Annotated in this window: 86 protein-coding genes, 8 tRNA genes and 3 pseudogenes (2 of these 97 running past the window's edge); 44 read left to right on the top strand and 53 right to left on the bottom strand. The window is 28.9% G+C overall.

Going from position 1 to position 115,343, the window contains the following annotated elements; genetic code table 11:
* Window positions 1-1,290: the 3' portion of an NADP-dependent phosphogluconate dehydrogenase gene (gene gnd / locus CBquer539_RS02430; protein ID WP_500836288.1), read on the top strand. It extends 123 nt beyond the left edge of the window; the window shows 1,290 of its 1,413 coding nt (coding positions 124-1,413); its start codon lies off the left edge, out of view; it ends in the stop codon at window positions 1,288-1,290.
* Between the two features lie 307 nt (window positions 1,291-1,597).
* Here the strand turns inward: gnd and hisIE are convergent, their stop codons facing one another.
* From hisIE to sbcB, 9 genes and pseudogenes are all read right to left on the bottom strand, one after another.
* Complete coding sequence (gene hisIE, locus CBquer539_RS02425; protein WP_500836287.1) at window positions 1,598-2,251, bottom strand: bifunctional phosphoribosyl-AMP cyclohydrolase/phosphoribosyl-ATP diphosphatase HisIE; 654 nt, start codon at window positions 2,249-2,251, stop codon at window positions 1,598-1,600.
* The gene (gene hisF, locus CBquer539_RS02420) at window positions 2,245-3,021 is read right to left on the bottom strand and encodes an imidazole glycerol phosphate synthase subunit HisF (RefSeq protein ID WP_500836286.1); all 777 of its coding nucleotides are present in this window, start codon (window positions 3,019-3,021) and stop codon (window positions 2,245-2,247) included. The genes hisIE and hisF overlap by 7 nt, the downstream gene beginning before the upstream one ends.
* A complete protein-coding gene (gene hisA, locus CBquer539_RS02415) occupies window positions 3,012-3,743 on the bottom strand; it encodes a 1-(5-phosphoribosyl)-5-[(5-phosphoribosylamino)methylideneamino]imidazole-4-carboxamide isomerase (protein WP_500836285.1) in 732 nt (243 codons plus the stop codon). Before hisA ends, hisF begins: the two co-directional genes overlap by 10 nt.
* 3 nt (window positions 3,744-3,746) lie before the next feature.
* A pseudogene (gene hisH, locus CBquer539_RS02410) lies at window positions 3,747-4,336 on the bottom strand (imidazole glycerol phosphate synthase subunit HisH).
* Window positions 4,333-5,403 (bottom strand): bifunctional histidinol-phosphatase/imidazoleglycerol-phosphate dehydratase HisB, encoded by a 1,071-nt coding sequence (gene hisB / locus CBquer539_RS02405; RefSeq protein WP_500836284.1) that lies wholly within the window; start codon window positions 5,401-5,403, stop codon window positions 4,333-4,335. The pseudogene hisH and the gene hisB overlap by 4 nt, the downstream one beginning before the upstream one ends.
* A gap of 27 nt (window positions 5,404-5,430) precedes the next feature.
* Window positions 5,431-6,495: a histidinol-phosphate transaminase gene (gene hisC, locus CBquer539_RS02400; protein ID WP_500836283.1), complete on the bottom strand. Its 1,065-nt coding sequence runs from the start codon at window positions 6,493-6,495 to the stop codon at window positions 5,431-5,433.
* A complete protein-coding gene (gene hisD, locus CBquer539_RS02395; protein ID WP_500836282.1) occupies window positions 6,473-7,804 on the bottom strand; it encodes a histidinol dehydrogenase in 1,332 nt (443 codons plus the stop codon). Before hisD ends, hisC begins: the two co-directional genes overlap by 23 nt.
* A gap of 4 nt (window positions 7,805-7,808) precedes the next feature.
* Window positions 7,809-8,708, bottom strand: coding sequence for an ATP phosphoribosyltransferase (gene hisG, locus CBquer539_RS02390; protein WP_500836281.1), 900 nt, complete (start codon window positions 8,706-8,708; stop codon window positions 7,809-7,811).
* 497 nt (window positions 8,709-9,205) lie between these two features.
* Entirely contained in the window at window positions 9,206-10,729 is a 1,524-nt protein-coding gene (sbcB, locus tag CBquer539_RS02385) for an exodeoxyribonuclease I (RefSeq protein ID WP_500836280.1), read from the bottom strand.
* Window positions 10,730-11,014: 285 nt separating this feature from the next.
* Here sbcB and tmaR point away from each other — a divergent pair, with 285 nt between their 5' ends.
* Both tmaR and gutQ read left to right on the top strand, forming a co-directional pair.
* Window positions 11,015-11,338, top strand: a complete 324-nt coding sequence (tmaR, locus tag CBquer539_RS02380) for a PTS system regulator TmaR (protein ID WP_500836279.1) — start codon at window positions 11,015-11,017, stop codon at window positions 11,336-11,338.
* Between the two features lie 574 nt (window positions 11,339-11,912).
* Window positions 11,913-12,890, top strand: coding sequence for an arabinose-5-phosphate isomerase GutQ (gutQ, locus tag CBquer539_RS02375; RefSeq protein ID WP_500836278.1), 978 nt, complete (start codon window positions 11,913-11,915; stop codon window positions 12,888-12,890).
* 75 nt (window positions 12,891-12,965) lie between these two features.
* On the opposite strand, the gene CBquer539_RS02370 is transcribed toward gutQ, so the two are convergent.
* Window positions 12,966-13,041: transfer RNA gene (locus CBquer539_RS02370), tRNA-Asn, on the bottom strand.
* Between the two features lie 289 nt (window positions 13,042-13,330).
* Here CBquer539_RS02370 and CBquer539_RS02365 point away from each other — a divergent pair.
* A tRNA-Ser gene (locus tag CBquer539_RS02365) sits at window positions 13,331-13,421 on the top strand.
* A gap of 233 nt (window positions 13,422-13,654) precedes the next feature.
* Here CBquer539_RS02365 and CBquer539_RS02360 read toward each other — a convergent pair.
* Both CBquer539_RS02360 and mdtH read right to left on the bottom strand, forming a co-directional pair.
* Window positions 13,655-13,749: transfer RNA gene (locus tag CBquer539_RS02360), tRNA-Ser, on the bottom strand.
* A gap of 198 nt (window positions 13,750-13,947) precedes the next feature.
* Entirely contained in the window at window positions 13,948-15,171 is a 1,224-nt protein-coding gene (gene mdtH / locus CBquer539_RS02355; protein ID WP_500836277.1) for a multidrug efflux MFS transporter MdtH, read from the bottom strand.
* A 615-nt stretch (window positions 15,172-15,786) separates the two neighbouring features.
* On the opposite strand from mdtH, the gene murJ reads away from it, so the two are divergent.
* A complete protein-coding gene (murJ, locus tag CBquer539_RS02350; RefSeq protein WP_500836276.1) occupies window positions 15,787-17,322 on the top strand; it encodes a murein biosynthesis integral membrane protein MurJ in 1,536 nt (511 codons plus the stop codon).
* A gap of 36 nt (window positions 17,323-17,358) precedes the next feature.
* On the opposite strand, the gene argS is transcribed toward murJ, so the two are convergent.
* Window positions 17,359-19,104, bottom strand: a complete 1,746-nt coding sequence (gene argS, locus CBquer539_RS02345) for an arginine--tRNA ligase (protein ID WP_500836275.1) — start codon at window positions 19,102-19,104, stop codon at window positions 17,359-17,361.
* Window positions 19,105-19,830: 726 nt separating this feature from the next.
* Here argS and aspS point away from each other — a divergent pair.
* Window positions 19,831-21,555 carry an aspartate--tRNA ligase gene (gene aspS, locus CBquer539_RS02340; RefSeq protein WP_500836274.1) on the top strand — a complete coding sequence of 575 codons (1,725 nt, stop codon included), beginning with the start codon at window positions 19,831-19,833 and terminating at the stop codon, window positions 21,553-21,555.
* A gap of 294 nt (window positions 21,556-21,849) precedes the next feature.
* A complete protein-coding gene (gene mepM / locus CBquer539_RS02335) occupies window positions 21,850-23,208 on the top strand; it encodes a murein DD-endopeptidase MepM (protein WP_500836273.1) in 1,359 nt (452 codons plus the stop codon).
* A gap of 142 nt (window positions 23,209-23,350) precedes the next feature.
* Here the strand turns inward: mepM and pyk are convergent, their stop codons facing one another.
* Window positions 23,351-24,802 (bottom strand): pyruvate kinase, encoded by a 1,452-nt coding sequence (gene pyk / locus CBquer539_RS02330; protein WP_500836272.1) that lies wholly within the window; start codon window positions 24,800-24,802, stop codon window positions 23,351-23,353.
* 655 nt (window positions 24,803-25,457) lie between these two features.
* Between pyk and zwf the strand changes: the two genes are divergently transcribed.
* From zwf to cspE, 3 genes are all read left to right on the top strand, one after another.
* Complete coding sequence (gene zwf / locus CBquer539_RS02325) at window positions 25,458-26,942, top strand: glucose-6-phosphate dehydrogenase (protein ID WP_500836271.1); 1,485 nt, start codon at window positions 25,458-25,460, stop codon at window positions 26,940-26,942.
* 246 nt (window positions 26,943-27,188) lie between these two features.
* Window positions 27,189-28,127: a protease HtpX gene (htpX, locus tag CBquer539_RS02320; RefSeq protein ID WP_500836270.1), complete on the top strand. Its 939-nt coding sequence runs from the start codon at window positions 27,189-27,191 to the stop codon at window positions 28,125-28,127.
* Between the two features lie 605 nt (window positions 28,128-28,732).
* On the top strand, window positions 28,733-28,942 hold the full coding sequence (cspE, locus tag CBquer539_RS02315; RefSeq protein WP_011282991.1) for a transcription antiterminator/RNA stability regulator CspE: 210 nt from the start codon (window positions 28,733-28,735) through the stop codon (window positions 28,940-28,942).
* Window positions 28,943-29,252: 310 nt separating this feature from the next.
* On the opposite strand, the gene CBquer539_RS02310 is transcribed toward cspE, so the two are convergent.
* The 3 genes from CBquer539_RS02310 to manX are packed head-to-tail and all read right to left on the bottom strand — an operon-like array spanning window position 29,253 to window position 31,974.
* On the bottom strand, window positions 29,253-30,119 hold the full coding sequence (locus CBquer539_RS02310) for a PTS mannose transporter subunit IID (protein ID WP_500836269.1): 867 nt from the start codon (window positions 30,117-30,119) through the stop codon (window positions 29,253-29,255).
* 12 nt (window positions 30,120-30,131) lie between these two features.
* Window positions 30,132-30,947: a PTS mannose/fructose/sorbose transporter subunit IIC gene (locus tag CBquer539_RS02305; RefSeq protein WP_500836268.1), complete on the bottom strand. Its 816-nt coding sequence runs from the start codon at window positions 30,945-30,947 to the stop codon at window positions 30,132-30,134.
* 52 nt (window positions 30,948-30,999) lie between these two features.
* Entirely contained in the window at window positions 31,000-31,974 is a 975-nt protein-coding gene (gene manX / locus CBquer539_RS02300) for a PTS mannose transporter subunit IIAB (RefSeq protein WP_500836267.1), read from the bottom strand.
* 566 nt (window positions 31,975-32,540) lie between these two features.
* Here manX and CBquer539_RS02295 point away from each other — a divergent pair.
* Window positions 32,541-34,097 carry a TerC family protein gene (locus tag CBquer539_RS02295; RefSeq protein ID WP_500836266.1) on the top strand — a complete coding sequence of 519 codons (1,557 nt, stop codon included), beginning with the start codon at window positions 32,541-32,543 and terminating at the stop codon, window positions 34,095-34,097.
* 28 nt (window positions 34,098-34,125) lie between these two features.
* Here the strand turns inward: CBquer539_RS02295 and pabB are convergent, their stop codons facing one another.
* The gene (gene pabB, locus CBquer539_RS02290) at window positions 34,126-35,514 is read right to left on the bottom strand and encodes an aminodeoxychorismate synthase component I (RefSeq protein ID WP_500836265.1); all 1,389 of its coding nucleotides are present in this window, start codon (window positions 35,512-35,514) and stop codon (window positions 34,126-34,128) included.
* A 408-nt stretch (window positions 35,515-35,922) separates the two neighbouring features.
* On the opposite strand from pabB, the gene tsaB reads away from it, so the two are divergent.
* Window positions 35,923-36,660 carry a tRNA (adenosine(37)-N6)-threonylcarbamoyltransferase complex dimerization subunit type 1 TsaB gene (gene tsaB, locus CBquer539_RS02285; RefSeq protein ID WP_500836264.1) on the top strand — a complete coding sequence of 246 codons (738 nt, stop codon included), beginning with the start codon at window positions 35,923-35,925 and terminating at the stop codon, window positions 36,658-36,660.
* A gap of 233 nt (window positions 36,661-36,893) precedes the next feature.
* Here the strand turns inward: tsaB and minE are convergent, their stop codons facing one another.
* The 8 genes from minE to hns form a co-directional block, all read right to left on the bottom strand.
* Entirely contained in the window at window positions 36,894-37,169 is a 276-nt protein-coding gene (gene minE / locus CBquer539_RS02280; RefSeq protein ID WP_500836263.1) for a cell division topological specificity factor MinE, read from the bottom strand.
* Between the two features lie 7 nt (window positions 37,170-37,176).
* Window positions 37,177-37,989 (bottom strand): septum site-determining protein MinD, encoded by an 813-nt coding sequence (minD, locus tag CBquer539_RS02275; RefSeq protein ID WP_500836262.1) that lies wholly within the window; start codon window positions 37,987-37,989, stop codon window positions 37,177-37,179.
* A gap of 25 nt (window positions 37,990-38,014) precedes the next feature.
* Window positions 38,015-38,695, bottom strand: a complete 681-nt coding sequence (minC, locus tag CBquer539_RS02270) for a septum site-determining protein MinC (RefSeq protein WP_500836261.1) — start codon at window positions 38,693-38,695, stop codon at window positions 38,015-38,017.
* Window positions 38,696-39,366: 671 nt separating this feature from the next.
* On the bottom strand, window positions 39,367-39,912 hold the full coding sequence (dsbB, locus tag CBquer539_RS02265; RefSeq protein ID WP_500836260.1) for a disulfide bond formation protein DsbB: 546 nt from the start codon (window positions 39,910-39,912) through the stop codon (window positions 39,367-39,369).
* A gap of 532 nt (window positions 39,913-40,444) precedes the next feature.
* Window positions 40,445-41,446 (bottom strand): type I glyceraldehyde-3-phosphate dehydrogenase, encoded by a 1,002-nt coding sequence (gap, locus tag CBquer539_RS02260; RefSeq protein ID WP_500836259.1) that lies wholly within the window; start codon window positions 41,444-41,446, stop codon window positions 40,445-40,447.
* Window positions 41,447-41,760: 314 nt separating this feature from the next.
* Entirely contained in the window at window positions 41,761-43,614 is a 1,854-nt protein-coding gene (gene sppA / locus CBquer539_RS02255; protein ID WP_500836749.1) for a signal peptide peptidase SppA, read from the bottom strand.
* Window positions 43,615-43,831: 217 nt separating this feature from the next.
* Complete coding sequence (gene xthA, locus CBquer539_RS02250) at window positions 43,832-44,638, bottom strand: exodeoxyribonuclease III (protein ID WP_500836748.1); 807 nt, start codon at window positions 44,636-44,638, stop codon at window positions 43,832-43,834.
* 1,992 nt (window positions 44,639-46,630) lie between these two features.
* Window positions 46,631-47,041, bottom strand: coding sequence for a histone-like nucleoid-structuring protein H-NS (hns, locus tag CBquer539_RS02245; RefSeq protein WP_500836258.1), 411 nt, complete (start codon window positions 47,039-47,041; stop codon window positions 46,631-46,633).
* Between the two features lie 573 nt (window positions 47,042-47,614).
* Between hns and CBquer539_RS02240 the strand changes: the two genes are divergently transcribed.
* A complete protein-coding gene (locus CBquer539_RS02240) occupies window positions 47,615-48,232 on the top strand; it encodes a thymidine kinase (RefSeq protein WP_500836257.1) in 618 nt (205 codons plus the stop codon).
* A gap of 451 nt (window positions 48,233-48,683) precedes the next feature.
* Here the strand turns inward: CBquer539_RS02240 and cls are convergent, their stop codons facing one another.
* Window positions 48,684-50,156 carry a cardiolipin synthase gene (cls, locus tag CBquer539_RS02235; RefSeq protein ID WP_500836256.1) on the bottom strand — a complete coding sequence of 491 codons (1,473 nt, stop codon included), beginning with the start codon at window positions 50,154-50,156 and terminating at the stop codon, window positions 48,684-48,686.
* An 849-nt stretch (window positions 50,157-51,005) separates the two neighbouring features.
* Between cls and CBquer539_RS02230 the strand changes: the two genes are divergently transcribed.
* Window positions 51,006-51,614, top strand: coding sequence for a TonB family protein (locus tag CBquer539_RS02230; protein WP_500836255.1), 609 nt, complete (start codon window positions 51,006-51,008; stop codon window positions 51,612-51,614).
* Window positions 51,615-51,841: 227 nt separating this feature from the next.
* Here the strand turns inward: CBquer539_RS02230 and CBquer539_RS02225 are convergent, their stop codons facing one another.
* From CBquer539_RS02225 to ribA, 8 genes are all read right to left on the bottom strand, one after another.
* On the bottom strand, window positions 51,842-52,579 hold the full coding sequence (locus CBquer539_RS02225) for a YciC family protein (protein ID WP_500836254.1): 738 nt from the start codon (window positions 52,577-52,579) through the stop codon (window positions 51,842-51,844).
* A gap of 440 nt (window positions 52,580-53,019) precedes the next feature.
* Window positions 53,020-53,862, bottom strand: a complete 843-nt coding sequence (trpA, locus tag CBquer539_RS02220; protein WP_500836253.1) for a tryptophan synthase subunit alpha — start codon at window positions 53,860-53,862, stop codon at window positions 53,020-53,022.
* Complete coding sequence (trpB, locus tag CBquer539_RS02215) at window positions 53,859-55,055, bottom strand: tryptophan synthase subunit beta (protein ID WP_500836252.1); 1,197 nt, start codon at window positions 55,053-55,055, stop codon at window positions 53,859-53,861. Before trpB ends, trpA begins: the two co-directional genes overlap by 4 nt.
* Before the next feature lie 43 nt (window positions 55,056-55,098).
* Complete coding sequence (gene trpCF / locus CBquer539_RS02210) at window positions 55,099-56,472, bottom strand: bifunctional indole-3-glycerol-phosphate synthase TrpC/phosphoribosylanthranilate isomerase TrpF (protein ID WP_500836251.1); 1,374 nt, start codon at window positions 56,470-56,472, stop codon at window positions 55,099-55,101.
* The gene (gene trpD / locus CBquer539_RS02205; RefSeq protein WP_500836250.1) at window positions 56,453-57,478 is read right to left on the bottom strand and encodes an anthranilate phosphoribosyltransferase; all 1,026 of its coding nucleotides are present in this window, start codon (window positions 57,476-57,478) and stop codon (window positions 56,453-56,455) included. The genes trpCF and trpD overlap by 20 nt, the downstream gene beginning before the upstream one ends.
* Before the next feature lies 1 nt (window position 57,479).
* Window positions 57,480-58,079 (bottom strand): glutamine amidotransferase-related protein, encoded by a 600-nt coding sequence (locus CBquer539_RS02200; protein ID WP_500836249.1) that lies wholly within the window; start codon window positions 58,077-58,079, stop codon window positions 57,480-57,482.
* A 2-nt stretch (window positions 58,080-58,081) separates the two neighbouring features.
* Complete coding sequence (locus CBquer539_RS02195) at window positions 58,082-59,650, bottom strand: anthranilate synthase component 1 (RefSeq protein WP_500836248.1); 1,569 nt, start codon at window positions 59,648-59,650, stop codon at window positions 58,082-58,084.
* Window positions 59,651-62,459: 2,809 nt separating this feature from the next.
* Window positions 62,460-63,059: a GTP cyclohydrolase II gene (gene ribA, locus CBquer539_RS02190; protein ID WP_500836247.1), complete on the bottom strand. Its 600-nt coding sequence runs from the start codon at window positions 63,057-63,059 to the stop codon at window positions 62,460-62,462.
* A 1,671-nt stretch (window positions 63,060-64,730) separates the two neighbouring features.
* On the opposite strand from ribA, the gene CBquer539_RS02185 reads away from it, so the two are divergent.
* Together CBquer539_RS02185 and CBquer539_RS02180 are read left to right on the top strand one after the other, a co-directional pair.
* Window positions 64,731-65,516 carry an enoyl-ACP reductase FabI gene (locus tag CBquer539_RS02185; RefSeq protein WP_500836246.1) on the top strand — a complete coding sequence of 262 codons (786 nt, stop codon included), beginning with the start codon at window positions 64,731-64,733 and terminating at the stop codon, window positions 65,514-65,516.
* 293 nt (window positions 65,517-65,809) lie between these two features.
* Entirely contained in the window at window positions 65,810-66,448 is a 639-nt protein-coding gene (locus tag CBquer539_RS02180) for an MBL fold metallo-hydrolase (protein WP_500836245.1), read from the top strand.
* A gap of 127 nt (window positions 66,449-66,575) precedes the next feature.
* Here CBquer539_RS02180 and CBquer539_RS02175 read toward each other — a convergent pair whose 3' ends face one another.
* From CBquer539_RS02175 to CBquer539_RS02155, 5 genes are all read right to left on the bottom strand, one after another.
* Entirely contained in the window at window positions 66,576-67,778 is a 1,203-nt protein-coding gene (locus CBquer539_RS02175; RefSeq protein ID WP_500836244.1) for an amino acid aminotransferase, read from the bottom strand.
* 173 nt (window positions 67,779-67,951) lie between these two features.
* Entirely contained in the window at window positions 67,952-69,367 is a 1,416-nt protein-coding gene (gene asnS, locus CBquer539_RS02170; RefSeq protein ID WP_500836747.1) for an asparagine--tRNA ligase, read from the bottom strand.
* Between the two features lie 343 nt (window positions 69,368-69,710).
* The gene (gene fabA / locus CBquer539_RS02165; protein ID WP_500836243.1) at window positions 69,711-70,229 is read right to left on the bottom strand and encodes a bifunctional 3-hydroxydecanoyl-ACP dehydratase/trans-2-decenoyl-ACP isomerase; all 519 of its coding nucleotides are present in this window, start codon (window positions 70,227-70,229) and stop codon (window positions 69,711-69,713) included.
* A 771-nt stretch (window positions 70,230-71,000) separates the two neighbouring features.
* Window positions 71,001-71,318, bottom strand: a complete 318-nt coding sequence (hspQ, locus tag CBquer539_RS02160; protein WP_500836242.1) for a heat shock protein HspQ — start codon at window positions 71,316-71,318, stop codon at window positions 71,001-71,003.
* 209 nt (window positions 71,319-71,527) lie between these two features.
* Window positions 71,528-71,857 carry a TusE/DsrC/DsvC family sulfur relay protein gene (locus CBquer539_RS02155; RefSeq protein WP_500836241.1) on the bottom strand — a complete coding sequence of 110 codons (330 nt, stop codon included), beginning with the start codon at window positions 71,855-71,857 and terminating at the stop codon, window positions 71,528-71,530.
* Window positions 71,858-72,221: 364 nt separating this feature from the next.
* Here CBquer539_RS02155 and CBquer539_RS02150 point away from each other — a divergent pair.
* Window positions 72,222-72,304: transfer RNA gene (locus tag CBquer539_RS02150), tRNA-Ser, on the top strand.
* A gap of 307 nt (window positions 72,305-72,611) precedes the next feature.
* Here the strand turns inward: CBquer539_RS02150 and CBquer539_RS02145 are convergent.
* Window positions 72,612-72,685 (bottom strand) — tRNA-Lys (locus CBquer539_RS02145).
* Window positions 72,686-73,199: 514 nt separating this feature from the next.
* On the opposite strand from CBquer539_RS02145, the gene pgsA reads away from it, so the two are divergent.
* The 3 genes from pgsA to CBquer539_RS02130 all read left to right on the top strand — a co-directional run bounded on the left by pgsA (window position 73,200) and on the right by CBquer539_RS02130 (window position 74,356).
* Window positions 73,200-73,751 (top strand): CDP-diacylglycerol--glycerol-3-phosphate 3-phosphatidyltransferase, encoded by a 552-nt coding sequence (gene pgsA / locus CBquer539_RS02140; RefSeq protein WP_500836746.1) that lies wholly within the window; start codon window positions 73,200-73,202, stop codon window positions 73,749-73,751.
* Between the two features lie 438 nt (window positions 73,752-74,189).
* Window positions 74,190-74,260: transfer RNA gene (locus CBquer539_RS02135), tRNA-Cys, on the top strand.
* A gap of 14 nt (window positions 74,261-74,274) precedes the next feature.
* Window positions 74,275-74,356, top strand: a tRNA-Leu gene (locus CBquer539_RS02130).
* 124 nt (window positions 74,357-74,480) lie between these two features.
* On the opposite strand, the pseudogene CBquer539_RS02125 reads toward CBquer539_RS02130, so the two are convergent.
* The 3 genes and pseudogenes from CBquer539_RS02125 to rne all read right to left on the bottom strand — a co-directional run bounded on the left by CBquer539_RS02125 (window position 74,481) and on the right by rne (window position 79,888).
* Window positions 74,481-75,429: pseudogene (locus tag CBquer539_RS02125) on the bottom strand (L,D-transpeptidase family protein).
* 525 nt (window positions 75,430-75,954) lie between these two features.
* A complete protein-coding gene (gene lpxL / locus CBquer539_RS02120; protein WP_500836240.1) occupies window positions 75,955-76,878 on the bottom strand; it encodes an LpxL/LpxP family Kdo(2)-lipid IV(A) lauroyl/palmitoleoyl acyltransferase in 924 nt (307 codons plus the stop codon).
* A 709-nt stretch (window positions 76,879-77,587) separates the two neighbouring features.
* Window positions 77,588-79,888, bottom strand: coding sequence for a ribonuclease E (gene rne / locus CBquer539_RS02115; protein ID WP_500836239.1), 2,301 nt, complete (start codon window positions 79,886-79,888; stop codon window positions 77,588-77,590).
* A gap of 521 nt (window positions 79,889-80,409) precedes the next feature.
* On the opposite strand from rne, the gene rluC reads away from it, so the two are divergent.
* A complete protein-coding gene (gene rluC, locus CBquer539_RS02110; RefSeq protein ID WP_500836238.1) occupies window positions 80,410-81,390 on the top strand; it encodes a 23S rRNA pseudouridine(955/2504/2580) synthase RluC in 981 nt (326 codons plus the stop codon).
* Between the two features lie 690 nt (window positions 81,391-82,080).
* Here rluC and pgl read toward each other — a convergent pair.
* A complete protein-coding gene (pgl, locus tag CBquer539_RS02105) occupies window positions 82,081-83,079 on the bottom strand; it encodes a 6-phosphogluconolactonase (RefSeq protein ID WP_500836237.1) in 999 nt (332 codons plus the stop codon).
* A 199-nt stretch (window positions 83,080-83,278) separates the two neighbouring features.
* Here pgl and gpmA point away from each other — a divergent pair, with 199 nt between their 5' ends.
* Together gpmA and CBquer539_RS02095 are read left to right on the top strand one after the other, a co-directional pair.
* On the top strand, window positions 83,279-83,980 hold the full coding sequence (gpmA, locus tag CBquer539_RS02100; RefSeq protein ID WP_500836236.1) for a 2,3-diphosphoglycerate-dependent phosphoglycerate mutase: 702 nt from the start codon (window positions 83,279-83,281) through the stop codon (window positions 83,978-83,980).
* A 171-nt stretch (window positions 83,981-84,151) separates the two neighbouring features.
* Entirely contained in the window at window positions 84,152-84,862 is a 711-nt protein-coding gene (locus CBquer539_RS02095) for a Bax inhibitor-1/YccA family protein (RefSeq protein ID WP_500836235.1), read from the top strand.
* 75 nt (window positions 84,863-84,937) lie between these two features.
* Here the strand turns inward: CBquer539_RS02095 and ychF are convergent, their stop codons facing one another.
* From ychF to lolB, 5 genes are all read right to left on the bottom strand, one after another.
* Window positions 84,938-86,020: a redox-regulated ATPase YchF gene (ychF, locus tag CBquer539_RS02090; protein WP_500836234.1), complete on the bottom strand. Its 1,083-nt coding sequence runs from the start codon at window positions 86,018-86,020 to the stop codon at window positions 84,938-84,940.
* 101 nt (window positions 86,021-86,121) lie between these two features.
* A complete protein-coding gene (gene pth, locus CBquer539_RS02085; RefSeq protein WP_500836233.1) occupies window positions 86,122-86,715 on the bottom strand; it encodes an aminoacyl-tRNA hydrolase in 594 nt (197 codons plus the stop codon).
* 273 nt (window positions 86,716-86,988) lie between these two features.
* Window positions 86,989-87,936, bottom strand: coding sequence for a ribose-phosphate pyrophosphokinase (locus tag CBquer539_RS02080; protein WP_500836745.1), 948 nt, complete (start codon window positions 87,934-87,936; stop codon window positions 86,989-86,991).
* Window positions 87,937-88,021: 85 nt separating this feature from the next.
* On the bottom strand, window positions 88,022-88,894 hold the full coding sequence (ispE, locus tag CBquer539_RS02075) for a 4-(cytidine 5'-diphospho)-2-C-methyl-D-erythritol kinase (protein ID WP_500836232.1): 873 nt from the start codon (window positions 88,892-88,894) through the stop codon (window positions 88,022-88,024).
* Entirely contained in the window at window positions 88,891-89,514 is a 624-nt protein-coding gene (lolB, locus tag CBquer539_RS02070) for a lipoprotein insertase outer membrane protein LolB (protein ID WP_500836231.1), read from the bottom strand. Before lolB ends, ispE begins: the two co-directional genes overlap by 4 nt.
* 660 nt (window positions 89,515-90,174) lie before the next feature.
* On the opposite strand from lolB, the gene prfA reads away from it, so the two are divergent.
* From prfA to CBquer539_RS01990, 16 genes and pseudogenes are all read left to right on the top strand, one after another.
* Complete coding sequence (gene prfA / locus CBquer539_RS02065; protein WP_500836230.1) at window positions 90,175-91,260, top strand: peptide chain release factor 1; 1,086 nt, start codon at window positions 90,175-90,177, stop codon at window positions 91,258-91,260.
* Window positions 91,260-92,111, top strand: a complete 852-nt coding sequence (gene prmC, locus CBquer539_RS02060) for a peptide chain release factor N(5)-glutamine methyltransferase (RefSeq protein WP_500836229.1) — start codon at window positions 91,260-91,262, stop codon at window positions 92,109-92,111. The genes prfA and prmC overlap by 1 nt, the downstream gene beginning before the upstream one ends.
* Window positions 92,112-92,428: 317 nt before the next feature.
* Window positions 92,429-93,262, top strand: a complete 834-nt coding sequence (gene kdsA, locus CBquer539_RS02055) for a 3-deoxy-8-phosphooctulonate synthase (RefSeq protein ID WP_500836228.1) — start codon at window positions 92,429-92,431, stop codon at window positions 93,260-93,262.
* 2,058 nt (window positions 93,263-95,320) lie between these two features.
* Window positions 95,321-96,544: pseudogene (gene thrS / locus CBquer539_RS02050) on the top strand (threonine--tRNA ligase); the annotation flags it as partial.
* Window positions 96,545-96,550: 6 nt separating this feature from the next.
* Complete coding sequence (infC, locus tag CBquer539_RS02045) at window positions 96,551-97,090, top strand: translation initiation factor IF-3 (RefSeq protein WP_500836744.1); 540 nt, start codon at window positions 96,551-96,553, stop codon at window positions 97,088-97,090.
* A 102-nt stretch (window positions 97,091-97,192) separates the two neighbouring features.
* Window positions 97,193-97,390 carry a 50S ribosomal protein L35 gene (gene rpmI, locus CBquer539_RS02040; RefSeq protein ID WP_500836227.1) on the top strand — a complete coding sequence of 66 codons (198 nt, stop codon included), beginning with the start codon at window positions 97,193-97,195 and terminating at the stop codon, window positions 97,388-97,390.
* 79 nt (window positions 97,391-97,469) lie between these two features.
* Window positions 97,470-97,832, top strand: a complete 363-nt coding sequence (gene rplT, locus CBquer539_RS02035; RefSeq protein ID WP_500836226.1) for a 50S ribosomal protein L20 — start codon at window positions 97,470-97,472, stop codon at window positions 97,830-97,832.
* 167 nt (window positions 97,833-97,999) lie between these two features.
* Window positions 98,000-98,992 carry a phenylalanine--tRNA ligase subunit alpha gene (pheS, locus tag CBquer539_RS02030; protein WP_500836225.1) on the top strand — a complete coding sequence of 331 codons (993 nt, stop codon included), beginning with the start codon at window positions 98,000-98,002 and terminating at the stop codon, window positions 98,990-98,992.
* Window positions 98,993-99,007: 15 nt separating this feature from the next.
* The gene (pheT, locus tag CBquer539_RS02025; RefSeq protein WP_500836224.1) at window positions 99,008-101,401 is read left to right on the top strand and encodes a phenylalanine--tRNA ligase subunit beta; all 2,394 of its coding nucleotides are present in this window, start codon (window positions 99,008-99,010) and stop codon (window positions 101,399-101,401) included.
* Between the two features lie 593 nt (window positions 101,402-101,994).
* Window positions 101,995-103,011 (top strand): lipoate--protein ligase, encoded by a 1,017-nt coding sequence (gene lplA / locus CBquer539_RS02020; RefSeq protein ID WP_500836223.1) that lies wholly within the window; start codon window positions 101,995-101,997, stop codon window positions 103,009-103,011.
* Between the two features lie 452 nt (window positions 103,012-103,463).
* The gene (gene sufA / locus CBquer539_RS02015) at window positions 103,464-103,850 is read left to right on the top strand and encodes a Fe-S cluster assembly scaffold SufA (protein ID WP_500836743.1); all 387 of its coding nucleotides are present in this window, start codon (window positions 103,464-103,466) and stop codon (window positions 103,848-103,850) included.
* 8 nt (window positions 103,851-103,858) lie between these two features.
* Entirely contained in the window at window positions 103,859-105,355 is a 1,497-nt protein-coding gene (gene sufB / locus CBquer539_RS02010; protein ID WP_500836222.1) for a Fe-S cluster assembly protein SufB, read from the top strand.
* Between the two features lie 69 nt (window positions 105,356-105,424).
* The gene (sufC, locus tag CBquer539_RS02005) at window positions 105,425-106,165 is read left to right on the top strand and encodes a Fe-S cluster assembly ATPase SufC (protein ID WP_500836742.1); all 741 of its coding nucleotides are present in this window, start codon (window positions 105,425-105,427) and stop codon (window positions 106,163-106,165) included.
* A complete protein-coding gene (gene sufD / locus CBquer539_RS02000; protein WP_500836221.1) occupies window positions 106,146-107,435 on the top strand; it encodes a Fe-S cluster assembly protein SufD in 1,290 nt (429 codons plus the stop codon). Before sufC ends, sufD begins: the two co-directional genes overlap by 20 nt.
* Window positions 107,432-108,658 (top strand): SufS family cysteine desulfurase, encoded by a 1,227-nt coding sequence (locus CBquer539_RS01995; protein ID WP_500836220.1) that lies wholly within the window; start codon window positions 107,432-107,434, stop codon window positions 108,656-108,658. Before sufD ends, CBquer539_RS01995 begins: the two co-directional genes overlap by 4 nt.
* A gap of 20 nt (window positions 108,659-108,678) precedes the next feature.
* Window positions 108,679-109,116 (top strand): SufE family protein, encoded by a 438-nt coding sequence (locus tag CBquer539_RS01990; RefSeq protein WP_500836219.1) that lies wholly within the window; start codon window positions 108,679-108,681, stop codon window positions 109,114-109,116.
* 199 nt (window positions 109,117-109,315) lie between these two features.
* Here the strand turns inward: CBquer539_RS01990 and CBquer539_RS01985 are convergent, their stop codons facing one another.
* Window positions 109,316-109,558: an LPP leucine zipper domain-containing protein gene (locus tag CBquer539_RS01985; protein ID WP_500836218.1), complete on the bottom strand. Its 243-nt coding sequence runs from the start codon at window positions 109,556-109,558 to the stop codon at window positions 109,316-109,318.
* Between the two features lie 254 nt (window positions 109,559-109,812).
* A tRNA-Val gene (locus CBquer539_RS01980) sits at window positions 109,813-109,886 on the bottom strand.
* A gap of 317 nt (window positions 109,887-110,203) precedes the next feature.
* Here CBquer539_RS01980 and CBquer539_RS01975 point away from each other — a divergent pair.
* Together CBquer539_RS01975 and grxD are read left to right on the top strand one after the other, a co-directional pair.
* Window positions 110,204-110,824, top strand: a complete 621-nt coding sequence (locus tag CBquer539_RS01975; protein ID WP_500836217.1) for a riboflavin synthase subunit alpha — start codon at window positions 110,204-110,206, stop codon at window positions 110,822-110,824.
* 119 nt (window positions 110,825-110,943) lie between these two features.
* On the top strand, window positions 110,944-111,273 hold the full coding sequence (grxD, locus tag CBquer539_RS01970) for a Grx4 family monothiol glutaredoxin (protein ID WP_500836216.1): 330 nt from the start codon (window positions 110,944-110,946) through the stop codon (window positions 111,271-111,273).
* A 128-nt stretch (window positions 111,274-111,401) separates the two neighbouring features.
* Here grxD and rnt read toward each other — a convergent pair whose 3' ends face one another.
* Window positions 111,402-112,064 carry a ribonuclease T gene (gene rnt, locus CBquer539_RS01965; protein ID WP_500836215.1) on the bottom strand — a complete coding sequence of 221 codons (663 nt, stop codon included), beginning with the start codon at window positions 112,062-112,064 and terminating at the stop codon, window positions 111,402-111,404.
* 677 nt (window positions 112,065-112,741) lie between these two features.
* Between rnt and slyA the strand changes: the two genes are divergently transcribed.
* The 3 genes from slyA to tyrS form a co-directional block, all read left to right on the top strand.
* Window positions 112,742-113,176: a transcriptional regulator SlyA gene (gene slyA, locus CBquer539_RS01960; protein ID WP_500836214.1), complete on the top strand. Its 435-nt coding sequence runs from the start codon at window positions 112,742-112,744 to the stop codon at window positions 113,174-113,176.
* 276 nt (window positions 113,177-113,452) lie between these two features.
* The gene (gene pdxH, locus CBquer539_RS01955) at window positions 113,453-114,103 is read left to right on the top strand and encodes a pyridoxamine 5'-phosphate oxidase (protein ID WP_500836213.1); all 651 of its coding nucleotides are present in this window, start codon (window positions 113,453-113,455) and stop codon (window positions 114,101-114,103) included.
* A gap of 118 nt (window positions 114,104-114,221) precedes the next feature.
* Window positions 114,222-115,343: the 5' portion of a tyrosine--tRNA ligase gene (gene tyrS, locus CBquer539_RS01950; protein WP_500836212.1), read on the top strand. 162 nt of this gene lie beyond the right edge of the window; only the first 1,122 of its 1,284 coding nucleotides appear in the window; it begins with the start codon at window positions 114,222-114,224; its stop codon lies beyond the right edge, outside the window.

Genomic DNA, 115,343 nt, shown 5'->3' with positions numbered 1-115,343 from the left:
GCAGTTGTTATTAATAATCCAAGAAAGAATATCATTCCATATTATTCAATAGAGGAATTTGTATTATCTTTAGATAAGCCCCGTTTTATATTTTTAATGGTCACAGCAGGAACAAATGTTGATAATATTATTAAAATATTGTCTCCGCATATAAAACCAGGAGATGTTTTAATTGATGGGGGTAACTCATTTTATAAAGATACTATGCGTCGTAATCTTGAATTATCAAAAAGAGGGATAAATTTTATTGGCACTGGAATTTCTGGGGGGGAAGAAGGAGCTTTAAAAGGACCATCGCTTATGCCTGGCGGGCAAATAGATGCATATAAAATGGTTGAGCCGGTTTTGCAAGCAATTGCTGCTCGTGTTGGCGATGAAACTTGTGTTGCATACATAGGACCAAATGGATCTGGTCATTATGTAAAGATGATACACAACGGTATAGAGTATGGAGATATGCAGATAATTTCTGAAATATATTTTTTTTTGAAAAATATATTTCATTTAACTCACGAGGAATTAGGTGAGGTTTTTAATCAATGGAATAAAGGTGAATTAAATAGCTATCTGATTGAAATAACAAGTCGTATCCTCGTGAAACAAGAAGATGCTGATCATGGTTGTGTCATTGATTCTGTATTAGATGTGGCAGATCATAAAGGTACCGGAGCATGGGTTAGTCAAGATGCGATTGATTTGGAAATACCGTTAAACATGATTACTGAATCAGTGTTTGCTCGTTATATATCTGCACTTAAAAAGCAACGTATAAAAGCATCCCAAATATTGCCAGGACCCGATAGAAAACATTATTTTGAGAGTAAATGTTTATATTTGGAAAAAGCACGGAAAGCATTATATCTTAGTAAGATTATTTTATATGCACAAGGTTTTTATCAATTGAAAATTGCGTCTGATAAGTATCATTGGGATTTAAACTATAAACAAATTGCTCAAATTTTTCGCGCAGGATGTATCATTAGGGCTAAATTTTTACAAAAAATTATTGATATTTATTCTAAAAACCCAGAAATTACTAATTTGCTGTTGTCTCCATATTGTGTCACTATCGCAAATGATTACCAACAAATGTTGAGAGATGTGGTGGTTTGTGGCGTTAAATACGGTATTCCAATGCCTACTTTATCCGCTGCTATAGCGTATTATGATAGTTATCGTAGCGATGTATTACCTGCAAATCTTATTCAAGCGCAAAGAGATTGTTTCGGCGCACACACCTATGCGTGTTGTGATAAAGAAGGTGCGTTCCATACTGATTGGTTAAAATAAATACATAAATCATAATATGTTATATTAATTAAATATTTAAATAATAGCCAATACCCTATCCCAGGATAGGGTATTGGCTATTATCAATTTTGTCGTTTATTTTTTTATTATTCAAAAAAACAGAGAAATATTTATACAATTTGGAGAATTGTCGTCGTAAAATGTGTATTACTAGTTCTGTATACTATATATACCTAATAAATTAAAATTTAATATTGTTATTAAACTTATCATGCTGTTTGTAATATATAAATAATCGGTAATAGTGTTAGTAATGTTTGGTTCTATCATATTATTTGATTGATTCCTATATATTATTATTTATCGGTTTATTATTATTATTTCGAATTTTTAATTCTTGGATGATTTCGTTAAAAGTTAATGATTTATATTGTAATAGAACTAATAAATGATAAATCAGGTCCGATGCTTCATTAATAAGTTCTGTTGTATTACTACAAGAGGAAATTGCCGCAAGAGCTGTTTCTAGACCTTCTTCTCCAACTTTTTGAGCGATGCGTTTGATACCACTAGTATACAAACGAGATGTATAGGATGTATTGGAGGGATGGTATGGTATATTTTTTTTTGAAGATATAATGTTTTCTAATTGATAAAGGAAACTTAATTCTGATATCCCAGGATGAAAACAGCTACTAGTATTGTTATGGCAAGTAGGGCCATGAGGTAAAACAAAAATCAATAATGCGTCATGATCACAATCTGCATGCCAACTAACTAATTTTAGTACATTTCCGGATTGTTCTCCCTTAGTCCATAATCTATTTTTGCTACGTGAAAAAAAAGTAACATACTGAGTTTTTTCGGTTTTGAGCATTGATTCTTGACTCATATACCCTAGCATTAATACTTCTCCTGATTTAGCATGTTGTATGATAGCGGGTACTAGACCGTGATTTTTAGTCCAATTTAATTGTTGATGCTTATTTTTAATTAGCATAATCTAATTTTTATTCCTTTTTTGGCTAAGAACTGTTTTAATTTATGAATATCAATAATTTTTTTATGAAATACTGAAGCTGCCAGCGCACCGTCTACGTCAGCATCACGAAAAGCTTCCAAGAAATGTCGAGCAGTACCAGCTCCACCAGAAGCTATAAGTGGTACTTTACAATGTTTTCTAATATGTCGCAATTGATCCAAATCGTAACCATTTTTCATACCATCTTGATTCATCATGTTTAATACTATTTCTCCAGCCCCATATTCTTGCACTTTTTGCACCCAATCCAATGTTTGCCACACTGTGACTTTCGTACGAGAACTGTCCCCGGTATAGCATTGTACTTGGTAAATTTTTTTTTTAGGATTATGCCAAGTGTCAATACTAACTACAACGCATTGTGTACCTAAGTGATCGGCTAGTTCTTGGATTAGTATTGGATTGATTAAAGCAGGAGAATTAATCGAAATTTTATCTGCTCCTGATGCAAGAATCTGTTTAGCTTGTTTTAATGTACTTATGCCTCCAGCAACACAAAATGGTATATTTATTATTTCGGCAACTTGAGAAACCCACTTTTTATTTACTACCTGGTTGCTAGGTGATGCTGTGATGTCATAAAATACTAATTCGTCAGCTCCTTCTTTTGCATATCGTTTTGCTAAATCTAAAATGTCTCCTACAATTTTGTGATTTTTAAATTGTATTCCCTTTATTACTTTATCATTAGCTACATCAAGACAGGGAATTATTCGTTTTACCAGCATGATATAGCCTCATCAATAGTGAATTTATTTTCTAAAAAAGCACGACCAATAATGATTCCTTTGACTCCAGAAGAACGTAATTTGGATATTTCTGTTAATTCACTAACACCGCCAGACGATTGAAACGATATTTTTGGCCAAGAATGACATATTGATTGATATAAAGATATATTGCTGCCGAATAAAGTTCCGTCTTTAGAAATATCTGTACAAATAACATGTTTTAATCCTACGGCATGATATTCTTCTATTATTTGTTCTAGTTGCAAATTGGTTTCTTTTTGCCAGCCGTAAATAGCAATTTTTCGATCTTCTGGAGAATAAATACGTATATCTATCGCTAAAACTAAAGTATTTGGATCAAAATATTCAAACCATTTTTTTACTATTTTTGGTTTTGTAATTGCTATAGAACCTAATACTATACGTTTTGCTCCTGATTCTAGAAGCATTTCTATATCTGCAGCGCTACGTATACCTCCTCCTATTTGTATTTTTGATAACGGATAGGCTTCTTTTATTAATTGATGAATTAATAAACTTTGTTTGTTTACTGGATTTTGTGCTCCATCTAGATCAACTAGATGTATCATTTTTGCTCCTTGATGTATGTATTTTTTCAATAATGATATAGGTTTGCCGTAATTAGTTTGCATATGATAAGATCCTTGATACAGCCTAACTATGTTTCCGTGAATGATGTCTAATGCAGGAATAATCACAAATTATATCTCCAAAAAATTTTTTACTAATTGTTGACCAGGTATTCCTGATTTTTCTGGATGAAATTGCACACCAAAAAAATTTTTATATTCTATGACCGAACTAAATAATTGCCCGTAATTTGTTTGAGAAACTGTTGCATGACATATTTCTATGAAATAACTATGTGCAAAATAAAAATAATTGTTTTCTTTTATACCGTAAAATAAATAATGTTTTTTCGGAATACTAATAGTATTCCACCCCATATGTGGTAGTGGAAAACCGCGGTATTGCATACGTTTAACAGGCGTATTAATAATGTTTAAAGTCTTAATACCATTGTTTTCAGAACTTGTAGAACCAAATAACTGCATTCCTAAACAAATGCCTAATATCGGTTTAGTACAATTTTGTATTAATGTAACTAGATTTTTTTTTTTAATTGTTGCATTGCGGCTGAAGCAGTACCTACTCCTGGTAAAAACAGTTTGTCCGCTTGAGATATAATATCAGCTCTATCACTTATTACTGGATAGTACCCTAATCTGTATAACATGGTTTTTACAGAGAATAAATTAGAGCAGTTGGTATTTATAACAACTATATTCATAGTAATGTTCCTTTAGAGCTTGGTATGTTATTATTTTCTACATAAATGGCTTGGCGTAGTGATCGACCGAAAGATTTAAATAAACTTTCTGCTTTATGGTGATCATTGCTACCAATTGCTTGCAAATGCAAAGCGCAACCCATTTTTGAAGACAATGAACGGAAAAAATGTTCTATCATTTCAGTGCTGAGATCTCCTACTTTTTGAAAAGTATATTTAACTTCATAATGAAAGTATGATCGGCCAGAAAGATCTAATACACATTGAGCAATACTTTCATCCATAGGCAAAGTAAATCCAAATCTTCCAATGCCACATTTATTGCCTAATGCAGCGTTTAAAGCTTCTCCTAATGTTAAAGCAATATCTTCAACGGTATGATGATCATCTACATGTAAATCGCCTTTTGCTACAATATTCATACGTAATGCAGCATGCACAGCTATCTGTTGTAACATATGATTAAAAAAATTAATTCCAGTATCAAAATAGCTGTTATGATGTTGATCTAACCATATTTTTACGTCTATATTTGTTTCTGTAGTGGCACGATGAATATGTGCTGATCTGTAATGTTGTATTAAATAGTCTTTAATTTTTTCCCAACCAAAATTAGCACGATGATATTGTATCCCTTGAATACCCATATTAGTTGCTAAAATCATATCGGTATCTCGATCTCCGATAACATAACTATTAAATTTATTTAATTTGTTATCGATTAGCCAGTAATCTACTAATGCAGTTTTTGGTTTTCGACAGTTACATTGTTCTTCAGGAACATGGGGGCAAATTAATATTTGATTAAATTTAATACCCTGAGATTGGAATATTTGAATCATTAAATGATGTGGTTTATTAAATTTTTCTTTAGGAAACGAAGCGCTTCCTAACCCATTTTGATTAGTGACTATAACAAACTCAAAACCTATATTTTTCAGCGCTATAAGAGAAGAAATAACGTATGGTTCTAGTGATAATTTATCTAAAGAATCGATTTGGAAATTGTCTTTTGGTTCATTAATTAGAGTGCCATCGCGATCTATAAATAAAATGTTGTGACTCATGAATACTCCTATTGTTTATGTAGATAACTATGGAATATGTAGTTTTTTTAAAACAGAAACTACATGTTTGCATTCATTACATGTACCTACAGTGATACGTAAGCAATTAATTAATCCCGGTTGATTACTTTGATCTCTTAAAACTATACCTTGGCGTAGCAATGTATTGAAAACTTGATATTTTGGATTAAATTTAACTAATACATAATTAGCATTACTATTAAATACTTTTTGAACGCAAAAGCATTGCTTTAACCCTGTAATTAATATGTCGCGGTTTGTATTAACTGTAGCTATTCTTCTTTGAGTATCCTGTATCCTTGTAGGAGTTAAAGCTTGTTCTGCAATATCAATGACTGGAATAGATAATGGATATGGTGCTATCACTTTTTTCAACAATTTAATAATTTCTGGATTAGCTAAAGTAAAACCACAGCGTAATCCTGCTAGCGCGAAAGCTTTAGACAAAGTCCTTAAAATAATCAGATGAGGATATATTGATAGCCAGCGTACTAGGCTTGCGTCAGGGCAAAAATCAATATATGCTTCATCAGTGACTAATAAGGCTCGACCTTGAATGATGTTTAATAATTTTTTTAAACTATTTAAATGAATAACGTTACCAGTAGGGTTATTTGGATTACAAATGTAAATTAATTTGACGTTGTTTAGTTGCGATTTAATAGATACTAGATCAAGTTGCCAGTTCTCCTTTTTAGGTATAATCCGGTAATTAATTCCTAAAATTTCTGCAGTAGTTTTGTACATACCGTATGTGGGGGGGCAAAACATGATAACGTCTTTTTTAGGATTACAAAAAACTTTCATTAATAATTCAATACTTTCATCGGCTCCTCTCGATACTAAAATTTGATCGGATCGTACCCCAGCATAATTAGCATAATTATTTATTACTTCTTGAGGCTGGCAAGTAGGATATCTATGGATTTGTGTATAACGGAACTGATAATTGGGAGCAATAGGGAATTCATTGGCGTTAAGCCATATGTTCCCTGAATGTGTTAATTTTCTGGCAGATTGATAAGGTTTAAGAGTTAATATATTGTTTCTAGCCAAGTAACGAACGTTCATTTTGTTCCCTGATATAATTTATACGATGTGTTATGGCATATTCATGAGCTTTCAATTGCTCAATTTGTGCTAATGTTGTAATTGTTGGAGATAATTGTAATAATCCGTTTTGAGTTAATTGTTGCACTGATATTCTTTTTTGGAAATCTATAACCCCTAAACCAGATATGGTGGTTGCACGTCCGTATGTAGGCAAGACATGATTAGGTCCGCTTGCGTAATCTCCAGCAGTTTCTGGAGACCAATTGCCAAGAAATATTGATCCAGCATTAATGATGTGGTGTAAATAATCTGGCGCATTTTCAATTTGCATGATCAAATGTTCTGGAGCGTAATTATTACTTATAGAAAAGCATTCCATTAAATTATTAGTAATAATCATGCGACTATTCATTAACGCATGATTAATTATATTACTACGTGGCAGTATTTGTAATTGTTTATGTAACTCTTGTTTTGTTTTTTCTACGATGCATGTATTAGGTGTTATAAGTATTACGTGTGAATTAGGTCCGTGTTCTGCTTGTGATAAAAGATCTGCCGCGATAAAACTGGGATTAGCTGTATTATCTGCAATAATTAATATTTCGGAAGGTCCAGCTAACATATCAATAGCTGTTCCATCTGAAATAAAGTTAATTTGCCGTTTTGCTTCTGTAACCCAAGTATTACCTGGACCAAATATTTTGTCTACTTTTGGAATAGACTCAGTACCAAATCCCATAGCGGCTATAGCTTGGCTGCCTCCTACTTGATAAATTTCGTTGATACCGCAAAGTTGTGCAGTATACATAATTATCTTGGGAATTGGTGGAGGTGAGCACAATATCACACGTTTACATTCTGCAATCCGCGCTGGAATGCCTAACATCATTACTGTTGATAGCAATGGTGCAGTTCCTCCTGGTATATATAGTCCAACAATATTTAATGGGCGAATAATTTGTTGGCAATGTACGCCTGGAAAAGTTTCCAAATTTACTGTTGAATAATGTTGTTCTTGATGAAACCGTGTGATATTGGTCATTGCGACGTGTATTGCTTGTTTTATCTTGTCAGATAAGTTATGACCTGAATTTATGATGATTTCGGATGGAATTTGCAATTGTTTAGTTTGTATGTTATCAAAATCAAGGTTAAATCTAAACAAAGCACGATCTCCTTCATTATAAACTTGCTTGAGTATATTTTTGACGTTTATATAAATATCATTTAAGTTATGATTTATTGGACGAATAAGTAGTTTTTTTTGTTCAGATTGGGAACAATTATTCCAATTAATAGATATAGGATATTCATGAGCATTCATAATATTATTCCATCATTTTTTCTATTGGTAATACTAAGATAGAGCTGGCTCCAAGATTTTTTAAATTTTCCATTGTTTCCCAAAACAATGTTTCATTGCTTACCATATATATCGCTACACGGTGTTGATTGCCTGCTAATGGCAATACTGTTGGGCTTTCTGCTCCAGGCAGTAAATTAATAATTTCTTCTAATTGTTCAGCGGGCGCATGCAGCATGATATACTTAGAGCCTCTAGCCTGGATAACTCCTTGGATACGAATCATCAATTTGTTTATTAATAATTGTTTTATGCTCGATAATTGTCCCGATCGTTGAATAAGGCATGCTCTAGATCGATGAATTACTTCTACTTCATGTAATCCGTTAGCTTCTAATGTAGCTCCAGTAGAAACTAGATCACAAATTGCGTCTGATAATCCAGCTCGTGGCGCTACTTCTACTGAACCATTTAACAAGCAAGATTTAAAATTAATATCTAATTTGTCTAAATATTGTTTCAGCAGATGTGGATATGAAGTAGCAATTCGTTTTCCTTGTAAACATTTTGGACCATGCCAGGGTTCATCTATGGGCAAGGCCATCGATAAACGACAATCTCCAAAATCTAATCGGCGTAACATAACATAACAAGGATTATCTCCTTGAGATCGTCTTGCTAATAATGCTTCTTCTAATACATTTTCGCCAATAATACCTAAATCTACTATACCGTCCATAACTAAACCAGGAATATCATCATCTCGAACTCTCATTATATCGATGGCCATGTTTTCTGCAAACGCTAGTAGCCGTTGTTCTTGTAAATTAATTTTGATTCCACATTGTTCAAGAAGTTGTTGGGATTCTTTGCTCAATCTTCCTGATTTTTGCATCGCTATTCGTAATCGTGATCTATCCAGCATGATGTTTTTACCTTATGTAAGCAATTTGCTATGACTAAATGTTTTAATAAAATTTTTGCAACAGAAGTACTTTTTATATCGTTAATGAACAAAAGATGAAAAAATTACTTCTATTTTTTAATTTATCTGTAAAATTAATCAGGGTCATAGTGACAAACTAAACACATTAACCACATATTCTTATTAAAAACATCTTTTATTACTTCAATATTTTAACGAATATAATTAAATTTGTATAGAGGTTAAATTTTATAAAGTTACTTTATTTTATACGTATATAATTAATATTTTAATTAAATTAAAAATATTTTAAAATATTGGCGTGTTATACTGAAACAGACAGTTATATGAAAATTCAAATTTTAATTATTACATATGTTGGCGTGATATCACTGTAATATAATGCATATTGTTGCTACAATACCATATTTTTTTGTGTAAATTTTCATTCACTTTGTTTAAAGAGATCGTGTAACATTTGCATATGCATTAAAAAATTATAAATCGATGTTTTTATGATAATTCAAGTAAGTTTCATAAAGATGTTGATGATATGTTTGTAATAAACGTAAAAGTTTTATTTTTTGTTCGTTATATTTATAGACTGAAAGAAGAATATTCAATTGATCATTATAAGATTTGGATTGATTTTTATTAAATAGTTTATTTTTTCTATAGTTTAACCATTTTTTTTGTTCTTGGTGATTTAAGGTGTTAGGAAAATTTCGAGCTTTATAGCAGAATAACAGTGGTTTTAAACGAGCATCAACGTGTTCATGCTTAATATGTAAATATTTCAATTCTTTTGAATGAGTTATTCGGATGTTTTCGATTATTTTACGATCAGAATTACTAAAAAAATTGCGATATAATTGATTGTCTACGTGGATATTGTGATATAGCATCTTTTGATGCATATAAGATTCTATGATGGTATATAATTTGTTTATCTTCTTACGTAAGTGTACACTATTTTTATGTATTCTAATAAAATTTAAATTTTTTGAACAATATCGATAGTCGGTGGAGAGCTGTATAGAATAATTAGTATTAACGTTATTTTTGTCAAAAAAGTTTATCGGTATTAAAGCAGGACACGCGTTTAATCGAATTAATTTTAGTGGTATTTTTGTTAGAATATCATATACCGTTATCTGATTAGAGTATAGTTTGTGATATACTACATCTACATTTAAATCAATTAAGGCGTCTACATTTTCATTTAAATCACATGCTATTAAAATATTTGGATTTTTGGGATGCTGAGCAATTGGAGCTATATAAGTTATAAAATTTTTGTATTTATTATTAATTTTGTTCATTATAAATACTAAAGGGCGCATAGAGTCTAAATCAATTATTTTTTGTAATTGATGTTTGGTGCGATGATCAAATAGAAACTGAAATAATTGTGGTTGGGTTCTTTTTATTAATTTTGTTAATTCTAAAGTAGCATATACATCTGACATAGCATCATGTGAACTAAAGTGTTTTATAGAGTTTGCCTGTGTTAAATCTTCTAAACGAAAACTAGGTTTATTTTGAACGTTTAATGGCCAGCTGATGCCATTTGGACATAATGAATAACAAGCACGTAGGACATGTAACAAATCCCATCGGGAATTTCCTTGTTGATAAGCCCATAAGTAAGGATCATAAAAATTTCTATAGAAAATATTTCTACTAAATTCATCATCAAAATGGATGTTATTATATCCAAGTATACAAGTTTTAGGGATACAGAATGTTTGATAAATGTGACGGGCGAACTCAGCTTCTGTCAATCCATTGCGTAAGGTATCCTGAGGAGTGATGCCTGTAATAAGTACAGATTTTGGATCAGGAAGATAATCGTTTGATAATCGGCAAAAAAAAATTTTTTCTTTTTCTATGGGTTTCAGTGCGTTATTAGTACGAATTCCGGCAAATTGTGCTGGTCTATCTAATGCTGGATTGATACCAAAAGTTTCGTAATCATAAATAAAAAAACTAGGTTGTGTAGTATTAATACGTATTATCATAGATATATGAGTTCTTTTGACTAAATAATATTCAAATTATTTATTTAATATGATAGATAATTTGATTGGATCTAATTGTAACATATTGTAAGTAGATTATATGTATTATTATATATGAGCGGTGTAATTTATTATGGGCTAATAACGGTTTAAACTAAATATTTACAATATATAACAACATTATATGATATCAATGATATTTGTTATATCAATATTTTGATTAATTATAACTATAAGATCATATAATATAAGGGTTTTAAAATAAATATAAAATAGGGTATAGTTATGAGTAATGATGTAAATCAATCATTTTATGATGTATTAGAATTTGTGCGTATATTTCGTCGTAAAAATAAATTGCAACGAGAAATCATTGATAATGAAAAAAAAATCCGTGATAATCAAAAGAGAGTGTTATTGCTGGGTAACTTAAGTGATTATATTAAGTCTGAAACATCTGTAGAAGGGATACAAGTTATTATTACTAATATGCGTAATGACTATGAAGACCGAGTGGATGAATATATAATAAAAAATGCTGAGCTATCGAAAGAGCGTCGTGAATTGTCAATAAAATTAAAGAATTTTAAAGAATCTACAGTTGATTAGATTTAATAATTATTAATTTATTCTAAAAATATTCATTTTATTAATTGTAATAATTGCAAAATCTAAATATATAGAAAAGAAAGATATTGTATTTATATATAAAATATCGATATAATGAACTTATGAAACATACAATATATATTCCTATTTATGATGCAAAATATGAAATATTATATATGATGTGATTAATTTTAAATAATTTATGCAAACATTAAGAATTATTATATATGGTATTAAAAAAATTTGTCATTATGTATTATATACGTTATGTTATTATAATTTAATAAAAGTATAAAAACGAAGATCATTGATTGAAAATATATGTGTTTGCATTGGGATATGTTGAATATTGATTAAAGTATTTATATATTTTTATTATTTTAACTTAAAATGTTATGATATGTTCAAGTTAGATTTCGTTGACTAACATAAAGAAGTATATCTGAGAGTTTTTGTTATTTGTGTCATGCTTGCAAATACACATGTTCCAATGTTATCAGAAGTAATCAACTCATATTAAAATATGAGTTGATTACAGTTATTATAGTTTTTAAATTTAATCATTTTGATGATCATGGTAATAATTAATGATGCATTGCTGTTGGAATATGCTAAAGAAACTTTAGAGATCGAAATTAACGAAGCTCAAAGAATGTTAGATAGATTAGATGAAAGTGTTGTGGTTGCTTGTCGTATATTATTGAATTGTACAGGAAAAGTTGCAGTTTCTGGCATAGGTAAATCAGGTCATATTGGAAAAAAAATTGCTGCTTCTTTAGCTAGTACAGGTACTCCCGCCTTTTTTGTTCATCCTGCAGAAGCTTTACATGGTGATTTAGGTATGATTGGAATACAAGACGTGGTGATGTTTATTTCTTATTCAGGTCGTGCCGGTGAAATAATCACTTTAATGCCATTGTTAGTAGATAGCGAAATCCCTGTGATTGCATTTACTGGTGATGTTGATTCTCCTTTAGCTAAAAGGGCTACATGTGTTCTTAATGTTAAAATACAAAGAGAAGCTTGTCCTATGGAACTTGCTCCCACTTCTAGCGCGGTTAACACTTTGATGATGGGCGATGCATTGACAATGGCACTCATGAGACACAGAGGTTTTAGTTTAGAACAATTTGCCCGATCCCATCCGGGGGGTAGATTAGGAGCTCAATTGTTAAATTGTGTACATCACTTAATGCGTACTGGAGAATATATTTCAAAAGTTCTTTGGCAGGTTACAGTGATGGATGCTATGTTTGAATTAAGTCGTACTGGACTTGGATTAACTGCTGTATGTGATAATCATAATTGTGTTGCAGGAGTATTTACTGACGGAGATTTAAGACGTTGGATAGTTCAAGGTAAATCCCTGGATGATCCTGTTGCTATTGCTATGACTAAACCTGGGTATTGTATTCCTAAAGAATGGCGCGCAAGCGTAGCATTAAAAGCCTTACATCAGCGAAAAATTACTGCGGCACCAGTAGTGGATAAATGCGGAACATTAGTGGGTTCAATTAACATGCATGATTTGCATCAAGCTGGGATAGAGTGATTATTTAGTTTATTTGTAGCACGGAATAATTTAAAATCATGTACAAATTAAAAAATATTTCTTAGTTTTATTATTTGGCTCCCCTGACTGGGCTCGAACCAGTGACATACGGATTAACAGTCCGCTGTTCTACCAACTGAACTACAGAGGAACCAATGTATGCAGTATATGTTATAAGAATATACATAGCAATACAAGTATTTAATGATAATCAATGTGATTATTAATAAGGAATTAAATCACATGTATGAAGAAGACACTGTGTTAATATATAAGCATATGTGTGGCCATCTTAATGACTAGACGATGCATTTATTGCATCTTTTTTTGAACAGAGATCATATAATTGGATTTACATGATCAAAATTTAATCTAATGGATATTTAAAGAGATCATGATATGCGTTGAAAGAGTATAATATTTTTTAAATTTTTAAATAAGGAGAGATGCCGGAGTGGTTGAACGGAGCGGTTTCGAAAACCGTTTTAAAGAAATCATATCTTTTCAAGGGTTCGAATCCCTTTCTCTCCGTTATTTTTTTTAATATATAAAATATTGAAATTTTGTGATGTTTTAAATGTCGTGATTGTAGCAATCAATGTAATCAGATAATGATTATTGGGATTTTGTGTTTTTTGAAGCATAATTATTTATGTATAATTTAGATTATTAAACCATTGTTAATGGTATTGTGAGTGATATCTCATGCTTTGTAATGTTGTAATTTTGATTCTAATTTTTATGGGTAATAGTCATAATAGTTATGGCGGTGAGAAAGGGATTCGAACCCTTGATACATAAATTGTGTATGTATACATGCTTTCCAGGCATGCTCCTTAAGCCACTCGGACACCTCACCATCATATAAATGAATATTAAAATAATATAGAATTTTGTTTATTTTGGGTCAAGTATGATTGATAAAATTATTTTTCTTGAGTCATATTAATGTACGTGTGTATATTGAGTGTAGATGTAAATGTAATGAAATTATTTGTGTAACCTTACGAGCTCAAGTAATTAAAAGTGCTATGTCTTATGTTATTATTTGTATTAGTTATAGCTTACGTTTTTTATTATGATGATTATTGAGTAGAGATTGAAAAGAATAATATTTGAATTGATAATATAATCCTAATAAAGTAATAAGACCTATTATACTTAACACAATCCAAGGTAATTGCGTAAAATTTTGTTCTTTCCCAATGTCATATAACCATCCACTACCGCTATACCCTACAGTACCCCCTACAGCTAAACTTAGTTTGCTAAAACCTATATAGCTACTACGTGCTTTATAATCTGTTAGTAGAGCCCCTAAAGTTTCTCTTGCAGGTTCAGCAATGATAGAACCGATGTAGAATAAACTAATTAAAATTAACAATGTATGTAGATTTTTAACTAATCCAATAGGAAACAAACTAATTATCATAGTTATTAATCCTACCATCAAGCGTGTTTCTAATTTGAAATATTTTTCGCTCCACCAAGTTATAGGCATGATTAATAATAAAGATAAAATTGCTTCCATAATATACATCCATTTTATATACGATAATTGCCCAGATATTTCATGAATGCGAATAGGTAACATCAACATTACTTGAGCTGATAAAATATAATAACCAGTTAGAGTAAAAACATAAATTACAAATCGCTGATTATTGAGTACTTTTTTTATTCCTTCTAATAACGAAGCATGGGAACTAGAAATTTTATATGCAGGTAATCGCCAGGCGTTAAAGATTCCGGCAATAAAAAATAATGTTGCCCCGGTAAAACATACTAATTTAAAATTATATTGTAATAACCATGTACCTAGCACAATGCCTATGATAGCACACATACTATCTTCTAGCATTAATACGGAATAAAATCTCCCTAATTCCCATGGACGTACTAATTTAATGACTAAAGCAGTTCGCGGTGGATCAAATAATGTTCCACCTAGCGCAGATAATGCACATGATAAACACAATAGCATGGGAGTATTTGCAATGCTCATTATAATGAACCCCAAGGTACGCATAAATAATCCAGATACAATCATAGGTTTAGCTCCTAATTTATCAGCAAAGGCGCCGCTAAAAATTCCTAGTCCTTGTTGAATAAATTGTCTTAATCCTAAAGCAAACCCTACTAAAAAAGCTCCCCATCCTAGTTGCTCGACAAAATATATTGAGATAAGTGGAAAAACAACATAAAACCCTATAACTACAAACATATTATCTATAATTAAAAAATATTTACCGAATCTTCTAGCTTTAGATATTGTATACATGAGTCACCGTTTGTGTATTTTGTATACATCATTTGCTTACTGCGTGCATGAAAAAATGTTTTAAAATAATTGTATATTTTTTGTTTTTAAGCACAGCGTAAATTAATATGTATCGTTTATTTTTTTATGAGATATCTGAATATAATAATATTGTGATATTTTTTACGTGTTTATTTTTGTATATGTTATTCCAGCATAATGTTTTAAAGTAGAAGCAATTATATTTATTAGGATTACAAACTATATACAACATTTATGTTTAATTAATCATAACTAATTATTTTTAGTTGAATCAAAGAAAGCATTTGGAATGGTCATTTTGTAAAATATATGGAACAAGGTATATGATTTTTTCTATTAGTCGTTTTTAATAAACATCTGTGCATATGTATTATCGTGCATAAATTATACCAGAGATTATAATAATTGTAATTATATGTGAACTGTATTAGTATTTTAAATGTATGATTTCTAAAAACATTTTGAAATAAATTTTTATTGATAGACTAATTTGAAAATTATATATAAAACTGCTGCAATTTTTCGTAGTTGTAATAACAATCGAGTTTGTGTGTTGTTATATCATGGTAAATTTATAAAAATTTTTAAAGTATAATGAATCTACTAAAATCTTTAACTACAATGAGCTTTATAACTATTTTGTCTCGTATTCTGGGTTTCATTAGAGATACTATTATAGCTCGAATGTTTGGAGTTAATATGATGACAGATGCGTTTTTTATTGCTTTTAAATTGCCCAATTTATTAAGACGCATTTTTGCCGAAGGCGCATTTTATCAAGTTTTCCTTCCTATATTATCAGAATATCAATGTTGCAAAAGTAAAGAAGAAATACAAGTATTTATTTCTAGGGTATCTGGTTTATTAATAGTTACTATAACTATTGTAGTTTTTATTGGATTATTGACAGCGCCTTGGATTATTATGATTACTGCTCCAGGTTTTGATAGTTCTACAGAAAAGTTTATTATGACTACTGCAATGTTTAGAGTGATGTTGCCCTATATTTTGTTAGTGTCATTGACATCGTTAATGGGAGCGATTTTAAATGCTTGTAATTTTTTTTTAGTACCGGCGTTTGCTCCTATTTTTTTAAATATTACCATGATAGGTTTTCTGCTATGTACAGAATATTTATATTTTAATACTCCTGTTATGGGACTGGCGTGGTCAGTTATTGTAGGAGGGATATTACAATGTGTGTATTGTTTGCTATTTGTAAAAAAGATTAATATGTTAGTTATTCCAAAAATAAAATTTTATGACAATAGGGTTTGTAGGATATGTAGATCAATGGTACCCGCTGTGATTGCTGTTTCAAGTGGTCAGATATCATTAGTTATTAATACTATTCTTGCTTCTTTTCTAAAAGATGGATCTATTTCTTGGATGTATTATGCCGATAGATTAATGGAATTACCTATCGGGATTTTTGGTGTGACATTAACTACTATTTTAGTGCCATATTTATCTCGTTTTATCTCTAGCAAAAATTATGAAGATTATTTTTACTTGATGAATTGGGGTATGAGATTATGTTGTATATTAAGTTTACCTAGTGCTGTTATTTTGGGGGTTTTTTCTGAACCTTTAATAGCAACATTGTTTAAGTATGGTAAATTTTTGGAATTTGATGTGTTAATGACACAATATTCTGTAATTGCATATGCAATAGGATTACCTGGGTTGATTTTTACTAAGGTATTAACATCTGGTTTTTATGCACGTCATGATATTAAAACTCCAGTCTATATAGTTGTTATTGTGCTTATTTTCACTCAATTTATAAATTTAGTGTTCATTAATTTATTAAAGCATGTTGTGTTTGCTTTATCTATCAGCTTAGGTGCATGGTTAAATGCAGGGTTGTTGTATTGGAAATTGAGAAAAAAATATTTATTCCAATTACAATCTGGATGGTTATTTTTTTGTGGTCAGTTGATTATTGCTCTGATTGTAGTGTATATGGTATGTTTGGGATTGTTAATGTGTGTATCTGATTGGGATCAAGGGAATATTCTTTATAGATTAATGAAAATGATAGGGACTTTGATATTGGTTAGCAGTAGCTACTGTATAACGTTATGGTGTGTAGGTATGCGTTTAAAAGATTTTATTTTTTTTAAGTAAAGATTTAGAATTAATGTAATACAAATATATTAATTATTACATGTATCTTGCTGTTTTTATTCCTAATAAATTTAATCCTTTTTTTAAGATACGAGCAGTGATTAATGCTAATTTTAATCTACTATATTTTATTTGTGTATTATTTACTTTAATGATGGGACAGTTTTCATAAAACGAGGAAAACAATACAGATAATTTATATAAATAAGCGCATAATATGTGAGGAGTACCTTGATCTGCTACTGTAATAATCGTTTCTTCGAATTGCAGTAAACACGTTGCTAATAATATTTCTTCGTCGGTTTCTAATTGAATATTGTTGTTTTTAAATTGAGAATCAGATTGTTCAGATCGTTTAAATATGGAAATAATCCTAGTGTACGCATATTGTATATAAGGCGCTGTATTTCCTTCAAAATTTAACATATTATCCCAATTAAATGTATAATCTGTAATACGATTTTTTGATAGTTCAGAATATTTAATAGCACCGATACTAATGATATGTGCTAGTTTAGTAATTTCAGTGCGTCCTAAATTAGGATTTTTGTTTAATATTAAACAACGAGCACGTTCTAAGGCTTCATCTAATAATGTTTTTAATTTTAATGAATTTCCGGATCGTGTTTTAAATGGCTTACCATCTTGTCCAAGTAGCATACCACATACGTGATGTTCTAATAACACTGATGTTCCTATATAGCCTGCTTTATTAGCAATTTCCCATGCTTGTATTAGATGTTGTTTTTGACGAGAATCAATATAGTAAATGATTCTATTAGCATGTAGTATCTCACACCGATATTTTATACAAGCAATGTCAGTAGTGCTATATAAATAAGCTCCATCTTTTTTTTGAATAATTACTCCAAAAGGAGCACCGTGTTTGTTGTGATACTTTTCGAGAAGTACTACAGTAGCTCCATTGCTTGTGACAGCTAAACCTTTATTTTTTAAATCTGCTACAATGTTAGGTAGCATATCATTATAAAAACTTTCTCCTATAATGTCGCTTTTTTTTAAAGTAATATTCAATCGCATATATATATTTTGGTTATTCAGTATAGAAATATTTACTAAACGTTGCCATATTTGACGATGATATTTATCACCTTGTTGTAATTTTAGAACATAACTTCGAGATAATTCAGCAAATGTGGGGTCAATATCGTAATTTTTTTTAGCTTCTCGATAAAAATATTCCAGTGTAGATAATTCTACAGTTTTATTCAATAAAAATCCTGGTGGTGCATTTGTCTCAATGTAAGCGATAAGCATACCAAATTGGGTACCCCAGTCTCCTATGTGATTAACTCGAATGACATTATGTCCTAAAAAAGATAAGATACGTGCGATACTATCTCCGATAACAGTTGAACGTAAATGTCCAACGTGCATTTCTTTTGCAACATTAGGGCTGGAATAGTCAATTACAATGGTTTTTGGTATAATTGGGGCTATACCTAAATGAGATACAGAAAAAATACTATTGATTTGATTAGATATCCATTTTGGATGTAAAAATATATTAATAAATCCTGGTTTTTCGATTTTTATTATTTGAGCAATATTATTTAGGGCGATAAATTTTATGATTTTTTTAGCAAGTTCTTCAATAGGTATATTCAATTTTTTAGAGATAGTTATTAATCCATTAATTTGATAGTTTCCAAATATTCTTTTTGTTGATTGTTGTACTTGTATTAAATGGAAAACAGATTCATTCGTGATTGAAAGTAAAGCTCTATGAATTTTTTTTAGTAAAAATTTTTGAATGTTCATATAAACGTTTTAAAAATATATATATTTTTAACACCATGAAATATGTTCTTTTATTTTGACACAAATTGTCACTATATCTTGCAATTGTATAAATATTTTAAGTCTTATTGTATTTATACGATATATTTGCATTACATATTTATAATACTTAAATTTGTTGAATTATTATTGATAAATATATAATTCTTTATTATGTGTATTCTTTATAAAAAAAGAAATAATCAACAATTATTATAACGATAATAAATATGCATATATTTATATATAATTAAACAATTCAATTTTATTTAAATAATAAATATATTGTTTATAGGGTTAGTGTTATTAAAAAAAATTTTTATAAGTTTTGATATATTTATTTGTACTACAATTTTATTGTCCATGTAACTGTATCATAAATACTAATCATCTACAACGATATACGATGTATATCGTTGTAGATGATTAGTATTGTGCATTATTTAGTTTATTATCAAACATTATAATATTGTCTGAAACAGTATAAACAATATAAATCACAGAGGATAATTTGAAAAAGTTTTAATGTAGTGTAGGAAGACCTCCTAATAATGTTTTATTAGACGATTAATATAGTATTATACATGGTGTTGTTAATATGAATTATTGAGAATAAAACATATGTATTTCGTATACATCATAAAATACATATGTTTTTTTGTAAAAAAGATATTATATAATTAGATGTTTACGATTAGAGGTATATATATGCGTACTGCATATTGCGGTCAATTGAATTTATCCCATGTGGGGTTGGAAGTTATATTATGCGGTTGGATTAATAAATATCGTAATTTTGGTAGATTAATTTTTATTGATTTACGTGATAGAGAAGGATGTGTACAGGTTTGTTTTGATCAGCATCAGAACAAAGAAATGTGTATATCTGCTACTAAATTGAAACAAGAATTTTGTATCCAATTAATAGGCATGGTTCGCGCACGACCTGAAAAACAAATTAATAGCAATATGTCTACTGGTGCTATTGAGATAATAGCAAAATCTTTTACTATTCTTAATATCTCTGATCCATTGCCATTGGATATTAATCAAAATAATATTGAAGAAAATAGATTAAAATATCGTTATCTTGATTTAAGGCGCCCAATTATGGTGCATCGAATAAAAACTCGATCTCGTATTATATCAATTATTCACCGTTTTATGGAATTAGAGGGGTTTTTAAACATTGAAACACCGATGTTAACAAAAGTGACTCCAGAAGGGGCACGTGATTATATTGTTCCTAGTCGATTACATACAGGTAAAAATTATGCTTTGCCTCAATCACCTCAAATATTTAAGCAATTGTTAATGGTTTCTGGTTTTGACAGATATTACCAAATTACTAAATGTTTTCGAGATGAAGATTTACGTGCAGATCGTCAACCAGAGTTTACTCAAATAGATATTGAAGCTTCTTTTATGACGACACAAAAAATACGAGAACTTATGGAAATTTTTATTCGTATTATTTGGCGCGAAATTTTAAATGTAGAATTAGGAATATTTCCTCGGTTAACATATTCTGAAGTAATACAGCGTTTTGGATCTGATGCTCCAGATTTGAGAAATCCAATAGAAATGATTGATGTATCGTGTTTATTTAAGTCAATACAGAGTAGATTATCATTTATTAGAATAGATAATATTGATTTTCAAGTAATAGCTATGAAAGTGCCTGATGGTAGGAAATTAACGCAAAGACAAATCGATGAATATATTTATTATTCTAAAAAATGTGGTTTACGAGAATTAATGTGGGTTAGGATTCAGTTGAGTAAAAATGACGCTACTAAAAGAGAGATCCAAGGATCAGCGACTAATTTTTTGGATGAGTTTACGTTAGATACTATTTTAAATAAAACTAATATTACAAATAATGATATTTTATTTATTGGTTTTAGCGATAATAACGATCAAATTATTACAAAAATATTAACCTCTTTAAGATCTAAATTAGGTAATGATCTTTGTTTAGTTAAAAAAGGTTCTTGGGCTCCATTGTGGATAATAGATTTCCCGATGTTTAGAAAGAATAGTCATGGTAAATTTGTATCAATGCATCACATGTTTACTTCTCCAAAAAATTGTGATGTTCAAACTTTAAAGAAAAATCCTTTATTAGTAACTTCAGAAGCTTATGATATGGTGATTAATGGCTGCGAGGTGGGCAGCGGATCAGCTCGTATTCATTCATTTGATGTACAGCAAGTAGTATTTAATATTTTAGGTATTACTGCGAATGAGCAACGGGAAAAATTTGGGTATTTAATGGATGCATTAAAATATGGAGCTCCTCCCCATGCTGGTTTAGCGTTTGGATTGGATCGATTGGTTATGTTGTTGACTGGGTCTAAGAACATTCGAGAAGTAATTGCGTTCCCTAAAACTACAGAAGCGGTAGATTTAATGGCTAATACACCAGATTAATCTGTGTCAAGGGAATTTAGTATTATAATGGTTTTGTATATGTATATCTATTAATTACATACATTAGAAAAAGTGTTTAAGAAGATTATCTCAGATATTTTAAAATATAAAAAATAATCAATAGATTATTGTATTTGCATGTTATTTATTAAAAACTATATAAGTCATATGATTTTTTATTGGAGATAACATTAATATTTAAAGTTATTTTTATTTTTTTATAACATTTTATTTTGATTTCTATCGATAATAATTCTCTTTTTTGTTAGAGATCGTAATATAGGTTATTAATTAGTGTGTAGTCTTATAGTTAGGTTTATTAAGTTGTTATATCGTTATTTATATAAACATTATTTCGTAACGTTATCTGTGTTTCTGCTAATGATTATGATTATGACGATTTGGGAGGTTTTTATTCCGTGTATATTGAATAAAAATAAAAAAAATTCTAACAAGGTATTTCTTATTCCGCGACATGAGTCTTATGAATGTGAAGTTATTAAAAATGGAAGATTTTTTAATGATGTAATAGTAAATTCTGATGTTTTGAAAAAACATTTATATCGTAACAAATTATCTAAAGAAATAAACATATACAATTGTACAGTATCTCAAGATGACGTACTGAGCAAAATTTTAATAGAATATAGTAGTCAAGGCATCGATAGCTCTGATATTACTCTTTTACTGAAACAGTATCCGGTGTTAAAACAAGTAAGAACGGGGCAAATGCTTTCTTGGGTAGTAATTACAAAAAAAAAATTACAATGTTTAATTTGGGGCATTTTTCCTCAGGAAACTCGTGTCTACAATCGCATGCATATTAGTTTTACAGAAGGCATTATTAGAGTTTTGAATCAATTGAATGACGGATTATCTCCTACAATTTTATTTATAGGCGAATTAAGTGGAACATTTATTGACAGCGCTCGTTCTTTAGGTATAGAAGAAAGTTGTATCATAGATATAATTAATGCATTCCAATATCAATTAGATTTTCACAAACTGCATCAAGGAGATAGATTTTCCGTTTTAATATCAATCATGATTAATGATGACCACAGTATTAGAAGCAAATTAATTGGAGCAAGATTATTTACTTCTGGCAAAGACTATTATATTTTTCGCGCAAATAATGGTAAGTTATATGATCGTGAGGCTATAAGATTAGGAAGAAATTTTATACGGTTTCCTACATTAAAACCATTTCGTATATCGTCTAATTTTAATTTAAATAGATTAAATCCTGTAACCGGACAAGTATCTCCTCATGCTGGGGTTGATTTTGCTGTTCCAGTTGGTACTCCTGTTTTATCCGTGGGGGATGGAGAAGTTGTTATCAGCACACATAGTAAAATTGCTGGTAATTATATAGCAATTAAACATAACTGTCATTGTATCACGCGATATATGCATTTGAAAAAGTTGTTAGTTAAACCTGGACAAAAAGTTAAACTAGGCGACCGTATAGCGCTGTCTGGAAATACAGGTCGATCGACAGGTCCTCATTTACATTTTGAAGTATGGATTAATCATCGCCCTGTCAATCCATTGACCACTAAAGCGTTAAATATTGAAAAACTGTTAGGAAATGAACGTACAATATATTTAAATCAAATAAAAGAGATTATTCCTCAACTACGTTTTGATTAAATGTATTTAAATAATTTATAATTTTTTTTTACTAATATAAATCGTTTTGTTTATTTTAGAATTTTTTTATTATGCGCCATAAAGAATAACATATGCATTTTTTTTAATTTAATTTTAAAAAATATTATTTTGAATGGGATAATTATTCCACTTGTAAAATATGACTAGTATTAATTATATTACATTTATTGTGTATATCGTTTTGTATTACAATTACTAATTCTCCAGATAATAAAAATCCTTTGTCGCGTAATAAATTTCCAGCGTATTTAGCGTTTGCTATGTTGTCATCTGTTCGATTAAAATAAATAGGAATGACTCCTTTATAAAGAGTAACTATATTTAAAATGTGCTTGTGTTGGGACAATGCAAAAATGGGTAATCTTGAGTTGATACGGGACATCAATAACGTAGTACTTTCAAATTCGGTTAAAGCAATAACAGCGCTCACCTCTTCTAAGTGGTTAGCAGTATACATCGCCGATACAGCTATAGCTTCTTCTATATTATTAAAATTTTTTTTTTGAATAATATGCGGCGTTAAAAAATTGACGTTTGAAATTTTTTCAGCACCGAGACATACATTAGCCATAGTTGCTACAGTTTCAGATGGGTATTGACCTGTAGCAGTTTCGGCGGATAACATAACTGCATCAGTGCCATCTAATACCGCATTAGCTACATCCATTACTTCTGCGCGAGTAGGCATAGAATTATGAACCATGGACTCCATCATCTGAGTTGCAGTAATAACTGCACGATTAAGAGCACGCGCTCTTTGTATTATTTTTTTCTGCACCCCTACTAAATCTGGTTCTCCAATTTCTACTCCCAAATCTCCTCGTGCTACCATAACTGCGTCTGATGCGTGGATAATATCATCTATTGTTGCATCGGATGCAACTACTTCTGCGCGTTCTATTTTAGAAATAATTTTTGCATGACTACCAGCTTCGATAACCAATTTTCTTGCATAATTCAAATCTATACTACTACGTGGAAATGATATTGCTAGATAGTCAACTCCAATTTGAGCTGCGGTAATAATATCAATTTTATCCTTATCTGTTAATACTTTTGCTGTGAGTCCTCCTCCTAATTTGTTTAGTCCTTTTTTATCAAATAATATACCCCCAATAATTACTTTGGTATATATTTTAGTATTACGGATGTCTGTAATTTTTAACTGAATTCTTCCATCATCTAACAGTAGAAAATCCCCTGGCTGTACGTCTTGTGTGAGTTTTGCATAATCAACGCTTACGCATTTATGATTATCGTTATTGGCTCCCATCATAGTAGTATCCAGCAAAAAAATGTCTCCAGATTTTAAATATATCTTATTACCTTGAAAAGTTGAGATACGAATTTTGGGGCCTTGTAAATCTCCTAGAATAGCAATATATTTATTTAATTTGGAAGCGATTTCGCGTACCTTTTTTGCTCGGATAAAATGTTCTGTTGTTTTTCCATGAGAAAAATTTAGTCGTACTATATTTGCTCCTGAGATAATTATTTTTTCAAGATTGTTATCTTTATCTGTGGAGGGGCCTAAAGTAACGATAATTTTAGTTCTTCTCAATTGTTGTAACATAATAGTTCCTTATATAACTTCAATATAAATAAGAAATATTAAAAGAGTGGTGATTATTAATTATGTTATTAATGTATTACAATTTATGTTATTTTTCATTAAATCTTAATATATCATATGATAACATATGATTATGTATAGAATATTTATTTTAGATATTTATAAATAATTAATGATACTTTTTGTAAATACTAGTAATATTAATGTATTAGAGTCAAATATTATAAATTTATATAATTATTTGTTGATTAGATAAATGCATAGATAATTATAGTGGTGGTAGATATTATTGTCATTAAATATAAATAAAACTATTTGATTATGAATGGACTTATTATACGTAAATTAGTTATTATTATATATTATATGTTTTATAAATGTCCAAGCATATTAGATTTGTAATATGTAGTCTAATTATATATCTTCAAAAATTATGAAAGGTGTACTAAAAATACTCAAATATAAAGATGATGAATATAAATATTATAAATGATGTCTGATTGTTATGGTTTATTGATGTTTATCAACCTAAATTAGGCGGTTTATTCTTATATTCTGATTAACTATAATAGCCTACACTTTATTACATAACCTACCCTATGTATAATGAATGTTAAAACTTATATTCATATAAACAACATATTAGAGAATAAATATGAGAGCTGCATCTGTTACTCAGGCATGTAATTTAATTATTTTTGGAGCTAAAGGTGACTTAACACGTAGAAAATTGTTTCCGTCGTTATATCAATTAGAAAAAATAGGTGCTATTCATCCTGATACACGGATTATAGGGGTAGGTCGTGCAGAATGGAGTCTTGTTATGTATATTGAAAAGGTATACGTTGCTTTAAAAACATTTATGAAAGAGCCTATTGATGAGTCGTTATGGTATGTTTTTAGAGCGCGACTTGATTTTTGTAATTTAGATGTATATCAAACTGAACGATTTGTTTTTTTGTTAGACAAATTAAAAAGTATAGATATGGTAACAATAAATTATCTTGCTATGCCTCCAGATACTTTTGGTGTCATATGTAAAGGATTAAGTACTATTGGTTTAAATAAAAAATCAAATCGTGTAGTTATAGAAAAGCCATTGGGCACTAATTTAGTATCTGCTCGCATCATTAATGCTCAGATATCAGAATATTTTGAAGAAAAACAAATTTATCGCATTGATCATTATTTGGGGAAAGAAACGGTTTTAAATTTGTTGGCATTACGTTTTGCAAATTATTTATTTTCTTCAAATTGGGATAATAACACTATTGATCATGTGCAAATTACTGTAGCAGAAGAAGTAGGTATTGAAGGTCGTTGGAGATATTTTGATGTGATAGGACAAATGCGTGATATGATACAAAGTCATTTATTACAAATTTTGACTATCATAGCCATGTCGCCTCCGGCTAATTTAAGCGCTGATTGTATTAGAGATGAAAAAGTTAAAGTACTTCGTTCGTTGAGGAAAATTGACCATAATAACATACATGATGTTACGGTTCGTGGGCAATATACGTCTGGTTTTATTCAAGGAAAACCAGTTCCAGGTTATTTGGAAGAAAAGGGAGCTAAAGAAAGTAGTAATACTGAGACATTTGTATCTATTTGCGTCAATATAGATGATTGGCGCTGGGCTGGTGTTCCGTTTTACTTGCGTACCGGAAAAAGATTACCGACTAAATTTTCTGAAATTGTAATTTTTTTTAAAAAACCAATGATTAATTTATTCCCCGATTCGTATGAAGATTTACCAAACAATAAGTTAACCATTAGATTACAACCAGATGAAGGCATAGATATTCAAATTTTGAATAAAATACCCGGATTAGGTCATAAGCATAGGTTACAAACTACTAAATTAAATTTGAGTTTTTACAAAACTTTTTGCCCAACACATATAGTTGATGCATACGAGCGTTTGTTATTAGAAACGATGCGTGGAATTCAAGCATTATTTGTTCGTTATGATGAAATAGAAGGAGCTTGGAAATGGGTAGATTCTATTATACAAGCTTGGGAATTGGAAAATGATGCCCCAAAGCTTTATCAAGCTGGTACCTGGGGTCCTATGGATTCTATGAATATGATTGCTAAAGATGGACGTTCTTGGAACGAATACAAATTTCATGCATAATAATTTTTTATGAATATAGTGGTTATTCATTTGTTTAATATTGTTGATTAATAAAATTTTAAAACTGTTATTCTTTTTTTTTGCAAAAGATATTCAATTATAATTGGGTGTTTGAACTTTTAAAACATTAATATAAAAAGTGTATATATTCCATATAAAAGATTCCTTTGAAATTGAAAATTATGCATATAATTAAGTAGTTACCTAATATTTCTATATATTTATTAAAGAGGAAAATGGTTTTTTATGATACGTATTATATTATTTGTGATTACAAATTTATCAGTAATAGTATTGTTTGGTAGTATATTGAGTTTATTAGGATGTTGGTCATCTACTACGTTGGAATTAATGAGGATAGCTGGGATATTTGGGTTTGGAGGAGCTCTTATTTCTTTGTTTTTATCTAAATCTATAGCTTTATCTTCAGTTAATGGTGTGGTCATTAGTAAAGCATCCAATGATATAGAGCATTGGTTATTGAACATTATACACGATCAGTCTAATAAATTAGATGTTGTAGCGCCACAACTGGCTATTTACGATTCTATGGATACGAATGCTTTTGCTACAGGAGCTAGAAGAAACGCATCATTAATAGCTGTTAGCACTGGTCTTTTAAAAAATATGAATCAAGAATCAATTAAAGCTGTTATTGCTCATGAAATGAATCATATCGCTTCTGGCGATATGATTACCATGACTCTTATTCAGGGTGTAATTAATACTTTTGTTATTTTTGTATCGCGTAGTCTTGCGAAATTGATCTCTTATTGGATCTCTTTTATGCATGATTCAGATGATTCAGAATTTAATGTCCACGATAATTATCGTGATGTAAATAGCTCTGTAGCCTATACTATTATTTCAGCGTTTTTAGAGATTTTGTTTGGTATGCTAGCAAGCATAATAGTATTTTGGTTTTCACGTTATCGTGAATTTTATGCAGATGCTGGAGCCGCCAAATTAGTAGGATGTAAAAATATGATTTCTGCTTTGCAGGAATTAAAACATAGTCATGAACCTAAAACGTCCAATAGTATTGTGACATTGTATATTAATAGTGTACGAAAAAATATATTAAGTGATTTATTTGCATCTCATCCTTCTTTAGATAAACGAATAGAAGCACTACAACATGGAATTTATTTAAATAAATCATCTTATTTTTTTAAAAATAAATAAAATAGTTTTGATTAAAGATAAAAATGATTCTTTTATAAATTTATATAAATGATTACGTCATACGATTTACAAAACAAAAAATAAATGTTATATTACAAATAGTATTTAGTATGGGTTCAATGTTCTTGCAGGATATTTGTTTGAATTTAATTATATCGTTGAAATGATGTAAAAAATTTGTTTTGTTTTTCATTTTTATATGATAGAAATAGTGATTGTGGAGTAATTTTTATTTATGTTTAATTTTTTTAAGATATTGTTTTTGTTAACTGAATGAATTGGCTTTTATGCATGAATCTGTATTATATTGTTACCTTAGCATTTTTATTGAGTTCCTGCTGTTAACAATAGTATCGGAAAATAAATTAAAGGTTTTATATATTATTGGTAAGGTCGCATAATTATATAATTTATGTGATAAAATATCAGGTAAACCGAGATATGCTTCCGTATGTAAGTAGTATTTTGATAACTTCAGTAAAGAAAGTGTTATGTATGAATAATATAATTTCCTCTTATTTGAATGTTTCACGAGAATAATAACTCTGGTTTGTCTTTTAATCGCTGTTGCGGCAAATGTAAACACTCTAAAGGAAATACGTAAGATGGCAAAAATTAAAGGTCAAGTAAAGTGGTTTAATGAATCTAAAGGTTTTGGTTTTATTACACCGTCAGACGGTAGTAAAGATGTATTTGTACATTTTTCTGCTATTCAAGGAAATGGATTTAAGACTTTGTCTGAAGGTCAAAGCGTAGAGTTTGAAATTCAAGATGGGCATAAAGGTCCGTCTGCTGTGAATGTGACGGCTTTATGATGTATGCGTATTATTGTTGTATAACAAATTAAAGGTATTTTTAAAATAAACAGCGAGTGTCACGGTACAAATTTACTGTTGATATGAAATACATAGTACTTTTAAAACTATAAATATATACAGATATATAAGATGTAACGTAGTACTAATGTGTTAAATTAGTAATTTTGGTAAGATTTGAAAAAATGGATAATGGTTTACTGCTGTGCTGGTGCTGTTGATACAAAAAAATAAGAGAACCTAAATTAATCTTTTAATTTAGGTTCTCTTATTTTTTTGTATCTCTTTTTTTCTTATATAATACACTAAACTAAAGACTCAATAGTCCTGTCCAGGAGCCGAAAATTCCAATACCAAAAAATCCTATAATAATCCATAGTGCATTTATTTTATTATTTAGTAACCACATACAAACAAATGTTAATAATAAAGGGATAAATCCAGGCATGAGCTGATCTAAAATATTTTGTACGGTTGTGACTATTGTATTGCCATGATTATCAGTGACTTTAGATAACACACATGGCACATTCACATGCGTCCATTTGTTAACTAGTGCTCCCATAACAAATAAACCTAAAATTGAAGAACCTTCTGTTAGTTTTTGTAAAACTCCTCCTCCCATATCGTTAACAATATTAATTCCTTTTTTATAACCGTATATAATACCATAATAACGAGTAGTTAATCTAGCTGTGTTAAATAGAATAAAAAATAAACATGGACCTAACAAATTTCCGCTTATAGCAATGCCTGCTCCTAGAGCAGCAAATACTGGCCTAATAGTTCCCCAAAATATTGGATCACCCACTCCAGCGAGAGGCCCCATTAGTCCTACTTTTAACCCGTTAATAGAGGCATTATCTATAGTAGTAGCGCCATTAGCTTTTTGTTCCTCCATGGCCATAGTTACTCCTAATATAGGAGCAGAAACATAAGGGTGTGTATTAAAAAATTCTAAATGTCGTTTTATTGCTTCTTTTTGTACTTCGCTTTTTTTTGGATATAAACGTCGAATTACTGGAATCATAGAAAAACAAAATCCTAATGCTTGCATACGCTCAAAATTCCAAGATCCCTGAAATATATTAGAACGAATAAAAACCGAACGTATATCATTCTTTTTTAATTTTATTGTCTTTGTTTCGGTATAGATTTTTTGAGGATTATTAATCATGATAATTGCCTATTAATCTAATTCATCATCAAGTTTATTTGTGGATTGTTGAATAGTTGGATTAGAAATATTTTGTTTTGAAACTTGATTATAATAACGCGGAGATAATTGGATGTACAGGATAGCCATAACTACACCAATGATACCTAATGCAACTAAATTGAAATTGGTAAAAGCTGTAATAACAAACCCCAGATAAAAAAACGGCATTAAATATCCGGTTTTCATCATGTTGATGACCATAGCATAACCAACTACAACAATAATACCTCCAGCAATATTTAAACCGTTAGTTATTACTTCTGGAATCGCATGCAGCATACGGTGTACGGTCTCGGTTCCAACAGAAATTCCAACAATAGTGGCTGGAATTGCAACGCGCATAGCTTGTAACATAAGAGCTGTAATATGAATCCAATTTAAAATTGTTATATTACAGCGTTCTGCTGCTGTATCAGCGGCATGTTGAAATGCTACAGTAATAGTACGTACAATAATAGTTAATACTTGTCCGGCGGCAGCTAATGGAATCGCTAAAGCAATTCCTGCTCCAATAGGTTGTTGTCCCATAATGACTAAAATGGTAGAGATAATTGAAGCTAAAGCAGTATCAGGTGCTACAGCAGCTCCTATGTTCATCCATCCTAGTGCTATCATTTCTAATGTGCCTCCGATAATGATCCCAGTTTTTATATCTCCCAAAACTAATCCGATTAGTGTACATGCTATTAATGGTCTATGACATTGAAATTCGTCAAGTATTGAACCCATTCCGATAATGCAAGATGTAAAAAATAACAGAATAATTTGAAGTGTGTTAATTTCCATTTCATTTTCCTGGATATATGAAAATAAAAATATATTTATATATATAAATTAATTAAGAATTATTTATTTTTTTTATTAATTGCATCATTTTTAATGATGAATCTGATGGCACTTTGCGCACTTCTAATTCAATGCCATATTGATCAAGTTTTTTAAAAGCTTCAATATCTGTGTTATTTACTGATATAGCGTTGTTTATTTGTTTTTTATTTTTATAAAACGCCATCCCTCCAATATTTACTGAGTTGATCGGAACACCATTTTCAATAAGACGTAAAACATCTGTAGGATTAGTGAATAACATGATGACGTTATCTCCGGCGTATTTAGGATTATTATACACACGTATAGTTTTATTGATATCTAGAACGTGAGCGGTTATTCCAGGAGGTGTTACTTGAGTAAGTAAAGTTTTTCGAACCGTATCTTTAGATACTTCGTCGTTTACTACTATAATACGTTTAATGTTGTATTCTTTAGCCCAACGAGTTACTACTTGTCCATGAATTAATCTATCATCAATGCGTGCTAGACAAATTACCATATGGTTTTTATTATTTTTATTCGATAATGTAGATGTAACGGTGTTTTCAGTGGTATCTTTTTCATCGTCCACACGGTTATGAGTTAAGGGGTATTTTACTGATTTTATACTTTCGTTTCCAGATTTTAATGCAATTTGTACTAATTCTTGAAAAACACGGATATCATCGCGCGCCATGAAAACTTCAATTAACATAGGAATATTCATACCTGTAACGATATCGTATTTTTCTTTATTTAATATGATACTGTGAGCAGCATTAAAAGGGCTACCTCCCCAAGTATCTACTAGGAATAATACCCCTGCACTTTTGTTAAGACGTGATAGATGTACATTATATTTACCAATTAATATTTCAGTATTTTCGTCAGGAAGTAAATTAACCCACGCAACATTTTTTTGTTTGCCCACAATCATTTCAGCAGTTGCAAGTAATTGTTCGGATACAGACCCGTGAGCTCCTAATATAATAGCAATAGTCACTATCTTTTCCTCTTTGATATAAACTAAACAATTCACTTCCTACTTTAAAGATTATTGCAATCTTTAAAGTAGGAAGTGAATTGTTTAGTTTATTTGTCATGTTATTCATAATTTGCTTTGTACATACATATATAAATAAGCTAAACGTTTCTTTGTTGTTTAAAAAAATATTATATGCATATAATATTTCAATCATGTTCTGATTTTTTGTTTTAATCAGTACGCGTGAAAATAATTTATTGCAACACCGAAAAAATAGCCAACTGTATTATACTGCCTTTTTTATCATAATGATACATTATCTTTAATGTGAAAATGTTTATTTTTAATAATCTGAAAGAGATATTTTATGCTATACCATAATAGTAGTGCTACTTAAGTAAGATCGCATAGTTTTAGCATATATATATATATTGACTTTTGTCAACACCCTCCTCTACACAAGCTTGTATTTTAGTCATATTTAATTTATTACTTACAACTTCATTATGTAATCAGATATTTTAATATGTTTATATAAATATACCATGAAATGATTTGTTATCTAATGTTCAATGGAGATTATCATGGAATTTTTAACAGACATATCAACGTGGATAGGATTATTAACTTTAGTGACTTTAGAAATTGTACTTGGTGTCGATAATTTAGTATTTATTACCATTTTAGCAGATAAGTTGCCAAAAAAACAACGTGAACGTGCGTGCATTATCGGTTTAACGTTAGCATTAATAATGCGTGTAGCATTATTATCCTTGATTTCATGGTTTGCTACCCTCACAAAACCATTGTGTAAAGTTGCTGATTTTTCATTTTCTAGTAGAGATTTAATTTTATTATTTGGTGGTATTTTTCTTTTATTTAAAGCAACAACTGAATTACATCAACAACTAGAACATAAAGTACATAATCACACTAGTCGCGGATATGCTAGTTTTTGGGTAGTAGTGATACAAATTGTAGTTTTTGATGCTATTTTTTCTCTCGATGCAGTAATAACAGCTGTTGGTACCGTAGAAAATTTAACAACGATGATAATAGCAGTTATTATAGCAGTAGTAATGATGTCTCTATCATCTCGTTTATTAACTAATTTTATTAATAGTCATCAAACTGTAGTAGTTTTATGTTTAAGTTTTTTATTGATTATTGGTTTAAGTTTAATTGCGGAGGGAATTGGATTTTATATACCAAAAGGTTATTTATATGTTGCTATTGGATTTTCGATATTAATTGAATTATTTAATCAAATTGCTCACTGTAATTCCATGAAGGGTCAATCAACTAAATCAATGCGTGAACGTACCGCAGAAGCTATTATGAGGTTAATGGGGAACACTGTAGAATGGAACTCTACTACAGAAAAAAGTTTTTCAGTTTCTTCATCAAAAGCACATTTTGCTGAAGAAGAGCGTCATATGATTACTGGAGTTTTATCGTTGGCTTCACGTACCTTACGAAGTATAATGACCCCACGAAATGAAATTTCATGGTTGGATTCTCAAAAATCAGTACAAGAATTATACTCTACGTTAATGAATACTCCTCATAATATGTTTCCAGTATGTAATGGTGAATTAGATCAATTAATAGGAATTGTTCGTGCTAAAGATTTAATAGCAGCTATTGCTAATGGAAAGCAATTAGAAACACATGCTGCAGAAAATTTGCCTACTGTGGTTCCAGAAACTTTAGATGTCTTAAATTTATTGAAGGAACTGAGGCGTGCGAAAGGTAGTATGGTTATTGTATCCAATGAATTTGGCATTATTCAAGGATTAATTACCCCGTTGGACGTACTAGAAGCTATAGCTGGTGAATTTCCTGACGAAGATGAAACACCAGAAATTGAACGAATTAATAATGGATCAAGTTGGTTAGCAAAAGGTAGCATGGATTTACACGCATTACAACAAGCATTGCAGGCTCATGATTTAGTACATGAGTGTGATCATGTCGCTTCCTTAGCTGGGTTATTGTTATCTCGTTGCGATCGTATACCAAAAGAAGGCGATATGCTGACAATTAATAGATGGCGTTTTACAATTCGAAAAATGATAGAATATCGCATTGAATTAGTAGAAATAGAACGCATTGTTTTTTCTAATGAAACAGACCAATAACAATATGTAAATTAATAAGTTCAAACGATTATTTTGAATAAAATTTTTTTAATAACGGTAATATCAAAGTAGATACTTTGTCTTGCATTTCTTGGTATTCTATATCTTCATTGCTCTCGAAAATAATGCCGCTCCCTACCGAACAAAAGAGTTGTTGTCTTTCAGCTAACAATGTCCTAATAGCAATACTGATATCCATTTTACCGCAACAACTTAAGTATCCAATACTACCAGACCAAATGCTCCGACGTTGTGGCTCAAGTTGTTCAATTAATTTCATCACCTGAACTTTTGGGGCTCCAGTTATAGATCCACCTGGAAAGCATGCACGTAATAAATCACAAGCAGAAAAATTTTTAGCAAGTTTTCCTGTAATTGTGCTGATCATATGATGTACGCCTGGAAATGATTGGATATCAAATAATTTGGGCACACGAATGCTACCTGGAATAGATACTTTTCCAATATCATTTCTTAATAAATCAACGATCATTAAATTTTCTGATCGATTTTTTGTAGATTTATATAATTCAATAATTTGGCGATAATCATCTTTTACGTTTTTTAATCTAGGTGATGTTCCTTTAATGGGTTGAGTTGTAATTTCCGATTTATGTAATCGCAAAAAACGTTCTGGAGATAGGCTGAGTATACTCAATTTATTTGGTAGTCGAATAAAAGCCGAAAAAGGTGCATAATTATAACGCAATAGATAGCGAAATGCTATCCATTCATCTCCTATGTATGGAGCAGAAAAACGTTGAGAAAGACATACTTGATAACAATTTCCTGAAGTTATATGTTTTTTGATAATACGGAATTTTTGTGAGTATTCAGATCGACTAATATTACTTTTCCATGGTTGTATAAGACGAAATGATGTGCTAGCAATATGTGTACTATATATGTATTGTTGTTTATGTATCCAGGTTAATATTTGTTGAGGCTCATCATGAGAAACAATATAATTTTTGCAAAGTTTATGGTCTGCAATAATCGCCCAACGGTATAATCCCATTGCCATGTCTGGAAATGAGAGGTCTTGTTCTGCTAATTTTGGCAGTGATTCAATGCATCTTGCGAGATCATATCCAAATACACCTAAAAATCCACCTTGAAATGGTATTTGGCAATTACTATATGCTTGCATATTAGAGATACGAATATATTTGTTTAATAAAATAAATGGGTCTGTATTATTAATTTGATGATTTTTATTATAAGAAACTGTAGTGATATTATTTTTAGTCATTAATGTCAATGTTGGATCAGTAACTAATATATCAAAACGACTATCTGGATGTTTATTGTTATGACCAGAATATAACAACATAGACCATTCTGTATTAGATAAAGACTCAAAAAGATTCAGCACAGCGTCAGGGTGATAAGGTAATTCTATGAGATGTATTCCCATTTAAAATAGATCTCCCTTTACGATTTTAAGAATATGAACTGATCATGTGAGTAATATGTATGACAATAGAACATATATTCATTTATATAAAATTTGGTTATTTTGACAAAAAATAAAATTTATTTAAAATAAATGCGTATATATGTATTAAATTTAATTATTTTATATTATGTTTATATGTCTTAACATTTTAAGATTACAATGATTAGTGTATGTTATTATTGCGCCAGAACGATCAATTATTATATTGTTAGTACGATATAAATATTAATATAATTTTTTAAGTTTTAGTAGTTTAAACTAAGTTTTGTGAGTGTTTTTTATGTGTATAAATATACACATGTTTAATAGCATTTAATTTGTAATTATAAAACTATAGGTATAATCTTTGTTTTTTTTCAATGTGATATGTCTATTCGAATTTTGGCTTTTGACACTACTACTGAATTATGTTCTGTTGCTTTAATGATTGATCATAACATATATGATCGTAAAATTATAGCTCCAAAGCGTCATGCAGAAAAGATATTGCCTATGATTAATCAATTATTAGCAGAAGTAGGTGTTAACCTGAAATCTCTTGATTGTATTGTATTCAATAGAGGTCCGGGTAGTTTTGTGGGAGTACGTATTGGAATAAGTGTCGCACAAGGCTTAGCGTTAGGAGCTGGTTTACCATTAGTAGAGGTATCTTCTTTAGCCGTGTTAGCACAAGGAGCTGGGCGTGTTTTTTCTGTTAAACAAGTTATATCTACTATTGATGCGCGTATGGGTGAGTTGTATTGGGCTCGTTATCATCAAATAGATGATGATGGGGATAGTTGTTGGATATGTAGCAATAATGAGTCTATCATGATACCGGAAATGATTGCGAAAGAATTAACGACGTGTTGTTGTAGTTCTCTTATACAGAGAGACTCGGCGCTTGTAGGTACAGGTTGGAATAATTATCCAGAGTTAGCGCGTATAGAAATAAATAATGCGATTGTTTTAAGGAAGAGCGTGATGTCACCTGAGGCACAGGATATGTTACCTTTAGGAATACGTAGCTGGAGAAGTAAGATATTTATTTATCCAAATCAAGTTCAACCTGTTTATTTACGCAATGTGGTGGTGAGAAAGACATATACATCATCTAATTTTTAGTGTTATTAATTGTGAAACGGTGTTTACAGATCTATGCGTTTTGGTGATTTTTATGCTCAATGTTGTACATATGTGTTATTATATATCTACAATTGTAGTATGATTGTGTATAGGATTGCTTTGAAATATAAGGTATATTTGTATTATTTATATGTCCGTTGTAATTTAAAGCGTGAAATAAAGTGTTACGCTAATAGCATTGATTAAAGTTTTTATTTGGTAGGTAATTAGTATTAATTATGTGATTTAGCTTGTTTTTTATTTAAAAAAATTATTTTACATTTTAACACGGATGTGTTTTTGTCTTTTTTTTCTAATTGGATTGTAAGTATGTGTGGATCATGTGCGTATTTACTAATTGTTTGTATCAAATCTTTTTTTAAATGAGATAGGTAATACGGAGTAAAATTGTTTCTAATTTTATGTTCAGAAATAATTTCCTGTAGTCGTTTTTTAGCGATGTTGGCTGGTGTTTTTTTTCTTAAAAAAAAGAAATTTACTAATACCATAGTAATATTATCTCTTGAAAAATCGTTTTAAAAAATTGAGTTTTTTTTCTTCAGTAAATCGAAAAGAGCATGAATTGCCTAATAAACGATCTACTGTATCTGAATAGGCTTGGCCTGCATGAGATTTTGCATCTAAAATAATTGGCTCACCTTGATTAGATGCTCTTAATACTGATTTATCTTCTGGGATAACACCTAATAAAGGAATTCTTAATATCTCCATGACGTCTTCTAAGCTAAGCATATCTCCTTGTCGGACACGGCTAGGATCATATCGAGTGAGTAATAGGTGTTCTTTGATAGTTTCTATGCCATTTTCAGAACGTTTAGATTTAGATGCTAGAATACCTAGAATGCGATCTGAATCATGTACTGATGAGACCTCTGGATTGGTAGCAATAATAGCTTCATCTGCAAAATATAGAGCCGCCAACGCTCCGCTATCAATACCTGCGGGAGAATCACATATTATAAAATCAAAGTTCATTTTGCTAAGATTGTTTAATATCTCTTCTACTCCAACGCGAGTTAAAGCGTTTTTATCACGTGTTTGTGAAGCAGGTAGAATATATAAAAAATCAGTGCGTTTATCTTTAATTAATGCTTGATGCAACGTAGCTTCGCCTTGGATAACATTGATAAAATCATACACTACTCTGCGTTCACATCCCATTACTAAATCAAGATTACGTAAGCCAATATCGAAATCAATAACAACGGTTTTTTTGCCTTTGCGTGCCAGTCCGGTAGCAAGAGCTGCGCTTGATGTTGTTTTTCCTACTCCTCCTTTTCCTGAAGTAATAACTATTATGCGTGTCATAAAAAAATCCTTATTGCAGGATGCATTATAAATTTTGAATGATAAGCGTATCGTTTTTTAAACTAAGTCTTACTGCTTTACCTGAAAATTCTTTTGGAATTTGGTCGCTTAGCCAATAACGCCCCCCAATAGATACCAGCTCAGGAGATAAATGAGTACAAAAAATTTGGGATTCTTCACTGCCAGATGCTCCGGCTAGTACGCGTCCTCGCATTGTACCATAAATATGGATATTGCCATCGGCAATAATTTCAGCCCCAGCGCTAACATTTGCAATAATAATTAAATCTCTGTTGCGAGCATATATTTTTTGTCCAGAACGTATTGGCCTATTAATTAATTGTGTTCTGGAAGCTATTGAAACGTCTTTGTGTAAGTATGCTGGAAAATCTTTATATTTTGTAGTGGCTCCTTGCGTGAAAATAGGTATCCCACTACGAATGATTATTTCTTTTAATTTATTATTATGACAACAACATACTCCCACTACAAACAATCCAGTATCGGATATTGTTTGGTATATAGCATTCCAATTATTACAATCATTAAGATTGCTAACATTTACAACGATTGGAGTATTTTTTAATAAAAGAATGGGAGCTTTTTCTATTTTTTCTTCTAATGATCGACGAATGACCTCTAAGCATGTACTATGAATACGCACTACTAATAATGGGAAATTACTCCCTTTTATGCTAATAGACACATTGATTTTTTCACAATTTAAATACAAATAATATTTTTATATGTAATGTTATTGTTGACATGAATGTATTATTCGTTTTGTGATTTGTACATAATCATTTTATTCTAAATTAGATATACTACTATTACTTAGTCATGATAAACAAAAATGATAATAAATCAATAAAATGAAGCAATAGAAATATATTATTAAACGAAATGTGACATTATACGGGTTTTTAATGTTATAGTAAATATAACATATTAAATTTCTGTTATATTAATGGTTTTTTATTTTATAAATTATCAGCAATGTTAATATATTATTACTATTAGCAGTAGCTAGGCTAATTGCTGTGACTCAGCATATTAGTAATTTAATTTTTTTTAAATTTTAAGAATTTTAGGTTAATGTATTATATGTGTTTTTAATAAAAGTTATGAAATAACAAGGAGCACTACTAATAAATATTATTTAGTAGTTTTATTATATAGTGTAATCTACATTCGTGTTGATTTATTATAAATACTACTCCATAAAAAGTTTATACTAGACTCAATTAGTATTTTGCTTCTTGATAGCAATATGTGTATATTTCAGGCATAGTTTATTTAGTGGAGCCCAATAGTGTAATAATTTGTATGTTTATTTATAAACAACTAATGCGTGTTGTTTAATACAAGTAGTTGGTGTTATTTTTTATGTAAATTATAATTATTATCGTATTTGCTAAGATCAACAATTTGTGATAGACAAATCAATGTTGCTACTATTAAATAGTTAGCAAAAATTATGAGCATCCATTGGGATATTTCTAAAGATAAAAAGTACCATTTATATTCAGTACAATTGCCATTAGCATCAAATATGGTGGGCCACCACTTATTCAAAGGCATCCAATGAGGAAATTTGACAAACAAATCACACATTAGAAACGGGGAAGGATGTAATTGAATATCAATATATTCCTTGGCTAACAATAATCCCTTCCAAGCGCTATATATCCAAATCAGGATAGCAAGGAATCTTAAGGCAGTGATATGTGGAGCAATTGTTGCAATAAATCCCGCAATTCCTATACCGCATAGAGCGCATCTTTGGTAAATACATAGAACACAAGGTTTAATTAACGCAACGTGTTGTAAATACAAGGCTATTAATTCTAAACTAACAACGGTAAATATTAGTAAAATCCAACATTTTCTAGTTTTAGAGCAGATATTAAAAAAAAGTAACATAAATAATTACCTAAAATTAAAACAATTCAGTCTGATCTATGATAATTATTATAAAAATCAAATAGTTGATATAATCAAACCTTTTGCATATTGAATATTATTTTCAATGATATGTGTATAATTACATTTATATTTAAATTTTTACTAAGGCTATCAAATTAAAAACAATGATACAAGCATCAAAATTTAACTTTTTAAAATTAAATTTGAATTTATTCATGTGAAAGTAATATGTAATATCAAACGTTTGTGATGTCGTTAATTAATGTTGTCGATGGTTGGATTTAATATTATAGACGTATGGAAATTGTAATATTGTGTCGCACACAATGTGGAATTAATAAAAATTTTTTATAATTTTTAATTTTATTAATCTTTATCAACATCTACATTTAGATACAGATGTTGATAAAGATGTTGTTTTTAGTCACGAGCTCAAACAACATTTTATTTGAGTTTTATTAAATTGTTTTATTTGATTCTTTTAATAATTAGGTTCTGATAGATAGATTAATATGTATTATTAATAATACTATTTATATTTTGCAATATGCACACTCAAGTCAATTACTTTATCAGAGTAACCTGTTTCATTATCATACCAAGATATTAATTTAGCAAAATGATTATTTAATACGACGCTAGCTTTCGCGTCAAATATAGAAATTAATTTTTCTCCGTTAAAATCGCTAGATACTACTTTTTCATCGGTATATCCTATAATTCCTCTTAAATTTCCGTAAGCAGCGTTTTTAATGACATCGCAAATATTTTTATAAGAAGCGGGTGTGTCCAAACGGACAGTGAAGTCAACAACAGAAACATTTGGAATGGGAACACGGAACGATATTCCAGTTAATTTACCATCTAGTTCTTTAATAACTTTGCCTAATGCACGTGTTGCACCAGTAGAAGATGGAATAATATTTTGGTAAGCACCACGTCCAGTTCTCCAATCATTATGTATTGGAGAATCAACGGTTTTTTGAGTAGCAGTGGCAGCATGAACAGTAGTCATGATACCCTCAATAATTCCAAAGTTATCATTAATAATTTTGGCTAGTGGAGCCAAACAATTAGTAGTGCAAGACGCATTAGATACTATTTTTTCTCCGTTATAGAGGTGATGATTTACTCCCATAACAAACATTGGAGTATCATCTTTTGCTGGTGCCGTTAATATTACCTTAGAAGCTCCAGAAAATATATGCCCATGAGCTTTTTCTTGAGTCAAAAACATTCCCGTAGATTCAGCAACAACATCAATATCAAAATTTCCCCAATATAAGTTTTTTGGATCTTTTTTCGAGGTATAGTGAACAACTTTATTATTAACAATTAAATGATCACCATGCACACTAATCGTACCTTTAAATCGTCCATGAGTAGAATCATACTTCAACATATATGCGATATGTTCAATGTCTAATAAATCATTAATGGCGACAACATCTGCATCTTTTCGTTCTTGCGTGGTTCTAAAAATAACGCGACCAATTCTACCGAATCCATTAATACCTATTTTAATAGTCATATATTATATACTCCTGTATTAATCGTAATTATATGTTATGTCAGTAAATTTTAATTGAAAATATATTGAATATAGTTTAACAATCCATACTGTTATGATTAATTACGTTAATAATTTACATGTAACGTACGTTTTTGATATTTTATGCATAAATATTAATTAATTACATATTATCATATCACTAATATGTATAATTTAACTAATTATTTGTATTACTTATTGACAGATATTAAAAATTGATAAATTTATTATGTGATATTCTCATATATAATGTATTATAAGTATATAAATGTAACTCTTATTATTTATTATAATTAGGTTAAATAATTTAAGTCAAGAGCGTAGCAATGTTTTGGATCATTCCATGAAAATTGCAGGATATTAGAGTTGTTTATTTTTATACTGTCGTTAAAATTGGTTAATGAAACATGATGATTTAATAAATTAATAATTATAGTACAAATAATTTTATTAGTTTGTTGTATTAAGATATCTATCCAATTTACTTTATCTTCATACCAATTAAGGTGATATTCTGTTAAACAAGCTAGTTTAACAGCTTTATTTATTGCGTCATCTAGATCTCCTATATCATCGATTAATCCATTTTTCATTGCATCGTCACCGAGCCATACATGTCCTTGAGCAATTTTTTGGATATCTTCTGTAGTTTTACACCGAGATTCAGCCACAGTGTTAACAAAATAATGATAGCTAGTATTTACATAAAGTTGCATCATATTTATATATTCAGTAGGTAGTGGTGTAGTTATTGAAATATTCGCTATAGGCGATGTATCTACTCCATCGCTATGAATGCCGATAGAGTCAAGAGATTTTTCAAATGTATTAATAATACCAAATATACCTATGGAACCTGTAATAGTACTGTTACTTGCAATAATAGCATTAGCTGGGGTTGATATCCAGTACCCCCCAGATGCTGCTATCCCCCCCATAGAAACCACTACTGGTTTGCCAGAATTTCTGATAGCTATTAATTCTAATCTAATTAATTCAGAAGCATGTACACTTCCACCGGGACTATTAACACGAAGTACTACTGCTTTTACTTTAGGGTTAAACCGGGCACTGCGAATTTTATGGACTATAGTATCCCCTCCCATTGAACCTGGTATGTCCGGCCCATCTACAATAGGCCCATTAACACATATTATTGCTATTTGGTTGTCTTTTCGTTCTGTCGGTGCTACATGATTGTAATCATACATGCTAATTGAATTAAATGAAGTACCTTGTGTGTTAGATCCAAATATTTTTTTCATTATATTTTCTATCATATAATAAGGTGCTATTTCATCGATCCATTTGTTTTTGAGCGCATAGGCTGCAGTATCACCTTGCATTTGATGTAATCCGCTTAGGATATTGTTAATCCCTGGAAAAATTTCTTGTGTTGTTATGTTGCGATTAGCAGATATTTTTTTTAAGTATTGATTCCATAAACGATTTATTAATTTTTTTTCTTCATGTCGTACATGATCAGACATTTGATCTTGAATAAACGGTTCTACGGCTGATTTATATGTACCTACTCTAAAAATATGGGTATTAATTTTTAAATTATCTAATAGAGATTTATAATATAACTTACTGGTAGAGATACCTCTTAAATCTACAAAACCGTGCGGTGTAAGATAAATTTTGTTAGCGTAACTAGCGAGAAAATACTGTGATTGGTTATAATAATCAGAAATAGCATAAATTAATTTACCAGAATCTTTGAATTCATGTAATGCTTTACCAATATACTCCAATGATGCTTGATTGCATCCGGAAAAGTTTCGTAACGATAATATCAATCCGGTTATATATGGATCACTTTTAGCTTGACGTAATATATTAACGATATCAAACAGTGAGTTTTCTTTGGTGTTTGATTTGTTTATATTTAGTAAATATTGACTGAATTTTTGAAATTTATTATATGTGATAGGTTTGTCTACAATAGCGCCAGAAAGATCTAAAATTAATGCGGTGTGCTTTGACAATGGTGTGGAATCAGAATGATGTAAATTTAAATATATGCCCACACTAATAATTACAAAGATTATAAAAAATATATTTATTACTATTGTTCGTATCAGATACAGTGTACGTATACTGTATGTAAATACCTTGCAGATAATCTTCCATATATTCTGTATATATGCTTTAATCGTCAATGGCATTCTATATAATCCAAATAAACTTTATATCTTCATACCTAAATTGGTATTACACAATACGTATAAATTAGATGAAAATTTGAAATTTTCATGATTCTATTGGTTTTTAATAAATTTAAACTTTTAAGCACATTACCTTGTAGTAGTAATTGGGATTAAGTAATATGATTTTTTATTTGATAACGCAAAATATATGTTAAATATCCAAATCTACCCATACTGGGGCATGATCAGAGGGATGTTGCATGCTACGAATATTATAACTGATATCACTATTTTTACAACGATTTGCCAGAGGGTGTGTTGCTAATATTAAATCAATACGTAAACCACTATTTTTATCAAACCCATGAGATCTATAGCTAAACCAAGAATAACGTTCGTTATTTTGAGGGTGCATATTTCTATATATATCTATTAAGCCCCAGCTCATCAAATGATTGATCCATGTTCTCTCTTCTGGTAAAAAAGAACATCGTCCTGCTGCAAGCCAACGTTTTTCATTTTTTTTACCAATACCGACATCAAAATCTGTAGGACTAATATTCATATCACCCATAATCAGTAATAATGAATCGTTTTGATAAGTATGTTCTATGTAGTTTTGTAATTTTTTGTAAAAATGTTTTTTGTACATAAATTTTTCTGGATGATTTTTATTTTCTCCTTGAGGAAAATAACCATTAATAATAGTTAATGTACCTATTGATGTTGTAATGTCAGCTATGATGATGCGTTTTTGAGATAAATTATCGTCATTAGTAAACCCACGAATAATAGTTAAAGGAATTTGACGAAGAAATAATGCGACGCCATGATGTTTTTTTTGCCCGTAATAATATACGTGATAACCATATTTTAATATTTCTTTTACAGGAAAAAAATCATCATGTACTTTAGTTTCTTGTAAACCAATTACATCAGGTTCTAATTGCAATATAATTGCGTGTAATTGATGCATACGGGCACGTAATCCATTGATATTAAACGAAACAAATTTCATCATATATGAAGATAATTGCTGTAAATTATTTATGTGTCGTAGAAATATAAGTGCTATTTTTTTTTGGAAAAACAAAAGAATTAATCATAATTTATTATTATTATTATTATTAGTAGTATTATTATACTGATAAATGTATAATAGTGCATGTGTACATATCATTTATTGCGCTGATCAACCGTTAATCAATTTAATATATAGTTTTTTTAAGTATAGTTGATACTTAAAAATAGTAAATATTATATATGAATGTGTCGATATAATACAATGAATAATGAATGAAAAATATTTGTTGTGTTTTAATAAACTACTTAGGTGTGCATCAGGTTTGTATGATACAATGAAATTATCAACCTATTAAAACCATTACTATGATTGAGATTTTGTTATGTATTTATTATTTGGCGCGTTAATTGATTCAAATATAACAACAGATATAATTATCTTGCAAAAGCATAATGTATGCTTCAATAATCATTAGTTCCATTGTCAATCTATGTGATGAAATGTTTGTGTAAAGTTGTTGGTTGCCTAACCAAAATTAATGTTGATTTGGCATTGATTGTGCATCAATTTTTACTGAAGTTGTCAAAAATAATTAAAAACCAGGTCAAATATATATTTAAACCATAACTCTACCTGAAATAGAGTTATGGTTTTTTAACAAGTCTATTTTGAATATACAATAAAAGAGTTTTTTCTCATAAAACATGAGACATGTTAATCAATATTATGCGTGATATAAATGATTTTCATATAAATTAGATTTTTTAAAACTATTCAGTATGACTTCACAATAACTGAAAATTTATGATTGAATGAAATATAGTAAGTCTAAATTTTAGAGTTTTTTAATACGTTTATTATGATGATTGTTGATGTCAATAGACTTTTTGAGTACTTATATATGGAAGTAGAGACACTGTTAAACTTTCAAATTACAATATTTGAGAACGTATTGAGTAGTATCATTATCATTTTAGTAATTGTAATAATTTGTGAATTTGAATTTTTATTGGAATACATTAAGAAATGTGTAGCGATTATCCGATATATATATATATAGGTAATATTCAATTAATATATATTTAATATTTATTGACGTCAAATATTTTAATGTGAGTACTGAAAGTACTCACATTAAAAGTGAAAAATATAACATTGTATTAATATTAACAATATTACAGGAATGTTTGTGATTTAGTTTTAACTATTTTTAACATTTTTTAAATAATGATTATAATCGTAAGTATATATATTTTCGTAGGTATTTATAAGGGTATACGGGGTTATTGATTAAAAATTATTTTTAATAAATTATACGTGTTATTATATCATGTCTCATTGAAAATTTATGAAAGACATGGTAATACGAAATTCATATTGATAGCTACGTTTAAATAATAATATTTATATTAATTAAAAATGTTTAATTGTTAGTTTTATAATTAATGTTCATATATTTATTTGTAATTTGTTTATAAATTTATATTTATAAAAACATAACATTTATTGTAATACAGATTATAGTGTAGTTATTGATATTGTAGAAAAATATATGAATATATAGGGATTTTTTAATATAAAACTAAAACAGGATTTATTTATATGCCAAAAATAGTGTAGCAAGCCAATATAGTGGTTGGGTAATTTATTAGTTAAATAATAGTATTTACATGGAAAACTGATATTGTTAATTGATAATGATTTTTATTTGATGATATGATTGTTTAATTATGGTTAATAATTATTTTTTATATTTTATAATAAATGACTATTTATTGACCATGAAGGTAGTTAAATGCATTTTATTTTTTAAAATAACTATATTATGATATTATGCATAATATCATAATGTCGGTTTAAATTATTGTTACTAGTATGATATATTCTATACCATATAAAAAAAATTGAATATGGACAAAGAGCCTGACAATATAATCAGAAGCTCTTTGTTTTATGTGCAATATATAGAACATACAATCTTATTAATTATAATAGAAAATCTTCTAGTGTTTTCTTTTTTGCATCGATAGCTTTTTTAATAATTGAAGGAGTACGCCCTTGTCCGGTCCAAGTTTTAATTTCGCCATATTTATTGGTATACTGATATTTTGCTGGACGAGTTGCGCGTTTATTTTTATGAAGCGATTTGGTATTAGTATTCATATTTTGTAATAATTCATTAGGATCTATCCCATCAGCTATAAGCATATCGCGATATTGTTGTAATTTTCGAGAATGTTCTTCTATCTCGGCTTGAATTTGAGTGTTTTCCTTTCGGCGTTCATTAACAATTACTTCTAATTTTTCTAACATTTCTTCTAGGGTTTCTAGAGTACATTCTCTAGTTTGCGCTCGTAAAGTGCGTATATTATTAAGAATTTTTAGTGCATCGTTCATTGATTTAATCTCAAATATTATAAATAACAAGTCTGTTATAAGGATAGAGCGCTAATTTATTTTCCGCAATACCTAGGATGTTTTAATTTACAAATAATCTTATTAATATTGTATTAATTAGTAATTAAATATATATAGTCTCATAAATATCGGTGAGTATTATTCATATTTTACCCTATTAAAAATATTTAATTAAATGGATTATGTATTATTTATAATAGGATTTTAATATTACTTAATTGTTAAGTTTTATCGATCTAATTTATAATTATTTGTTTACTTAAAAAATTATAAAATATAAGCAATATCTTTTTATTAATTTATTTTTTGTTAGATACGTAGATGTGCATTAAGTATATAGGGGTTATTTATTTGAATCGTTGTTTTGAGTCTAAAATCTAGAACATTATAAAATACATATGTGATATTGTAAAAAATATTTCCCAAAAAAACTAAAAATATTTTTTATTAAATTTTTAGATTAAATAATTTTTTAAACTTAATATTATCATAATTAAATTAGCATTATGTTGCTGCATTAAAATATTCTGATTTAGATAAGGTGTTAACTATATGGCTCAATTATATTTTTATTATTCTGCAATGAATGCAGGCAAAACTACCGCATTATTGCAGTCTTCTTATAATTATCAGGAACGAGGAATGCGTACTGTGTTATATACTGCCAAAATGAATTCTCGAAACAGTAGGTATGAACAAATTAAATCTCGTATTGGATTGACTGCTTCTGCTAGAGTGTTTAGTATCGAAACTAATTTTTTTGACCAAATAGCAACTATATATGAAAAGAATATAATACATTGCGTGTTAGTAGATGAGTGTCATTTTCTCAATCGTGATCAAGTATTTGATTTAAGTAAAATAGTCGATCTATTAAATATTCCAGTATTGTGTTATGGGTTACGTACTGATTTTAGAGCTGATTTATTTTCAGGAAGTTTATGGTTATTAGCATGGGCAGACAAGCTGATAGAATTAAAAACTATTTGTTATTGTGGACGTAAAGCTAATAGAGTTCTTAGAATTGACGATCAAGGTTTAGTAATGAAAGATGGAAAACAAATAATGATTGGAGGTAATAATCGTTATGTTTCAGTGTGCCGTAAACATTTTTCAGAACAATTAGAATCACCATTATCTTCAATAAAATGTGTTCATCAAAATAGATAAAAATTCTATTAAGGTTTATATGTATGAATGAAACATATTTTATGTACAACAGAATATTATTAATATTCTATTTAACATGAATATTATTCGTAAATCTCAGAATTTTATTTTATCATTTTTTTGTCACCGCATAAAAACATATAATATACTACAATTCGTATTATAATTATTTTATATAATATATAGTTCATATATATTTTATGTGTATATTTTGATTGAATTGCACATAGATAATAATAAAATACTCTGAAATCTGGTTATAAAATTAGGCGCAAGAATTAAGTTAATTGTTCATATATAAGTTGTAATAATTAATACATATTTGACTACGATAAAGAAAGGAATCATAGATGTATTTATGATATTAAGTATGTTTTTATTTAATAGGATGTAATATGTAGTTTGTTATGTTTATTTTAACTATGTTATTACAAGCAATCAGTAAAAAACCTTATAATAAAGGACTTAGAAAATAAAATAACCGTTCAACAATACGCTCCCAATAAGGACGTTTAGCCCATTTTTGAGGATCGATTATTTTGGAATGGGCAATGTAGTTTTGTTGTATTTTTTCTAGTTCATTGCTAAAATCTTTACTATCAATCACTAAAGTAATTTCAAAGTTTAACCATAAACTGCGTATATCCAAGTTCACAGTTCCTATCAGACTTAATTGTTGATCAACTAATACGCTTTTTACGTGTAACAATCCATTTTGGAATTGATGTATTAAAACTCCAGCTTTCAATAATTCGCTAAAAAATGCTCTACTAGCCCAGTTTACTAATATAGAATCATTATTTTTCGGAATAATGATATGCACTTCTACTCCTCGTTGTGCTGCTGTACAAATGGCATGTAATAAATCATCACTAGGTACTAAATATGGAGTAGTAATGATAAGTTTTTTACGCGCTTCGTATAATGATATTAATAATGCCTGATGAATTATTCCCTCTGGACATCCTGGTCCGGAAGGAATAATTTGAATGGTGTGTCCTCCTGTTAATGTTAGTTTGTGAGCTGATATTATATGAGTATCTAATAATAATGGGAACAATACATGTTTTCCTGTTTCAATTTCCCAATCAGAAGAAAATATTATGCTCATGGCTGAAGCCGCGGGACCGTCTATACGCACCATAATATCAATCCACTGGCCAACACCTATGTTTTTTTTAAACAACTGTGGATCTACCATATTCATGCTGCCAGCGTAAGCAATATGGTCGTCGATTAATATCATTTTTCGGTGTTGCCGCAAATCCATGCGGCGTAAGAATACACGCAACGGATTTACATGTAGTGCTTCTACAATATTAACTCCAGCTTGTCGCATTATATTGGGATATGCGCTGCTAAAAAAATTAGCACATCCAGCTGAATCTAATATAATGCGACATCGGATGCCTCTTTTGGCGGCTATAATTAATTCTTTTATAACATGATCTACTAATCCTCCAGATTTCCAGATATAAAATATCATATCAATGCTATATTGAGCTAATTCGATATCTTTAATTAACGATATGATAATATCGTCAGTTTTTTTAAATAATTGTATTTGATTGCCTCTTATAGGCCCTATTCCTTGACGATGTTCGCACAGCTTAAATAATGAAGAAGCAATAATGCTGTGTTCAGTAGAAAATATATGTTTGTAAGTTTTTAGCATTTGTATGCGACGCATAGTAGATGACCATGCTATTTTGCTTCTAGTGGATCGCTGTTTACCAAGATTGGATTCTCCAAATAGTAGATATGTAATTATACCTATTAAAGGTAACACATAAATTACTAATAACCATGCCATGGATGAGGGTACTGCTCGACGTTTTATTAAAACTCGGAATGTAACTAATACGATTAATAACCAATAACTGCATAAGAAAATACAATTAAATACGGTATGAATCGTAATCATGATTACAATAAATCCTATTTAGATATTTATGGAATATTTTTAACAAATATTATAGATTATTATTGCATATTTATTTTATGACAAATTTTGCAATGGCATAAAAGGGTATAATAGATACCCGTAGTGATTAGACACTAATCGGTAAATGTATTCGGTAATGTTAATAATTATTTAATTATATTCGTTTTATTGTATATTTATACATTATAAATATATATGCTAATTGCAAGATTTATTGTATTTTAAGTAAATAAATTAATTTCTATATTTTCTATAAAATTAGGATTATTGTATGTGGTGCAAAAGAATATATATGTCGATTGTTCATGCTGATTAGTATATAGAGATAACTAAAACGCCTGATGTATGTTGTATTTGATTAAAATTTTTAATTTTATTCAATTAGAATTGATGATGAATATTTTATAATCAAAAATATATTTGTTTAATTCATTTTAAAAGAGTGTTCTAAAGATGTTTTATTCATGCTGTAAGCACATATTTTTGATGTCTTCAAAATATGTATGAAAGATAAGACTAATCACATCAATAAATTGAGTTACTTTATTAAATAAAATTTAAATAAAATGCTATGCGTACTAATGTTTTAAATATATGCAATAATAGAAGAGATTGTGGTGTACAAATATATTGTATATGAAGTATTGAGGAGAGTAATAAAAACAATTTTTCGTACAAAAGTATGAAATGCGTAAGATCATAATGAAATATGATTTTTTAAAAAAAAATAAAAATTTGATTATATGTAACTGCCGGCGTATGTGGCAGAAACTGTTTATGTCAGTTTATTTTTGTTATTTTTTGTCATGCGTAATGCATGTGTTTGTAATGAATGTATTGTTGCATCATTTTTATAATTTGGTTAATCAGTCTATTTGTACACAAAAATCTCAAATTGTTACATTGTCGTTACTGCAATCTAATCAGATTTTTCATGACCCATTAGAAAAAAAACAGTTGTCAAAAACATTAAATACGTTTCAGAAGAAACAAAATTTAAAATCTAAAATGTGCGCAGAAAAACAAATTTTAAATAATTGTAAAAATGAATTAAATTATGATAAAAATTTTCCTTTAGTTGAAAAAAACAGTATTAATGCTATAGAATCCGCAACACATTCTGCGCCTTCGTCTAAGAGATATCATGATCATGATGAGTCCTATGTTTCTGCATGTATAATTAATCGTATGCATCCTGAATATCCTAATAAAGCGAAAATATTAGGTATAGAGGGAAAAATTACTGTACAATATGATGTTAGTACTAAAGGGAAAATTGATAACATACATATATTATCAGCTGTCCCTGCTGGTATGTTTGAAGAAAGTATTAAATCAGCTATGCGTCGCTGGGTATATGAGAGTGATAAACCAGAAAAAAATTTGATTATTACTTTCAAATTTTGTTTAAATTCCAGAAAAACGTTTAATAATTGATATTATCATAATTTTATTGGTAAATTTATTTATGTATATTTTATATGCAGTTATGCTTGTTTAAATTAATTGTTGGTTTTATAAATGTATTATAAAATAAGTTTTTTATATTAAATTTAATAATATTCAAGTGTCATTATGTGTGTTATGACCCGCGAAAGTGTTCTATATCATATTAGCTATTTAGAATATAAATATAAACGTTAGATTTTTAAAAATTGATGATTTCATATTGTTTTGATAATCATATATAAACGATATAAGTAAATTAAAATAATTACAGATAATATATTACTCAAACTATTGATTAAAATTTTATCAATAAAGAACCAAGCATGGGAATTTTGAACTAACATCAGTATAAATATAACTTTCATTGAAAACCACAACAATATTGGTGGCATAATTAAATGAATGTGACGACAGCTTACCTTCATGCTCAGGTACATAGCTTCCATAATAGCCATATTATCAGTAATAACTATAATCGGAGTTAAACTCATGATAATAGCTAATATAATACCTGGAATAATTGCTATCATTAGACCTAATTGTATAAACAATGTAGTGTAAAAAATTAACAGTAATAATTTTGGAAATATTGGTGTTGCTAATTTAATAATGTTTCCTACATTGAAAGATTGATTATCTTTATCAGCAGTAGATATTAGATGTAACATGGTCAGTATACTTCCGAATAAAAAGGTATTGCTCAGAAGCTTAGAAATAGTATTAGCAGCAGATAATTTTAATAAAGTATGCTGTTGATCTACTGACAACTCTTTGATCATATTTTGTAAGTTTACACTAATAAAATTATGAATAAATATAAGATCTTCTTTTTTCGGTAATAAAATATAATCTAAGCTAGTTTGAATTAATGTTGTAACCAGTATTAATGTTACGATATCAGCGCGATAATTGCGAATAAAACATAATACATCCTGAGACAGTTTGATTATCATGGCGTTAATAATTTTGTCCAAAAAATATTTTTTAAAAATAAAGCAATCAACTTTTCTTAAAGTTGAATCTACGAAATATAGTTTTAAATATTAAATTTTAAATAAAATACAACGTGATTGCATAAATAGTTAATTTGCATAATGTTTTTCAGAGATACTTACATTGGTGATTTTTTAAAAATAACCGATAGTTTATAATAAGCTGAATGTTTTTACTGTTATGTTGTACGTAAAAAAGCATGTTCATAATTAACACAATGCATATGGGTGTTAGTAATTGCTGTAATGGGTAATATCGTCTTATGCCAAGTAGTATTCAAAGTTTAAGCATAACATATATAGCAAGTTTTTGTAAGAACATGTATGAGATAAATTTGTATGATATGTAGTATATAGCGTTCAGGATTTTATGTTCTATAAGGATTGAATGTGCGATGCTGTTATTGATTTGAATTTATATTAAAACACATAGATCTTTTCATAAGACGTACTAATTTTTCTAGTTGCATAAGCATTAATTTTGTATTAGATATATTTTCTTCAATAATATTTACAATTTTAGAACCAGAAATGATCCCAGAAGTTCCTAATAATAACGATTCTTGAGCTTGTAATGGTGTATGTATTCCAAATCCTTGAAGTATAGGTAATGTTTTTTCTTGTTTCTGTATACATTGAATCAAATTATGTAATACAGTGGTATTATTAATCATTTGTGCATCAATATCAATACCAGTCACCCCGTGGCGGGATAATAAGTAGATATATCCGTGTCCCTGAGTAGTGATATTATGTATTAATTCTTCAGTAGCATTAGGTGGGCAAATAAAAATATGAGCTATTTTATGTTGTGTAGCAGCATTATAAAACGGTGGACTTTCTTCTATAGGAAGATCAGGGATTAGCACGGAATCTACATCTAGTTCTGAACAACATGAGTAGAAATTATTTATTCCGTTTTTAAAAATTAAATTTGCATAGATTAATAATCCGATAGGTAAATTTGGATATTTGTCACGAATATTATGTAATATCATCAAACAACGTGAAAAATTCATACCTGCTTTGAAAGCACGTTCCATGCTCTTTTGTATTACAGGCCCATCTGATATAGGATCAGAAAATGGTATGCCTAATTCTAATGCATCGGAACCTGAAGCAATTAATGTATCTATGATATTCATAAAAGCAATGGGATTTGGATATCCTATAGTAATGAAAGGTACGAATGCTCCTGATTTTTTTTGATTTAAATTTGAAAATAACTGTTGATAACGATTCATTTTGATCTATCTCTTTGATTGTATAATGCACTGTAAACTGTAGAAATATCTTTGTCTCCACGTCCAGATAAATTAACTACTAAAATTTGTGCTTTGTTTGGTTGTTCTTGCATGATTTTTAGTGCGTATGCTAAAGCATGAGCAGATTCTAGAGCTGGAATAATTCCTTCATAAGTAGATAATTTCTTAAAAGCTGTTATGGCTTCTATATCGTTAACAGATACGTATTGTACTCGACCAGTATTTTGTAGATAAACATGTTCTGGGCCGACAGATGGAAAATCGAGACCAGCAGAAATAGAATAGGAATTTTTTATTTGTCCGTCTGAAGACTGTAATATTGAAGTTTTCATACCAAAATAAATTCCTATGTCTCCGTGTTGCAGAGCAGCGCCATGATGTTCGGTATAGACGCCTAATCCTCCAGCTTCTACACCGAATAATTGTATTGATGGTATGTCAATAAAATCGGAAAATATGCCAATAGCATTAGATCCTCCTCCTACGCAAGCAATAATTGCGTCTGGTAAGCATTTCTCATATATTTGTATTTGTTTGTATGTTTCTTTGCCAATAATACGTTGAAATTCCCTAACAATTGTGGGAAAAGGATGTGGACCAGCAGCTGTCCCAAGCATGTAATGAGTGTATTCATAAGTTTTTGACCATTCCCGCATAGCTTCGTTACAAGCATCTTTTAAGGTTTCGGATCCATGATGTACTGGAATAACTTGTGTCCCCATTAATTGCATTCTCAAAACATTGAGTTCTTGACGTTTTATATCTTTGGATCCCATATAAATACGACATTTTAATCCTAAAAGAGCTGCTGCAATGGAAACAGCAACTCCATGTTGACCGGCACCAGTTTCAGCGATGATTTCTGTTTTTAACATACGTTTTGCTAATAGTGCTTGTCCTAATACTTGGTTGGTTTTATGAGATCCTCCATGCAACAAGTCTTCACGTTTTAAATAAAGTTTAGTTCGAGTGCCTTTTGTTAAATTTCTACATAGTGTTAACGGAGTAGGTCGACCAGCGTAATGATTTAAAAGATATTTGAGTTCTTTTTGGAAAACAGAATCATTTTGAGCCGATACAAATGCTTCTTCTAATTGAATTAACGCGGGCATTAGAATTTGTGGTACATACATACCTCCAAATTCACCAAAATAGGACGGTAGTTTTGTCATATTAAATTACTTTATTTTTTAATTATTTAAAATTTATTTATTTTTAATAAGACTTGAGTATTTGAAACACTTTGATAAGTTTCTGGTGATTTTTAATACCCGGTCTAATTTCAACTCCAGAATTAAAATCTAAACCTAAACAACCTACACGTGCTGCTTTCTTACAATTGTTTATCGTCAGCCCTCCTGCTAGAATTATTTGATCTAATTGCATGTTAGCAAGCAGCGACCAATCAAAAGTTTGTCCGCTACCTCCTTTTCCGTTATCTACCAAATAGCGATCTACATTCATTATATTACATTTTGATAGTGGTTTATGATTCATATTAATACTTTTCCATATACGACATGTATTCGGTAATTTTTTTCGTAAAATATTAATGTAATCTTGATCTTCTGTTCCATGAAGTTGAACTGCCGATAAACTTAATATGTTAACTATGTTAACAATATAAGAGATTATAGCGTTACAAAATACACCAACATAACTTAAACGTTTTACATAAGAAACAATACGTTGTGCAGTTATGATATTTATGTAGCGAGGTGAAGTTGGAACGAAAATTAAACCTCCATATATTGCTCCTAATTTGTATGTAATATAAGCATCTCTCACTCGAGTGAGCCCACATATTTTATTTTCTCCTAAAATTAGTTTTTTAATCGCTGTACTAATATTTGGTTGGGACATTAATATTGTTCCGATTAAAAATCCATTGACATAGCGCCTAAGTTTTCTTATGTGACAATAATTACTAATACCAGACTCGCTGATTATTGTGATCGTACTGGGTATATGTTTACTTAGAGTAATAGTTCGATTTAAATCAACGGACAGATCATGTAGATTGCGATTGTTTATACCGATAACTTTAGCTCCTAAGTATTTAGCACGTTTCAATTCATTTTCGTTTGTTATTTCTGTTAGTACACCCATACATAATGTATGGGCTATTTTGACTAATTTTTGATAAGTTATGTCATCTAAAATTGACAACATCAGTAAAATAGCATCAGCCTGATGTAAACGCGCAAAATAAACTTGCCATTCTGAAATAAAGAAGTCTTTACATAATATTGGTTGTTCTACGATGTTACTTACTTGGCGTAAAACATCAAAATTTCCATGAAAGTATTTGTTTTCAGTTAATACCGAAATAACTGAGGAGTAATTTTTATAGCTTTGGACTATCTTTATAGGATCAAAATTATTACAGATAATACCTTTAGAAGGAGATGCTCTCTTACATTCTAATATAAATATTGTTTGGTGTTTCTGATTGGATACAACGTGATAAAAATCCCGATTACTTGCTTGTATTTTAGTTTTTAAAATATGCAACGAATGCTGTTTTTTTTGCTCAGTTATCCAATTTTTTTTATATGATAAAATTTTATCAAGTATTGTGTGTTGCATGATTTTGTATCCTAGTTTCTGACAAAGAAATCAAACGAGCGTAAGGTATGCCATGATGCATTGTTTCTAAAGCTACTTGTACGTTAGCACATAAATTATTATGCCCGAATAATTTTAATAACAATGCTACATTAGCTGCTATTACAGCTGAATGCGCAGGTTTTCCTTTTCCTTGCAGTATATTAATCATGTATTCGAAAGCTTGTTTTTTCGAATGACAGTATAGTGTTTCTATTGGGTAAGAATCTAATCCAAAATCTGATGCCGTCAAAATATAATTATTTATGATGTCATTGTATAATTCCATTACGTGAGTAGGGGCATGTAATCCTACTTCATCTATTCCTCCGCAATGTACTACTATTGCATGATTGTATTTAAGTAGTTTTAATGCTTGGATTATAGGTAATAACAGTTCTTTTTTATATACACCAATAAGAGTTAATGGAGGTTTGGATGGATTAATTAATGGACCTACTATATTAAACAATGTAGGAGTGTTTAATTGCTTGCGTATGGGCATGATTCGATGCAATACTGCATAGTATTGAGGAGCATATAAAAAACATATGCCTAATTCATCAAATGTTTTACGTGATTGTTGCGCACTACTTCCTATATGTAAATTATATTTTTCTAAGAAGTCCATCGATCCTGTTAGGCTAGATATACTGCGGTTGCCATGTTTAATGATTTTTGCGCCACAAGTTGAGGCAACAATAGCGCTTATTGTTGAAATATTAATAGTATTGCTATTATCTCCTCCGGTTCCTGTAATATCTGCAAATAAGCTATTTGGACTCGGAAAAGGTTTGACATGATCTAATAATATATTTACGGCTCCTATGATTTCCTCAAAAGTTTCTCCACGTATTTTCATACTGATAAGTGCCGACGCAATTTGTATTGAAGATAATTTTCCTTTTATTATGTTATAGAATAATCTTTCACTTTGTTCTTGGTTAAGATTTTTACCTTGATGTAAAGTACCTAGAACATCTTTCATGTTATTTTTTCCTTGTATAAGCATATATTGCCCATGCGATAGTTTGCTGAATGAGTTGTGTTCCATGAGTAGTGAGGATAGATTCAGGGTGAAATTGAAATCCGCAAATCCGATCAGAATCATTACGTACTGCCATTGCTGTGTGTTTGTTATAATAGGCATTAACTCTTAAATGATTTGGTATGTAACTACCTATTAATGAATGGTATCGTCCTACTAGTAACGGGTTTGGGATATTAGAAAACATAGCTAAATTATCATGGTGTATCAGAGAAGATTTTCCATGAAAAATTTTTTTTGATTGTGATATATGTCCTCCATAAAATTCTACAATGGCTTGATATCCCAGACAAATCCCAATTATTGGGATTTGTCTGTGTAATTGTGTTATCAATTTCGTCATGCATCCAGCTTTACTAGGGGCTCCAGGACCTGGTGATAACATTAAAATTGGATTTATCATGTTGGATAATGTGTTTATAATTATGGATATTGGTAGTTGATTAGTATATATCAGCACACGATGTCCATTATTACGTAACTGATCTACTAAATTATATGTAAATGAATCAATGTTATCTAACAATATTATGTTACCCATTGTTAAAATAACTCCTTAGAACCATGCGCTGTAGCAATGGCGCGTAAAACAGCACGCGCTTTATTACGACTTTCATCGGCCTCTGATTGAGGTATAGAATCTATTACTATGCCAGCTCCTGCTTGTATTGTAGCTATGTGATTTGTGACGTAAGCTGATCGAATGATGATACATGTGTCTAGATGTCCAGAACCAGTTAGGTATCCAATAGCACCCCCATAAGTGTTACGACGTACACCTTCTACCTCGTAAATAAGTTGCATAGCTTTCATTTTAGGCGCTCCAGTTAATGTACCCATATTCATACATGCACGATAGGCATGCAGCGCATCAAGATCATGACGTAACTCTCCTATTACTCTAGATACTAAATGCATAACAAAAGCATATCTATCTACTTTTAGTAAATCAGCTACATAACGACTACCCGCTTTGCAGACACGCGCTAAATCATTTCTTGCTAAATCTACTAACATTAGATGTTCCGATAGTTCTTTATGATCGAGGCGCATTTCTAATTCTATACGGTTATCTGAATCTGAATCCAATGATCCGTCAGGATGATAAGTTCTAGCTCGTGTACCGGCAATGGGGTAGATTTCAATTTGTCGAGTATCTGCGTTATATTTTAAAGAACTTTCTGGAGAAGCTCCGAACAGTGTAAATGTTATATCTTGCATAAAAAACATATAGGGACTAGGATTATTAGTTTTTAATACATGGTACGCTGCTAACGGAGAAGGACATGGAAGGAAAAATCGTCGTGAAGGGACAGCTTGTAAAATTTCTCCTTGACGTATAGCTCTTTGTATTTTACGTATAATTCGTTTATATTGTTTGTCGTCTGGATCACAATATAGTGTCATATTGTGTATTTTTTTATAGGGAATAGTTTGAGGTTGAGGTATTTGATCGAGTTGGTTTTTTAATTGATTCATTCTCGTTTGTAACCGATCTTTTTCTAAAGTGTTTGGGCTAAACAAACTGCTTTGTAATGAAGCGACATATTTTTGATGATCGAAAACTAATAGTGTTTCAGCTAAGTAGAAACAGTAGTCTGGACATGTATAAGTATTAGTTAACTGCGGAAAAGATTCAAAACAAGATATCAAATCATAGGAAAATAAACCTCCTAAAAATATGGCTTTAGCCATATTTTTAGGAGGTTGTATTATCTTTAATAATCCCCGCAAACAGTCGAATATCGAAATTGATTGTAGACGAGTATCTTCATCAATCATTTTCTGTGTCGTAGGAAATATAAATTTAATTTTGTCAAAAGTTTTAATAATTTGTACTTTTATAGGAAATGTTTGTTCTAGTAATGGGAGTAAACTCGCTCCATTTTTAGTCAAAGCTTGTACAGTTACAGTTGAGCCGTACGCGGTAATACGTAAGGCGCTGTCAATAATCATCATGCTTTCTATGTTATGTTTTTTATGAATTTCTGCTGATTCTAATAATAAGGTCGAATCACGTTTATTACATAATTGATTAAAAACCGCTGCTGGATTAGAATGATAGCGTACGTGAATATTTAAGCATTCTATTTGATTTTTTTGAAATCTCATTATTTTAATTTACCCAGTTATTTATTTATTTATTACAAACCTCGTTGATATTAACAGCTTAAATGAGAGAATATTCAATTTTACTGTGATTCAGTATGTATCATTTTATAAAGACATAAATACTAATTATATTAGTAATACTAGTTTTTTTTTTAAATGTCAAATAGCTCTAATTATAGAGACAGTAAAAAACATTTTATTGAATATAACTTATTACTTATGAGATTAAGCAATAATATGCTATGGATTTATCTGAAGTATAATTGTTGTAATAAATAGCAAATCATATTAAATAATATATGTGATACATAATTATTGGTTTTTATGTTTGTGATAGTTTCGTTGGAAAGTATTATTACAAATAATTAACTATAATAGAATTTAATAAATGTATTTGAATAAACATTATAAATATATTCAAATGTATATGTAAATATATTTGTATAATTATATTATTTATTGTATGGATATATAGTATATATATATTTAATTTTAGAAAAGTTCAAAAATAATTAAATATAAATGTTTTAATTGATTAGTATAGAAGTTCTTCACAATTAGTATATATGATAAAAAATTTAAGATTGATTAGATAGCTATTTAAAATTTAAGATTGTATTTAATTACTTAAATAGATAACTATTCATATGGTTAATTTTAAATTATATATCTATATATAGATGAATCGTTTTTATGGAAAGCTTTGTCTGATGACAGGAAAGATCAACGATTTATTTTTATGTTTTATTATTTATTTTGATATTAAATTTTTTTAATAATTGATGAGCTAGTTGTTGTTAGGAATATAATGATTGCCACCGTGTTTAAAAAGAATTGCCTAAATATTAAAGATGTGCTTAAAGTATTGTTGATTTATATTAATAATATGAATTATTCTATAATTAATTTTAGAAAATGGTAGTTAATAGAAATTAACAAAAGTTTTATACAGATTATTTTAAAACTATTAATGATTTATTTATTATTGAATTATTTTATACTTGGTTAATTTGATGTATGTAGTAATGATGATATAATATGTTTGTTCATATCATATAAGAACATGATTATTAGGATATTTTAGTATTCACAAATATTTTAATTAATAATATTGTGGTGATTCTATATGAATGATAATGTGTTCAGCGTCGGAATTGCAACTTAAATATAACAATAAAGATAATTAAGCCTATAATTTTTATTTATAGGAAAATCTGATCAGGTTAAGATAAAGCCACTAAAACTTAAATAATAATCATAATAATAATAATATAGATTGGTGTATAAGATCAAACTGTATGTATATTTTATTTGTGATAAGAACTGCAGCATGAAATAAATACGTATAATTACAAATATATGTATTGCAAATGTGCATTGAATAATTTAGTGGTTGATTTATATTTTTATTAAGTGTATTCAGAATGATATTATTTGTAAAATTATTATTGTGTATATCAATTTGATTATATAGCTACAGAATATATTATTTGTTTTAATAAAATTTAAAATGAGTTGGTAATAGATAACGTGTTGAATGAGGCGGCATGATAAATTAAAATTCATTAAAATAGATTAATTGTCATTATGTAAAATGAGATATCTTAACTACAAATTGATTTATTTAGTATATTATTATAATTTAAATACATAATTAAACATCATGGTAATAAATAATAATTAATTATTTTAAAAAATTATATTTATAGAATTATTTGTTTTTTAATTGTGATTAAATGTGTTAAAGATGGCAATATTAATAATAAGTAAATTATAAAAAATTTTTTTACAATTAGATAAAACATAATTTTATTGTATTTATATATAAAATATTGTTTATATTTTATATATAAACGATGAAAAGATATGAAGGAATTCACACGCATATAATTAATAATTAAATATTATTTATAGATCTACAAAAGGAAATGATAAAAAAATTTATGTAATGGTCATTCTGTTAAATAATTACATGTGAATGTGGACATATGATGATGTGCTGTTATGGAGAATTTAATTATTATTATGCATAAGTAATTGATGTTTATATTTAAAAAATCATTATTTTTTAAGTATTTTAATCGGGTTTTGAAAATAGAAATAAATAGATAGATAGATAGATAGATAGATAGATAGATAGATATGAGAGTACAGAAATTTATTTTTTATTACAATGAGTGATTAATAAATTAAATATACATATAATTGCGTGTGTGATTACAATAATTCAGTATACAAATACATTTATAAAATAAAAATAATATGTATTTTATACATAAAGATATATGATTTTTTCAGGTTGATATAGTTAATTTTGTATTAACCAATACATTATTAGAATTTTTTATTTATCTAAAAAAAAATAAGATCTAATTATATTAGATATTAATATTTAATTAATTCCAAGGATAATAGTTTTTAGAATTAAAATATAAACTATACGTTATATAAATATTTTTAAGTTTTTTGAATTGCGTATAGATTTATAAAAATTTGATATATAAAAAATGAATTAAATTTACAAGATTAATTATTAATGAACACTATATTTATTTCAGCTATTTTTTATTTAGATTACGCTAGAATTAACATTCTTTTAAAATTTTTTATAAAATAAATGAATAAAGTTGAATATTTAAGTTCAAAAATTATTATTTTGATTTTTTCAGTAAAAAGGAACTAAATTGTAATTGTTTGTTTCTACATATGCATTCATGCATATGTGGTATATTGCATATAGAAGTGATTAAAAATTTCACATAATAGCAAATTTATTTATTTTTTTGCAGAATTATATAAAATATAATTTTTACTTGTTATAGTTATAAAATAGATGTCCTAATTTAGATGCTTTAGTATCTAAATATCTAGAGTTTTCGGGGTTTCTTCCTACTATTAATGGAACTCGTTCTATTATATTTATACATGATTTATTTAAAATTTCTACTTTTTTTGGGTTATTAGTTAAAATACGTATTTCTTTTACACATAATAATTTTAAAATATCTGCGCATATAGTAAAGTCTCGTTCGTCGGGAGCGAAACCTAGACATTGATTTGCTTCTACCGTATCAGCTCCGCTATCTTGTAATGCATAAGCACGAATTTTATTTAATAATCCGATATTGCGTCCTTCTTGTCGATGATAGATTAAAACCCCACGTTTTTCTTCTGTAATACAATGTAATGCTGTTTTTAATTGAAACCCACAATCACAGCGTGAACTAAATAAAGCATCACCTGTTAAACATTCGGAATGTATTCGTGTTAATACTGGATCAGATCCAGTGATATTTCCATATATTAATGCAACATGATTATGTCCGGTGAAATTTTCCTCAAACCCTACTACTAAAAAATTACCCCAAAGTGTTGGTAATCTTGCTTCTGTCACACGCCTAAGTCGCATTTTATTACCCCTTTAAAGATGTAATCAAGAATGTCTATTTTTATTGAAGAATTGATAGTTTCTCGATAATCGTATCGAAGTATAAAAAATATATTATATACACATGATATTTATGCTATAGTTGTTTGTAGCGCAATAATTACTAATTAATAATCAAGTATTCAGCATATATGATATGGTATTGGGATACGTATAACTACTAAAGTTTTTATTATCAATATGATATGTGTTATATGAAAAACCCATATCATATTGATAAATGTTTTATTCTCAGTGAGTTTATTTAAAACTCCATATTATACAGAGTTTTAAATATAAATGTCTTTTATAAATTTTAAAATTATAACAGTATAATATACTTAATAAAATTTATGAATATCTATTATGGATTATTTGATTTAAGTTAAATGCTGAAAACATATAGGGATGATAAATATAATTAAGTAATTTATTTTTTAGCTATGTTAAATAATTATAACTAGAATAAATACTTTATCATTTAATTATATTTTATTTCAATGAGAACAAAAAATATATGAATAAGGAACACATCATATGTTTTTTAATGTTGTTTCAATATAAAATTAGTATAGTAATTAATAAAATAGTCGATATTTATAGGCATAATCTATGATAGGATTTGTGTTTTTTAACCTATTTATATGAGCCGATATGAATAAAATGGTTTTTTATTGATTTTTATGTTTTTTATTTTTAATAAAACTTGTTTGTGAAATTAAATAATTCGTATTTTATAGATTTTATTTCTATATTTCTCTATTTTTATTGCAAAATAAACATATCAACCTATAGAAAATACAAAAGTGCAACGAATACGATTATTTAATTTTTGTATAGAAGCGTATAGAAAAAGATGTTATCTATACCAAATGATATATGGTAGTGCCAAATCAATATTAAATAACGATGATTAAAATTGTTATTAATCATTGATAGTCCGCATATGATTTGAGCAATATGATGTATGTATGCATACATGTACATTGTATACATTAGTATGAGTAGGAGATTATAGATATGAATTTATTTCAATGATTAATATAATTTAATCTCAATAGGTGTATAAAAATTAATTTGGGAAGTAATAACAATTTAATTAAACCAATTTTGGTTGCATGTATAGACAATAGAAATACAGTACTCTGAAAACTTTTAATGTTAATTATTAACACTGACGATTTAATTGAATTTATCTACAAATATAAGTTTTATAAATATTTTTATAAACCGTGAGGATTACTCAAAATGAACAGCATGCTCTGTATAATTGAAAACATAGTAGTAGTAGTAAAATTTTATATCTAATGAGATATACAATGTTGATTGTAAATAGGATTTAGATTATTGTGATATGATAATATATCATATATAGTTTATATTGGTATAGCACAGTATGGTAATTATAGATTATAATAAGTGATAAAATTTACAGTTTGAGAGTGGTATTACTACTATGTTGTGTAATTTTTCATAAATTTATTAAATTATCTTTAATTCTAACTTCCAAGTTCAGAATAAATAGCGGTGTTGTTGTAAATAACAAACAAGGTTTTATGAAAATGTACTAATAATTATATGATTAATTTTAAATAATTGATGTATTTTAAGTTTGATTTGTAGTAAATGTTATTTTTTTTTGGAGATATAAGTATGGCATTGCTTAGCAATAAGCGAATTTTAGTTACCGGCATGGCCAACAATCGTTCTATAGCTTATGGTATTGCTCAAGCCTTATATAGAGAAGGTGCTGAATTAGCTTTTACCTATCATACCGATAAATTAAAATTGAGGGTACAAACTTTATCTAAAAATTTTGACTCTGATATTATATTACCGTGTGATGTATCCGAAGATTCTTGTATATATAAATTATTTGTTGAATTAAGAAAAAAATGGTTGACTTTTGATGGATTTGTTCATGCGATAGCGTTTGCTCCTACTGATCAGTTGACAGGTGACTACGTAGATACTGTTACTCGTGAGGGATTCGCATTATCTCACGTGATTAGTTCTTATAGTTTTGTGGGTATAGCTAAAGCATGCAGAAATATGCTAAATAACAACGCATCCTTAGTTACTTTAACTTATTTAGGAGCTCTTCGTGCTATACCCCATTATAATGTAATGGGGGTGGCTAAAGCTTCATTAGAAGCTAACACTCGTTACATGGCTAATGCTATGGGGCCAGAAGGGATTCGCGTGAATGCAATTTCTTGTGGGCCTATTCGTACTTTGGCATCCTCTGGTATTAAGAATTTTAAAAAAATGTTATTGTATTACCAAAAAAAATCGCCGATTCGTCGTAATATTTCCATTGAAGAAATTGGAAATGTTGCTGTATTTTTATGTTCTAATTTGTCTTCTGGTATTACCGGAGAGATAGTTTATGTTGATGGTGGATTTAATATTTCAGCTAATATAGATGATGCAGAATGACTAAAATAATCAGTAATATAGGATGCAAATTGTTGTATAGAAATATTTAAAGCATCATATATAGTTATACAAATTTATGTTTTGTATGTAAGTTATCTGTTTCATTTGAAAAGTTTTGGTTATGATGATACATGATTTATTTTTAATCACTATTTACTAAATGATAATGTTTGAGTTCTTATAACGTTTATGGTATTAACGATATGGGTTAAATTATGAATTTTTGTTGTGAGAGATAATATTGGAGTGCTTAACATTTTTATAATTAAATGCATAAATGATAATGAGAAAATATGCAATATATCATTATACCGGTGACTCATTTTCATCAAAATTGTTCAATAGTTTGGTGCGAAATAACACATGAAGCAGCTTTAATAGATCCCGGGGGGGACAGTGATAAACTACGAGCAAAAATAGCCAATTTAGGAGTCCGAGTAAATAAAATTTTATTAACTCACGGTCACATTGATCATGTTGGTAGCGCAGTGGAATTGCAAAGATATTATAGAATTCCAATAATAGGACCGAATAAAGCTGATAAATCATTATTAGATAATTTATCTGTTCAATGTAACATATTAGGTATGGCTATGCCTAATAGTACTGCCTCGGTTATTCCAGATATTTGGTTAGAAGATGGTGATATAGTACGAGTAGGATGTGAAGTTTTTAATGTATTACATTGTCCAGGACATTCTCCAGGACATGTAGTGTATTGGAATAAAATAAGAAAATTTATAGTAATGGGAGATGTGTTATTTAAAAATAGTATTGGTCGCACGGATCTGCCAGGAGGGAATATTACAGTTTTAATTCAGTCTATTAAGACTAAGTTGTTTCCATTAGGAGATGATATTTATTTTTTACCAGGACATGGTAAAAAATCTACGATTGGTGATGAGCGTTTAAATAATATTTATGTAGTATAATTTATGATTCATCCATTATAACTAAAATGGAATCCTGTAAGGTTAAGAAAAGTATTAATCTTCTAGTATTATTCGTAATTTTATTAGATTTTTATTGATCAACAAATAAAATTAAGTAATATTTGCATTACATTTCCTTCAAAACTTTAATTATAGCTTTGCTTACATAAGTAATATTGTCATTTGATAATCCTGCTAAATTAATTCTACCAGCGCCTACTAAGTAAATACCAAATTGATCTCGTAATTTAATTACTTGATTGTCGTTTAACCCCATAAAAGAAAACATACCACACTGTTGTTCAATAAAATTGAAATCTATATTTTTACTATTAGTATATAAAGTATGTGAAAACAATTTTCTCATATGATTAATATTTTCTCTCATATCTTTTAGTTCTGTTTCCCATGTAGATCGTAAAATTTTGTCGTTCAATATCAAGGACACAATGGATGCCCCATGGGCTGGTGGGTTAGAGTAATTACCACGAATAACAGCGCGTAATTGACTTAATACGCGTTCTGAGTCATTCTCATTTTTAGTTATTACAGTACATGCTCCTATCCGTTCGTTATATAATCCAAAGTTTTTTGAATAAGAATTGCATACTATCAATTCGGAATTTTTTTTACAGAAAATATATAATCCTTCAAGATCTTCTCTTAATCCACGAGAAAAACCTTGATAAGCTAAATCAAATAAAGGAAGCCATTGCTTTTTTTCTGACAACTCTGATAGAGAATGCCATTGTTCAGCATTAGGGTCAATACCTGTAGGATTATGACAACAACAATGAAACAATACGACATCATTGGGTTCAACGCTTTTTAAACTTGAATACAATTCATCGAAATTTAGTGAATGGGTTATATTATTGTAATAGGGATAAGTGTATACTTCTAATCCTGCAGCCAAGAAAATGTTTCTATGGTTTATCCAGCTAGGAGAACTAATCCATACACGTTTAGACCTAGTGTTTTTGGCTATAAATTCAGCTGCAACACGTAATGCACCAGTGCCTCCAGGAGTTTGGACGGTTTTCATGTTTTTTATTGGAATAATAGAATTATCATCTATCCCAAATAATAAATGCTGCGTAGCAGTATTAAAGGAAGACATACCCTCTATACTAAGGTAGTTTTTAGTGGTTTCATGCTTTAATAGCCGTGCTTCAGCTTGTTTTACGCTGGTCAAGATAGGAGTATTTTTCATTTTATCGATATATACGCCTATTCCGAGATTAATTTTATTTTTTCGTTCATCAGCCTCATAAATTTCTGATAAACCAAGAATTGGATCAGCAGGTGCCATTTTAATAGACTTAAACATAACATACATCCGTATTTATTATAATGTACAGAATCTTTTATTTATACCAAAACTATTATTATTTGCCAACTATTTATATTGAAATTTTTAATTTAAATATAAATAAATTATTGTTAGATATTTTATAATTAAATTTGTTGTATAGATATAAATTTATATAGATATAAACATTATTAAAAATTAATATTTTTTAAGACTCTGGGAAAAGGAATGACATCTCTTACATTTTTTATTCCTGTTACATATATCATTAGTCTTTCAAAACCCAACCCGAACCCTGAATGAGGCACTGTTCCATAACGTCTAAGATCACGATACCACCAATAATTTTCTTGTGCTAGATTGTTTTCTTGTAATCTTTGATCTAATTTTGATAGTCTTTCTTCTCGTTGTGAGCCTCCAATTATTTCACCAATTCCAGGCATTAAAATATCCATGGATGCTACAGTTTTATTATCATCGTTTAAACGCATATAAAAAGCTTTGATATTTTTTGGATGGTTTTTTATTATCACGGGAGATTTAAAATATTCTTCTGATAGGTATTTTTCATGTTCAGAGAACAAATCTATTCCCCAGTGTATTGGGTTATTAAATTTTCGGTTACACATTTTTAATAATTTTATTGCGTCAGTATATTCTATATGATTAAACTTGATGTTAATAAAATTCTCCAAGCGAGTGAGAATGTTTGTATTTATTTTATCAACAAAATATTTTATATCATCAGCTCGCTCCTCAAGGAGCGTGCTGATGATATTTTTAAGTAAAGATTCTGCTAAAGCAATAATATTATCTAAAGTCATAAATGCAGCTTCTGGCTCAATCATCCAAAATTCAGCTAAATGTCGATTAGTATTAGAGTATTCTGCTCTAAAAGTTGGGCCAAAAGTATATACTTTTGATAACGCACAAGCATAAGCTTCTGCGTTTAATTGACCTGATACTGTCAAAAAAGCTTTTTTTCCAAAAAAATTATGGGCATCATGCCCATGAGTATGGGTTAATTTTTCTTTTGGATTATCTAAAACTTGTTGAGTTTCTGAGGTAGATACGCAGAACATTTTGCTACTTCCTTCAGTGTCATATGCGGTAAGTATAGGAGTAGATATCCATATAAATCCTTGTTTATGCATAAAACTATGAATAGCTTGTGATAACGTGTGTCTGATACGAGCAACAGCGCCAATTATATTAGTACGTGGGCGTAAATGAGAAACTTCACGTAAGTACTCCATAGTATGTTTTTTAGAGGTTATTGGATAGGTACTGGGATCTTCTATCCACCCTAATATTTTAATGTTTTTTGCAATCACTTCAACATTCTGTTTTATGCCAAGGGATTTAGTTACTATTCCCACAATTATAACTGAACAACCACTAGTTAAACGTAATATTTCATTTTTATAATTGTATAAATTATCACACGCAATTATTTGTAAAGGGGCTATGCAAGAACCATCGTATAGATCGAGAAAGGAAATTTTAGCCTTAGAATCTCTTCGAGTACGAATCCAACCTTGTATGGTAATTTCGGTATTTTTTGACACATAACCGTGTAATATATCCACTACTGACACTACATGCATGCTATAGCCTCCTATTTTTTTAATTAATAATATTTTATTTTGGTGATATTCTAAATTTAGCAATCATATGCTAATGATTGTGTTTGAAACAATTATAGATATATTATGGTGTAATTGACAATTCTTTATTATTTGAGTGCATTTCTGATGCAGATGTAGACAATTGTTAAAATTTAATACAGTGATTAATCACAAAATATGTGATTACTGTATATACTGTATATTTGCAGGAGTGATGCAGACAATATAAATTTTGTATATAAAATAGGTTCAATTTTTAATCTAATCGGCTAATACGATGAAGTTATCACGAAAAAGTATTTTGAATTTTTATATAAGTATTTTAGAATATTGTAGCATTTTTAAATAATCCAACTTTTAGGTCAGTTGCTGTGTAGATTATTTTTCCATCACATAGTACCTCACCGTCAGCCATACCCATGGTTAACTTTCTTTTAATAATTCTCCGAAAATGAATAAAATAAGTAACTTTTTTAGATGTCGGTAAAATTTGCCCAGTAAATTTAACCTCTTTTACTCCTAAAGCACGTCCTTTACCTTCTCCCCCGAGCCAACCAAGGTAAAACCCTACTAGTTGCCACATAGCATCCAATCCCAAGCATCCTGGCATAACTGGGTCTTTTATAAAATGACAATTAAAAAACCACATGTCTGATCGAATATCTAATTCTGCCTCTATAAAGCCTTTATTATAATTTCCCCCATTTTTAGTCATTTTTATTACTCGGTCCATCATAAGCATATTAGGAGCTGGAAGTGTGGGTCCGTTTTTTCCAAACAGTTCACCTCTACTAGAAGCTAATAGATCTTCTTTTGTATAGTATTCACGCTTATTAAGCATAATATATCTTATCCTATCAATATATTTACTTATGTTAAGATAATAAAAATATAACAATTATTAAATATGATCGCATTATACATATAGTTATTTTATTAAATGATAAAAATTTATTTTAATAAAAAGCTAAATTATTATGTTTTAATAAAGTTTAAAACTATATATACATGTTATATATCATTCTATTATATTTATTTTAGTCTGACAGTATTATTGTATAATAATATATACACATCAATTTATTTAAGTATGTGTAATTATATTTAATATATATTTGTTATAATAACAATTTTGTTTTTGGTATCAAACATAATTCGATAATGGAACAATTCTATTGACATATATGTTTTATATGAAATATATTTTCTTAAAAAAGAATTAATGTATTATGCATGCATATATATAATGTTGTACTAAAAAATCAGTTTTATGTTAAATTGTAGACTTATGTGTGTAGGTTATAGCAATTAATGTTAACAAACAATTTTGTATTATATATCATATAATACATTCAATATTTGAAGACTCAAACGGTATATATTAAAAATACGCTACTTAGACTATAGATATATAGATACAAGAATGTTTATCGTGTATAGATATTATGATTAATTGTTGTTGTATATTTATTTGAATTTAATATTAAATGATAGATATTCCTAAAAATTTTGAAGATGATTAAGTAAGTAGTTAGTATAGTTACATAGCAGTGTAAAAAATAATATATATGTAAAATAATAATATTTTCTTATAAGTTTCATGATCTGAATATTAATTTCTCAATTTTGGCATTTGAAGTTGTAAACGAATAGATTCAGAAAGTTCATCTAAAGTTGTTTGTTCTGGATGTATTAGAGTGTTTTCATATCCCAATTGTACTTCTGCTAAATAAGTGTGTATGGGTTTTCCTTCTTCGTCTTCCATAACAACATGATACCATGGGGATTTTCGTAGAGTGTCGTTACTTGTAATTTCATCTAATGTGGGTTTTTCAAGAGAATATTCTGGATCTATATCTATTATTACACCTAAGTATCCTAATAATTTATGTCGTACTTGTTGTCCTATTCCAAATTTGCTAGCTATCATAAAAACTCCCGTGAAATATTATTTACCGAAAATCATAAAATAAATATGGGATAAGATAATAAAATCAAGGGTAAATTATTATTAAGTAGATTTAATGTAGATAAAAAATATCATTTTTTAATACTTAATGCATTTTAAAGGTTTCATGCTAAATATTAAAAGTGTTTGATAAAATAATTTGTTTTAATTTTAAAAATTTGTTGGCCATATTATAAACATTTAATAGGTTTAGGAAGGCCAGAAATTTTTGCAATTTTTTGAACCACAGATCCCTTTGGAAACAATCGGGCAAGATATTGGCTATTTCCTTTTTCTTTACCGTATTTCAGTTCTATAGCGTTAATTAATATTCTAATTTTTGGTATCGTGTGAAATTCTATATAGAACTTTCGCATAAAATATATGATATCCCAATGTACTGTGTTCAGTATAATACCTTCTAGTTTAGCGATATTAATCGCAACTTCTTCATTCCAATCTTCAATATGAATCAAATATCCTTGAGTGTCAACATTAACGTTTATTTGGTTGTATTCCACAAGTTGCTCCTTAATTATTTAAGAATTTATTACTATTAATAATAGTGTATAGGGCAAATAATATCTATTTTCAAATAAATCAACACATATATATATATTAAATATCAGTATGTATATTCTGCTGATAACAAATTTTACGTAAAGTTTGTTTTAAATATGCACTATGTGACAATTTAATATATACTTGACATTATTTGATGATAATGTAACTAAATATAGTTTTTGTTTATAGAGTTATTATTTATTTTTAACATTAATTTAGATATAGAATCAGCAGTTCGTAACTTCAGATTTAATATACATGAAAGTATATGTGTTACATGTATAAAAATAATAGAATTAATTTTATTATTTGAGATATTTTGGAGGAGTGGCCGAGTGGCTGAAGGCGCCGGTCTTGAAAATCGGTAATGAAAACATTCTAGAGTTCGAATCTCTACTCCTCCGAGATTTTTTTGATTATTAAGTATAATGAATATTATTATATATTAGTTGAGTATAATACAACTGAGATTTTATATGTTTTTAGAAGTGTACGTAGTAAGAATATACTTTTTTAATTAGTTATTTTATAGCATTAGTGTGTATTTGTTTTTTGTTTTATAACACCTTAAGAATATGTATGGAGAGATGTTATTAGAATTTACACTTTAATATTTTAGTTATTATATAAACCCATGTTTATGTTAAAAGTTTTAAAAAATTTAACTGATGATATTAAAAACTGTATGATCACTACAAAGTTTTAATTGATTGGGTCGTGTAGGACTTGAACCTACAACCAATTGATTAAGAGTCAACTGCTCTGCCATATTGAGCTAACGACCCAATTGTGCTTAGGATATATTAACATATCAATACTAACACTGAATCTTGATTATTTATTATTTAAATGGTTACGAATAATTTTCGTATACATAATGATTTGTTTGTCTGTTTTAAATATAATTTGATGTATATATGTATGATACTACATAACACATACTATATCTATCTTAGTAATTTATTGTAATTTCATGTTTATTATTCTTTTTTACACATAACGATAAAAGTAATTGATAGCTATGTATTCTATACGTATTTTATGGATAAAATATCATGCAATGATTTTATCTGTTTAAATCACTGAAATACATTTCAATTTTATATTATGGAAGAAGTATTGATCGTAATTAAATGAGCAACTTAACTAATATTTAATTGAGAAGCCATGACATTTTAAGAATTAATGATAATATTATGTTAGATGTTATTATGCAAGAAGTAGTGTTATATATATTGAGGATATGTAGTATTTTAGGGTTGTAACATTGTAGCTATGCTAAATTGGTTTTTTGTTATTATGGATTTTATTAATATACCAACATATCTTACCTTATTTCGTGTTATCATGACGCCATTTTTTACAGTGGTATTTTATTTGCCAATGAGTTGGGCACCAATGTTGTGTACTGTTATATTTTTTGTGGCGGCTATTACGGATTGGTTCGACGGATTTTTAGCTCGTCGTTGGCAACAAACTACTAGTTTTGGTAAATTTTTAGATCCGGTGGCAGATAAGGTGATGATAGTTTCAGCACTTATTTTAATATCTGAGCATTTCCATGTGTGGTGGGTTACATTACCAGCGTCTAGCATGATTATTCGCGAAGTGATCATATTAGCATTACGTGAATGGATAGCTAAAATTGGTAGTCTCAATGGGATTGGAGTTTCATGGGTTAGCAAGATTAAAACGTTTGTACAAATGTTGTCTTTAACTGCATTGCTATGGAGTTTTGATGAATGGATAGTAATTATCGGTATTGTCGCGTTATATGTCTCGGTTTTATTAACGTTTTGGTCTATGTGTCTTTATCTGTATACAGCGCGTTGCGATTTGTTTAATTATTGATTTTTATATAATTATAAAAAGTTATCAACACCTTAATATATAGATGCAATTTGTATCCATAGATATACAAATTTATCTAAAATATGACAAAATTGTGTATTGTCATAAGTGTTATATATAGTTCAGATATAAGTTTATATTATGTGTATGCATGTATGTTATTTTAAAACATAAGTGTAATTTAAATTTAATAGGTGATATGTATTTCATATACACAATATTAATTGCTAAATACTAATAACATAAGGGCTGTATCTGCATTTTTTTTAAATAGAGAGATGGTTGGTTGTTCTAGATCTACTATGTTAAAGATCTTGATATTCTTAAGTTAGTCAGTCATAATTATATTATGACTGACTAGTGTATTTAAAATATAGTTACATTGATTTTGTCGTGTAGTTTTTATCGTATATTTGATTGGTGTTATGTTATGTATAGGGCGCGTTGGCAGAGTGGTTATGCAGCGGATTGCAAATCCGTGTAGCTCGGTTCAACTCCGGGACGCGTCTTTTTATGATTAACAGCCCGGGTGGTGGAATTGGTAGACACAAGGGACTTAAAATCCCTCAGCTTTGGCTATACGAGTTCAAATCTCGTCCCGGGTAGTTGTAAACTGGGTGATATTTTGGATATTAACAACGGTTTTTAAAAATGATGGGTAATCATTGTTAGTGCGTTTTGAATCGAAATACTATATTATATATGATATAATTATCATTATAGTAAAGTTTATTGTTTTATTTTTGATGAATTTCGTGTAATATTAATTGGTATACCGGAACGATTTTGTAATGCTTTTTTGAGTATTTTATGATCTATATTAGAATCGTCTAGTAATATAGATTGTACCTTTTTTTCTAAATACGCTATTATTGATGCTTCTGAGTGATTTTCTTCGTTATTACAAGATAACGGATTATGGATTTCTATATATCGCATACCATTTGTTTCAACAGTAATTTTTACAGGTTCGTTTATAAATTGCACTTTAGTGCCGACGGGGACAATGTGAAACAAATATTCGATATCTTGAGGACGCAATCTGATACACCCACGAGTGATTCTAAGGCCGATGCCAAAGTTTCTGTTGGTTCCGTGAATTGCATAATTTTTTTCTAAATACAAAGCATATAGTCCCATGGGGTTATTAGGTCCTGCTGGAAATATTGTGGGTAATATTTCTCCGTGTTTAATGTATTCATCACGCATACGTTTGGTGGGGACCCAAATTGGGTTTTTTTTTATATTTTATCGAGGTTATCCAGTGAGATGGTGTTGAGTTTTTAACTGTTCCGATGGCTATTGGCAATACAATGACAGTATTATTTTTTTCGGCGGGATAATAATATAATCGCATTTCAGCGCTGTTAATAACGATACCTAAATGGGGTGTATTTGGTAAAATTAATTGATGTGGAATTAACAGTCGTGTTTCTGAATTTGGAAGATATACGTCAACGTCGGGATTAGCTTTTAACATATTGCTAATTCCTACTTGAAATTGTGCAGAAAAATGTTCAAGAGAGTATGTGTTATTTTTAGGTGTGACGATCTCTATATTTTCTCCTATCAATCTATTATTATTACTAGGTACTGTATAAACAGTAGCACAGGCTAAATAATGATATACACCTACAAACACAAACATTATGATATGCAAATATATTTTTATATTCATATTTATTTACATTGCTTAAAATCTGTATTTTTTCATTTTATATGTGGTTAGTGATATTTAAAAAATATTTAAATATTTTCAGAATGTTTAATTTTAACTTATAACAAATTAAATGTAGTTTAATTCATATATCATAAGATTATACTAATAGTGTAACACTACTATAATAATTTATTATGACTAATTTCAAAATGATTTTTTTAGTTAAATAGGAATATTATTGAATATAATATTATCAACAACGTGTGTAGTTGATAATACATTTCATATGGATGATACGCATTAGAATTGGTTATATCCTCTGCCTTAATTATATTTAAGGTCATCATGTTATGAATGTGCACGCATTATTCGTCTATTTGTGTTCTAAGAGTATTATATCTATGTAATTTCAAAAAAGAACGAGATACATAAATTATATAATAAATTCTCATCGTACATATATTTTTTGTATTTATTTATATCTTACATAAATCATTTTTTTATGTGTCTGTTCTGCATATGCATTGTTTTATCTGTTATTGATTAATATAAAGAAGATTCTCCAGGAGGACGGGTTTTAAATCGACGGTGCAACCACATATATTGATCAGGAGCTAGTAAGATTACTTGTTCGATCACTTTATTAATGTGTTTGATCATATCGATATTTGTTTCTAAGGGTATTTCATATTGTTTATTTGGTAATATTAGCAACTCATATCCCAGCACATCAGGCAGTCTACGTGCTATGAAAGGAACAATCGCGGGTTTAGCTATTTTTGTGAGTATATAGGTTCCTATGGTGCTTGCTGCATGTGATACTGCAAACAAAGGAACAAATACACTGTTCTTATATCCATAATCGTGGTCCGGTGCATACCAAATAATTTCTCCTTGCTGCAAAGCTTTAATCATTCCTTTGATATTAGTGCGATCTAGCATGGTTTTATTAGATCTCAATCGTCCTTTAGTTTGTAACCAGTCCAATAACGGGTTATTATTAGGACGGTAAACACCAATACCCGGATTTAGCATTCCTAAAATTCGGGCGCCTAATTCTAAAGTGAAAAAATGCATCCCAATTAGCAATATGCCTTTATTTTTTTTTCGTGCTTGGGTTATATTTGTTAATCCATTAATTTTGAACCAGCGTTTAATTCTGTGTTCTGACCAAAACCAAGCCATGCCAGTTTCAAATATTCCCATACCTATTGATTCACAATTTTTGTTGAACAAATCTTGTTGTTCTTGATTTGGTAAATTAGGAAAACAGAGTTCTAAGTTTCTGCGAATAATACGCATGCGATGCTGCATAAAATATTTTGTAATACGACCAATTCTAATACCAAGATAGTATATGATGGGGTAAGGGAGTAATACTAAAATGTATAATATACCTATTCCTAACCAGATTAACCAAAATCGTGGATGTAAGAAAGAATAACTGAAAGTTGGAAGTTTCTTCATGTGTTTGTAATTAACATCATGTGAATGATTATAAAAATAATCAATATACATTTATAAATAAATTGTCATCACTGTTGTATTTTTAGAAATTTATTGCCATAAAATTACGTACATATACGCTTAATGATAACATTTTTTGAGTCATTTATATATTTTTATAGTTAATAAAATTTAAAAAATAATTATATAGGTCTATTTATATAAAAAAAAATATATTTATGTTAATTAATCATGTCCTTTGGAAATGAAAAAATTAATGATTCGCATGCATTATAAGTTTATTTTTTTTAAAAACTAAAGAGTTAATTTTTTAGTTTTATATTATGTGTAGCTGTATGAAAGGTACCTATACGTAATGAATCTTAAGAAGTTATCACAGATATCGATACCACATACATGTAATAATATTGTGATATTTTATTTAGGGGATTTTCTCGACGTTGTTGTAAGCGGTATTTAGAATGTATACGAAAATGACGAGACGAGCGATATAAACAATGAGTCAGTTGTGGGCGATTACTGTTCTCTTGGCGGTATATGCCATGGTTATGTTTAGTAATATTGTTGTGAATATTTGGATAGTTACGATAGTACTACTGATATTTTTTTTGGAATATTTAGATTATTTATTTCCAAATTGGCAGTGCCAACATTTTTAGAATTTCTAATATTATTAGATTTCCTCCATCCAGTAATAATAGTAGTGTTTTTAAAGTTGGGAATCGGATCTGTAATGTGTTCTATGGGGATTGATATGTATAGGTACTATTGATTCTTTATTTATTTTCATGTGTAAGGTGTTGTGTTGATACGGATGATTTTTAAACCATATCCGAGATTCTGTATGATATCTCTTGTTTAAATACTTGTATTTAATATTGTGCTTATATCTTTTTTTATATCCTTGTATAGACGTTTTTTTTATTGTCTTTTCAACAGATCGCGTTGAATTGGTATAACGGAGAGTGGATATAAACGTGTCAGTATTTTCAACAAATTTCGATAGAGACGCGATATTATTATTTTTATCAAAAAAATCTATTGTTTTTTTATAATTATTTTTATTTAAGTTAATTTTATTTTTTATATTATAGATATATTTTTTTTTGTTATTACTATTATACTTAGAATATAAATTTTTACGTGGTTTTAAATTATGATCTAAGTATTGATATGGTTTGTGTTGATATATAATTTTGGCATGTATCCAACTAGTATATTTTCTGATTATTTTTAACAATCTTTGTTTTAAATAGCGAGAAGTGTCGATGTATAAACTAAATATTTTAGACCAATAATTTTTAATATTATTAACCCATGAAATTTCCATCTTTGATTTACATTGTAATTTACAATTTGCATAATGCCAAATGTTATTACGAGTAGGTATTAAATTTGACAAGATACTTGTTGTTGATAGAAGTTGTTTTGAAGAAGTATAAGCGTGATTTGAAGAAATTATTTCTCCTGATGATTGGACGATTTCACGATTTTGATTTGTTGTTAATAAATAACTTGGTTTATTGTTGGTTTCCCCTTTGCGTATACGTCGCACTTCGTAATTTGGAGTTTTCATTTGTTCATAAGGGACTATGACAGCACGCACTCCTCTTTGACGTTGTTCTATATCGCTGATAGCTTTTCGCTTTTCATTGAGCAAATATGAAGCGATAGCTACAGGAACAATTGCGTGTACTTCATGAGTGTTATCCTTTAACGCTTCTTCTTCAATTAAACGTAAAATAGATAAAGAAAGAGATTCATTGTCACGGATGTTTCCTGTGCCATTACAGCGTGGACAAATATGATGACTTAATTCTCCTAGCGATGTGCTTAGTCGTTGTCTAGATAATTCCAATAGACCAAATTTAGAAATACGTCCTACTTGAATACGAGCGCGATCTTGATGTACTGCTATTTTTAAGTTATTTTCAATTTCGCGTTGATGCCGAACTGGAGTCATGTCTATAAAATCTATAACGATTAATCCACCAACATCACGCAGACGCAACTGACGTGCTATTTCATCAGTTGCTTCTAAATTGGTGTTAAAAGCCGTATCTTCAATGTCTATTCCTTTAGTAGAGCGTGCAGAATTAATATCAATTGCTGTTAGAGCTTCGGTGGTATCTATAACAATAGATCCTCCAGATGGTAATCGTACTTCTCGTTGAAATGCTGATTCTATTTGAGATTCTATCTGATAATGACTGAATAAAGGAATATCGCCATTGTACAGCTTTATTTTTTTAGCAAAATCTGGACGACCTAAAGAAGTTATATGTTCTTTAGCTAAATTTAAAATTGCAGGGTTATCAATTAAAATCTCTCCTACATCTGGGCGCAAATAATCGCGAAATGCACGTACAATAACGTTATTGTCCTGGTGAATTAAAAAAGGCGCTAGTTTTTTTGCCGCAGTGTTTTTGATTGCTTGCCAATGTTGTAATCGAGAAGTTAGATCCCATTCTAATGCTTCGATAGATTTTCCCATTCCAGCAGTACGGACGATTAAACTCATTCCTTCGGGTAATTCCAAAGTAGGTAGAATTTCTTTTAATTCTATACGATCGTTCCCCTCAATGCGTCTTGATATTCCACCAGCTTTGGGATTATTTGGCATTAGTACTAAATAGCTACCTGCCAAACTGATAAAAGTAGTCAATGCAGCACCTTTGTTTCCTCTTTCTTCTTTATCTATTTGTACAATTAGCTCTTGTCCTTCGTATAAAATTTCTTTAATGTTAGACTTATTATAGTAAAATGGTGAGGAAAGAAAGTATTCGTGTGAGATTTCTCTTATAGGAAGAAATCCGTGGCGCTCGACCCCATAATCTACGAATACTGCTTCCAAACTAGGTTCAATTCGGATAATTTTGCCTTTGTAAATATTTGATTTTTTTTGTTCATGACCTATTGTTTCAATATCCAGGTCGTATAATCGTTGCCCATCTACTAATGCTACTCGTAATTCTTCCTGTTGAGTCGCGTTAATTAACATTCTTTTCATTATAATTTTTACTCAGTATTGACATATTGAAACATAGATATTTCTAATTTAAATATCTAATTATTTTCAGTATTTCTATAGTTTGGCATTTAAATAGATTTTCATTTACGTACTTAAATGTATAATTATTTTTATCTAGAAGATTCCTGAAAATTGTTAATAACTACATATTATATTGTATGTAAGTCATAATACTAGCTATCGATATATTATCGTATTCACATAACATCATCATGAATGATGTTTATTATTTATATTCTAAATAATACAACAGTTATTTATAACTTTCATATTATTATATGAACTAATAATTAGACTTTGTATCAGATAAAAAATAATAGTTTATATAATATATATGTGTACGAAATTACATATTTTAATTTAAAATTATTAGTTTAAATATCAAATATACCAATTTTATAATATTGGTTATATGGTTTGACTTAGTGTGCTAGAATCATGATCTTTTTTATTATTTTCATTATTATATTAAAACAATTATGTAATTACCATGATTTCTTATGAAAGAACATGATATTCATATACATTTTATCAAGATTTCTTCAAATTTTTCTGGGCAACGGATTGATAATTTTTTATACACTTATTTAAAAGTAGCACCTAAATCTATGATTTATAGAATTATACGAACTGGTGCAATACGTGTTAATAAAAAAAGAATCAAATTTCAATATAAACTAAAAATGGGGGATGTTTTAAGAATTCCTCCAGTAAGAGGAATAAAAATAAATAAATTTAATACGAAATGTATGGAAGAAGTTTCATTTTTACAGAATATCATAATTTATGAAGATGATTATTTATTAGCGTTGAACAAGCCAACTGGTATTGCTGTACATGGAGGCAGTGGACTTAAATTTGGTGTTATTGAAGGATTGCGAGCGCTGCGTCCTAAAGCACAGTTTTTAGAGCTAGTTCATCGTTTAGATCGAGAAACTTCTGGTGTATTGTTAATAGCTAAAAAACGCACTACTTTAGTGTATTTACATGAACAGTTGCGTTTACAAAATATAAAAAAAGAATATTTGGCTTTAGTCCATGGAAGATGGGATGCAAATACACAAATAGTATCCGAGCCATTGTTTAAAAAGAATATTTTATTTAATGGTAGTCGTGTTGTTTGTATAGATTCAGAAAAGGGAAAATTTTCTACGACTCATTTTCAAATTAAAGAACAATTTTCTAGTGTAGCAACCTTGTTGGCAATTCAACCTATTACTGGACGTACACATCAGATTAGAGCCCATACTCAACATGCCGGCCATGCTATTGTGGGAGATAATATGTACGGGAACTGCAAATTTAATACTCAATTTAAACAATTTGGATGCAATCGATTATTCCTACACGCTTCTACGTTACGTTTTACACATCCAAATACAAAAAAAAAATGCTATATATATGCTCCATTAGACCAATCATTTCACAATTGCTTATTTTTTTTAAGAAACTTAATTGCAAACAGCTATGATTTTAATTAAAGTATTTATTATACAATATAGATAATATGAAGCAATTTCTATCAATTTACACATTAGATCGAATACGAATACGCATACCATACATAAGTGGATTTGTGTGTCCTATAATAATATGATAAGATCAATAAAAAATCTTTATAAAAAGTAAACATTCTTTCAGTAAAAATATCTAACATATTTTAAATCTTTCTAAATTTATAGATTTAATTACTCAGATGAATATTGGTGATAAATTTAACTGAAAAAATAATTATATCAATCATGGTATGTTTGATGAAAAACGAAAAAATCTGTTCATAGTAAAATCTATTATGTTATTATCCCTATAATTGAATCTACGACGTACTTCTTTTAGAAGTAAAAGATTGTTATAGATCTAAATACAAGAAGGCGCACATAAAGAATAACAACAGAACAAAATAAAATATAAAATTTGTTATAAGGTAGCAATGAATCTTATTTTTTTACTATCGTAGAACAATATGCCGAATATATGTTTTAAATTTTACCAAATTATACGCTTCTGTGTTTTTAACATGAGCATATAAACAACAAAATATAATTCACAGATTATACTATTGGGCAATAAGTATATAAAATTAAAAATTATATTTCTATAAAATATGGCAATCATCTAATAAGTGCATGAATTTATTTCATATTTATTCAATAATCATAATAATAAATTAATCATGCTACTATACTAACCCACATAGGACCTGTTCCTGATGGATAACGAGATAACATGGTTAATTTTCCGTTACTTGCATTAATCGCATATAAAGAGATATAATTTGATTTTTGACCTGCAACAACTAAAAATTTTCCCTGACAATCGATTGCAAATCCACGTGGTTGTTCTTCAGTTAGTTGATAACTAACAAATTTTAATTTTTTTGTTTTTTTAGATACTTCCAAACAACTAATGATGTTAGCAGTTCTATCAGAACAATATACCCAACGACCATTGGGAGTAATATGTATATCAGCCGCCCAATATCGTTGGGCATGGATATTTTTCGGAATTATACTTAATGTTTGAACAATACTTGGTGTTTTTACAAAATTATCATATTTTATGACATCCACAGTACTTGTTAGTTCATTAATTACATATGCGTAGTGATCAAGATCATAAAAAACCATATGACGCGGGCCAGAACCAATATTAGTTTTAATAATATAAGGGTTACATGGTGTTAACATGCCAGATGAATTTATTTTAAATAACCTAATAGAATGTTCTTGTAAACAGGGAACCCAAAGCAATTTTTTAAATTTATCTATGTTAGCGGAGTGACAACCTAACAAACCTTCTATAATTTGTATAGGACGACCAAGAATTCCTGACATACGTATAGGCATCACACAGACTGTGTGATGCCTATACGATGTACAATACACAAATGCGCCTTTTATATCACTAATCAAATGAGTAGGACTACTGATTATATCAGTAGTTCCATTGTCTGTTAATAACCCCGTTTGATCTATACTATAGGTAGTAATTCCAAAATTAGGACGTATTCCAACATATAAAAACCGTTTATTAGGATGTACAGCCATAGGCTGCGCATGCCCAAGAGTGCGTATTACCTGAATTAATTCTAATAGTCCATGAATGTCATCTAATTTCCAGACGTGAATTTGTTGGCTTTCCGGACTTACTACGTATACAATTTGCGTCATATATTGATTATTCTTGTGGTGGCACGTTATTTACATAGCTTGTTGATTTTCATGTAATTCATAGAAAATTATCTTTTTGAATTATACTAATACATTTAAGTTGATTTTAATGTACGTGCATATAATTAAATAGCTAACCTGTAATAAATATTATATAATTAATTTATGTCTTTGTAAATAAAAAATAAGAGAATAAATTATGAATGTAACTAAACTTGTTCTTATAAGACATGGAGAAAGTCAATGGAACAAAGAAAACCGATTCACTGGATGGGTTGATATAGATTTATCAGATAAGGGGCGCACTGAAGCGGAACACGCTGGTCAAACATTAAAGAAAAATGGCTTTTTTTTTAATTGCGGATATACTTCAGTATTAAAAAGAGCAATTCATACTTTATGGATTGTACTAGACCAATTAGATCAAGCGTGGTTGCCGATAGAAAAATCTTGGAGACTGAATGAACGCCATTACGGAGCACTGCAAGGATTAAATAAAGATGAAGCTGTAAAAAAATATGGTTACGAAACAATTCAGAAATGGCGGAGAAGTTTTGATATTATTCCTCCAAATATTTGTGAAAACAATCAGTTTACCGCAACAAATGATAGTCGTTATGAAAATATCAAAACTGATGAATTACCTAATAGTGAAAGTTTAGCGATAACTTTAAAAAGAGTGATCCCGTATTGGAACCACTCTATAGTACCTCAGCTTAAAAAAGATAAAACCGTTATTATCGTTGCGCATGGCAATTCTATACGCGCTATAATAAAATTTCTAAATAACTTAAATGAGTCAGAAATATTTCAAATTAACGTACCAACAGGTGTTCCGTTGGTATATGAATTCAATAAAGATACGTGTCCTATTCAATATTATTATTTAAATAAATATTAAACAATGTTTTTTGAATTTAGTTATTATCTGAATTATATAATATTTGATATCTATTGAATTTTTATATTTATTTTAAGATAATGTTTGCAACATTTTATTTGCTCACGTGATTTTTTTACGATATAATCCATAAAAGATTTTGTATTTCAATTATTTTTGAAGGTGATAAGTATGGATCGATTTCCCCGTTTTCAAAGCACAGTGTCGGAACGAGTTAATAACGCAATACAACCATATATATTGCAGGTGTTTGGTTGGATGTCTTGCGGATTATTATTAACTGCTTTTGTTGCTTGGTATGCTTCTCAAACTCCAGCAATACTTCAAATATTATTTTCTAATCAAATAATATTTTTTAGTTTGGTTATTGGTCAATTGGCGTTAGTGTTCGTTCTTTCTGGGATGGTAACACGATTAAGCGGATCTTTAGCGACTACATTATTTATGTTGTATTCGATGCTAACAGGTTTAACTTTATCCAGCATATTTATATTATATACTACATCTTCTATATCTAGTGCATTTGTAGTGACATCTGGTATGTTTGGCGCTATGACGCTATACGGGTATACTACTAAACGAGATTTAAGCAGTTTTGGTAATTTGTTGTTTATGGCGTTAATTGGTATGGTATTAGCTTCAATAGTCAATTTATGGTTAAAAAATACAGCTTTAATGTGGCTTATTACGTATGTTGGTGTTATTATATTTGTTGGTTTAACCGCATATGATACTCAAAAGCTTAAATCTATAGGAGCTTCTTTATCCATAGAAAATCAAGACCAATTTCGTAAATACTCAATTATAGGAGCATTAACTTTATACTTAGATTTTATTAACTTATTTTTGATGATGATTCGTATTTTTGGAAATCGTCGTTAATTATAATAATTATTACGTATAATTTAATACACTATGTCTATAAACAGACATTTGAATGTTTATAGACATAGTGTATTAAATTTGGAATAAAAATTTAAGTATATCTCCGTCTTCTACGCAATAATCCTTGCCTGCATAGCGTATTTGATTGGCTTTCTTGGCGCCTAACTCTCCATTATATATAATAAAATCATTGAACTTAATGACTTGAACACGAATAAAACCCTTTTTAAAATCACTGTGTACTTTTTTAGCAGCTTCTAACGCGGTAGTTCCAATTACGCACGTCCAAGCACGTGTCATGTTTAAATTAATAGTAAAAAAAGTACATAAATTCAATACAGAAAAAATAGCATTAGCTGTGTCATACAATATAATTTTTTGCTGTTTTGTAACTGTTTTAACATAATTATTTTTATTTTTTAATAAAGACAATATTGCACAACATGAAATTAATGGCACATGTTCATTAGATGCAATTATACGTAATTTCTCTAAATAGATGTTATCCGTATCCGTAACAGTTTTTTCATCAATATTAGCAACATAAATGATTGGTTTAATAGTTAAAAAATTAAATTTATCAATATTTACTTGTTCTGTTTTAGAAAAATGTATTTTTCTTAAACAGACACCATCGTACAGATGATCCAAACATTTTTTTAATACAAATAACTGTTGTTCAATGTTTTCGTCCTTCAATTTAGATTGCTTTTGCAAAGTGCAAATATTTTGCTCACATTGTAAAATGTCAAATAATATGAGTTCAGTATTAATAATATTTACATCTCTACAGGGATCTACATTATTAAAAATGTGAATAGTTTTATTATTATCAAAACAACGTACCACATGGCATAATACTTTTGTTGATCGAATATGATTTAAAACTTGGATACCCATGCCAATACCTTGAGCAGCCCCTTTTATTAAACCCGCAACATCTATAAATTTCATCGTGCTATGAACTGTTTTATATGATGGTATGATGTTTGTTAGTTGACATATACGTAAATCAGGTATATACACCATAGATATATTGGGTTGGATAGTACAGAAAGGGAAATTAGCTATTTTAACAGATTTATTAGTTAACACATTAAATAAAGCGGACTTACCCACATTTGGTAATCCAATAATACCGCATTCAATTTGCATAAATAACTCTTTAATAATTATAATACATGTATATTACAATTAAATGTTAGGAAATAAATGTTTTTACTATAAAAGTTAAAAAATTTTCTAGATTAGTATTTTCATAAAAAATCAGGTTTGTAAGAATGTAGTTGATTCATAACTTCAATAAATTTTTTGTTAACTATACTTTCAGTGTGCCGTATTGCTTCGTTGATGGCATTGTCGATCTTATTTTTTTCACAAATAGTTGGTTTATTTAAAACGAAATCAATTACTTTATTTTTATCACCAGGGTGACCTATTCCAATACGTAAACGATAAAAATTACATTTATTATTAAGTCTAATAACAATATCCTTTAATCCATGATGACTATCATTATTTTTTTCTCCTAATTTAATACGCACTACACCTGGTGACAAATCAAGATCATCATGCGCTATTAATATTTCTTGTGGAGACAATTGATAAAAATCAACACATTTAGATATTGAAAATCCATTATTGTTCATATATGAATTTGGTATTAACAAATGTACAATATTGTGTCCTAATTTTAATTGCCCGATACGTCCATAGAATTTCTCATTCTTACTTAGCATTAAACTATATCGTTTCGCTAAAAACTCAACATATTTAGAGCCGAAATTATGCCTAGTATTAAAATAACTTGTTCCAATATTACCTAATCCAGCAATGAGCTTAATAGTCATTTTACACACACAAAATTATTACATGATCGTATAAATTATAATTTCATTAACATTAATTATTTATGATTTTAAATATATTTGTTGTTTAATTAAAAATATATTTAAAACAACTTAATGGTTTTCAAAAGTGTACCTTAATATTTATAATATTTATTTTTATGAGTTACTGCCCTTCTGCCATTAAAATAATAATAATCCGAATTAGATAAAAAACATATGATTTGTATATATATATATATTAATATTTCGTAAAGTATACAAGCATAATCTTTTTTAATGTTCAAACATAGCAGAAATTGATTCTTCATTGCTAATGCGACGAATTGTTTCGGCAAGCATACCAGATAAAGTTAATACACGTACATTAGCTAAAGATTTTATTTTCGATTTCAATGGAATAGTATCACAAACGATGATTTCATCGATCATAGAATCGTGAATATTTTCATAAGCATCACCAGAAAAAATAGGATGAGTAGTATATGCAAATACCCGGCAAGCTCCTTTTTCCTTTAAAACATCTGCGGCTTTGCATAATGTTCCTCCGGTATCAATCATGTCATCTACCAATATACAATCACGATTATAAACATCTCCGATAATATGCATAACTTGAGAAATATTGGCACGAGATCTTCGTTTATCTATAATTGCCATGTCAGTATCGTTAAGTAATTTTGCAATAGCACGCGCACGGATTACTCCTCCAATATCTGGAGATACTACAATAGGATTATTAAAATTTTGTTGCATCATATCCTCTAATAGAATTGGACTTCCAAAAACATTATCTACTGGCACATCAAAAAAACCTTGTATTTGTTCAGCATGTAAATCTACTGTTAAAATACGATCCACTCCTACACTAGATAAAAAATTTGCTACAACTCTGGAAGTAATGGGTACTCTAGCCGATCGTACTCGTCTATCTTGTCGGGCATAACCAAAATAAGGAATTACGGCAGTAATTCTAGCAGCTGATGCGCGCCTTAATGCATCAACCATAACAATCAATTCCATTAAATTATCATTTGTTGGAGCGCAGGTAGATTGAATAATAAAAACATCCCCACCACGTACGTTCTCATTAATCTGCACACTTACTTCTCCGTCACTAAAACGACCAACAGAAGCCTTGCCGAGATTAATGTATAATCTGTTAGCAATACGTCGGGCCAGTTCTGGAATAGCATTGCCGGTAAAAAGTTTCATATTAAAAATATCTCATAGTTTTACATTTAATGAAATATCGGTACTTGTATAGCGCATAATGACAATACCGAGGCAGTATTTATTAGCATGTGAATTATAATACGAATGTAGTGCATTTTAATAATTTTTGATGTAGTGGGGATAAATTTATTCCTCGCGTTACAATACTTTTAATCCATGATGGCAAACAATTTTGAACTTTATATGCAAGATATTCAGTACTAAATTCAGAAAAAATACAGGAACCTGTTCCTGTAAGTCGTGCCGACGCAAACCTCGATAAACATGTAAAATACGTCTGTATTTCAGGAGATATTTCTTTTATAATTTTTTCGAAATCATTACGAAACGGTACAGATAACAACTCTTGCATTCCACGATATGGAGAATAGCAATAATTCCCTAATTCATACATTCTAAAAAACCACGAAGTACTGATTTTAATCGGTGGTACAAGAATAAGATACCACTTCTCAGGGATAAAAACTGGCGATAACACGTGGCCGATTCCTTCAGCAAATGCTGAATGACCATATATAAACACTGGTATATCAGCTCCTAATGTCAAACCTAAATTCATTAAAACATTGATATCACAATAACAGCGCCATTGTTGATTGAGCACCAATAATACAGTTGCAGCATTAGAAGAAGCGCCTCCTAAACCAGAACCGATGGGCAACATTTTATCAATAAAAATATCTGCACCAAGTATTGGTTTTTTATTTGCCCAACAATGATGTTGCAATAATTTTGCTGCTCGTATAATTAAATTATTACTATACACTAAATTACCCATAGAGGTAAATAACCGAATTTTACCATTATTTGTTACAAATATTTTGAGAGTATCACCATACTCAATAAATTGAAATAACGTTTGTAAATAATGGTAACCATCTACACGGCGTCCGGTGATATATAAAAACAAATTAAGTTTTCCTGGAGAAGGCCATTGATAGTTCACAGTATATTCCAGTTGTTTATTATTAACTTAATATGATGTTGATCGTAATACGCTTCCAAAACTTTAGGTAGAATTGGTATATTATTAATATGATAATAATGATAATATATAGATATATTATCATTATTATAACAACAATTTATATAAGATAGACAACCGATAGAGTTCAGATTATATTCTGTATTGCTGCCAGGTAGCCCAAGAATCCATTGTTGTAATTGTTCTAAAAAATAGCTAATATCTATATCTGTAAACCATTTTTGCATTTCGTTTTTAAAATCATTATTTTGATTAATTGTACCGCTTAAAATACAAATCACTCCATTTTCTACAGATACAGAAACTATAGTTAATCCAAAAACATTAAATATTTTTATGTAATAACTACTGTTATGATTATGATTATAAATAAATCTAAAATGCATTTTTCTTTGGTGATTAACTGTATAAATAATAGTACCTTGTGCTTGATAATGAAATATTTGGGATATTAATTTTTTATGATTATTCCACATGTATATCAATTTATCTTCATAAAAGTTAAAATTCTGATGATAAACACAAGAAACACAAATAAAAATTGCTATACCAAACAATCGAAAACACGTACATTGATACATTTAAATAATAAATCTTACAGAAGTTATTCTTAAAAAATATAAATTTTATTTATTGTATTCACGTTCAAGCTGCTCTTAAATACAATCATTTATCCACTAATCAATAAAAATAATATTTTTAATCGTGAAAATGATTATCAAAGCTATTTTATTTTAACGTTTGTAAACAATAGCTTACAGTGTTTTTATTTAATTTTAAATTTCAATGTTTTAATTTGTTATTATTAATCAATAATATACACATGTATACAACATCATGATTATAATATGAATAACAATGATACTTAAGTTTTATAGATTAATGATACAAGTTGACGTTATTTTAGTGATTTTAATTTCATATACAAATGTAATCCCCAATAATTATTTTAAAAACTGTTTAATGATAGATACTTATCGTTTTATATGTTTTAATAAAAAATAAAAAATAAATTATTTTATAAATATAAAAATATGTGATATTATTACGGTATGTTGGTACAATTAATATTGTGCATGATAAACACGCAATACATATTTTACAATAAATAGATCAAAAAATATTATCCAAACAAAACTTTATAAATTCAAATTATATTGATAGTTATTAATGTCATTAATTTTATTTAAACAAAAGAAAGTCTATCTCGCCTTAATATATAAATAAATATATATATATGTATGAATCCTGCTATTATAAAACAATTAATGGTCTTGCAAGAGCGTTTTAGTGTTTTAGAAAAATTACTTAGTAAACCTAATATCATTTACGATAAAAAACGTTTTTGTATGTTATCTAAAGAACATACGCGGTTATCTGAAATAGTTGTGTGTTTTAGACGTTGGTTAGATATAAAAAAAGAAATAATTAATACAAAAGAAATGCTTGCAGATATAGATATGTATGATATCGCTCAAGATGAGTTAAGAACATGCTATTTACATAAGCATAATCTTGAGCGGAACTTAAAAATATTACTATTGCCCATAGATCCTAATGATAAATTAGGTTGTTTTATTGAATTACGAGCTGGGACTGGTGGAAAAGAAGCAGCAATTTTTGCAGGAGATTTATTCCGAATGTATGCTCGTTATTCAGAGATACGTCAATGGAAAATCGAAATTATTAATATCACTTATGGAGAATGCGGTGGTTATAAAGAAATTATTGCTAAAATTCCTTATAGAGGTGCATATAGTCTGTTAAAATTTGAATCTGGGGGACATCGAGTGCAAAGAATACCGCATACTGAATCTCAAGGTCGAATTCATACGTCTACTTGCACGATCGCTGTAATTCCAGAAATACCAGATATTGAATTACCTAATATTGATCCTCATGATTTAAGAATTGATACTTTTCGGTCATCAGGGGCAGGAGGGCAGCATGTAAATACTACCGATTCAGCAATTCGTATTACTCATATACCAAGTGGATTAGTCGTGGAATGCCAAGACGAACGCTCGCAACACAAAAATAAGGCTAAAGCATTATCAGTACTAGGTTCTCGATTACATGCTATTGAAATAAAACGTCGACAAAAAGAAATATCTCACACCCGACGTAATTTGTTAGGCACTGGAGATCGATCTGATCGAATTCGCACATATAATTTTCAACAAGGTCGCATTACTGATCATCGTATTTCTTTTACATCATACAAATTAAATGATATAATGAATGGAGAGTTAGATATTTTGATACAACCTATTATTAATCAACATCAATCTGATCAACTTAACCAATTATTAGAGTTATTAGAATAATGACATGGGATCAGTGGTTGCATTGGGCTCGTTTAATACTAAAAGAATCTATGAGCCCAAAAAGAGATGCAGAAATTATTTTAGGACAAGTCACTAAAAAGTCTCGTACTCAATTGTTAGCTTTTGGAGAATCATTATTAGAATATGAGACTATTATTGAGTTAGAATCTTTAATTCATCGCAGAAAAAAAGGAGAACCTATAGCTTATCTAATTGGTTCAAAGGAATTTTGGTCCTTAAACCTTCAAGTTTTACCAGGCACATTTATTCCTAGACCAGATACTGAATGCTTGGTGAGGCACGTGTTCAGTTTATTACAAGTACCTCACTTAAATGTTTTAGATCTAGGTACCGGAATCGGTACAATAGCTCTAGCTCTTGCATCAGAACGACCAAGATGGAGTATTACAGGAATAGATTGTCAGAAGAAAGCATTATTTGTTGCTCATAGAAATAAACTCTTACTCAATTTTAAAAATGTAAAATTCATATATGGAAATTGGTTTAAATATTTAATGGGGGAAAAATTTAATCTCATTGTCAGTAATCCACCATATATTAATAAACATGATTCATGTTTACAATCTAACGACATGATTTTTGAGCCTAAAAATGCATTGGTATCAGAAAAATCAGGATTAGCAGACTTGACAGCAATTTGTAAATGTTCCACCCAATATTTGCATCAAAATGGATGGTTAGTTTTGGAACATGGCTGGAACCAAGGAAATTATATGCGTGCGTTATTTTGTAGATTTGGATTTACTCATGTTCATACAATACGTGATTATCATCATTATGAACGTGTAACATACGGAAAATGGCAATCGCATTGCAAACTTACACAATAATACATGTTTGTCTGTTAAAATAGACAATTTCAAGTAACTAAATGAAAAAATCAATCCAGACAAATTGAGATTTAAATTATATCAACAATAAGATATTTACGTTTATAAAGATTATGTTTATGTAATGTATAGAGATTAAAAGTTAACTACTCTTTCCATATTATAGTGAGTCGATGACACTGAATTACAGTTTACTCTATTATTACAATGATTTATATACTATTTATTGAATAAATAAGTAAATAATTAATGCTTGCTATAATAAAATTTATAGTTTTATGTAGTTAAAATTAAAAAATTATTTGGGAATATAGTATATGCAACAATTGATAGTTGATATTGCCGATATAAAGGTATCAAATAGTTTACCGTTTGTGTTGTTTGGAGGAATGAACGTTTTAGAATCACGAGAGATAGTCATGAAGGTTTGCGAACATTATGTTGATGTAACTCATAAATTGAATATACCTCATGTATTTAAAGCATCTTTTGATAAAGCAAACCGTTCATCAATTGATTCATATCGTGGGCCAGGATTAGAAGAAGGTTTACGCTTGCTCCAAGAATTACAGGGAATATTTGGAGTTAAACTCATGACTGATGTACATGAAGTTTATCAAGTCAAAATCGTATCAGAAGTAGTAGATGTACTGCAGATTCCTGCATTTTTAGCTCGTCAAACTGATCTAATCACATCTGTCGCCCAGACTGGGATGCCAATTAATATAAAAAAACCGCAATACATGAGTCCAACACAAATCGTACATGTTGTCGATAAATGTCGTTCATTTAGAAATAAAAAAATAATTTTATGTGAACGGGGAACGTTATTTGGTTATGATAACTTAGTAGTGGATATGTTAGGCATTAATGTTATGAATCGCGTGTCAGGAGGTTGCCCAATAATAGTAGATGTAACACATGCTTTACAAACGCGTAATCCGCTAAGTCCTATTTCTGGGGGGAAAAACATACAAATTTATGATATAGCTAGAGCCAGTATAGCAGTAGGTATTGCTGGATTATTTGTTGAAGCACATCCCAATCCACATTATGCTAAGTGCGATGGATTTTCTGCATTACCTTTAAATCAATTAGAACATTTTTTAAAACAAATGAAATCCATCGACGCACTAGTCAAATCTTTTTAAAAATTGCATACTTGAAATATTGAATTAATCATAAAAAATACCTTATTTCAATTTAAATTTTTATTAAAAAGTATTAAATACATAATGTTTTTTTAATTTATAAAAATATTTTAAATTGATTTTATTTCGATGTAATCAAAAACGTTTGTAACTCTAAAATTAGAGTATCATGGTTATATCTGTTTAAAATATTTTTATAACTTTGCATAATTAAAATAAATGCCAATATTTCTAAATTAAATTTTTATTATGCATCGGTACTGATGATAAGTTAACAAATATGATTATAAAAATCATCATTAATACAAATAGATTTAAATTGTTTAAAAAAATAATATTTATTAACGTCAAAATTTATTAGATATCTTGTCATTTTTTGTTTTAAATATTTATTATTATTATTATTATTATTATTATTATCTAGATTGAAGTTTCTATTAATGATATTAATATTATTAAATTAATAACAAATACCAATGGATAATATTTAAATCACATATATGTTTATTTATTATGATAAGTGTGTTTAATTTTTAAATAAAAAATTATATCGGCCATATATATATCAAGAATGGGTATGATATAATATAACATTAAATAAAAACTTGTGTGATATATATATCAGTTATCTATTAACGTTATTTTTTTAAAATTTTTATATATTTTATTTTAGAAAACACTTAAATAATGCCAGTTTTTGATATTTTGTATATTAATGAAAATTTTAATAAGGAATTACAGGCTGTAAATATTAAAATTTATTTAATAATTAACTATAAAATTGTTGAGGATTTACAAAATAAATAATTTTTATGAACCCAAGGTAATAAAGGTTATAAATTTTCTAAAAATAGATTTATTGATACAACAAATAACATTATTTACTAGTTATATTCTATGTATTTAATAAAATGTAAAAAACATCAATATCTGTACATGAATGAATCGAGCACACTTGTTATGAAATGCACATGTATTAACAAAAAATATATTATGATTATTAATCAATTTAAAACACGTCAATTACCAATTAAATTAAATACAGTTTTTGAGTTTTATGTTCCACGCGTAACAGCATTATGATAGAATGTTTAGTTGTCACTGTATGATACAATAGACTATTGTATCATACAGTGAACTTGGATTCTATTCCAAACGCTTTATTATTTGCTTTAAAATAGACTATTATATTATTGTATAGATACAATAATATAAATACAGAATAGAATGTTTAATTTTAGTAAATTTATATTAGACATATAGTATATGATATAAAAAATGAAAAATAAATTTAAAAAAAAATTAAGCTCCTATATAATAAACAACTATAAATATATTAACAATATAAAGAACCGTTGATGCTTGTCAACATTTTACAAAACGAAAATCAACATCAATATAATAATTCTGTATTGTCTCTACAAGTTTCTAAGTATATGGATGTGAATTTGTCTAAAAATTATATAGTCACACACAGATCAATGATAAGATGATTGATATTATTTGATGTAATATATCATCATATAGCATTATAGTCTGTTAACGCAGAAAATGCAGGAATCATATATGATTCACACGTTCTTGTGTACATTTATTAGAGTATGAATGAAATAATTGTGGTGGCTTGCAACTAAAATGGCGCTTAATTTAACAACAAACACAAGATTTTTTGTTATGGTGTATCTCAATTGTCGCCTTAAGAAAAATGACCTAACAATTATAACAGATCATGCTTACTACGCATTAACAACAGTTATAAAATTATAAAAAATTACTTAAAACAAACTAATAATTTTTTCGTTTGGTGAGAAATATATAAAGTTCAGTATTAAATGAAATATTAACCCTACTAGATATGTGGATGATGCTATCATGATGAATATATATGTGGAGTGAACCACGTAAACCCAACATGCATTTTTTATTGGAATTGTAATTATATAAGATAGGGATTTTTTATATCTTATTGGATCAGAAACAACAAAAAAATAAAAAAATTACACATACTTCTGGTTGTTCTAGAATTAGATAACAATAGTATATAACTTACAACATATGTTACAAGCACTTAAAAAAAATGATCATCGCAATCTTGCGAAACAGTTACACCTATATCATATTCAAAAAGATGCTCCCGGTATGATATTTTGGCATCAAAATGGATGGGTTTTATTACAAGAATTAAAAAAATTTATACGAACACAACTTAAATCATATAAATACCAAGAAGTCAAAAGTCCTGTTATGATTAATCATGAATTATGGAAAAAAACAGGCCATTGGGATAATTATCATGAACATATATTTACTACTGCTTCAGAAAATCATGATTATTGTATTAAACCAATGAATTGTCCGGGACATATTCAAATTTTTAATCAGGACGTTAAGTCTTACAAAGATTTGCCTTATCGAGTGGCTGAGTTCGGCAATTGTCATAGAAATGAACCATCTGGATCTTTGCATGGACTAATGAGAACGCGAGAATTTACCCAAGATGACGGTCATATTTTTTGCACAAAAACGCAAATATTTGATGAATTAAATTACTGTATTCAAATGATGTATGATGTATATAATACCTTTGGTTTTAAAACAATCTTAGTAAAATTATCCACTCGTCCTAAAAAACGAATTGGCACGGATTTAATATGGGATGCAGCAGAACAACATTTATCTACCGCGTTGAAACATAATAATATCTCTTTTCAATATCAACCTAATGATGGTGCATTTTATGGGCCTAAAATAGAATTTACTTTGCTTGATTCTTTAGATAGAGCTTGGCAGTGCGGTACAATACAATTAGATTTTTCTTTGCCAAATTTGTTAAACGCGCGTTATATCGATCATCACAATAATCGTGTAGCTCCCATAATGATTCATAGAGCAATTCTTGGTTCCATGGAACGATTTATTGGTGTAATTACAGAAGAATATGTAGGATTTTTTCCAACATGGTTGGCTCCAACGCAAGTTGTCTTAATGAATATTACTGATAAACAATCCGAGTATGTTTCTATTATAGAAAAAAAACTAATAAATAAAAAAATAAGAACAAAAGTAGACTTGAGAAATGAGAAAATAGGATTTAAAATTCGCTATTATACCTTACAACGCATACCTTATATGTTAATTTGTGGAAATCAAGAAGTAAGTCATAATACAGTATCTATACGTACTTGTCGAGGTAAAGTACTAAAAAATTGTAATGTTGATATATTTATAAAAAAATTACTACACGAAATTCACAATTACAGTCTCAATCAAATGGAGGAATAACATATTATTAAATTCGTAAAAAAAATACAATCAATACGATTAAATCGTATTAATAGAGAAATTAGTGCTAAAAAAGTTCGTCTAACTGGAGTAGACGGCAAACAAATTGGTGTAGTTAGTTTATATGAAGCACTGAAACAATCCGAAGATATTGGTCTGGATTTAGTGGAAGTTAGTCCTAATTCTGATCCGCCTGTGTGTAGAATTATGAATTACGGTAAGTTTCTGTATGAAAAAAATAAATCAACAAAAGAACAAAAGAAAAAACAAAAGGTGATCCATGTTAAAGAAGTAAAATTCAGACCAGGCACTGATGAAGGAGATTATCAAATTAAGTTACGTAATTTAATTAAATTTCTTAATGAAGGAGATAAAGTTAAGATTACACTGCGTTTTAGAGGTGGAGAGTTAGTGCATCACCAACTTAGTGCAAAGATGCTACACCGAATACGTGATGAATTACATGAATTAACAACAGTGGAATTTTTTTCCAATAAAATTGAAGGACGTCAAATGACTATGATTTTAGCGCCAAAAAAGAAATAATAAGTTGTACGTGTCATCTAATAAGATTAGATAATAGTTTCTCTATCTAAATCTTAGCAGCAAATGAAATATATAATTAAAAAAGGTTATAGAGGTTGATTTATGCCTAAAACTAAAACACTCCAAGCAGCTAGCAAGCGGTTTAAGATAACAGCTTCAGGAAAATATAAACATAAGCATGCTTATATGCGGCATATTTTAACAAAAAAATCTACAAAACATAAGCGTCATTTACGTAAAAAGTCTGTACTTTCTAAAATTTATGCAACCACAATCATGCAATATTTACCATATATATAGATTCAATATTATTGTGTTTATTAAACATAATATTAAATTATTATGCTGTCTCTTACATCATTAGGAGAGTCATATACACATGACACGCGTAAAAAATAGTGTAGTGGCACACGCTCGCCATAAAAAAATTTTAAAAAAAGCAGCAGGTTATTACGGTGCTAGGTCTCGTACTTATCGTGTTGCCTATCAATCGGTCATAAAATCTGGGCAATATTCTTATCGTGATCGTCGTCAGAAGAAACGTCTATTTCGGCGATTGTGGATTAATCGTATTAATGCTGCATCACGCGAATATGGTATTTCTTACAATTACTTAATAAATGGATTACATAAATCTGATATTTGCATTAACAGAAAAGTGCTTGCTGAAATAGCTATTTTTGATAAAAAGACTTTTTCTACTTTAATCGATAAAGCAAAGATTAATTTAGAACAAGTATAATATACTCAAGTTAATATAACGAATGTATGATAACAATACCACAAAAACGGTATCAATGAGTATCATCTCATTGATACCAGTTAATTAAATTTATTTTGTATACAACCATAGTTGTGTATATAAAATTAAGTGAATAAAATCGTATATATATGCGCACGGGAATATTTATGTCATTAGACTTCGTAAACAATTTAATTTTGCTAGCAAAATCAGATATCGTGCAATCTAATAATATCTCTGCTTTAGAAGCAGTACGTATTAAATTTTTAGGTAAAAAAGGATACTTAAATCAACAAATTAAAAATCTTAGTTATAGTCCATTAGATATAAGACCTAAATTAGGGGCAGCCATTAATCAAGCTAAAAAAGATATATACGCATTATTTATCGAACAAAAAAATATTTTAAAATCAAAAAATATAAATAACATCTTAGTTACTGATATATTAGATGTCACTTTACCTGGGCGTTTGTCGGAAATAGGCACATATCATCCAATAACAAGCACTATAAAACGTATGAAGTTTTTTTTTCATTCTGTAGGGTTTTCCGTAACACATGGCCCAGAAATTGAAAATGATTATTTTAATTTTGATGCTTTAAATATTCCTGCATATCATCCCTCTAGAGATGAACACGATACCTTTTGGTTTGACGAAAAACGTTTACTTCGCACACACACTTCTGGTGTACAGATACGCGTTATGACCAACAAAACCCCTCCAATTCGTATCATTTCTTTTGGACGAGTATATCGTAAAGACTACGATCACAATCATACACCTATGTTTCATCAAATGGAAGGTTTAATGATAGATTCTAACGTCAATTTAAGTCATCTAAAAACAATATTATATGACTTTTTACACAATTTTTTTGAGAAAAATATCGTTTTACGTTTCAGACCATCTTATTTTCCATTTACAGAACCATCCGCAGAAATAGACGTAATGAATCAAAAAACTGGAAATTGGTTAGAACTTTTGGGATGCGGTATGGTGCATCCCAAAATATTACGTCATGTTGGCATTGATACAGAAAAATTTTCAGGATTTGCATTTGGCATAGGAATAGAGCGACTAACAATGTTACTTCATAATATTGAAGATATACGAGTTTTTTTTAAAAATGATTTACAATTTCTTAATCAATTTAAGTAGTATAGAGATATTTAAATGAAATTTAGTGAAATGTGGATACGTGAATGGATAAATCCACCTATTAGTAGTGTTGAATTAGTTGATCAATTAACCATGGCTGGATTTAAAGTTAATGAAGTAAAACCTGTTTCTAATATTTTTTATGGAGTAGTTATTGGCGAAATTGTAGAATGCAAAATACATCCTAATTTTCATAATATGCGAATAATAAAAGTCAATAACGGTGCTAACAAATTACTAAACATTGTTTGTGATGCTTCTAATTGCCGTAAAAATATGCGAGTAGTTGTTGCCAATATAGGAGCGGTATTACCAAACGGAGAGAAAGTTAAATTAACTACTATAGAAGGGAAACAATCAGAAGGAATGTTGTGTACTTTTTTAACATTAGGAATAGTTAATCATACAGTAGGTATAATAGAATTACCTACGGATGCGCCTATTGGAGAAAACTTTTACAACTATTTGCGTTTTAATGATAATATTATTGAAATAAACATTACTCCTAATCGGGGAGATTGTCTTAGCATAATAGGTATTGCTAGAGAAATAGCAGCCATTAATCACCTAAAATTAAAAAAAACACAAATAAAATCAATTATACCAACAATTAATGATACCATTCCCATCTCAGTTGAAGTTCCAGACGCATGCCCACAGTTTTTAGGAAGAATTGTGAAAAATATTCATATTACTGCCCCCACACCTTTATGGATAGCAGAAAAATTACGTCGCTGCGGAATCTGTTCAGTTAACACAGTGATAGACATTGCCAACTATGTATTATTGGAGCTAGGCCATCCGATTCATATTTTTGATTGTGAAAAAATTGATGGCAATATAATACATATACGTTTCTCTCAAAACGGAGAAATGCTGAAATTACCTGACGATAATAACAATATAAAATTATTTCCAAATACAATAATCATATCTGATTGTAACAAACCATTATCAATAGCTGGGACAATTATTCCTAATCAATATTCTGTTTGTTCTGCAACTCGTCATATAATGTTACAATCTGCTTTTTTTGCTCCATCCGCCATTGCGGGTCAATCCGTGTTGTATCACATGCATGATCTTTCTTCTTTTCGTTATACACGAGGAGTTGACCCAAGTATATCTAAATTAGCTTTAGATCGTATTACATCATTGTTACTAAAAAGTTGCGGCGGTTATCCTGGCCCAATGATAAGTGTAATTAACAAAGATATGTTGCCAAAACCAACTAATATTATATTAAACCGTACTAAATTAGACAAAATTATTGGATTCCAAATTTTAGATCAAGAAATTACGCATGTTTTACAAAGGCTTGGTTTTCAAGCAGAATTTTCAAATAAAATTTGGAAAGTACTGACACCAACTTGGCGTTTTGATATATCTATAGAAGAAAATTTAATAGCAGAGATAACACGTATTCATGGATATAACAACATCCCTCATGTGTTTATTCGTACAAACTTGATAACAGATCGTAGTCGTATGTCGACTATATCATTATCAAAAATAAAAAATCTATTAATAAATCGTGGTTACCAAGAAATAATAACATATAGTTTCGTAAACCCTAACATTCAAAAATTATTACACCCACAACAAATTCCATTAATTTTAAAAAATCCAATTACATTGGACATGTCGACTATGCGGCTGTCTTTATGGGCTGGATTAATCAAAGCAATGATCTATAATCAAAATAGACAACATAAGCAAATCAAATTATTTGAAAGCGGTATGTGTTTTATTCCAAAAAAAACCGCTGAAAATCAAGTACATGAAAATTTTATGATAGCTGGAATACGATCTGGATTCAGATTTAATGAACACTGGGATCTAACAGCATACCCAGTGGATTTTTATGATATAAAAGGAGATGTAGAGGCGTTATTAAATATAGCTAACAAACTAAGCTGTATTAGATTTAAAAAATATTTGCATCCTGCCTTACATTCTGGTCAAAGCGCAGCAATTTATTTAAACAATATATGTGTTGGATATATTGGGATGATTCATCCTAGTATACAAATTAAATTAAATTTACGTTCACAGGTATTAGTCTTTGAGCTATCATGGAATATGATTGCTCAATATGCATTACCTACAATTACTACCATTTCTAAATTTCCTAAAAATTGCCGTGATATTTCCATAGTAGTGCCAAACGATGTTTCTGCAGAATCTGTTATTACCGAATGCAAAAAAATAGCTAATGAGGATCAATTAGTTGAAATCAAATTATCTGATGTTTATAAGGGTCAAAATATCTCAAAAGGTTTTAAAAGTTTTACTATCAAATTATTTTTACAAAGTAAAACTCATACTTTAAAAGAAGAAGAGATTTCTGATGTTGTTAATAAATGCTCGACGATTTTGAGAGAGCGTTTTCATGGAATCTTAAGATAATAACGGTACATTATTATTATTATTTTGATAATATATGAAATTCTATCAAATGTTGGAAAAATAATGATAAATAAATTATTTTAAATAAAACTATTATATAATGTACATATAAATTTTTTAATTCTTTTAATTACACAATTTTCAAAAAAGAAAAATATCTTATATGCCATTATTATCTCTCTCATATATAGATAATAAATATCTGATGCAATTGAATTGTATAATTTTAATTATTTGATAAAAATATCTGTAATTGTTTTAAAATTTATTAAGTGAAACGTTAAATTCATTTACGGAAGAATATTTAGTTGTTTCTACATATATAGAATATAATATTTCCATACAGTCATAAATACACCATACTATTTTAATATCAAATCATGATGAAAATAATGTACATTGTAAATGATTAATCATCTGTGTTGATTGCATGTAATTATAAATAAACATCTAAAACACATATAAAAATTTATTTTCAATATTGATGATTTAATAAAAAATGATTTTAAATTACTATTATTAATGATAACATGATATTGTATTTATATATACAATTGATACCTCAAATATTATAGCCCGATAGAGGAGGAACTATGTGTTCTTTGCGGTTGTTATTATCTGACTCTTATGATCCATGGTTTAATTTATCACTTGAAGAGTATATTTTTAAAAACATACCTAAAAAACAATCCATATTGTTTTTATGGAGAAATCAAAATACAGTAGTTATAGGACGTGCTCAAAATGCATGGAAAGAATGCAATACTCGTCGTATGAAACGGGATGGTATTAAACTAGCTAGAAGGAGTAGTGGAGGCGGGGCCGTGTTTCATGACTTAGGTAACACCTGTTTTACCTTTATCTCCACTCAAGAACATTATGATAAGAGTGTATCCACTAATATAGTTTTGAATGGATTAAGTCATATTGGGATTAAAAGCATCGTTTCTGGACGAAATGATATTGTCATACGTACAGCAGACGGAGAACGCAAGATTAGTGGCTCTGCATATCGTGAAGCGTCTGGACGTAAATTTCATCACGGTACACTGTTATTACATGTTGACATTGATAAACTCTCTTATTACCTTAATCCAGATTTTAAAAAGTTAGAGACTAAAGGAATAACCTCTATTAGATCACGAGTTGCTAATTTAAATGAACTGAAACCTGGTATTGATCATCAAGAAGTATGTCACGGATTAACGGAGGCATTTTTCCAATACTATGGAATGAAGGTGAAACCGGAAATATTATCTATAGATAATTTCAATAGTGTGCCAGAGTTTTTTGAACAGTTTAACAAACAACGTGACTGGAACTGGAATTTTGGTAGCGCTCCTGCATTTACACACCAATTAGATACCCGTTTTAATTGGTGTAGCGTGACATTACACTTCGACATAGAACACGGAATTATTAATCGTAGCCAGGTTTTTACTGACAGTTTAGAACCAGATCCTTTAGAAAAATTAGCAACAAAGCTAGTAGGTATACCATATAACGATAAAAGTATCTTGTATTGTTGTAAAGAATGGATAAAAGATTGGCCTCAATATAAAAAAGAATTATCAGAAGTTTCTAATTGGTTGGTTAGCAACATATCTTAGTTCTTTAATTTTCATTGTTAGTTTTATATACTAACTAACTTATTAGTTAAGACTTGAGGTTTTACATGGTTATACATGTGCATTTATACTCACTAATTATAATAAATGTAGTTTTCAATATGAATTGAATTTTATAAATGTAAAATAAGAAAATCATTTCAAAAGGACACTATAAAAATGGATGCAAACAATATATTAAGCCTATCTTTAATGCATATCTATTTCAAGAATGCTAAATTAAAATTTTAATGCTCATTAAATTAAATATAAAATTTGTATTTTTTATCAAAATAATAATATGATGAAAAAATTAGTATTTCTACTATACTAAATTATATATGTTGTCATATAACATGTGCATATTTTTATGTTTGTAAATATTTAGTGGAATAAAAATAATTAAAATATTTACTTCGGGAAAATATTGCATGATAGATTTAAAGGAATTTATCATGAAAAATGATATCAAACAAAATACACATTATATACCAAAAAAACATATTTCTTGGAATGGTCTAACCCTAACTGATTCGGCAGCGCAGCGAATTCTTCATCTAATAAATAAAAATTCTAATATATTAGGATTAAAAGTAACCATAAAAAAATCAGGATGCGCAGGATTTACATATCTTATGGATAAAGTTACATCATTAGATAATGATCACTTAATTTACGAACATAATGGAGCTAAGTTATTCGTGCCGTTGCATGTAATGCCATTTATTGATGGAACCGAATTAGATTATGTACAGGAAGGATTAAATCATATGTTTAAATTTAATAACCCTCAAGCTCAATATTCCTGTGGGTGCGGTGAAAGTTTTGGCATTGAAAAATAGGTATTATTATGATACGCAACAACTCTAACATATATGACATCAAAAAAAAATTAACACAAAATGATGATTCATATTACAAAGAAGGGTTTTTTACTAAATTAAGTAATGAGGAACTCAAAAAAGGTATTAATGAAAATGTGATATATGCTATTTCAAAAATAAGATCAGAACCAAAATGGATGTTAGAATTTAGGCTTGCAGGTTATCATGCTTGGTGTAATATGCAAGAACCGCATTGGTTAAAAGGCAATTATCAAACACTCAATTATAATTCCTACAGTTATTTTTCTGCTCCATCATGTACAACTGAAAAAACTGACCACAAAACACAAGACAATACAAACATCATTTCAAATAAATCAAAATATTTAACCAAAGAAGTAGAAAAAACCTTTAATAGACTAGGTATACCGGTTCATGAAACAGGAAATGTAGCAGTTGACGCTATCTTTGACTCAGTTTCTGTATCTACTACATTCCGTGCTACTTTATTAAAAAAAGGTATTATTTTTTGTTCATTTCACGATGCTATTCGCGATTATCCAGATTTGGTGCGCCAATATTTAGGAACTGTGGTGTCTTTTAAAGACAATTTTTTTGCTGCACTTAATGCCGCGGTTGTATCTGATGGTACGTTTGTATATATTCCCAAAAATGTATATTGTCCTATGGAGCTTTCAACTTACTTCCGAATGAATTCTAAAAAAACTGGACAATTTGAACGTACTATTTTAATCGCAGATGCAGGTAGTTATGTAAGTTATATTGAAGGATGTTCCGCTCCAAGACACAATAATTATCAACTTCATGCAGCAGTTGTAGAAGTTATCGTGCTAAAAGATGCTCAAGTAAAATATTCAACCGTACAAAACTGGTTTTCTGGTAACTCACGTTCTCAAGGTGGCATTTTGAACTTTGTTACTAAACGAGCATTATGTGCTGAAGAAAATTCTAAAATGTCTTGGACTCAATCTGAGTCTGGTGCTGCTATCACTTGGAAATACCCGAGTGTAATTTTGAAAGGAAAAAATTCTATTGGGGAATTTTTTTCAGTTGCTGTCACTAATGGGATACAACAAGCAGATACTGGAACAAAAATGATTCATATTGGAGAAAATACACGTTCGACTATTATTTCAAAAGGAATTGCTCTCGGAAACAGTCAAAATACTTACCGAGGATTAGTGAAAATTATGAAAACTGCTGTAAATTCACGTAATTTTACACAATGTGATTCCATGTTGATAGGCAATAAATGTGGGTCTCATACGTTTCCTATCATTGAATCACATAATAATAGTACACAGCTAGAACATGAAGCTACAACTTCACGAATCAGCGATAATCAGCTATTTTATTGTCGACAACGTGGAATTAATGAAGATGACGCTATTTCTATGATTGTCAATGGATTTTGCAAAGATATATTTTCTAAATTACCTTTAGAATTTTCTGCAGAAGCACAAAAATTATTGGCAATTACTTTAGAACACAGTGTTGGATAAAATCTTATATTTTAAGGATTTTCAAAAAGCATAGCCAGCCCATAGCCATTCAAACAAGGAGAAATCATGATGTTATCAATAAAAAATTTGAATGTCAGTGTAAAAAATATGTCCATTTTAAAAAAGTTAAATTTAGAAATTAATCCTGGTGAAATACACATTATTATGGGGCCTAATGGATCGGGAAAAAGTACATTATCTGCCACTTTATCTGGTCAACATGATTATATTGTTACTGATGGAGAAATATTATTTAAAAATAAAAATTTGTTACTTCTAAAACCAGAAGAACGTGCCGGTGAGGGGATTTTTGTAGCATTTCAACATCCAGTAGATATTCCAGGAATTAGTAATCAATTATTTTTACACAGTGCTGTTAATTCTATACGTAAGTATAGACACCTACCTCTTATGGATCGATTTAATTTTATTCAACTTGTTCAAAAAAATATGGCATTATTAAAAATGCCTGATGATCTTTTAACTCGATCAGTAAATGTTGGATTTTCTGGAGGCGAAAAAAAACGTAACGATATTCTTCAAATGATGATGTTAGAACCATTGTTGTGTATTCTTGACGAAACAGATTCTGGCTTAGATATCGATGCGGTTAAAATTGTGTATAATGGCCTTAATATATTAAGCGATAAAATGCGTTCATTTATTATCATTACTCATTACCAAAGAATTTTAGAATATATTAAACCAGATTATGTTCATGTGTTGCACAAGGGTCGTATTATAACATCTGGTAATATTTCTTTAGTAAAAGAGCTTGAGGAAAAAGGCTATGGTTGGTTATCTGAATAATAAAAATAGAGTATTAAATGAATGGTATAAATTATTTAAGCAAAAAAATAATATTAATTTAAGTTTGACGCATAAATATTGGGATCGAATTAAAATACTTGGATTACCGGGCATTAAAGATGATTATTGGAAACATACTGCGCTGGAAGAATTATTAACATATAATTTTGATTTTTCTGAAAATAGTAAACTAAATACTTCTCAATATAAAAAATTGGGATTCTCTATGGATTCTTATCGTTTAATATTTATTAATGGTTTGTTTTCCCCTGAATTAAGCGATAAAAACATTGATCCATGGATAATCAAAATTAATCGAAATCCCAATCGTCATGACATAACTCATCCCATTCAACCAGAAATGTTTTTATATTTAACTGAATGTTTAAGTGATGCAACAATACATATAGATTTACCTACAAAAAAAATAACAAAAAAACCATTATATTTGCTGTATATTAATGAAGGCTCTGATATAAAAAATAAATTGATTACATCACATTATAATCATCATCTTAAAATTGGGCACGATGCCGATACGTGTGTTATAGAACATTTTATTAGTACAAATAAAAATGCTCACTTTAGTGGTGCACGCATGTCTATGACAACAGGAAATCAATCCAGCTTGTACCATGTCAAATTAATATTTGAAAATCACGCGAGTTATCATATAGCACATAATGATATTCATGTGGGACAATCTTCCCAGGTCAACAGTAGTATCTTTGTTATTCTTGGTCCTAAATTCACATGCCATCAAACTAGTGCTCAAATCAATCACTCAGGATCATCTTTGTCATTAAATAGTTTAGTTTTGTTATCAGAACAAGATGTTGGAGATATACGTACTTATTTGGAACATAACAATCAAGAATATGCATCGAGTAGGCAATTACATAAAATAATTGCATGTAATTGCAGTACCGGTGTGTTTAATGGATTAATAAAAGTAAATCCAGATTCTGTAAAAACTGATGGAAAAATGATAAGTAACAACCTATTGTTAAACAAAGATGCAACTATTAATAGTATACCTAGGCTTGAGATTTACTCTGAAGACGTGAAGTGCAGTCATGGAGCAACAATAGGGCACATTGATGCTAATCATTTGTTTTATTTAAGTACACGTGGTATTCCAAAAAAAGATGCTTTAAAAATGCTTATTTATGCTTTTTCCATTGAAATTACAGAATCAATTGAGAATACTGTATTACAGGATGTTGTACTAAGAAGAATTGATAAAGCTCTGACAAGGATCAAAATATGACAATTTATCCTATAGAAACAATTAGATCAGATTTTCCTATATTAAGTCGAATTATTAATCAGTATCCTCTTACTTACCTTGATAGTGCTGCATCCGCTCAAAAACCTAATATTGTCATAGACTCACAAACTAGCTATTATAGACATGAATATGCTGCCGTACATCGAGGCATTCATACATTGAGTACTGAATCAACTCATCAAATGGAAACAGTACGCTTACATATCGCTAATTTTATTAACGCATCTAGAGAAGAAATCATTTTTGTCAAAAGTACTACTGAAGCTATTAACTTGATTGCCAACAGTTGGGGGCACAATTTTATAAATTGTGGAGATAATATTATTATTAGTGAAATGGAACATCATGCTAATATTATTCCATGGCAAATGCTAGCAAAACGCAAAAAAATTATATTACGTTATATACCATTAACTCCTAACGGTACATTAGAGGTATCTAGTTTATCAAAACTAATTGATAATCGTACTCGATTATTATCAATATCTCATATGTCTAATGTTTTAGGAACGATCAATCCATTGACAGAAATAATTAATATAGCACGAAAAAAAAGTGATGCTCTGATATTAATAGACGGTGCTCAAGGAATTGCGCATCAATCAGTAAACGTACGAAAGTTAGATTGTGATTTTTATGTATTTTCTGGACATAAGATATATGGGCCTTCCGGTGTTGGTATTATGTATGGAAAAAAAGAATTACTTCAGAAAATGCCCCCATGGCTCTTAGGAGGCGGAATAGTTAAAAATGTAAGTTTAATTCAAGGTGCGACATTTATTGATTCCCCTTGGAAATTTGAGTCAGGCTCTCCTAATATTAGTGGTATAATAGGGTTAGGGAATGCTATTAAATACATCAATACAATAGGTATTGAAAAAATTTATGATTACGAAAATCAATTAATACATTACGCTGTAGATACATTAAAAAACATTCCAGATTTGATATTATACGGCCCAAATACACGAGTTGGTATTATTGCTTTTAATTTAGGACAGCACCATTCATATGACGTTGGGATGTTATTAAACCAATATGGCATCGCTATACGCACGGGGCATCATTGTGCGATACCCACGATGAATTATTTTGCAGTACCAGGTATGTGTCGTGCATCATTAGCTATGTACACAAACACAGAAGATATTGATCGTTTAGCAAATGGACTAATGCAAGTGCAACATTTATTGAACCAATAACAATTATATTACAAAAGACAATGGTAAAATTTCCAACAAAAACTCAATTATTGCAAAATTTCTTAAGTTGTATTAATTGGGAAGAAAGATATATATATATCATTGATCTTGGAAAATTGTTACCCAAATTCCCAGAAAATATGCGAATACAGAAATACTTAATTTCTGGATGCCAAAGTCAAACATGGATTGCTTTAGATTCCTCCACCTTGTCCTCTCATAACAATTTAATAGAATTATATGGATATAGTGATTCTTCTATTATCAAAGGAATTATCACTATAATATTCAGTTTATATCAGGGGTTAAGTTTGCAAGAAGCCACTAATATTGATGTTAAATCTTTTTTAATAAATCAATTACAGTTAAAACAAAACCTAACTATATCTCGATCCCAAGGGATATACTTGATATTGGATTCTATACATTCTCAAATTAATGCTCTACGTAAATTATAACTTCTGTACACAATTTATAATATTATGTATTGTGATTTGCAATAAATGTTTGGTTTGTTATCTATTACTTTTACAAAAATCATTGTATACATACATATACTTCCTTAAAAAACCTGCAAATTTTTTCAGGTTTTTTAAGGAAGTATATGTATGTATAGCTACATAGCTATGTCTTTTTATTTTTATCTTAGCGCCATAATTACTTATGATAGGACGTGATTTGATTATCAATACGCTGATTAGCTCGTATTGCTTCATTTTTGGTTTTCTCTATTTCAGGGCGCAGAATATCGATATCATTATTTATTTGATCAATTCTTTCACTTAAATCATGAACTTCAGAAGACAATTCTTTTATTTTAGTCGTACTTGCACAGTTAACCAATACAAAAGAACTCAAAATAATTATAGAACATATTAATTTGTTATTATTATTATTCATTGTAAAACTCTCCTATATAAACACATCCTAATTTCATTTAACTTATATAAAAATATATGCTAATAGCTAATTATTTACTTAATTTTTTTAAATAAATAAATAAATGAATACACTACTGTATTATATTTATAGTATTTTAAATAAATCACGTAATTAATATTCCATTTTTATAAAAATAAAACCAATTGTATTCATCTAGCTAGCATTAGCGATAATCTTTTAAATTAGCTTCTATTCTGCTGTATCATAATTAATGCGTTCTAATGGACTTGAACCATCGACCTCTACCATGTCAAAGTAGCGCTCTAACCAACTGAGCTAAGAACGCACAATAATACCATAACATAATACAATATTATCATCTGTTTGTACTGTACTAGTAACGCATATTATTTATTTTTTCTTCTTATAAAAAAACTAAATAACATATTTTATTAAAAAAAATCAATCAAATACTCACTTACATCAGGATACGCATGATTTTATCATACTTCAAATATTGTGAAAATATCTTGTGCCATAAAAAGCCCGTTTTTATCATAATGACTTAAATCTTTTAAAGTTGTATTTAACATAAAAAAGGTATATGCTATATTTATAGCTTAAATATAATTTGAAATAATACAAAATAGTATTTGAAAAAATATGTTTTCAGGTATTATACAAGCTGTTGTTCCTGTTCATAAAATTTATGAAACAACTAATTTTAGAACATATATAGTTATATTACCCATACATTTACTCTTAAATTTAAAAATTGGTTGTTCTATATCAAATAACGGATGTTGTTTGACAGTGATTGCTATCAAATATAATTTGGTTAGTTTCAATTTGATACATGAAACATTAAAATTAACTAACATGGACATGTTAAAATCAGGAGATTTGGTTAATATAGAAAGATCGCTAAGTTATCATTCTGAAGTTGGTGGGCATTTAATGACCGGGCATATTGATTGTACTGGAAAAATCAGAAAAATAATTATCTCAAAAAACAATAAAATAATATGGTTTAGTATAAAAAATAAATATTTTCAAAAATATATTTTAAAACAAGGATCAATTGGTATAGATGGAGTAAGTCTTACGGTAAGTAAAATACTTAATAATTATATCCGTGTTTGTTTAACCCCATATACTGCCATACAAACGACACTTGGAGGCAAAAAGATAGGGAGCATAGTAAATATTGAAGTTGACATTATCACAAAATCTGTTATAAACAGTGTCGAAAGAACATTAGCAATTATTAATTCAAAAAAATAATAATTTTTATTAAAGATGGTACAATACTATATACAACAAGTTGTTGTATATAGTAAATTGAGAAAAGTTTATGTCAGTCAGATATTAATTTTTTACATCTATACTAATACAAATAAAATATGAACAATACAATAGAAAAAATTAAATGCCAAATAGAAGAAAATCCTATAATTTTATATATGAAAGGTACACCGAGCACTCCTAGATGCGGTTTTTCGTCAAAAGCTGCACAACTATTATCTACTTGTATACAATCTTTTTTTTATATTGATGTATTGGTTCATTTAGATATTAGACATGCTTTACCAATATTTTCTAATTGGCCTACTTTTCCTCAATTATGGGTAGAAGGAAAATTAATAGGCGGATCTGATATAATAATTAATATGAGCCGTACCGGTAAATTAAAAGACTTAATTGATCAGGTCAAGTTACGGCATAATTTGTAATTCAATATGTTTACTTCTCTTTTACAGAGAACCTTCGTACATAATAAAATGTTTGTTTTTTAATTTAAATTTTCAAAAATTCTTACTATATTATAATAATATAATAAAAAACACTATAAGTACCGAGTCTAATGATCATTAGACTCGGTACGATAAGGGGTTAATGGCCAACCACCAAGTCTTTTCCATTTGTTTACCAATTCACAAAATAACATTGCGGTTCGCTCGGTATCATATAATGCGGAATGTGCTTTATTTTTATCAAAAAAAACACCAGCACGTGCACACGCTTTAGCTAATACGGTTTGCCCCAATACTAATCCACTTAAAGTAGCGGTATCGAACATAACAAAAGGGTGAAATGGATTATTTTTTATAAAACTTACACGTTCCACTGCTGCCATTAAAAAACTATGATCAAAATAAGCATTATGCGCTACGATAATAGCACGACTACATTTTTGAGCTTCCATACCTTGATGCACCATTTCAAAAATTGCATGCAATGCTTCTTGCTCTGTTACTGCAGCTCGTAAAGGATTATCTAAATCAATTCCATTAAATGCCAACGATTCCTGTTGAATAATAGCTCCAGGAAAAGATTGAATATGAAAATTAAGAGTATTGTCAACACCCAACCAACCGTATTCATCCATTTTAAGTGTAACAACAGCAATTTCTAGTAAAGCGTCAGTATTAGCATTAAGGCCTGCTGTTTCTACATCGACTACGACCGGATAAAATCCACGAAATCGTGCTCGAAGAGTATTTTGATCATCTTTACAAATCATATTTCTTATAAAATATATTACATTACATAAACAATTAATGTTATCATAGATCTTAATATATTTTCATAATTTATTATGTAAAATTGTAACCGAATGCTCTTTCAAGATATAAATAACTATTTTGTTAAACAGCAGGTTTGATTGCCTCAAAATATAATTTGATGTAATTATACCTTAATTAAAATATTTTTTATTTCAAGATAACCGTTGCATATGTATGCAATCCATCATTTATCACTAGTTAATAGTGTAGCATAACGAAAAACTGCAGTAAATTTATATAACGCCAGATACTTAAAAAAGTTTTTTATTACTGAAATAAATAACGAATAATACAGAATTTATATCAAAAAACCACATGATTCTCAACAATTTAAATTTATTGAATGATTCATATTTATATGAATCATTCAATAAATTATTTTTAATGCTTGCATTAAAAATAATTTACATACAATGATAGATGTATGTTATACTTTAATAAATTAAAGTATACATAATAACGTATCTAATTGATACACTATCATCCTAATCATACATGGTTACGTAAGTTCATTGTTGTCGATATTATAGATACACATTATTAATTATATCTATATATAAATAGATCGTTATTTGCTTATTTATAACATAAATCATATTTACATAAAATAGACTTAATTATAAGGAAAGAAAAATTGGAATCACCATTAGGATCAGATTTAGCACGTCTTGTAAGAATATGGCGTGCTTTGATTGATCATCGTTTAAAACCTTTAAAACTTACACAAACACATTGGATTACATTGCATAATATTTGTCAATTACCTCCGGAGCAATCTCAAATACAGTTAGCAAAGGCTATAGGAATAGAACAACCATCTTTAGTACGAACACTTGATCAACTTGAAGAAAAATCTTTAATTATCAGGCACACTTGTGTTAATGATCGACGAGCTAAACGGATTAAATTAACCGACAATGCTGGGCCTGTTATTAACGAAGTTAATCATGTTATTATTACGACTAGAAACGAAATTTTTAGTGGAATTAGTCATGAAGAAATGATTTTTCTAAATAACATTATTTCTAAGTTAGAAAAAAATATTATGAATTTACACAATAAAAATTAAAAAATCTTCATATAATTATAAATTGTATACCTTTTAATAATATTAAAATTAATGCATCATAATTAATTAATTTTATTACCATGAACCTTTACAAATTCACATAACTATATTTTAATATTTCTAATAAAAACTTACATTATAAGCGACTGTTAAATTATTAAAAAATCAAGAAATTATTATCTTTAATCTTTTATAGTATTGCTATTTCTATTTTATTATCTAAAATAGAAATGTATTTAAATATATTTTATAACAGTTATTACGACGCCATATTTTATGCTAGTAGATAAAACTAACATTGCTAACATCAGACGAGAATACATATCTGGACAACTACGCCATTCAGATTTAACTACCCAACCAGTTCAATTATTTTCAATATGGTTGCGTCAAGCTTATATTTCAAAAATACCTGATCCTACCGCAATGTGTTTAGCTACAGTGGATAATACTGGTCAACCGTACCAACGTGTAGTATTGTTAAAGGATTTTACTAACGAAAAAATGATATTTTTCACTAATCTTAGTAGTCGTAAAGCTATGCATTTAACCAAAAACCCAAAAGTTAGTTTATGTTTTTTTTGGAATATTATAGATAAACAAGTAACAATAACAGGAAATGTTGATAAACTTTCAGAAAAAGAAGTTTTGAAATATTTTTATACACGACCAAGAGATAATCAAATAAGCACATGGGTATCCAATCAATCTAAAGTTCTTTCTTCTAAAGAAATATTAGAAAATAAATTTGTAGAATTCAAAAAAAATCATTTCCATAAAAAAATACCATTTCCTGAATTTTGGGGTGGATACAAAATTAAAATAAATAGTATGGAATTCTGGCAAGGCGGAACACACCGATTACATGACCGATTTATATATCAAAGATATAAACATACATGGTGTATTTACCGTTTATCTCCTTAATATCAACTATAATTTCAGTAAAATTTATATATACAAATATGATTGAATTAATATTATAAGTATTGACTGTATATGTACATATAAAACTCTTGATCGTGTTGCTAAAAAAAATACTCATATGAACAATAAACACATTAACATAATACAACATTTATATGAACGTAATTTGATAGCTCAAATCACAAATAAAGAAGCATTAATTAAAATATTAAAATCAAAATCAATAACTTTATATTGTGGATTTGACCCGACATCTGATAGCCTACATATAGGACACTTAGTTCCACTATTATGTTTAAGACGATTTCAAACATCTGGGCATCGTCCTATAATTTTGTTAGGAGGAGGTACCGGATTAATCGGAGATCCAAGTTTTAAAGACTCAGAACGGAAACTTAATTTAATTAACATAGCGCAAAAATGGGTAGAAACAATTAAACATCAAGTGTCTTTGTTTGTAGATTGCTCTTGTAAACAGTATTCACAAGCTTGTATAGTTAATAATTATGACTGGTTATCTTCTATATCACTCTTAACATTTTTAAGAGATATCGGTAAATTTTTTTCTGTGAATAAAATGATAAATAAGGACGCTATAAAAAAACGATTACAACATCATAATTATGGAATCTCTTATACTGAATTTTCCTACAATTTATTACAAAGTTATGATTTTGCTTATTTATATAAAAAATATGATGCAATACTGCAAATTGGCGGTTCTGATCAATGGGGTAATATTGTGTCAGGTATCGATTTGGTACGTCGAATATATAAAAGAACTACTTACGGGCTTACTATGCCTTTGCTTACTAAAGCTGATAATACTAAATTTGGAAAAACAGAAAAATATACAATATGGCTAGATTCAAAAAAAACTAGTCCTTATAAATTTTATCAACATTGGATTAATTCTTCTGATAAAGATGTATATCATTTTCTTAAATTTTTTACTAACATCGATATAGATACAATTAATATATTAGAAAAAGAAGATAGTACTAGGAATACAAAACCACAAGCTCAAACTATATTAGCAGAAGAAATTACTCGATTAGTTCACGGAAAGGAAGGATTAAAAATTGCTCAAAAGATTACTAACAATCTCTTTACAGGACAAATACATAAACTTACTTCACATGATTTTGAACAATTGTTTCAAGATGGAGTGCCAACTGTGTTGCTTAAATCAGGTATTGCATTACAACAAGCATTAGTAGAATCTAAGTTAGCGTCTTCT

Source organism: Blochmannia endosymbiont of Camponotus quercicola (genome assembly GCF_059935335.1).
Note: the sequence above shows the minus strand (reverse complement) of the source record. Positions and strands in the feature narration are given on the sequence as shown.

Excerpts from the sequence above, each read along its gene's own strand:
- lpxL (WP_500836240.1), bottom strand. The coding sequence starts at position 76,878 with ATGAAGAAACTTCCAACTTTCAGTTATTCTTTCTTACATCCACGATTT.
- CBquer539_RS02195 (WP_500836248.1), bottom strand. The coding sequence starts at position 59,650 with ATGAGATTTCAAAAAAATCAAATAGAATGCTTAAATATTCACGTACGC.
- CBquer539_RS01985 (WP_500836218.1), bottom strand. The coding sequence starts at position 109,558 with ATGAATAATAATAATAACAAATTAATATGTTCTATAATTATTTTGAGT.
- sufB (WP_500836222.1), top strand. The coding sequence starts at position 103,859 with ATGATACGCAACAACTCTAACATATATGACATCAAAAAAAAATTAACA.
- prfA (WP_500836230.1), top strand. The coding sequence starts at position 90,175 with ATGAATCCTGCTATTATAAAACAATTAATGGTCTTGCAAGAGCGTTTT.
- pyk (WP_500836272.1), bottom strand. The coding sequence starts at position 24,802 with ATGTTACAACAATTGAGAAGAACTAAAATTATCGTTACTTTAGGCCCC.
- kdsA (WP_500836228.1), top strand. The coding sequence starts at position 92,429 with ATGCAACAATTGATAGTTGATATTGCCGATATAAAGGTATCAAATAGT.
- trpB (WP_500836252.1), bottom strand. The coding sequence starts at position 55,055 with ATGACAAAACTACCGTCCTATTTTGGTGAATTTGGAGGTATGTATGTA.
- pth (WP_500836233.1), bottom strand. The coding sequence starts at position 86,715 with ATGACTATTAAGCTCATTGCTGGATTAGGTAATATTGGAACAAGTTAT.
- pheT (WP_500836224.1), top strand. The coding sequence starts at position 99,008 with ATGAAATTTAGTGAAATGTGGATACGTGAATGGATAAATCCACCTATT.
- rnt (WP_500836215.1), bottom strand. The coding sequence starts at position 112,064 with ATGATTTGTAAAGATGATCAAAATACTCTTCGAGCACGATTTCGTGGA.
- CBquer539_RS01975 (WP_500836217.1), top strand. The coding sequence starts at position 110,204 with ATGTTTTCAGGTATTATACAAGCTGTTGTTCCTGTTCATAAAATTTAT.
- dsbB (WP_500836260.1), bottom strand. The coding sequence starts at position 39,912 with ATGTTACTTTTTTTTAATATCTGCTCTAAAACTAGAAAATGTTGGATT.
- CBquer539_RS02175 (WP_500836244.1), bottom strand. The coding sequence starts at position 67,778 with ATGTTTAAGTCTATTAAAATGGCACCTGCTGATCCAATTCTTGGTTTA.
- CBquer539_RS02185 (WP_500836246.1), top strand. The coding sequence starts at position 64,731 with ATGGCATTGCTTAGCAATAAGCGAATTTTAGTTACCGGCATGGCCAAC.
- murJ (WP_500836276.1), top strand. The coding sequence starts at position 15,787 with ATGAATCTACTAAAATCTTTAACTACAATGAGCTTTATAACTATTTTG.
- hns (WP_500836258.1), bottom strand. The coding sequence starts at position 47,041 with ATGAACGATGCACTAAAAATTCTTAATAATATACGCACTTTACGAGCG.
- ychF (WP_500836234.1), bottom strand. The coding sequence starts at position 86,020 with ATGCAAATTGAATGCGGTATTATTGGATTACCAAATGTGGGTAAGTCC.
- prmC (WP_500836229.1), top strand. The coding sequence starts at position 91,260 with ATGACATGGGATCAGTGGTTGCATTGGGCTCGTTTAATACTAAAAGAA.
- minE (WP_500836263.1), bottom strand. The coding sequence starts at position 37,169 with ATGGTATTAGTAAATTTCTTTTTTTTAAGAAAAAAAACACCAGCCAAC.
- rpmI (WP_500836227.1), top strand. The coding sequence starts at position 97,193 with ATGCCTAAAACTAAAACACTCCAAGCAGCTAGCAAGCGGTTTAAGATA.
- pheS (WP_500836225.1), top strand. The coding sequence starts at position 98,000 with ATGTCATTAGACTTCGTAAACAATTTAATTTTGCTAGCAAAATCAGAT.
- CBquer539_RS02305 (WP_500836268.1), bottom strand. The coding sequence starts at position 30,947 with ATGGAAATTAACACACTTCAAATTATTCTGTTATTTTTTACATCTTGC.
- rne (WP_500836239.1), bottom strand. The coding sequence starts at position 79,888 with ATGAAAAGAATGTTAATTAACGCGACTCAACAGGAAGAATTACGAGTA.
- tmaR (WP_500836279.1), top strand. The coding sequence starts at position 11,015 with ATGAGTAATGATGTAAATCAATCATTTTATGATGTATTAGAATTTGTG.
- lplA (WP_500836223.1), top strand. The coding sequence starts at position 101,995 with ATGTGTTCTTTGCGGTTGTTATTATCTGACTCTTATGATCCATGGTTT.
- gutQ (WP_500836278.1), top strand. The coding sequence starts at position 11,913 with ATGGTAATAATTAATGATGCATTGCTGTTGGAATATGCTAAAGAAACT.
- hisIE (WP_500836287.1), bottom strand. The coding sequence starts at position 2,251 with ATGCTAATTAAAAATAAGCATCAACAATTAAATTGGACTAAAAATCAC.
- grxD (WP_500836216.1), top strand. The coding sequence starts at position 110,944 with ATGAACAATACAATAGAAAAAATTAAATGCCAAATAGAAGAAAATCCT.
- htpX (WP_500836270.1), top strand. The coding sequence starts at position 27,189 with ATGATACGTATTATATTATTTGTGATTACAAATTTATCAGTAATAGTA.
- tsaB (WP_500836264.1), top strand. The coding sequence starts at position 35,923 with ATGTCTATTCGAATTTTGGCTTTTGACACTACTACTGAATTATGTTCT.
- hisG (WP_500836281.1), bottom strand. The coding sequence starts at position 8,708 with ATGCTGGATAGATCACGATTACGAATAGCGATGCAAAAATCAGGAAGA.
- zwf (WP_500836271.1), top strand. The coding sequence starts at position 25,458 with ATGAGAGCTGCATCTGTTACTCAGGCATGTAATTTAATTATTTTTGGA.
- sufC (WP_500836742.1), top strand. The coding sequence starts at position 105,425 with ATGTTATCAATAAAAAATTTGAATGTCAGTGTAAAAAATATGTCCATT.
- CBquer539_RS02310 (WP_500836269.1), bottom strand. The coding sequence starts at position 30,119 with ATGATTAATAATCCTCAAAAAATCTATACCGAAACAAAGACAATAAAA.
- ribA (WP_500836247.1), bottom strand. The coding sequence starts at position 63,059 with ATGCGACTTAGGCGTGTGACAGAAGCAAGATTACCAACACTTTGGGGT.
- pabB (WP_500836265.1), bottom strand. The coding sequence starts at position 35,514 with ATGGGAATACATCTCATAGAATTACCTTATCACCCTGACGCTGTGCTG.
- gpmA (WP_500836236.1), top strand. The coding sequence starts at position 83,279 with ATGAATGTAACTAAACTTGTTCTTATAAGACATGGAGAAAGTCAATGG.
- trpCF (WP_500836251.1), bottom strand. The coding sequence starts at position 56,472 with ATGCAACACACAATACTTGATAAAATTTTATCATATAAAAAAAATTGG.
- hisD (WP_500836282.1), bottom strand. The coding sequence starts at position 7,804 with ATGAATGCTCATGAATATCCTATATCTATTAATTGGAATAATTGTTCC.
- CBquer539_RS02200 (WP_500836249.1), bottom strand. The coding sequence starts at position 58,079 with ATGGGTAACATAATATTGTTAGATAACATTGATTCATTTACATATAAT.
- sbcB (WP_500836280.1), bottom strand. The coding sequence starts at position 10,729 with ATGATAATACGTATTAATACTACACAACCTAGTTTTTTTATTTATGAT.
- trpA (WP_500836253.1), bottom strand. The coding sequence starts at position 53,862 with ATGAATCGTTATCAACAGTTATTTTCAAATTTAAATCAAAAAAAATCA.
- CBquer539_RS01995 (WP_500836220.1), top strand. The coding sequence starts at position 107,432 with ATGACAATTTATCCTATAGAAACAATTAGATCAGATTTTCCTATATTA.
- hisB (WP_500836284.1), bottom strand. The coding sequence starts at position 5,403 with ATGAGTCACAACATTTTATTTATAGATCGCGATGGCACTCTAATTAAT.
- CBquer539_RS02225 (WP_500836254.1), bottom strand. The coding sequence starts at position 52,579 with ATGATAATCAAACTGTCTCAGGATGTATTATGTTTTATTCGCAATTAT.
- lolB (WP_500836231.1), bottom strand. The coding sequence starts at position 89,514 with ATGTATCAATGTACGTGTTTTCGATTGTTTGGTATAGCAATTTTTATT.
- CBquer539_RS02180 (WP_500836245.1), top strand. The coding sequence starts at position 65,810 with ATGCAATATATCATTATACCGGTGACTCATTTTCATCAAAATTGTTCA.
- pgsA (WP_500836746.1), top strand. The coding sequence starts at position 73,200 with ATGGATTTTATTAATATACCAACATATCTTACCTTATTTCGTGTTATC.
- hspQ (WP_500836242.1), bottom strand. The coding sequence starts at position 71,318 with ATGATAGCTAGCAAATTTGGAATAGGACAACAAGTACGACATAAATTA.
- asnS (WP_500836747.1), bottom strand. The coding sequence starts at position 69,367 with ATGCATGTAGTGTCAGTAGTGGATATATTACACGGTTATGTGTCAAAA.
- cspE (WP_011282991.1), top strand. The coding sequence starts at position 28,733 with ATGGCAAAAATTAAAGGTCAAGTAAAGTGGTTTAATGAATCTAAAGGT.
- aspS (WP_500836274.1), top strand. The coding sequence starts at position 19,831 with ATGCGTACTGCATATTGCGGTCAATTGAATTTATCCCATGTGGGGTTG.
- xthA (WP_500836748.1), bottom strand. The coding sequence starts at position 44,638 with ATGAAATTTGTTTCGTTTAATATCAATGGATTACGTGCCCGTATGCAT.
- CBquer539_RS01990 (WP_500836219.1), top strand. The coding sequence starts at position 108,679 with ATGGTAAAATTTCCAACAAAAACTCAATTATTGCAAAATTTCTTAAGT.
- hisC (WP_500836283.1), bottom strand. The coding sequence starts at position 6,495 with ATGAACGTTCGTTACTTGGCTAGAAACAATATATTAACTCTTAAACCT.
- CBquer539_RS02095 (WP_500836235.1), top strand. The coding sequence starts at position 84,152 with ATGGATCGATTTCCCCGTTTTCAAAGCACAGTGTCGGAACGAGTTAAT.
- argS (WP_500836275.1), bottom strand. The coding sequence starts at position 19,104 with ATGAACATTCAAAAATTTTTACTAAAAAAAATTCATAGAGCTTTACTT.
- pgl (WP_500836237.1), bottom strand. The coding sequence starts at position 83,079 with ATGACGCAAATTGTATACGTAGTAAGTCCGGAAAGCCAACAAATTCAC.
- gap (WP_500836259.1), bottom strand. The coding sequence starts at position 41,446 with ATGACTATTAAAATAGGTATTAATGGATTCGGTAGAATTGGTCGCGTT.
- CBquer539_RS02240 (WP_500836257.1), top strand. The coding sequence starts at position 47,615 with ATGGCTCAATTATATTTTTATTATTCTGCAATGAATGCAGGCAAAACT.
- hisF (WP_500836286.1), bottom strand. The coding sequence starts at position 3,021 with ATGCTGGTAAAACGAATAATTCCCTGTCTTGATGTAGCTAATGATAAA.
- fabA (WP_500836243.1), bottom strand. The coding sequence starts at position 70,229 with ATGCTTAATAAGCGTGAATACTATACAAAAGAAGATCTATTAGCTTCT.
- pdxH (WP_500836213.1), top strand. The coding sequence starts at position 113,453 with ATGCTAGTAGATAAAACTAACATTGCTAACATCAGACGAGAATACATA.
- cls (WP_500836256.1), bottom strand. The coding sequence starts at position 50,156 with ATGATTACGATTCATACCGTATTTAATTGTATTTTCTTATGCAGTTAT.
- sufA (WP_500836743.1), top strand. The coding sequence starts at position 103,464 with ATGAAAAATGATATCAAACAAAATACACATTATATACCAAAAAAACAT.
- rplT (WP_500836226.1), top strand. The coding sequence starts at position 97,470 with ATGACACGCGTAAAAAATAGTGTAGTGGCACACGCTCGCCATAAAAAA.
- trpD (WP_500836250.1), bottom strand. The coding sequence starts at position 57,478 with ATGAAAGATGTTCTAGGTACTTTACATCAAGGTAAAAATCTTAACCAA.
- sufD (WP_500836221.1), top strand. The coding sequence starts at position 106,146 with ATGGTTGGTTATCTGAATAATAAAAATAGAGTATTAAATGAATGGTAT.
- CBquer539_RS02230 (WP_500836255.1), top strand. The coding sequence starts at position 51,006 with ATGAATGTATTGTTGCATCATTTTTATAATTTGGTTAATCAGTCTATT.
- CBquer539_RS02295 (WP_500836266.1), top strand. The coding sequence starts at position 32,541 with ATGGAATTTTTAACAGACATATCAACGTGGATAGGATTATTAACTTTA.
- rluC (WP_500836238.1), top strand. The coding sequence starts at position 80,410 with ATGAAAGAACATGATATTCATATACATTTTATCAAGATTTCTTCAAAT.
- mdtH (WP_500836277.1), bottom strand. The coding sequence starts at position 15,171 with ATGTATACAATATCTAAAGCTAGAAGATTCGGTAAATATTTTTTAATT.
- minD (WP_500836262.1), bottom strand. The coding sequence starts at position 37,989 with ATGACACGCATAATAGTTATTACTTCAGGAAAAGGAGGAGTAGGAAAA.